The organism is Wolbachia endosymbiont (group A) of Ophion costatus, assembly GCF_963969245.1.
In the GTDB taxonomy this organism is placed as follows: domain Bacteria; phylum Pseudomonadota; class Alphaproteobacteria; order Rickettsiales; family Anaplasmataceae; genus Wolbachia; species Wolbachia pipientis.
The window spans coordinates 519,044-634,386 of the sequence record NZ_OZ017714.1; the positions used below are offsets into that span (position 1 = coordinate 519,044).

The 115,343-nt window shown below is 35.0% G+C and carries 106 protein-coding genes, 1 tRNA gene, 2 rRNA genes, 1 other RNA gene and 8 pseudogenes (2 of these 118 running past the window's edge); 50 read left to right on the forward strand and 68 right to left on the reverse strand.

Annotated elements, in window-relative coordinates; genetic code table 11:
• Window positions 1-20, forward strand: the end of a protein-coding gene (locus tag AACH21_RS02620) for a hypothetical protein (RefSeq protein ID WP_338482724.1). The gene continues 766 nt to the left of window position 1, outside the view; 20 of the gene's 786 nt are visible here — the last part of the coding sequence; its start codon lies off the left edge, out of view; its stop codon occupies window positions 18-20.
• 403 nt (window positions 21-423) lie between these two features.
• Here AACH21_RS02620 and AACH21_RS02625 read toward each other — a convergent pair whose 3' ends face one another.
• The 4 genes from AACH21_RS02625 to AACH21_RS02640 are packed head-to-tail and all read right to left on the reverse strand — an operon-like array spanning window position 424 to window position 1,483.
• Window positions 424-588, reverse strand: a complete 165-nt coding sequence (locus AACH21_RS02625) for an IS3 family transposase (RefSeq protein ID WP_010082072.1) — start codon at window positions 586-588, stop codon at window positions 424-426.
• Window positions 581-742: a DDE-type integrase/transposase/recombinase gene (locus AACH21_RS02630; protein WP_010082071.1), complete on the reverse strand. Its 162-nt coding sequence runs from the start codon at window positions 740-742 to the stop codon at window positions 581-583. The genes AACH21_RS02625 and AACH21_RS02630 overlap by 8 nt, the downstream gene beginning before the upstream one ends.
• 3 nt (window positions 743-745) lie before the next feature.
• Window positions 746-1,168, reverse strand: coding sequence for an IS3 family transposase (locus AACH21_RS07105; protein WP_182282499.1), 423 nt, complete (start codon window positions 1,166-1,168; stop codon window positions 746-748).
• Between the two features lie 51 nt (window positions 1,169-1,219).
• Window positions 1,220-1,483, reverse strand: a complete 264-nt coding sequence (locus AACH21_RS02640; protein WP_317051380.1) for a transposase — start codon at window positions 1,481-1,483, stop codon at window positions 1,220-1,222.
• A 217-nt stretch (window positions 1,484-1,700) separates the two neighbouring features.
• On the opposite strand from AACH21_RS02640, the gene AACH21_RS02645 reads away from it, so the two are divergent.
• Genes AACH21_RS02645 through AACH21_RS02655 form a run of 3 tightly spaced genes read left to right on the forward strand, consistent with a single transcriptional unit; the run spans window position 1,701 to window position 3,368 of the window.
• Window positions 1,701-1,961: an HNH endonuclease signature motif containing protein gene (locus tag AACH21_RS02645; protein WP_151808131.1), complete on the forward strand. Its 261-nt coding sequence runs from the start codon at window positions 1,701-1,703 to the stop codon at window positions 1,959-1,961.
• Window positions 1,958-2,356 carry a hypothetical protein gene (locus tag AACH21_RS02650; RefSeq protein WP_077188486.1) on the forward strand — a complete coding sequence of 133 codons (399 nt, stop codon included), beginning with the start codon at window positions 1,958-1,960 and terminating at the stop codon, window positions 2,354-2,356. Before AACH21_RS02645 ends, AACH21_RS02650 begins: the two co-directional genes overlap by 4 nt.
• Before the next feature lie 7 nt (window positions 2,357-2,363).
• Complete coding sequence (locus AACH21_RS02655) at window positions 2,364-3,368, forward strand: Mrp/NBP35 family ATP-binding protein (RefSeq protein ID WP_338482725.1); 1,005 nt, start codon at window positions 2,364-2,366, stop codon at window positions 3,366-3,368.
• 195 nt (window positions 3,369-3,563) lie between these two features.
• On the opposite strand, the gene AACH21_RS02660 is transcribed toward AACH21_RS02655, so the two are convergent.
• From AACH21_RS02660 to AACH21_RS02670, 3 genes and pseudogenes are all read right to left on the reverse strand, one after another.
• A protein-coding gene (locus AACH21_RS02660; protein ID WP_338482214.1) for an IS630 family transposase occupies window positions 3,564-4,575 on the reverse strand; the annotation gives its coding sequence in 2 pieces (ribosomal slippage) (window positions 3,564-4,112 and window positions 4,114-4,575; 1,011 coding nt in all).
• 109 nt (window positions 4,576-4,684) lie between these two features.
• A protein-coding gene (locus tag AACH21_RS02665) for an IS5-like element ISWpi1 family transposase (protein ID WP_338482219.1) occupies window positions 4,685-5,517 on the reverse strand; the annotation gives its coding sequence in 2 pieces (ribosomal slippage) (window positions 4,685-5,148 and window positions 5,148-5,517; 834 coding nt in all).
• A gap of 58 nt (window positions 5,518-5,575) precedes the next feature.
• Window positions 5,576-6,151 (reverse strand): annotated as a pseudogene (locus tag AACH21_RS02670) (DNA-processing protein DprA); the annotation flags it as partial.
• Between the two features lie 61 nt (window positions 6,152-6,212).
• Between AACH21_RS02670 and AACH21_RS02675 the strand changes: the two are divergent.
• The 8 genes and pseudogenes from AACH21_RS02675 to AACH21_RS02710 all read left to right on the forward strand — a co-directional run bounded on the left by AACH21_RS02675 (window position 6,213) and on the right by AACH21_RS02710 (window position 13,635).
• Window positions 6,213-6,587: a ferredoxin family protein gene (locus AACH21_RS02675; protein ID WP_077188509.1), complete on the forward strand. Its 375-nt coding sequence runs from the start codon at window positions 6,213-6,215 to the stop codon at window positions 6,585-6,587.
• A 188-nt stretch (window positions 6,588-6,775) separates the two neighbouring features.
• A complete protein-coding gene (locus tag AACH21_RS02680; protein WP_049973617.1) occupies window positions 6,776-7,819 on the forward strand; it encodes an RDD family protein in 1,044 nt (347 codons plus the stop codon).
• Window positions 7,820-7,879: 60 nt separating this feature from the next.
• Window positions 7,880-8,899, forward strand: a complete 1,020-nt coding sequence (locus AACH21_RS02685; RefSeq protein ID WP_049973618.1) for a D-alanine--D-alanine ligase — start codon at window positions 7,880-7,882, stop codon at window positions 8,897-8,899.
• Window positions 8,880-9,638 carry a cell division protein FtsQ/DivIB gene (locus AACH21_RS02690; RefSeq protein WP_006279753.1) on the forward strand — a complete coding sequence of 253 codons (759 nt, stop codon included), beginning with the start codon at window positions 8,880-8,882 and terminating at the stop codon, window positions 9,636-9,638. The genes AACH21_RS02685 and AACH21_RS02690 overlap by 20 nt, the downstream gene beginning before the upstream one ends.
• A gap of 713 nt (window positions 9,639-10,351) precedes the next feature.
• Window positions 10,352-11,458: a D-alanyl-D-alanine carboxypeptidase family protein gene (locus tag AACH21_RS02695; RefSeq protein WP_006279754.1), complete on the forward strand. Its 1,107-nt coding sequence runs from the start codon at window positions 10,352-10,354 to the stop codon at window positions 11,456-11,458.
• A gap of 99 nt (window positions 11,459-11,557) precedes the next feature.
• On the forward strand, window positions 11,558-11,872 hold the full coding sequence (locus AACH21_RS02700) for a DMT family transporter (RefSeq protein WP_006279755.1): 315 nt from the start codon (window positions 11,558-11,560) through the stop codon (window positions 11,870-11,872).
• Window positions 11,873-11,888: 16 nt separating this feature from the next.
• A complete protein-coding gene (locus AACH21_RS02705; RefSeq protein ID WP_006279756.1) occupies window positions 11,889-12,233 on the forward strand; it encodes a DMT family transporter in 345 nt (114 codons plus the stop codon).
• Between the two features lie 266 nt (window positions 12,234-12,499).
• Window positions 12,500-13,635 (forward strand): annotated as a pseudogene (locus AACH21_RS02710) (transposase).
• 141 nt (window positions 13,636-13,776) lie between these two features.
• Here the strand turns inward: AACH21_RS02710 and putA are convergent.
• The 3 genes from putA to secB form a co-directional block, all read right to left on the reverse strand.
• Complete coding sequence (gene putA, locus AACH21_RS02715) at window positions 13,777-16,917, reverse strand: bifunctional proline dehydrogenase/L-glutamate gamma-semialdehyde dehydrogenase PutA (protein WP_338482726.1); 3,141 nt, start codon at window positions 16,915-16,917, stop codon at window positions 13,777-13,779.
• A 134-nt stretch (window positions 16,918-17,051) separates the two neighbouring features.
• Complete coding sequence (gene acnA, locus AACH21_RS02720) at window positions 17,052-19,637, reverse strand: aconitate hydratase AcnA (RefSeq protein ID WP_236514421.1); 2,586 nt, start codon at window positions 19,635-19,637, stop codon at window positions 17,052-17,054.
• 14 nt (window positions 19,638-19,651) lie between these two features.
• Entirely contained in the window at window positions 19,652-20,155 is a 504-nt protein-coding gene (gene secB / locus AACH21_RS02725) for a protein-export chaperone SecB (protein WP_006279761.1), read from the reverse strand.
• 164 nt (window positions 20,156-20,319) lie between these two features.
• On the opposite strand from secB, the gene AACH21_RS02730 reads away from it, so the two are divergent.
• The 7 genes from AACH21_RS02730 to AACH21_RS02760 all read left to right on the forward strand — a co-directional run bounded on the left by AACH21_RS02730 (window position 20,320) and on the right by AACH21_RS02760 (window position 26,708).
• Window positions 20,320-20,970, forward strand: a complete 651-nt coding sequence (locus tag AACH21_RS02730; protein ID WP_338482727.1) for a Tim44/TimA family putative adaptor protein — start codon at window positions 20,320-20,322, stop codon at window positions 20,968-20,970.
• Between the two features lie 17 nt (window positions 20,971-20,987).
• Entirely contained in the window at window positions 20,988-21,683 is a 696-nt protein-coding gene (dnaQ, locus tag AACH21_RS02735) for a DNA polymerase III subunit epsilon (protein WP_338482728.1), read from the forward strand.
• 44 nt (window positions 21,684-21,727) lie between these two features.
• Entirely contained in the window at window positions 21,728-22,336 is a 609-nt protein-coding gene (locus tag AACH21_RS02740; RefSeq protein ID WP_236514420.1) for an SCO family protein, read from the forward strand.
• A 208-nt stretch (window positions 22,337-22,544) separates the two neighbouring features.
• Window positions 22,545-24,932, forward strand: coding sequence for a DNA topoisomerase (ATP-hydrolyzing) subunit B (gene gyrB, locus AACH21_RS02745; protein ID WP_338482729.1), 2,388 nt, complete (start codon window positions 22,545-22,547; stop codon window positions 24,930-24,932).
• 197 nt (window positions 24,933-25,129) lie between these two features.
• Window positions 25,130-26,086, forward strand: a complete 957-nt coding sequence (locus tag AACH21_RS02750) for an IS5 family transposase (protein WP_338482730.1) — start codon at window positions 25,130-25,132, stop codon at window positions 26,084-26,086.
• A gap of 33 nt (window positions 26,087-26,119) precedes the next feature.
• Window positions 26,120-26,245: a hypothetical protein gene (locus tag AACH21_RS02755; RefSeq protein WP_338482731.1), complete on the forward strand. Its 126-nt coding sequence runs from the start codon at window positions 26,120-26,122 to the stop codon at window positions 26,243-26,245.
• Window positions 26,238-26,708: a hypothetical protein gene (locus AACH21_RS02760; protein ID WP_077188515.1), complete on the forward strand. Its 471-nt coding sequence runs from the start codon at window positions 26,238-26,240 to the stop codon at window positions 26,706-26,708. Before AACH21_RS02755 ends, AACH21_RS02760 begins: the two co-directional genes overlap by 8 nt.
• A 14-nt stretch (window positions 26,709-26,722) precedes the next feature.
• Here AACH21_RS02760 and ispG read toward each other — a convergent pair whose 3' ends face one another.
• From ispG to AACH21_RS02830, 14 genes are all read right to left on the reverse strand, one after another.
• Entirely contained in the window at window positions 26,723-28,003 is a 1,281-nt protein-coding gene (ispG, locus tag AACH21_RS02765; protein ID WP_338482732.1) for a flavodoxin-dependent (E)-4-hydroxy-3-methylbut-2-enyl-diphosphate synthase, read from the reverse strand.
• Between the two features lie 16 nt (window positions 28,004-28,019).
• Window positions 28,020-28,640 (reverse strand): TRP75-related protein, encoded by a 621-nt coding sequence (locus AACH21_RS02770; protein ID WP_065094679.1) that lies wholly within the window; start codon window positions 28,638-28,640, stop codon window positions 28,020-28,022.
• Between the two features lie 188 nt (window positions 28,641-28,828).
• Window positions 28,829-29,374, reverse strand: coding sequence for a hypothetical protein (locus AACH21_RS02775; RefSeq protein ID WP_065094680.1), 546 nt, complete (start codon window positions 29,372-29,374; stop codon window positions 28,829-28,831).
• Window positions 29,375-29,528: 154 nt separating this feature from the next.
• The gene (locus AACH21_RS02780; protein ID WP_338482733.1) at window positions 29,529-31,652 is read right to left on the reverse strand and encodes an FtsK/SpoIIIE family DNA translocase; all 2,124 of its coding nucleotides are present in this window, start codon (window positions 31,650-31,652) and stop codon (window positions 29,529-29,531) included.
• Entirely contained in the window at window positions 31,653-31,931 is a 279-nt protein-coding gene (locus AACH21_RS02785; RefSeq protein WP_006279515.1) for a YggT family protein, read from the reverse strand. It lies immediately after the preceding gene.
• Between the two features lie 171 nt (window positions 31,932-32,102).
• Complete coding sequence (locus AACH21_RS02790) at window positions 32,103-32,378, reverse strand: type II toxin-antitoxin system RelE family toxin (RefSeq protein WP_015588829.1); 276 nt, start codon at window positions 32,376-32,378, stop codon at window positions 32,103-32,105.
• The gene (locus tag AACH21_RS02795; RefSeq protein WP_006279415.1) at window positions 32,369-32,590 is read right to left on the reverse strand and encodes a hypothetical protein; all 222 of its coding nucleotides are present in this window, start codon (window positions 32,588-32,590) and stop codon (window positions 32,369-32,371) included. The genes AACH21_RS02790 and AACH21_RS02795 overlap by 10 nt, the downstream gene beginning before the upstream one ends.
• 101 nt (window positions 32,591-32,691) lie before the next feature.
• Window positions 32,692-32,985 (reverse strand): type II toxin-antitoxin system RelE family toxin, encoded by a 294-nt coding sequence (locus AACH21_RS02800; RefSeq protein ID WP_306700832.1) that lies wholly within the window; start codon window positions 32,983-32,985, stop codon window positions 32,692-32,694.
• Window positions 32,966-33,184, reverse strand: coding sequence for a hypothetical protein (locus AACH21_RS02805; RefSeq protein WP_006279413.1), 219 nt, complete (start codon window positions 33,182-33,184; stop codon window positions 32,966-32,968). Before AACH21_RS02805 ends, AACH21_RS02800 begins: the two co-directional genes overlap by 20 nt.
• A gap of 200 nt (window positions 33,185-33,384) precedes the next feature.
• Window positions 33,385-33,822, reverse strand: a complete 438-nt coding sequence (locus AACH21_RS02810) for a ClpXP protease specificity-enhancing factor SspB (RefSeq protein ID WP_006279412.1) — start codon at window positions 33,820-33,822, stop codon at window positions 33,385-33,387.
• A gap of 22 nt (window positions 33,823-33,844) precedes the next feature.
• Window positions 33,845-34,175, reverse strand: a transfer-messenger RNA (tmRNA) gene (gene ssrA / locus AACH21_RS02815).
• A gap of 124 nt (window positions 34,176-34,299) precedes the next feature.
• The gene (locus AACH21_RS02820; protein WP_010962383.1) at window positions 34,300-34,890 is read right to left on the reverse strand and encodes a CvpA family protein; all 591 of its coding nucleotides are present in this window, start codon (window positions 34,888-34,890) and stop codon (window positions 34,300-34,302) included.
• A gap of 63 nt (window positions 34,891-34,953) precedes the next feature.
• On the reverse strand, window positions 34,954-35,544 hold the full coding sequence (locus AACH21_RS02825) for a riboflavin synthase (RefSeq protein ID WP_338482734.1): 591 nt from the start codon (window positions 35,542-35,544) through the stop codon (window positions 34,954-34,956).
• A 181-nt stretch (window positions 35,545-35,725) separates the two neighbouring features.
• Window positions 35,726-37,441, reverse strand: coding sequence for a hypothetical protein (locus AACH21_RS02830; RefSeq protein WP_236515127.1), 1,716 nt, complete (start codon window positions 37,439-37,441; stop codon window positions 35,726-35,728).
• Window positions 37,442-37,587: 146 nt separating this feature from the next.
• On the opposite strand from AACH21_RS02830, the gene pheS reads away from it, so the two are divergent.
• The 6 genes from pheS to metK all read left to right on the forward strand — a co-directional run bounded on the left by pheS (window position 37,588) and on the right by metK (window position 42,877).
• Window positions 37,588-38,631 (forward strand): phenylalanine--tRNA ligase subunit alpha, encoded by a 1,044-nt coding sequence (gene pheS, locus AACH21_RS02835; RefSeq protein WP_338482735.1) that lies wholly within the window; start codon window positions 37,588-37,590, stop codon window positions 38,629-38,631.
• Window positions 38,632-39,924 (forward strand): bifunctional UDP-N-acetylglucosamine diphosphorylase/glucosamine-1-phosphate N-acetyltransferase GlmU, encoded by a 1,293-nt coding sequence (gene glmU / locus AACH21_RS02840; protein ID WP_077188522.1) that lies wholly within the window; start codon window positions 38,632-38,634, stop codon window positions 39,922-39,924.
• A gap of 1,054 nt (window positions 39,925-40,978) precedes the next feature.
• The gene (gene rplU, locus AACH21_RS02845) at window positions 40,979-41,281 is read left to right on the forward strand and encodes a 50S ribosomal protein L21 (protein ID WP_006279565.1); all 303 of its coding nucleotides are present in this window, start codon (window positions 40,979-40,981) and stop codon (window positions 41,279-41,281) included.
• A 10-nt stretch (window positions 41,282-41,291) separates the two neighbouring features.
• Complete coding sequence (gene rpmA / locus AACH21_RS02850; RefSeq protein WP_006279564.1) at window positions 41,292-41,561, forward strand: 50S ribosomal protein L27; 270 nt, start codon at window positions 41,292-41,294, stop codon at window positions 41,559-41,561.
• Between the two features lie 9 nt (window positions 41,562-41,570).
• Window positions 41,571-41,647: transfer RNA gene (locus AACH21_RS02855), tRNA-Ile, on the forward strand.
• Between the two features lie 57 nt (window positions 41,648-41,704).
• Window positions 41,705-42,877: a methionine adenosyltransferase gene (gene metK / locus AACH21_RS02860; RefSeq protein WP_338482736.1), complete on the forward strand. Its 1,173-nt coding sequence runs from the start codon at window positions 41,705-41,707 to the stop codon at window positions 42,875-42,877.
• Between the two features lie 100 nt (window positions 42,878-42,977).
• Here the strand turns inward: metK and AACH21_RS02865 are convergent, their stop codons facing one another.
• Window positions 42,978-43,994 (reverse strand): IS481 family transposase, encoded by a 1,017-nt coding sequence (locus tag AACH21_RS02865; RefSeq protein WP_338482737.1) that lies wholly within the window; start codon window positions 43,992-43,994, stop codon window positions 42,978-42,980.
• 177 nt (window positions 43,995-44,171) lie between these two features.
• Here AACH21_RS02865 and AACH21_RS02870 point away from each other — a divergent pair, with 177 nt between their 5' ends.
• From AACH21_RS02870 to AACH21_RS02880, 3 genes are read left to right on the forward strand one after another with little or no spacing between them, the layout of a single operon-like run.
• Window positions 44,172-44,468, forward strand: a complete 297-nt coding sequence (locus tag AACH21_RS02870) for an IS3 family transposase (RefSeq protein WP_094189604.1) — start codon at window positions 44,172-44,174, stop codon at window positions 44,466-44,468.
• 3 nt (window positions 44,469-44,471) lie between these two features.
• On the forward strand, window positions 44,472-44,633 hold the full coding sequence (locus AACH21_RS02875; protein ID WP_010082071.1) for a DDE-type integrase/transposase/recombinase: 162 nt from the start codon (window positions 44,472-44,474) through the stop codon (window positions 44,631-44,633).
• Complete coding sequence (locus AACH21_RS02880; RefSeq protein WP_010082072.1) at window positions 44,626-44,790, forward strand: IS3 family transposase; 165 nt, start codon at window positions 44,626-44,628, stop codon at window positions 44,788-44,790. The genes AACH21_RS02875 and AACH21_RS02880 overlap by 8 nt, the downstream gene beginning before the upstream one ends.
• A 294-nt stretch (window positions 44,791-45,084) precedes the next feature.
• Here AACH21_RS02880 and AACH21_RS02885 read toward each other — a convergent pair whose 3' ends face one another.
• The 7 genes from AACH21_RS02885 to AACH21_RS02915 form a co-directional block, all read right to left on the reverse strand.
• The gene (locus tag AACH21_RS02885) at window positions 45,085-46,488 is read right to left on the reverse strand and encodes an NAD(P)H-dependent flavin oxidoreductase (RefSeq protein ID WP_338482738.1); all 1,404 of its coding nucleotides are present in this window, start codon (window positions 46,486-46,488) and stop codon (window positions 45,085-45,087) included.
• A 137-nt stretch (window positions 46,489-46,625) separates the two neighbouring features.
• A protein-coding gene (locus tag AACH21_RS02890; protein ID WP_236514306.1) for an IS5-like element ISWpi1 family transposase occupies window positions 46,626-47,458 on the reverse strand; the annotation gives its coding sequence in 2 pieces (ribosomal slippage) (window positions 46,626-47,089 and window positions 47,089-47,458; 834 coding nt in all).
• 633 nt (window positions 47,459-48,091) lie between these two features.
• Complete coding sequence (gene coaE, locus AACH21_RS02895) at window positions 48,092-48,679, reverse strand: dephospho-CoA kinase (RefSeq protein ID WP_006280338.1); 588 nt, start codon at window positions 48,677-48,679, stop codon at window positions 48,092-48,094.
• 311 nt (window positions 48,680-48,990) lie between these two features.
• Window positions 48,991-50,169: a ribonuclease D gene (locus AACH21_RS02900; RefSeq protein WP_338482803.1), complete on the reverse strand. Its 1,179-nt coding sequence runs from the start codon at window positions 50,167-50,169 to the stop codon at window positions 48,991-48,993.
• Between the two features lie 77 nt (window positions 50,170-50,246).
• Window positions 50,247-50,399, reverse strand: a complete 153-nt coding sequence (locus tag AACH21_RS02905) for a hypothetical protein (protein ID WP_338482739.1) — start codon at window positions 50,397-50,399, stop codon at window positions 50,247-50,249.
• 945 nt (window positions 50,400-51,344) lie between these two features.
• Complete coding sequence (mutS, locus tag AACH21_RS02910) at window positions 51,345-53,840, reverse strand: DNA mismatch repair protein MutS (RefSeq protein WP_338482804.1); 2,496 nt, start codon at window positions 53,838-53,840, stop codon at window positions 51,345-51,347.
• A 275-nt stretch (window positions 53,841-54,115) separates the two neighbouring features.
• Complete coding sequence (locus AACH21_RS02915) at window positions 54,116-54,931, reverse strand: ankyrin repeat domain-containing protein (protein ID WP_338482740.1); 816 nt, start codon at window positions 54,929-54,931, stop codon at window positions 54,116-54,118.
• Between the two features lie 126 nt (window positions 54,932-55,057).
• On the opposite strand from AACH21_RS02915, the gene AACH21_RS02920 reads away from it, so the two are divergent.
• Both AACH21_RS02920 and AACH21_RS02925 read left to right on the forward strand, forming a co-directional pair.
• Window positions 55,058-55,192, forward strand: coding sequence for a hypothetical protein (locus AACH21_RS02920; protein WP_265040776.1), 135 nt, complete (start codon window positions 55,058-55,060; stop codon window positions 55,190-55,192).
• A 504-nt stretch (window positions 55,193-55,696) separates the two neighbouring features.
• Window positions 55,697-56,410: a TerC family protein gene (locus AACH21_RS02925; protein WP_338482741.1), complete on the forward strand. Its 714-nt coding sequence runs from the start codon at window positions 55,697-55,699 to the stop codon at window positions 56,408-56,410.
• A 22-nt stretch (window positions 56,411-56,432) separates the two neighbouring features.
• On the opposite strand, the gene guaA is transcribed toward AACH21_RS02925, so the two are convergent.
• The 3 genes from guaA to AACH21_RS02940 form a co-directional block, all read right to left on the reverse strand.
• The gene (gene guaA / locus AACH21_RS02930; protein ID WP_264339311.1) at window positions 56,433-57,995 is read right to left on the reverse strand and encodes a glutamine-hydrolyzing GMP synthase; all 1,563 of its coding nucleotides are present in this window, start codon (window positions 57,993-57,995) and stop codon (window positions 56,433-56,435) included.
• Window positions 57,996-58,876: 881 nt separating this feature from the next.
• Window positions 58,877-60,661: a ribonucleoside-diphosphate reductase subunit alpha gene (locus AACH21_RS02935; protein WP_338482742.1), complete on the reverse strand. Its 1,785-nt coding sequence runs from the start codon at window positions 60,659-60,661 to the stop codon at window positions 58,877-58,879.
• 58 nt (window positions 60,662-60,719) lie between these two features.
• A complete protein-coding gene (locus AACH21_RS02940) occupies window positions 60,720-61,796 on the reverse strand; it encodes a methyltransferase domain-containing protein (protein ID WP_338482743.1) in 1,077 nt (358 codons plus the stop codon).
• Between the two features lie 335 nt (window positions 61,797-62,131).
• On the opposite strand from AACH21_RS02940, the gene AACH21_RS02945 reads away from it, so the two are divergent.
• Window positions 62,132-64,898 (forward strand): 23S ribosomal RNA (locus AACH21_RS02945).
• A gap of 66 nt (window positions 64,899-64,964) precedes the next feature.
• A 5S ribosomal RNA gene (rrf, locus tag AACH21_RS02950) occupies window positions 64,965-65,071 on the forward strand.
• A 34-nt stretch (window positions 65,072-65,105) separates the two neighbouring features.
• On the opposite strand, the pseudogene AACH21_RS02955 reads toward rrf, so the two are convergent.
• The 4 genes and pseudogenes from AACH21_RS02955 to rpmH all read right to left on the reverse strand — a co-directional run bounded on the left by AACH21_RS02955 (window position 65,106) and on the right by rpmH (window position 67,466).
• A pseudogene (locus tag AACH21_RS02955) lies at window positions 65,106-66,480 on the reverse strand (IS66-like element ISWen3 family transposase).
• Window positions 66,481-66,638: 158 nt separating this feature from the next.
• Window positions 66,639-66,902 (reverse strand): hypothetical protein, encoded by a 264-nt coding sequence (locus AACH21_RS02960; protein ID WP_077188558.1) that lies wholly within the window; start codon window positions 66,900-66,902, stop codon window positions 66,639-66,641.
• 86 nt (window positions 66,903-66,988) lie between these two features.
• Window positions 66,989-67,264: pseudogene (gene rnpA, locus AACH21_RS02965) on the reverse strand (ribonuclease P protein component); the annotation flags it as partial.
• 67 nt (window positions 67,265-67,331) lie between these two features.
• Window positions 67,332-67,466 carry a 50S ribosomal protein L34 gene (rpmH, locus tag AACH21_RS02970; protein ID WP_006279898.1) on the reverse strand — a complete coding sequence of 45 codons (135 nt, stop codon included), beginning with the start codon at window positions 67,464-67,466 and terminating at the stop codon, window positions 67,332-67,334.
• Window positions 67,467-67,573: 107 nt separating this feature from the next.
• On the opposite strand from rpmH, the gene pstC reads away from it, so the two are divergent.
• The 3 genes from pstC (at window position 67,574) to AACH21_RS02985 (ending at window position 70,548) form a co-directional block, all read left to right on the forward strand.
• Window positions 67,574-68,662, forward strand: coding sequence for a phosphate ABC transporter permease subunit PstC (gene pstC / locus AACH21_RS02975; protein WP_338482805.1), 1,089 nt, complete (start codon window positions 67,574-67,576; stop codon window positions 68,660-68,662).
• Window positions 68,663-68,763: 101 nt separating this feature from the next.
• Window positions 68,764-70,191, forward strand: coding sequence for a F0F1 ATP synthase subunit beta (gene atpD / locus AACH21_RS02980; protein WP_010962432.1), 1,428 nt, complete (start codon window positions 68,764-68,766; stop codon window positions 70,189-70,191).
• Window positions 70,192-70,203: 12 nt separating this feature from the next.
• Window positions 70,204-70,548, forward strand: a complete 345-nt coding sequence (locus AACH21_RS02985; RefSeq protein ID WP_006279902.1) for a F0F1 ATP synthase subunit epsilon — start codon at window positions 70,204-70,206, stop codon at window positions 70,546-70,548.
• Between the two features lie 651 nt (window positions 70,549-71,199).
• Here AACH21_RS02985 and AACH21_RS07110 read toward each other — a convergent pair.
• The 4 genes from AACH21_RS07110 to AACH21_RS03000 form a co-directional block, all read right to left on the reverse strand.
• On the reverse strand, window positions 71,200-71,370 hold the full coding sequence (locus AACH21_RS07110; protein WP_080717647.1) for a DDE-type integrase/transposase/recombinase: 171 nt from the start codon (window positions 71,368-71,370) through the stop codon (window positions 71,200-71,202).
• A 462-nt stretch (window positions 71,371-71,832) separates the two neighbouring features.
• Window positions 71,833-71,967 (reverse strand): hypothetical protein, encoded by a 135-nt coding sequence (locus AACH21_RS02990; RefSeq protein ID WP_007548509.1) that lies wholly within the window; start codon window positions 71,965-71,967, stop codon window positions 71,833-71,835.
• Window positions 71,964-72,098 carry an IS3 family transposase gene (locus tag AACH21_RS02995; RefSeq protein WP_007548354.1) on the reverse strand — a complete coding sequence of 45 codons (135 nt, stop codon included), beginning with the start codon at window positions 72,096-72,098 and terminating at the stop codon, window positions 71,964-71,966. The genes AACH21_RS02990 and AACH21_RS02995 overlap by 4 nt, the downstream gene beginning before the upstream one ends.
• Window positions 72,099-72,203: 105 nt before the next feature.
• Window positions 72,204-72,914, reverse strand: a complete 711-nt coding sequence (locus AACH21_RS03000; protein ID WP_077188560.1) for a class II aldolase/adducin family protein — start codon at window positions 72,912-72,914, stop codon at window positions 72,204-72,206.
• 280 nt (window positions 72,915-73,194) lie between these two features.
• Between AACH21_RS03000 and AACH21_RS03005 the strand changes: the two genes are divergently transcribed.
• The gene (locus AACH21_RS03005) at window positions 73,195-73,812 is read left to right on the forward strand and encodes a hypothetical protein (RefSeq protein WP_338482744.1); all 618 of its coding nucleotides are present in this window, start codon (window positions 73,195-73,197) and stop codon (window positions 73,810-73,812) included.
• 1 nt (window position 73,813) lies between these two features.
• Here AACH21_RS03005 and tsaB read toward each other — a convergent pair whose 3' ends face one another.
• From tsaB to AACH21_RS03020, 3 genes are all read right to left on the reverse strand, one after another.
• On the reverse strand, window positions 73,814-74,398 hold the full coding sequence (gene tsaB / locus AACH21_RS03010) for a tRNA (adenosine(37)-N6)-threonylcarbamoyltransferase complex dimerization subunit type 1 TsaB (RefSeq protein WP_338482745.1): 585 nt from the start codon (window positions 74,396-74,398) through the stop codon (window positions 73,814-73,816).
• A complete protein-coding gene (locus AACH21_RS03015; RefSeq protein WP_049973631.1) occupies window positions 74,398-75,528 on the reverse strand; it encodes a cation:dicarboxylate symporter family transporter in 1,131 nt (376 codons plus the stop codon). The genes tsaB and AACH21_RS03015 overlap by 1 nt, the downstream gene beginning before the upstream one ends.
• Before the next feature lie 138 nt (window positions 75,529-75,666).
• Complete coding sequence (locus AACH21_RS03020) at window positions 75,667-76,656, reverse strand: ribonucleotide-diphosphate reductase subunit beta (protein ID WP_077188563.1); 990 nt, start codon at window positions 76,654-76,656, stop codon at window positions 75,667-75,669.
• 131 nt (window positions 76,657-76,787) lie between these two features.
• On the opposite strand from AACH21_RS03020, the gene AACH21_RS03025 reads away from it, so the two are divergent.
• Window positions 76,788-77,126: an outer membrane protein assembly factor BamE gene (locus AACH21_RS03025; protein WP_006279908.1), complete on the forward strand. Its 339-nt coding sequence runs from the start codon at window positions 76,788-76,790 to the stop codon at window positions 77,124-77,126.
• Window positions 77,127-77,310: 184 nt separating this feature from the next.
• Here the strand turns inward: AACH21_RS03025 and AACH21_RS03030 are convergent, their stop codons facing one another.
• On the reverse strand, window positions 77,311-77,931 hold the full coding sequence (locus AACH21_RS03030; protein WP_006279909.1) for a hypothetical protein: 621 nt from the start codon (window positions 77,929-77,931) through the stop codon (window positions 77,311-77,313).
• A gap of 171 nt (window positions 77,932-78,102) precedes the next feature.
• On the opposite strand from AACH21_RS03030, the gene AACH21_RS03035 reads away from it, so the two are divergent.
• Together AACH21_RS03035 and recO are read left to right on the forward strand one after the other, a co-directional pair.
• Entirely contained in the window at window positions 78,103-79,134 is a 1,032-nt protein-coding gene (locus tag AACH21_RS03035) for a YhcG family protein (RefSeq protein ID WP_077188564.1), read from the forward strand.
• Between the two features lie 207 nt (window positions 79,135-79,341).
• The gene (gene recO, locus AACH21_RS03040) at window positions 79,342-80,064 is read left to right on the forward strand and encodes a DNA repair protein RecO (RefSeq protein ID WP_065094880.1); all 723 of its coding nucleotides are present in this window, start codon (window positions 79,342-79,344) and stop codon (window positions 80,062-80,064) included.
• 144 nt (window positions 80,065-80,208) lie between these two features.
• Here the strand turns inward: recO and AACH21_RS03045 are convergent, their stop codons facing one another.
• From AACH21_RS03045 to AACH21_RS03100, 12 genes and pseudogenes are all read right to left on the reverse strand, one after another.
• Entirely contained in the window at window positions 80,209-81,591 is a 1,383-nt protein-coding gene (locus AACH21_RS03045) for a PleD family two-component system response regulator (RefSeq protein ID WP_077188565.1), read from the reverse strand.
• The gene (locus AACH21_RS03050; RefSeq protein ID WP_038250226.1) at window positions 81,563-81,859 is read right to left on the reverse strand and encodes a hypothetical protein; all 297 of its coding nucleotides are present in this window, start codon (window positions 81,857-81,859) and stop codon (window positions 81,563-81,565) included. The genes AACH21_RS03045 and AACH21_RS03050 overlap by 29 nt, the downstream gene beginning before the upstream one ends.
• A 4-nt stretch (window positions 81,860-81,863) precedes the next feature.
• Window positions 81,864-86,615: an NAD-glutamate dehydrogenase gene (locus AACH21_RS03055; RefSeq protein WP_338482746.1), complete on the reverse strand. Its 4,752-nt coding sequence runs from the start codon at window positions 86,613-86,615 to the stop codon at window positions 81,864-81,866.
• A 26-nt stretch (window positions 86,616-86,641) separates the two neighbouring features.
• Window positions 86,642-89,317, reverse strand: a complete 2,676-nt coding sequence (locus AACH21_RS03060) for an ATP-dependent Clp protease ATP-binding subunit (RefSeq protein WP_338482747.1) — start codon at window positions 89,315-89,317, stop codon at window positions 86,642-86,644.
• 482 nt (window positions 89,318-89,799) lie between these two features.
• The gene (locus tag AACH21_RS03065; protein ID WP_338482748.1) at window positions 89,800-89,955 is read right to left on the reverse strand and encodes a hypothetical protein; all 156 of its coding nucleotides are present in this window, start codon (window positions 89,953-89,955) and stop codon (window positions 89,800-89,802) included.
• Between the two features lie 331 nt (window positions 89,956-90,286).
• Window positions 90,287-90,532: pseudogene (locus AACH21_RS03070) on the reverse strand (PD-(D/E)XK nuclease family transposase); the annotation flags it as partial.
• Window positions 90,533-90,594: 62 nt separating this feature from the next.
• Complete coding sequence (gene typA / locus AACH21_RS03075) at window positions 90,595-92,424, reverse strand: translational GTPase TypA (RefSeq protein WP_065094924.1); 1,830 nt, start codon at window positions 92,422-92,424, stop codon at window positions 90,595-90,597.
• 105 nt (window positions 92,425-92,529) lie between these two features.
• Entirely contained in the window at window positions 92,530-93,126 is a 597-nt protein-coding gene (pyrE, locus tag AACH21_RS03080) for an orotate phosphoribosyltransferase (RefSeq protein WP_006279657.1), read from the reverse strand.
• Window positions 93,127-93,129: 3 nt separating this feature from the next.
• Window positions 93,130-94,314 carry a dicarboxylate/amino acid:cation symporter gene (locus tag AACH21_RS03085; RefSeq protein ID WP_010082165.1) on the reverse strand — a complete coding sequence of 395 codons (1,185 nt, stop codon included), beginning with the start codon at window positions 94,312-94,314 and terminating at the stop codon, window positions 93,130-93,132.
• Window positions 94,315-94,512: 198 nt separating this feature from the next.
• On the reverse strand, window positions 94,513-95,838 hold the full coding sequence (locus AACH21_RS03090; protein ID WP_077188568.1) for a dihydroorotase: 1,326 nt from the start codon (window positions 95,836-95,838) through the stop codon (window positions 94,513-94,515).
• Between the two features lie 71 nt (window positions 95,839-95,909).
• Window positions 95,910-96,860 (reverse strand): IS481 family transposase, encoded by a 951-nt coding sequence (locus AACH21_RS03095; protein WP_338482749.1) that lies wholly within the window; start codon window positions 96,858-96,860, stop codon window positions 95,910-95,912.
• A complete protein-coding gene (locus AACH21_RS03100; RefSeq protein WP_338482750.1) occupies window positions 96,811-97,785 on the reverse strand; it encodes a hypothetical protein in 975 nt (324 codons plus the stop codon). Before AACH21_RS03100 ends, AACH21_RS03095 begins: the two co-directional genes overlap by 50 nt.
• A gap of 168 nt (window positions 97,786-97,953) precedes the next feature.
• On the opposite strand from AACH21_RS03100, the gene AACH21_RS03105 reads away from it, so the two are divergent.
• Window positions 97,954-99,915 (forward strand): heme lyase CcmF/NrfE family subunit, encoded by a 1,962-nt coding sequence (locus AACH21_RS03105; protein ID WP_006279652.1) that lies wholly within the window; start codon window positions 97,954-97,956, stop codon window positions 99,913-99,915.
• A 173-nt stretch (window positions 99,916-100,088) separates the two neighbouring features.
• The gene (locus AACH21_RS03110; RefSeq protein ID WP_338482751.1) at window positions 100,089-101,285 is read left to right on the forward strand and encodes a hypothetical protein; all 1,197 of its coding nucleotides are present in this window, start codon (window positions 100,089-100,091) and stop codon (window positions 101,283-101,285) included.
• Here AACH21_RS03110 and AACH21_RS03115 read toward each other — a convergent pair.
• Window positions 101,260-102,092 (reverse strand): IS5-like element ISWpi1 family transposase gene (locus AACH21_RS03115; protein ID WP_236514306.1). Its coding sequence is split into 2 segments (ribosomal slippage): window positions 101,260-101,723 and window positions 101,723-102,092, totalling 834 coding nucleotides; the frame shifts between segments, so codons are not numbered across the junction. The two genes, AACH21_RS03110 and AACH21_RS03115, sit on opposite strands and share 26 nt — an antisense overlap.
• 184 nt (window positions 102,093-102,276) lie before the next feature.
• Between AACH21_RS03115 and AACH21_RS03120 the strand changes: the two genes are divergently transcribed.
• Together AACH21_RS03120 and secF are read left to right on the forward strand one after the other, a co-directional pair.
• The gene (locus tag AACH21_RS03120; protein ID WP_236718342.1) at window positions 102,277-102,990 is read left to right on the forward strand and encodes a hypothetical protein; all 714 of its coding nucleotides are present in this window, start codon (window positions 102,277-102,279) and stop codon (window positions 102,988-102,990) included.
• Window positions 102,991-103,190: 200 nt separating this feature from the next.
• Window positions 103,191-104,066 (forward strand): protein translocase subunit SecF, encoded by an 876-nt coding sequence (gene secF / locus AACH21_RS03125; protein WP_338482752.1) that lies wholly within the window; start codon window positions 103,191-103,193, stop codon window positions 104,064-104,066.
• A gap of 6 nt (window positions 104,067-104,072) precedes the next feature.
• Here secF and AACH21_RS03130 read toward each other — a convergent pair whose 3' ends face one another.
• Complete coding sequence (locus AACH21_RS03130) at window positions 104,073-104,588, reverse strand: TIGR02281 family clan AA aspartic protease (protein ID WP_006279648.1); 516 nt, start codon at window positions 104,586-104,588, stop codon at window positions 104,073-104,075.
• A gap of 134 nt (window positions 104,589-104,722) precedes the next feature.
• On the opposite strand from AACH21_RS03130, the gene yidC reads away from it, so the two are divergent.
• The 3 genes from yidC to nusB are packed head-to-tail and all read left to right on the forward strand — an operon-like array spanning window position 104,723 to window position 107,320.
• Complete coding sequence (gene yidC, locus AACH21_RS03135) at window positions 104,723-106,432, forward strand: membrane protein insertase YidC (protein WP_338482753.1); 1,710 nt, start codon at window positions 104,723-104,725, stop codon at window positions 106,430-106,432.
• Entirely contained in the window at window positions 106,410-106,838 is a 429-nt protein-coding gene (locus AACH21_RS03140; protein ID WP_006279647.1) for a 6,7-dimethyl-8-ribityllumazine synthase, read from the forward strand. The genes yidC and AACH21_RS03140 overlap by 23 nt, the downstream gene beginning before the upstream one ends.
• Complete coding sequence (gene nusB / locus AACH21_RS03145; RefSeq protein ID WP_007549265.1) at window positions 106,838-107,320, forward strand: transcription antitermination factor NusB; 483 nt, start codon at window positions 106,838-106,840, stop codon at window positions 107,318-107,320. Before AACH21_RS03140 ends, nusB begins: the two co-directional genes overlap by 1 nt.
• Window positions 107,321-107,659: 339 nt before the next feature.
• Here nusB and AACH21_RS03150 read toward each other — a convergent pair whose 3' ends face one another.
• The 6 genes and pseudogenes from AACH21_RS03150 to yihA all read right to left on the reverse strand — a co-directional run bounded on the left by AACH21_RS03150 (window position 107,660) and on the right by yihA (window position 112,091).
• The gene (locus tag AACH21_RS03150) at window positions 107,660-107,782 is read right to left on the reverse strand and encodes a hypothetical protein (protein ID WP_255324039.1); all 123 of its coding nucleotides are present in this window, start codon (window positions 107,780-107,782) and stop codon (window positions 107,660-107,662) included.
• A 5-nt stretch (window positions 107,783-107,787) separates the two neighbouring features.
• Window positions 107,788-109,116: pseudogene (locus tag AACH21_RS03155) on the reverse strand (IS4-like element ISWosp9 family transposase).
• A 33-nt stretch (window positions 109,117-109,149) separates the two neighbouring features.
• The gene (locus AACH21_RS03160) at window positions 109,150-109,725 is read right to left on the reverse strand and encodes a hypothetical protein (protein ID WP_236514537.1); all 576 of its coding nucleotides are present in this window, start codon (window positions 109,723-109,725) and stop codon (window positions 109,150-109,152) included.
• 78 nt (window positions 109,726-109,803) lie between these two features.
• Window positions 109,804-110,265 carry a dUTP diphosphatase gene (dut, locus tag AACH21_RS03165; RefSeq protein WP_006279458.1) on the reverse strand — a complete coding sequence of 154 codons (462 nt, stop codon included), beginning with the start codon at window positions 110,263-110,265 and terminating at the stop codon, window positions 109,804-109,806.
• Between the two features lie 316 nt (window positions 110,266-110,581).
• Entirely contained in the window at window positions 110,582-111,493 is a 912-nt protein-coding gene (argB, locus tag AACH21_RS03175; protein ID WP_006279509.1) for an acetylglutamate kinase, read from the reverse strand.
• 4 nt (window positions 111,494-111,497) lie between these two features.
• Complete coding sequence (gene yihA, locus AACH21_RS03180; protein WP_015588868.1) at window positions 111,498-112,091, reverse strand: ribosome biogenesis GTP-binding protein YihA/YsxC; 594 nt, start codon at window positions 112,089-112,091, stop codon at window positions 111,498-111,500.
• 98 nt (window positions 112,092-112,189) lie between these two features.
• On the opposite strand from yihA, the gene prfA reads away from it, so the two are divergent.
• The gene (gene prfA / locus AACH21_RS03185; RefSeq protein ID WP_007548640.1) at window positions 112,190-113,269 is read left to right on the forward strand and encodes a peptide chain release factor 1; all 1,080 of its coding nucleotides are present in this window, start codon (window positions 112,190-112,192) and stop codon (window positions 113,267-113,269) included.
• Window positions 113,270-113,296: 27 nt separating this feature from the next.
• Here prfA and AACH21_RS07115 read toward each other — a convergent pair.
• Window positions 113,297-113,569 (reverse strand): annotated as a pseudogene (locus tag AACH21_RS07115) (MFS transporter); the annotation flags it as partial.
• A gap of 59 nt (window positions 113,570-113,628) precedes the next feature.
• Here AACH21_RS07115 and AACH21_RS03195 point away from each other — a divergent pair.
• The 3 genes and pseudogenes from AACH21_RS03195 to AACH21_RS03205 all read left to right on the forward strand — a co-directional run.
• Window positions 113,629-114,461 (forward strand): IS5-like element ISWpi1 family transposase gene (locus AACH21_RS03195; RefSeq protein WP_338482219.1). Its coding sequence is split into 2 segments (ribosomal slippage): window positions 113,629-113,998 and window positions 113,998-114,461, totalling 834 coding nucleotides; the frame shifts between segments, so codons are not numbered across the junction.
• Complete coding sequence (locus AACH21_RS03200) at window positions 114,458-115,339, forward strand: ankyrin repeat domain-containing protein (RefSeq protein WP_338482754.1); 882 nt, start codon at window positions 114,458-114,460, stop codon at window positions 115,337-115,339. Before AACH21_RS03195 ends, AACH21_RS03200 begins: the two co-directional genes overlap by 4 nt.
• Window positions 115,290-115,343, forward strand: a pseudogene (locus AACH21_RS03205) (IS481 family transposase); its annotated part runs 891 nt beyond the window's last position; the annotation flags it as partial. The gene AACH21_RS03200 and the pseudogene AACH21_RS03205, both read left to right, overlap by 50 nt.

Below are 115,343 nucleotides of genomic sequence, written 5' to 3' on the forward strand. Positions count from 1 at the left end.
AAAAGGGTCGATCTGTGTAGATTTCTCCTTGTAATAATCTTTCGATTCTACTGTCTGTTAATTCAAATTAGGGTTATAAAATTTTAGAAGCCAGCTCTTATATAACCAATTTATAGCAAGAAATTACGATACAAAAATCAGCGTCCGTTAGAAAATAAACATAACACAGGGTGATAGAGTTGCCCCTATCCATAAGCGTCAGTTAAGCTCAAAATTGTAAGCTTAAAATATGGTTGAATAATTATTAATAATAGTATATAATTATTAACGTTTTTCAGGCATTTTTGTTATGGGTGCGCCAAGTAAGCGTTTAGAATACAATTGGTGAAAATCCAACTGACCTTACCCAGAAAAAGTGGAGAGAAAGTGTGGAATGTTTTTTACAAAAAGAATGATGCATCAAATTGTTCTGGAATGGAATAGTTAATAGTGACGTTGTTTGTTATAAAAAATTTCTATGTATTCAAATATTGCAGTTCTAGTTTGTTGAGCAGAGTGTTGTGAAGTATCAATAAGTATTTCTCTTTTCAATGAGCTAAAGAAGCTTTCTGCAACAGAATTGTCGTAACAACAGCCTTTATTACTCATCTATATTCTTTACAGCTAAGAGATATTGATACCCTTGCGCAGTATATTGTGAACCTTGGTCACTGTGCAGCAGTAGATTTTTAACAGGTTTACGCCTATTAATGGCCATTAATAAAGAGTTCATAACTAATTGTTTATTTATTGCACTACTCATTAACTACCATACGTGAGAATTATTGCTGCCAAATATAGCCATCCCTCCTTGGTTTTGATGTAAGTAATCCCATACTTTATTTGGTTGATCAACAATAAAGTTTTGATCTAGTATATTGGGAGCTACAGCTCTATTATCTGTTTGTTGTTTTTTAATTTTAAACTTTCTTCTCAGTATAGCCCTGATGTCATTTTTCTGCATAATACTTTGCACCGTTTTCAAATTGCAACTTTTACCCAAAGCCTTCAATTCAGCATGAATTTTAGGAGCTCCATATCTACATTTAGAAACTTGATATATTTTTTGAATAGCTTCGAGTAGCTCTTTATTTGCTGATTCTCTACTGCTTATTTTTCTTGTGGTCCACTTATAGTAGCCACTAGCAGAAAATCCTACATAATTCCTGTACTTTATAGCAGTTACTATGCTCTTTTATAAAAAAATATTTTACTCTTTTTGACTGGCCAGGGCTTTTTCTTAAATGTCTCTTTCCCTTGTTACTCTTGCTAACTCTCTTTGTAAATCAAACCTCTCTTTGTCGTAAGGAGCCATGTTACCTCTACCTGGAAATGCATCTGCTGCCGACTTTTTTTCGTTGTGTTTCTTTATCCATTTTCCTAATAAACCACCCTTTATTCCTAAATCCTTTGCTGTTTTTGTAATTGTTTGACCTACCTTTCTTTGTTCATTTGCCAGCTTAACAGCTTCCAATTTGAATTCTGCCGTATATTCTCTTGCCATTTCTAATCCTCCAAAATTTTATTTTACCCAAAAAAACTCTTTTCTTTCTCTCCACTTTTTCTGGGTAAGGTCAGTCTTTAGGCACCCAAACAAAGGGAAATGCTGGATAAAAAGAAAATACTTTAAAAAGTATAATAACGATAACTGGCGTTTTATGACAAGTAACAAGATACATCTTATTATACACAGCGATCATGATATTAAACGACATATCAAAGTGCAAAAAACCAGATCTCCATATGATGGTGATTGGGTATATTGGGGTAAACGTCTGAGAAAAATACCAGATAAGCCATTAAGAGTAATAAAACTATTGAAGTTACAACAAAGTAAATGTGATAATTGTAGACTATGGTTTAAAAGTGATGATACAATAGAAATACATCACAAAGACCGGAATAGACGAAACAACATGATCAAAAACTTATCTTTGTTACATGGACATTGTCACGATGAATTACACAGGAGGTGTGCATGAAAAGCACCAAATTGGAGAGAAGCCGTATGAGGCGCAAAGTCTCACGTACGGTTTTGAAGTCGAGTGAGGAGGGGCGACCTTCTTCACTTAGACAACAATATGCAGATGAAACTACGGAAGAAGACTTAAGGAAAATAGCAGAAAAAGCACCAATAATAAAGTTAGCCTACGATGAATTAGACAGGTTTAGCTGGAATGAAAAAGATTTAGTAGCATATGAAGAAAGAATAATGGATCTGCGGAAAGAAGAAGGCATCCTCGCTAAAAAACTTGATGAGGGAAAGATTGAAGTAGCAAAAAACCTACTTAAGGCTGACATCTCTATTGATATTATCTCTCAGACAACCGGCCTTCCTCAAGCTGAGATTAAACGACTTCAGGAAGAAATCACCTAAAAGGCTAATGATCAACGAAAAAATTGTAAGAGAGAACTTAAAAAAAGTCATAGAGCAAAAAAGCGGTAAAGATGTGACCGCTCTTGGCATAATATCCTCAATTATTATTAAAGGTCAAGATGTTGGTTTTGTGCTTGAAGTTGCCGGTAACACGCAAGCAAATGAAGAATTAAGAAAAAATTGTGAGCAAGCTGTTAAAGCTATACCGGGGGTGACAAAAGTGACCGTGGTTGCTACTGGTCAAAAACAAACTGGGCAACAAAAAGCTAAATTACATATCGAAGGAGTGAAAAATATAATCGTTGTAGCCTCTGGTAAAGGCGGTGTGGGCAAGTCCACAGTTGCGCTAAATCTTGCTCTCTCATTAGCAAAGTTGAAACATAAAGTTGCGCTGGTTGATGCAGATATATATGGTCCTTCAATTCCTAAAATGCTTGGCGCTGAAAAATTAAAGCCAGAAATACAGGATAGTAAAGCAATGCCTATAGAAAAGTATGGACTGCATACTATTTCAATTGGCTATTTTATCGATAAAGATCGTGCAGCAATATGGCGCGGACCTATGATTACAAAAGCACTTTATAGTCTGCTAATGGGAACAAAATGGTCCGATATAGAGTATTTGATAATTGATACACCACCTGGAACTGGCGATGTGCATTTAAGTCTTATGGAAAATTTTAACTTAACTGGGGCGATAATAGTTTCAACTCCACAGGAGCTCTCTTTAATCGATGCTCGCAAAATTTATGATATGTTTACAAAGCTCAGCGTACCGGTTATTGGCATTGTAGAAAATATGAGTTATTTCATTCAAAGCGGCTCAAAAATATACATATTTGGAAAAGACGGTGCAAAAAAAATGTCTGAGGAGCTGGGCATCAAACTTCTAGGCAGAGTTCCTCTAGATCCACAAATATGCCATGCTTCTGATTGCGGAAATCCTTTAATGCTAAGTCAGGATTTGGCAGAGATTTATGAAGACATTGCTCAAAGTATAGTTAAACAATAGAATAAGCGTGAGAAACATGCGAATCAAAGTCCTCTTTTGTTAGTTACAAAATAGACTGCTTGCATAACCATTATTTACATGAAAAATTAGCAGCTTTTGTCATTCCAGCGCGTGACGCTGGAATCCAGAAAAAAAGAAGAATGGATCCCAGTGGGCTTTGTTGCATCGCTACTTATGAAAGGCTAATACCAATTCTCATTGTTGTCCAGTCAAATAGGAAACATTGCAGAGTTGTTTAATTGTGGAGCTGGCAAGAGAAGTAATAAATTTGCACAAAGCACCCTCAAGTAGAGCAATTGTATCGTATATTTTATTGCGCAAAATGTTCTGTTTTATATATAACCAAAGCCTCTCAACAGGATTTAGCTCAGGTGAGTATGGAGGTAGGTATATAATGTCGATATTTTTAGGTACCTTTAAATTTTTTGACCTATGCCAACTAGCACAGTCCATAACGAGAAAAGCCTCTCGTGTTTCTAGATATTGCGAAATTTGCTCAAGAAATATGTTCATGCAATCAGTGTTGACATTTGGTGCAAATAAGCTAGAACTCTCTCCATTTCTAGGATTAACTGCACTATAGAGATAGAAATTTTGCCTACCTAATTTTGTTTTAACCTGTGTTCTAATCCCCTTTTTAAACCACACATGTCCAACTTTTGAATGTGTGCCAAACCGTGATTCATCAAAGAAAAATAGCTCTTTTTCTGGATACTTGCTAATAGCTCCATTGAGATTTTTTTTTGAATTCCTCTTGTTTGCTTTTATCTTGTCCATTATGAACTGGTCTTGGTGTAATATATGAGAATTTCATCTTTTGCATATGGCGGTGTACTGTAGATTTGCTGATATTTAATCCGAACTTTTCCTGGATTCTTATTCTCATTTCTTTAATGGTGATATTAGGATTTTCTTCTATCCACTCTTCAATTTGCTGTAGTTGAGCCTGATTTAATTTAGTTTTTCTACGACGTTGTGAAGGAGCAAACAGTTTTTCTTCTCTGCCAATTTTCAAGAGTTTTACCCACGAAGTTAGTGCGCTTCTTGAAATGCAATATATTTTTGCTACAGCCGTTATACTGTACTTTTTTGCTGCAATTACAGCATTTAGTTTTTTTGAAACATATGCATTATTCCTTACTTTCTTCAGCATTTCTTTTGCTGATTCTACTACTTTTTCATCCAATAATTTTGATCTTAATGCCATTTAAACCTCGCTATTTTACTTACTTCAGTATGGCTTTTCTTCCATCATTGTCCATCTGTTTGCCCTGTAATGGGAATTGGTATTAGAGGTTGTCCGGAAACTAGTAAATTCAAGCATATTCCCTCTTTAACATAACCCTACTCATAGCTAGGTATATGAAATTCTCAGTGGATGTTGTGAGTAAATCATACTCCTTCGATAGCCTTCTATTCCTATTAACCCAAGCAAAAGTCCTTTCTACAACCCATCTTCTTGGCTGTACTTTAAACCCTTGTTCTCTTGTTGGTAGTAGCTCAGGTGGCGTATCTTTGTGCACCCAAAATCTACATGGAGGCCTTGTAACAATTTCAATATCTATGTCATATTCTTCCTTTGTGTGATTCTTTAAATTTCTTCCTTGGTATCCCATGTCAGCCCACATTTTTTTAACTTTAGTATATTTTGTTCTCATATTGTTTAATGCTATTTTAATACCATCTCTATCATTTTCGTTAGCAGCGCCTACGTAACAACCTAGTATAAAACCCTGAGTGTCTGTAATTATATGCCTTTTTCTACCCTTTACTTTTTTACTTCCATCATAGCCTTTGATCCCCCCTTTTCTGTAGTCTTTACAGATTGACTATCTACTATACAGGCACTCGGCTGCTCATTCCTTCCTATTTTTCTTCTACTATATTTTGTAATTTCATAATTCATTTTCTCAAAAATTCCCTGCTTCTTCCATTGCCTGAACTGCTCATACACAGTCTTCCATAGCGGAAAATCATTTGGTAAATACCGCCATTGACACCCTGTACGCAATACATAGAAAATTGCTTCTAATATTTCTCTTTTGCTATACTTTGGCGGCCTTCCTCCTTTCTTGTATGATACTCTGAAGTGTTTTTCTATTCTTGCCCATTCCCTTTCGCTTAGATCTGTTGGATACTTTTTTCTCATCTTTACCCCGTACTAAAATTTCAGATATTATAGCCTTTTACTTGTTTCCGGACAACCTCTCAGTAACTACTAATCCACCATTCTCGGTGATTTTTTTGTATAGATCAAAATTTTCTTTTGGGTACACCACATCAATTCCGCTTGCTGTAACAGCAATAGTGGGATGATTTTTGTATATTACACTGTTTGCTGCAGTATCGATTCCTTTTGCAAGTCCAGAAACGATAACAAAACCAGCTTCGCTTAAATCAAGTGCCAACTTATTGGCAAAATTTCTTCCATTCATTGAAGAGTTACGCCCACCGATTATTGCAATTATCTCACGGCTTAATAATGATATATCACCAAGCGCAGTTATTACAGGAGGACAACTAGAGATATTTCTTAAAAGATCAGGGTAATCTGGGTCACATGCGGGTATAATTTTAGCTCCAATTCTTTCTGCATTATTGATTTCTTCTCGTGCATCTTGAATGCCATACACCTTATTATTAGCCACCCTATTGAGATATTTTAGCACCTCATCTAGCGATCCATGTGTTCTTAGTATACTAAAAAACTTTGTTGGTCCTATAGTTCTAGCCAAGCTTAACCATACTTCTAATTCTTTGTTGTTCAATTTATTTATCTTCATAAAAGGCTTGAATTTCTTATCAATTTAGTGTACCCAAGATAATGCAAATATACAGTGTTTTATGACGCATTTTGTTACAGATAAATGCATAAAATGTAAATATACGGACTGTGTGGAAGTATGTCCCGTTGACTGCTTCTATGAAGGTAAAAACATGCTCGTGATTAACCCAGATGAATGTATTGATTGCGGAGTGTGCATACCTGAGTGTCCAGTAGATGCAATTGTAACTGATGATTCCATAAAAGATATTTTAGAACTAGATGAAGAGTTACTGAACAGTGAACAAAAAATCTTCAAATCATTTTACAACATAAACGTAGAATACTCACAAAAATGGCCAAATATCACAGCTAAGAAGCAACCTCTCTATACTGCAGAAGAGTATAAGGAAAAAAAGGATAAAACAGCTTATTTTGACGAAAATTTAGAATAATGCTACTGAAGGAAAAAGAAAATTTCTCTTGTATCTCACAATTATTGTTTTGCATTGCTGAAAGTGGCTGTATTGTTTATGTCCTTGATAGCATAACTAGTTTACTTGAGAATACAAATAGTAATACAGCAATTTTACTGCTATTTAACTGTTAATAGGTACATTAGACGGATCATATGGGGTATAAAATGGATATTAAAGTAAAATATGCGGGAATAACTAAGCGTGCTGCAGCTTATATAGTTGACCAAATTATATTCCTAGTCTGTTATTCATTATTTTATTTATTAATTTTATTCATATTATCAGGAGAGCCCCTTGCCGATGTTTTTAATTATGTCTTTCCTGATATTGACACTAATAGTGACCTTATATCAGAGCGATATGAAATATTAGAAGACTTAGATATATTATTGAAAGATTTAGTATATATAGCATTGGAAGTATTAATGATAACAAGACTTGGTTGGACTCCAGGAAAGTTGCTACTTGGTATATACATAAAAGATGCAAACACACTTAAAAACGCTGCTTTAATGCAAGTAGTGATGAGAAGCACTCTCAAGGCACTTTTGTGGGTACCCACCTACATTTCTGAGTGGTTTTTTATTTTACCAATATTGGTTCTAATGTTTGCAATATTTGATAAGCGCAAGCAGCTTTTCTACGACAAAATTACAAAAACAGTAGTAATGGATTATAGGTCTGAAGCATGCTACCCAAAATTAAACTATGTATATGTGGGAATAACTAGGCGTGTGTTAGCGCATATTATTGACAGTCTTATTATTAAGGGAATTCCTTTATTCTGTTTGATTCTTGTAAGAGTGGTTTTTCACATTGCTAGACCTAAATTATTAATTATACGTATTTGCTTATCTTTTTTGCTATCGATAGTATTCGGAGTATTCATGATAAGAAGATTTGGTGGTACTCCAGGACAATTGTTATGCGGTATTAATATCAAAGATGCAAATACACTTGAAAATGTTACTCTAGTGCAAGCAATAGTTAGGCATATTTCATTTGAAGTTATTTGCTTCCCCATATTCATCACGAGAAGGAAATTTTTTGATAAGTATACCTCTGAATGGTGGTTTGATCCTTTATTAGGCTTAATCTTTATGACCACAATACTAATTTTCATATGTGCAATATTTGACCAACGCAAGCAGTTTCTTCATGATAAAATTGCAAAGACAGTGGCAGTAGATTATAAACCTCCAAGCTAACTTTCCCTTCTGTTTACAAGGTTCATATATGTAGTTATAATTAATAAGGTTCTTCTAAGAGTGCCCATGGTTCCAACTATAGCAATTTTAAGTGGTGGATTTTCTTGTGAGAGAGAAATATCACTTATGAGTGGAAGAGCAGTAAAGAAGGCACTTGATAGCCTTTCATATAATGCAATAGAAATAGATGTTGACAGCAACATTGCTGAAAAGCTTAAAAAAATTAATCCGGGCCTTGCTTTTATCGCTCTGCATGGACCTTATGGTGAAGATGGCTGCATTCAAGGTTTATTGGAAATCTTAGGTATAAAATATACACACTCAGGAGTTATGGCTTCTGCTGTTGCTATGAACAAGGCAATGTCAAAGCATATATTTTGGTCCCTTAGTATTGATACTCCAAAAGGTTATGTAATTAGCCGAGAAGATCTACTAAAAAATAATATTAAAATTGATTATCCGTACGTCTTAAAACCAATTAATGAAGGCTCTAGCATCGGAGTACATATTGTTTCCTCACATGAGGATTATTTAAAACTGAAATTTGATGTCATTCCAGCGCGTGACCAGGAAAAAAAAACAGTATCTGGCTACTTGGATGACAAGGAAGGAGCTACTTCTATGACAAAAGATTTGATGATCGTAGAAGAATACATACCGGGCATAGAGTTACATACTGCTGTATTGCTGGATGAAGCAATTGGCACTATGGAAATACGACCAAAAAATAAATTCTATGATTATGAAGCAAAGTATACAGATGGATTTGCAGAACATATATTTCCTGCTGAAATTCCTGACAATATATATAAAATGACCTTGGAACACGCACTGAAAGTTCATCAATTTTTAGGATGCAAAACTATTTCCCGCTCAGACTTTCGTTATAATCCCAAGAATAACACTTTAAAAATGCTTGAGATTAATACACATCCTGGCTTTACTGAGTTATCGTTAGTGCCAGAAATTGCAAAATTGGCAAAAGGAATCAATTTTAATGAATTAGTTAAAATTATTATTGAAGATAGTTTGCAGCACAAAAATATTAGGGATTTAAGTCATGTTGAGCAGTATTACTAGAAGCCAAAGGAGTTTTTTGCGTAAGTGTGCCTTGGTTATTATCACAGCACTTTTTCTTACGCTAATACTTTACAGCTCACTTGATAAAATAATAAATCGATTTAATTACTACTTTACTTGGTATAATGACTGCCTATCTAGTTTATTACTCAGTAGTGGATTTTCAATCGACGAAGTAGTCGTGAGCGGCAATAAATTTACAAACAAAAAGGATATTCTAAGTTTGACAGATAGAACGCAACCTATCCTGTATATATCACTTTCAAAACTTGCCGGTAACATACAATCCGTAAGCAGGTGGATAAAACACGTAAGAGTTCACAGAATTTTGCCCAATACTCTACGCATTAATATAGATGAGCATAAACCGTTTGCTCTCTGGAAAGATAATAACAAAACCTCGGTAATTGATTTCGAAGGCAAAGTGATCGTAGATAACTATCCAGTAGATGATCTTGTTGTAATTACAGGACAAAACTCGTTATCAAACCTAGAATTTGTTAGAGATGTGTTAGAGAGTAAAACTCAATTAAGTGACCACATTTCTTCTTTTGCTTATATAGGGAATAGAAGATGGAATATCATACTTGATAACGATTCCACAGTAAAACTGCCTGAAGATAACCCTTATAGTGCATGGGAATATTTAAACCACTTGCAAAATACAACTGATTTTACTTTCAGCGATTGGAGTATTATTGATATGCGTATTACTGATAAAATCTTTGTGAAGAGGTGATCTGCTGTCATCCAAGCAGCGGGATACTTAACCGTCATACCGCGATTCATTCGCGGTATTCAGCCGTTAACAAGCAGCGGAATGACAGCAATCCTACGTCATACCGCGATTCATTCACGGTATCTCTTGGCATAGATCCCGCTAACACGTAGCGGGATGACGGTTGTCGTTTAGCTATAAATATTTAAGAAATTTACCAAACGAAAAAAAAGGCAAAAGAAGCCCCGTGGTTGGCTAATTACTTACATTATACTTTCAAGTATGGCGTTTTTTTATTCTAAACGCTTAATAACCGCGATTTAGCTGCTTTTTAATGCAACTAACCTTTAGTCATAAATGTTTAAGAAATTTACTAAACAGAAAAAAAGGCAAAAGAAACCCTAGGGTAGCTAGTTATTCACTATCCATTTTTTAAGTTGGCGTTTTTTTATGTTTTAAATGCTTTATAAGCGCATTTTAGCTTATATTAGGTAAAAACCTAGAAGTTTTATAAAGACATAAGGTGCACATAGTGCAAAAAATTAAACATGAGACGCCAGATACGTGAGTTTTTTTGTCATTTAATCTGTACAGAGAAGATAAATAAATAGCTTCAGTTTCATGATAAGGGGGCTGGCGAGTTTTGTCAAGGAATTTTTATGCAAGAGATCTATTGAAATGCCCCTGTAAAATTATACTATTAATTAGTGCACTGTAAATTTAAAATTATAGATATGTTAAGCAGATTGGTAATTTTGCTATTAGTTTTTATACTTCCTTTTTCTTCATACTCATACCAGTTTAGAACCAAAGCAAAGCAAGCAGTAGTCTTAGATTTAGCTTCAGACTCATTCATTTTTGACCATAATTCTGATGAAAAAATGGCCCCATCTTCAATGAGCAAGCTAATGACTTTATATATAGCCTTCGATTATCTAAAAGCTGGAATAATACACATGGAGGATAAATTTCGAGTAAGTAGAAAAGCGTGGGAAAGGAGAGGCTCTTCTATGTTTTTGAAAGAAGGTCAATCCGTTACGGTGAGGGAATTACTTGAAGGAATTACAATAGTCTCAGGCAATGATGCCTGCATAACACTAGCCGAGGGCATTGCAGGATCAGAAGAGAATTTTGTGGCTGAAATGAATGAAGTTGCACAAAATTTGAATCTGAATGACAGTCATTTTGTCAACTCAAGCGGGTGGCCAGATGAAGATCATTTTATGAACGCAAAAGACTTGGTAATGCTGGCAAAAAGGATTTTCACCGATTTTCCTGAATATTATGATTTATTTTCTGAACAATATTTGACATATAATGAAATTGTACAAAAGAATAAAAATCTTCTACTTTTTCACGACATTGGGGTTGACGGTTTAAAAACCGGTTATACAAATGCTGGTGGTTACGGCATTGTAGCATCTGCAAAACGAAATGATAGGAGAATTTTTGCTGTCGTAAATGGCTTAAACACTGAGAAAGAGCGAATAGAAGAAGCAAAAAGACTGATACAATACTCCTTAAATCATTTTAACACCAAGAAAATATTCGCTAAGGATAGCGTAGTTGAGGAAGTAAATGTTCTCTATGGAAAAGATAAAAAAGTGCCTATTACAGTTGCAAACGATGTTACCATAACTTACAACCGCAAATTGCATGACCAAATTAAGGTGCGTATTGAATATAAAGATATGATACCTGCACCCATTAAAAAAGGTCAAGAAGTGGGCGAAGTTTTTGTAGAAATACCAGGTATTGAGCAACAAACTACACCACTTTATGCAGCAAATGACGTGCAGGAATTGAATTTCGTAGAAAAGTTTTTTAGGATGTTGTTTTAAGTTTGATATTAAAGCAATTTCGAAAGAGAGATCTATTGCACTTTAGTGTAGTTTTAACTAACAATTTCTGTTACAATACAAGATTGAAGTGTTACGAAAATGTGCTGGTTATATTTGTTGCTGTCTAGTATCCTAGAGATACTGTGGGCTGTAACACTAAAGTTTAGTAACAGTTTTACTAAAGTTGTGCCTTCGATTGCAACATTGGTAATTATGATCATTAGCATTTATTTTTTATCTCTTGCAGCATGCTTTCTACCTATTAGAGTATGCTATGCAGTTTCCTCTGGAATATGCACAATTGGAATAACTATAATTGGTGCAACCACTTTCACAGAGAATATTAATTTATATCAAGTTTTATGTATCGTTTTAATTGTAATAGGAACCATAGGGCTAAAGCTCTCTATTTAAACCTAAAAATTTATGCATGAATTGGATATATTTACTCTTATCGTCACTAATTGAAGTGTTCTGGGTCATAACACTTAAGCATAGTTATGGATTTACTCATCTCGTACCATCAATAATTAGCATACTCTCCATGGCTCTTAGTACATATTTACTTTCGCTCGCTACACGTTCTATACCTATCGGAGTATGCTATGCAATTTGGACTGGAGTGGGCGCTATAGGAGCTTCGATACTTGGAGTTTACCTATTTGATGAACCAGTTAATTTATTCGAAGTAATATGCTTTATTTTAGTTACATTCGGGATTATAGGATTAAAATTGTTTGATACTGCAAAACAAACTGTTGATAAAATGGAATAAAAGATCCCACTGGGATGAAAGAAGCAGATACTCCATATTGTCATGCAAATTGGAATCCAGACTTTTTTCTATATAGCATGGTGAAGACGGGAAACCGTAACCGTTCACACAATGGCGTCAACTTAAGGAAAAATGTCAGAGATTGTGTATAAAATTTCTCTCTAAATTTTTTATCATTAAATTATCCAAAGAGTGCAAGGGACAGCACTTTTGTTTCTATTTTATTGCAACAAAAAAGTTTAAAATGTGTCTTTTTTAGGTGAGGCATGCAAAAAGGAAAAGATCTTATCTTACAAATTAAAAATGCAATATACTCGAAAACTTTTCAGAAAATCCATTGTGTTGAGTTTTACACGAACAAGAAAACTTCCTTTTTCGACAGTATTTTCTATGATTTTAAAGTTAGTTAAAAAAAGTTTGGGAATAGAATGTGAACTTATGGAGCCATTGACATGTACCCTCAAAGCAAGCTTTTTCTAAAGCAAGGTATAAGATTTGCCATACAGGCTTTCAAGAATTTAAGCATCCAAACAGCCTATCAGGATGAACCTGAGTTGGAGAGGCTATAGACTTATTGCAGCAGATGGTTCTGGTATGAGATTACCCAGCTCTGGGGAAATTGTATCCGAGTTTGAACCAAATGGAACAACAGGCACCATTGGCAATTTGTTTGTTGATTTGTGTACTTCGCTGATTTGTAGTGCTCGTCTTGCAGCTTGGAATATAGGTGAACAAACGTTGGCGGCAGAGCAATTACCCGAAGTTATCACTCAAATGCGTTTATTAAATCAAGAGAAATTATTATTTATCTATGATCGTCTTCAGTAAAATTCATTCAGCAGCATTATGATTTGGAAGTAGATTTTATTTTTCGCTTGCAAAAAAGAAATTATAGTAAGCTATGGGAACGCTGGCGAATTAGATTTTGATTTTATATTAGAAAATGAAAAGCTAAAAAATAAAATGAAAGGACAGAAAGTAAGAGTTATAGTGCTGACATTAGCCAACTGAGAAACAGAGTTTTTGACCGAGACTTTGGAGCAAAGCTTATGTGTTAAGGTGGCACATAGAGGAAACGACTCAAAGTAGGAGCAGAGTTAGAGAATTTTTCTGGAGAGGCTGTATTACAAGAATTTTGGGCAAACTTGGTCATGTGCAATATATTATCGCTTCATATATGTGATGCACAAGGGCCTTGGAACCCAGATCAAATTACTGAGTATCGTTTAAATTTTTCAGTTTTATTTAGTGTAATGAGACAGAAACTCTATCAGGTACTTATTGCACCAAAAAACTTTCAAGCCCTTTTTAAGTATACGCGCTAAAGTTAAAATCCGACCGGGACAGCCGCAATAAAGTAGATAAGCCTAAACGCCATCATGTCTTTAGGAGAGTTTGCTAATGAAAGTTCTTAAGTTGACGCCATTGGCTGAACGGATACGATTTATTTCAGTGCATGAGCTGGTCCTTTTCGGATTTTAGCGCTGTGTACATAACTGCACGAACGTCTAGTTTAGGGGTAAGAAAAATTAGGGCCTGCAAATTAATCCAAACACATAAGTGTAGTGTTACCACCAAATGCTGTAGTGTTAACACTTACAACTTTTTCTGTAGAAAAACGCTGTAAATAATGAGGACCACCAGCTTTTGGCCCAGTGCCAGATAGTCCTCTACCACCAAATGGTTGTATCCCAACTGCTGCACCTATCTGGTTACGGTTGATGTAGACATTTCCAACTGATATTTTTTTACTTATAGTGTCAATTTGACTTTGTATACGACTCTGCAAAGAAAACGTAAGCCCATATCCAGTACTATTTATATCACTTATAACTTCATTTAATTGTGACTTGTTAAAACGTATGATATGTAAAATAGGACCAAATACCTCTTGCTTTAATTGCGAAATTTTTTGTATCTCATAAATATATGGAGGAAAGAAATAACCATTATGAGAATTCGTATCCATGGGTACTTTAAATAACAGATTTGAATCTTCATCCTCTGACATTTTTTGCGTATGTTGAGTGAGCATATCGATAGATGCTTTATCAATTATTGGACCAATATCAGTACTAAGTTGTATTGGGTCACCAATCTTGAGTTCTTGCGCTGCACCGCATATCATTTTTATCTGCTTCTCTGCTATGTCCTCTTGAATAAACAGCACTCTAAGCGCAGAACAGCGTTGACCACTGCTACGAAACGCAGAAAGCAAAGCATCCATAGCCACTTGCTCTAAAAGAGCAGAGCTATCAACTATCATAGCATTGAGCCCTCCTGTTTCAGCAATAAGTGGCACAATAGGACCATCCCTATTTGCAAGCATTTTATTGATTATTTGAGCAGTTTGTGTTGAGCCAGTAAAAGCTACTCCGGCAATTCTATTGTCTGGAACTAATATTTTGCCTAAATATCCACCATCCCCAGGAATGAGGTGTAACACATTCTTTGGTATCCCAGCTTCATGTAGTATCTTAACAGCTTCGTAGGCAATAATCGGCGTTTGCTCTGCCGGTTTTGCCAGCACTGCATTACCTGCTGCAAGTGCAGCTGAGACCTGCCCAATGAAGATAGCGAGCGGAAAATTCCACGGTGATATGCATAAGAAAACTCCTCTGCCTTCAAAAAAGATGAAGTTATCTTCACCTGTTGGGCCCGGCAATTTTTTCCAGTCGCTCAGTTCATTTTTTGCTATCATTGCATAATAACGCAGAAAGTCGATTGCCTCTCTTACTTCTGCTATTGCATCGGATAAAATTTTTCCTGCTTCCACAATCAGAATGTAAATTAACTCTTTCATCCTTTCCTCAAGCAAATCTGCAGCTTTTTCAAGGCATTTAGCGCGCTCTTCTGCTGAAACATTCTGCCACTTAGCAAAAGCACTATGTGCTATTTCAAGAGCGTTTAAAGCTTGATCGCTTGTTGCACTTGACACTTCTCCAATTACATTTTCCAAATGTGCAGGATTCACTACTTCGATAAATTCAGCATTATCAAATAGTGCTTTTCCATCAATTATTGGTCCAACTTGCCACTTTTTTTCACTAAAACCCTTTATATCATCTGCAAATTGTGAGACTATCACAGAATCACTAATATCCATCCCCAAGGAATTTTTTCTTTCTGGTCCCAAAATATCTTGTGGTAATGGAATGCCTGGATGAGGTTCATAATTAAAATTTATAGCTTTTTCCAGTGGATCTGAAATTAACTCATCGATTTTAACGTTAGGATCACTTATTTGATTAACAAACGAACTATTAGCTCCATTTTCAAGAAGGCGTCTTATAAGATAAGGCAACAAGTCACTATGTTCCCCAACGGGTGCGTAGACACGACAGCTAACATTTGTTGCAAGCTCTGACATTGCATAATCATATAAGTCTTTTGCCATTCCATGTAAGCGTTGAAATTCAAATCCAGGGTGGTTTTTATCAGCAAGTTCCATGATAGAGGCAAAAGTATAGACGTTATGAGTTCCAAAGCATGGGTAAAAGCTGTTTGGTTTACTCAAAAGTTTCTGTGCGCACACGAGGTAAGATACGTCAGTATAGCTTTTTCTTGTAAATACTGAGTAATCATTTAATCCCAATTCTTGCGTACACTTGATTTCTGAATCCCAATATGCACCTTTTACAAGCCTCACCATAATTTTATGATTTGATCGAATAGCAACATCCTCTACAAAGTCAAGAACAGATAAAGCACGTTTTTGATATGCTTGTACAGCCAAGCCGAGCCCTTCCCACTCAGAAAGTGATTCATCAAGCCGTAATTGTTCAAACAAGATTAAGGAAATTTCAAGCCTTTCTGTTTCTTCTGCGTCTATGCATAGTGAAATGTTGTATTTTTTTGCCTCGCGGCAGAGCTCTAAAACCTTAGTGAATATCTCACCAGCAATTCGGCCAAATTGACTAAATTCATAACGTGGGTGTAAAGCAGAAAGTTTGATTGAAATTCCATGGGATTTAAAACAATCATTTATTTCAGTGGATTCACCTATAGCTTTTATTGAGTGCATGTATGAATTAAAATACTCTTCTGCATCCTCAGTTGTGTGAGCAGCTTCGCCAAGCATATCAAAAGAGTATAAAAACTTACTATTGTCATCTAGTTTTGCGTACCTTAAAGCTTCTTCTATGGTTTCTCCAACAACAAAATGATTACCAAGCATAGACATTGCTTGTTTTACTGCTTTGCGAATGATCGGTTCTCCTAAATTCTTAAGTAACTTAGAAATTGCGTAATAGAACTTCGAATCGCCTTCATTATCTCTCAATATACTGCTACCTATCATCAAGCTCCATGTGGAAGCATTAACAAACAACGAAGAAGAGAGCCCTAAATATTTATTCCATTCCTGATTGGCAATTTTATCTTTGATTAGCTCGTCTATTGTATAATCATCTGGTATTCTAAGTAGTGACTCAGCAAGACACATAAGCGCTATTCCTTCATCATTGGAAAGCGAGTATTGCTGCATAAAGGAATCTACAATACTTAATTTATTGTGTTTGATTTTTTCAATAACTTGTTTTGCTATATTATAAATTCTATTTTTTGAATCAGCCGAAAGCTCTGCTTTTTCTACAAGATAACGTATATAACTCTTTTCATCAGTACGATAAAATCCTTGTAAATGTTTTCTGAGTTCATTAGGTTCTTGTATAGAGCTTATCATATATAATTATCTCCAAAAAATACTCCGACACCATATGTATGGTGAAATTATATCATAACTTTGCGCAGAGCAAATTGCTATTTACAAAGGGATCAGGGCTGGCTAAAAGAAGTCCATGCAATAACTTCACTAAATCAAAAAGATTGTGCAAGTATGTAGCTCAACACTCCACCACACATCAAGTATTTAGTCTCAGTTGCGGTTTGTACACAGCATTTGAGTTGAATTGATTGCCTTGAATTATCCTTTCTTTTGATGATACATTCTAGATTTCCACTCGGCACTATTTCACCTTTTATGCTTATTACCTCGCTACCATCAAATATCTTTCTGGTTATTCCATTTTGGAATATAAGTGGAAGAACACCCATACCAACTAAGTTGGACCTATGTATACGCTCAAAGCTTTCTGCAATTACAACTTTAATCCCCAACAATAAAGTACCCTTTGCTGCCCAATCCCTACTTGAACCTGTGCCATACTCCTTTCCTGCCACAATGATGAGAGCTTCCTTGTAGCGCATCGCCGCATCAAAAATTGGCATAGTTTCTTGAGAAGGAATATATTTTGTATATCCACCTTCGGTGCTAACCATTTCATTTTTTATTCTAATGTTAGCAAAAGTCCCACGCATCATTACATTGTGATTACCACGACGAGATCCATATGAATTGAAATCCTGTGGTTCAATTCCAAGCCCTTTTAAATATAGACCGGCAGGACTACTCGAGGCAATATTTCCCGCAGGGGAAATATGATCAGTAGTTATGCTATCGCCAAACATTGCTAATATTTGTGCACCCTTTATATCGATTTTATTATTTTTAGGTGATAAGTTATCAAAATAAGGCGGATTTTGTATGTAAGTGCTGTTTGCATCCCAATTATAGATTTCACTTTTTTCACACTTTATCTTTCGCCAATGTTCATCACCAGAAAAAACATCCTTATACTTTTGTATGAACATCTCACGTGTTACCACACTTTTAACACAATCTTCGATTTCATTGTTTGTTGGCCATATATCTTTGAGATAGACATCATTTCCATTCTTATCTTTGCATATTGAATCTTTTGTCAGATCAATTTGCACAGTACCAGCAAGTGCATATGCAACAACAAGTGGCGGAGATGCCAAGTAATTAGCTTTGACTAACGGATGAATTCTTCCTTCAAAGTTACGATTGCCAGATAAAACTGCAGCAACGGTTAAGTTTTTGTTTTTAATGCCATTTTCTATATCTTTATTAAGTGGACCAGAATTCCCAATGCAAGTTGTGCAACCATATCCAACTAGATTAAAACCCAAAGCATTTAGATCTACCTGCAATCCAGACTTTTCTAAATATTCTGTTACAACTTGTGACCCTGGAGCAAGAGAAGTTTTAACCCAAGGCTTTGATTTTAATCCAAGTTTAATTGCATTACGAGCTACAAGACCTGCAGCAATCATCACACTTGGATTTGAGGTATTAGTGCAGCTTGTTATTGCTGCAATAACTACACTTCCATCTTGGAGTTTATCGCTTTCCTTTGACTCATTAACTGAAAATGATTTAGAAAAAGACTCTGCCACTTGTGAAAGAAAAACCTTATCTTGTGGTCTTTTAGGACCAGCCATTACTGGCTTCACGCTCGATAAATCAAGTTCTAGTGCGTCAAAAAATGCTAACTCATTATTGCCACGCCACAATCCTTGCTCTTTCGCATAAGCCTCAACTAACTTAATCAGCTTTTCTGGTCGCCCTGTTAAATGTAAATAATCGAGTGTTTTCTGATCAATTGGAAAAAACCCACAAGTTGCACCATACTCTGGGGCCATGTTTGCTATAGTGGCTCTATCTGCCAAAGATAAATAATCTAAACCATCACCATAAAATTCTACAAACTTACCAACAACGCCTTTTGTTCTTAGGATATTGGTAACCGTCAGCACTAAATCAGTCGCAGTTACTCCTTCCGGCAATCTGCCAATTAATTTAAATCCAACTACTTCTGGAATCACCATACTAATTGGTTGACCAAGCATCACAGACTCAGCTTCTATGCCTCCAACACCCCAACCAAGAACTGATAATCCGTTAACCATTGTAGTATGGCTGTCAGTACCAACTAAAGTGTCAGGATATATGACTCCATCATTATTACACACAACTTGCGCTAAATATTCAAGATTCACTTGGTGGCAAATCCCTGTGCCAGGCGGCACTACTCTAAAATTTGTGAAGGACGATTCCCCCCACTTTAAAAATTGATATCTCTCCAAATTTCTTTTTACTTCTAGCTCAACATTCTTACTGAATGCGGAAACACTTCCATAACTATCTACTTGAACAGAATGGTCAATCACAAGATCAACCGGTACAGACGGATTTATGTTGCTCGGGTTTCCTCCATTTTTCTTAACATAGCTCCGCATTGAAGCTAGATCAACAACAGCAGGAACCCCTGTAAAATCTTGCATCAACACCCTTGCTGGTTTATAGCTAATTTCGTGATTAGTGTGTTTATTAACGCAGTCTGCTAGCACTCTTATGTCATCCAGCTTTACGTTTACTCCATCTTCATTGCGCAATAAATTTTCAAGCAGAACCTTAAGTGAGCAGGGCAATTTAGTCACATCTATTCCTAAAAATTCACTAACACTACTTAGGCTAAAATAGTTGTATGACTTCCCGTCAATGTTTAAAGTCGTTTTTGCGTTTAAAGAATTATTCATCAAGTTACATCATATTAGTTAAAATTGGAATTACTACCGTTACTTTTTTGTTGTTGACCTTGCTGCTCATACATAGTTTCAAAATCTATAGGATCTAGCATCAGTGGGGGAAATCCACCACTACTTGTAACTCTTGCAATTATTTCTCTTGCAAAAGGGAAAAGAAAAGTAGGTCCGCCAATAAACAAAGCTTGTCTTACCTCTTCCTCACTCAACTCTTTTAAATTTTCTATTGAAAAAATACCACAATATTTCGTCTCACAAATGAAAGCTACGCCATCTTTTATGCCTTCATCTTTTACCGTTGCTTTGACTTCTATATGCAAAGTAATTTCATGGAAAGATTTTTCTTCATTCACTTCTTCTTTGTTTTTCGTCCCTTCTAATTTTGCTGAATTGATATTAACCATTACATTAATATCTGGAGCTTTACTAGAAGAAAGGAATGGCGAATTCGGATTCTCAAATGATAGATCTTTAACATATTGACCGTGAATTCTCATTTTTTGTTGTGGCATTTCTTACGTCTCCTTTAATTAAGTTGAGATATTTAATACTTTCTTATATAATATATTCATTTACAAACGAATAGCAAACCTGATTATAAGTTGATATGAAAAACATATTTTCATTAATAATTAATAATGTTCGGATACTTTATATGCCAAGGAGTTGAGTTACTATGATAGAGCTTGTAATATATGCTTTATTAGCGGCGTTCATTTTTTCACGTTTGTATAATTCTTTAGGAAGGTCAGCCAACCTCAACCTAAAAAAGCTAACTAATGTATTGGATGTAAGCCGAAGTAGACAAGATGTAGTAGAAAACATTGAGGGTTACATTGATAGCAATGATGAAAATTCAATAAAAGTTACTTATAAACAAATATTAAAAAAAAACAAAGATTTTTCTATTTCCCACTTTATAGAAGGTTCAAGCATAGCTTTTGAATTAATAATAAAATGTTTCAATCAAGGAAATTTGTCTCAGTTAAAACCACTTCTCGATAAAGACTTATATGATAATTTTGCAGAGAAGATTAAACATCGTAAAGAGGTGCACGAGTCTATAATTGTTTCTATTGTTTCACAAAAGATTTTAGAAATAAAGCTAGTAAAAAACGCAGTGTTTATTGCAGTATATTTCCTTTCAGAGCAAATTAACTTCGTTAAGAATAATAAAGGGGATATCATATCAGGTAGTACATCCACCATTAATAAAGTTGAGGATGTATGGCAATTCAAAAAAAATGTTAATTCATCAGACCCAAGCTGGTTGCTTGTTTCTATTCACTATAAAAAGACAAGTAACGATAAGACAAATGACAAGTAAGATGAGTTTTTTTTGAAATGGAAAGCAAGCTACGCGAAATAGTACTTGACACTGAAACGACAGGTCTTGACACTGGATCTGGTCATCGAATTATTGAAATAGGGTGTGTGGAATTAATTAACCGCATTCCAACAGGTAAAGTATTCCATCGGTACCTTAACCCAGAAAGAGATATACCTTATCACTCATTTAAGATTCACGGTGTTAGTGAAGAATTTTTAGAAGATAAACCATTATTTTCAGATGTTGCACTTGAATTTCTTGACTTTATATCTAATGATATTTTGGTAATTCACAACGCTGAATTCGATGTTAAGTTCCTTAACATGGAGTTAAGCAAGCTGAATGCTGGGTTAATTTCCTCAGATAGAGTGCTAGATACATTACCTCTTGCGAGGAAAAAATTCGCAGGATCACCTGCTTCTTTGAATGCATTATGTAAGCGTTTTGATATATCGCTAGAGAATAGAGAATTGCACGGAGCACTAGTTGATGCTCAATTGCTTGCAAAGGTATATGTTGAACTTACAGGAGGGTTACAAACCTTTCTGTTTGATAATGAATGCAATCAGGACAGTAACTCTACATTCGTTCAGCATAAAGTGCGTAATCTAACTCCCAGAGAACATTCACCAAATAGTGAAGAAATTGATGAACATAAGAAACTGTTAGACAAAATTAACAATACACTTTGGAATAAATGTATTGAATAGATCAACCAATAAAGATACAATTTAATTTTACTGAGAGCATTCTAATGGTAAGGTTTGTAAGATTGTTATCTAATGTGCTAGCAGCATTAGCAGTTGTTTTTTTAGGTTATTGTTATTTCACTAAAAAAGGCATATTTGCCCCAGTAGCGATTCACAACGCAGAAGTTAAGATAGGCGGAGATTTTTCTTTAATTAATCAGGACGGACAGATCCTGCGCAGTAGTGATTTTAAAGATAAATACATGATGATTTTCTTTGGGTTTTCCTCATGCAAAAGAACTTGCCCTATGAACCTTGGAATAATTTCAGAAACACTTGCAAAGTTAGATGAGAAAACTAACAACAAGCTACAAACATTTTTTATCACAGTTGATCCTGAGCGCGATAGCACGGAAAGACTTAAAGAATTTCAGCAGCAATTTGACCACAGAATACAAATGTTAACTGGTGAAAGAGAAAAAATAGACGAAGTAGTTGCGAAATACAAAGTATATGCAAGCAAAGTTGGTGGAGAAGAAGAAATCAACCATTCTTCGATAATATATCTTATTGGCCCTGGAGGAAAATATGTTACACACTTTGCAGCCGATTTAAATTCAGACGAAAGTCAATCTGATAAGATTTTGGCTGAGATCAGAAAATACGTAAACTGAATTATAGATTCTTCTGTTAATTACGCAACTGCATGAGCGTTATAATTTAATCTCCACCTGGAAGACACATTGGAATGACACTATTTGCTGTCTTCAAAAATAAACATTCGTAAAATTGTGCTTTTAATATGGGTTATCAGTTTAAAAATGTTGCTAATCAGCATATATGAATGTAATATTAATTAACATTCATAAACGAAGCAATACCATGGAAAATAGTTATAATGCCGATGCAATAAAAATCTTAAGGGGTCTTGATGCTGTAAGGAAACGTCCAGGTATGTACATTGGTGACACTGACGATGGATCTGGCTTGCACCACATGGTATATGAGGTTGTTGACAACGCAATAGATGAGTCTTTAGCTGGATATTGTGATAAAATTGAAGTTAGTATAAATGCAGATGGTTCAGTATCTGTAACTGATAATGGTCGTGGCATTCCAACTGACATTCATGAAGAAGAAGGAATATCAGCAGCAGAGGTAATAATGACTCAACTCCATGCTGGTGGTAAATTTGACAGCAATACCTATAAGGTTTCTGGGGGATTACATGGTGTTGGAATCTCAGTTGTGAATGCATTATCAAGCTGGTTGGAATTAACTATTTGGCGCAATAAGAAAGAACACTTTATGCGTTTTGAAGATGGTGAGTCTATTGAACCTTTAAAGGTAGTCAACGAAAATACAAACAAAAGAGGAACTAAAGTCACGTTCATGCCATCAACAGAGACTTTTAATGGCATTAATTTCAGTTACTCAACGCTTGAAAGTCGTATAAGAGAATTAGCATTTTTAAATTTAAATATCGACATTACTTTACGTGATCTGCGCAATGAACCATATACAGAATCTCATTTCAATCAGAGCAATCAATCTAAAGACAATTTTGGTACAGCAAATTTTGTGCAGTATTTAGATAAGAATAAGACACATGTAACTAAAATTGCCAGTATGAAAGGAGATGCAGAAGATCTTGGCATCAGCTTGGAAATATCGATGGAATGGAATGATTCCTACTATGAGAATATGTTGTGTTTCACTAATAATATACGGCAACGAGATGGTGGTACGCATTTGGCAGGATTTAGATCTGCACTAACTAGATGTATCAATAACTATGCAACTAATGAAGGGTTTTTAAAGAAAGCAAAAGTAAATTTAACTGGAGAGGACGTTAGAGAAGGTTTAACTTGTGTTTTATCTCTCAAGATGCCTGACCCTAAGTTTTCTTCACAAACAAAAGATAAACTAGTTAGTTCTGAAGCACGTGCAGTTGTAGAAAGTATAGTTTCTGATAAATTGAGCACAATCCTTGAAACTGATCCCAAATTGGCGGCAAGCATAGTAGAAAGAGCAATTAGGTCAGCAAAAGGAAGAGAAGCCGCAAGAAAAGCACGAGAGCTAGTTAAAAGCAAAAACAATATTGATATTGCAACTCTGCCAGGAAAGCTTGCTGATTGCCAGGAAAAAGCCCCTGAGTTATCGGAATTATTTATAGTAGAGGGTAATTCAGCAGGTGGTACTGCAAAGCAGGGGCGTAATCGTAAAACACAAGCAGTGCTTGCCTTAAGAGGAAAAATTCTAAACGTAGAACGTGTAAGTTTAGATCGTATTTTTTCATCTGCAGAAATAGGCTCTTTAATTACTGCAATTGGTGCTGGAATAGGGAGTGAACACTTCGATATTGAAAAAGCTAGATATCATAAAATTATCATCATGACAGATGCAGATGTTGATGGTTCACATATAAGAACTTTGATTCTGACTTTCTTTTTTAGACACATGCGTGAAGTTATTGAAAAAGGCTACTTATACATAGCACAGCCACCCCTCTATAAAGTTACAAAGAATGCTAAAGACACTTATATTAAAGATGACGAAACTTTTGAAGAGTATATAATAAACTCAGCAGTTAAAAGATTAACACTAAGTAGTACAGCTACAGAATTTAACGATTTGCGCCTTATTTTGAATAAATGCGTTAGCATTTCTAATATTAGCAAAAATTATGATAGAGAAATACCACAAAATCTCTTAGAGTCATTGCTAATTTTAAGTAAAAAGAATGCTCTATCATCGGCTGATGAGATATTAAAGTATTTGAAGTTAATGTACAGCGAATACACTTGGGAAGTGGAAATAAAAGATGAAGAAAAAGAAATTCATATCTCTAAATTGTTTCAAGGATTGGCAGACAAATATATATTTGCACTTAGTATGCTTGAAGGCAAAGATATGCAAAACATATTAAGTTTGCTTGATGGTATAAGTAATTTATTTAATGGTGATTCATTTTTAAAGTCACAAGAAACTGAAATAAGAATCACTTCTCCAAGTACGCTTGCAAAAATAATAATGGACTATGGTAAAAAAGGTTTAACTCTGCAGAGATTTAAAGGTCTTGGTGAAATGAATGCTGATCAGCTATGGGATACTACGTTAAATCCTGAGGCTAGAACTTTACTAAAGGTTGAAATAAAAGATTGTGAAGAAGCTGATTCCATATTTTCAATACTAATGGGTGATATAGTTGAACCACGCCGTGATTTTATTAATAGCAATGCACTCAACGTGCATGATGTTGATATTTGAACTTTTAGCAAAATGTACGAACGTTACGGGTTTAAGCAAAGACTGTGTCATTCAAGTAGCTGACACTGGTTTCTTTATAACGGTGTCATTCCAGTGCTTGACACTGGAATGGCTTTGTTGCATCGCTCAAGTGAAAAGAACTGGCAGTTACTGACAAAATTCATTATAAATAGCGATTTAACTGTTGAAGAAAAAATATGCCACAAAAAATGAGGGTCAGTAACCATAGCGAATATAACAAATTTCTAGAAAAAAGAGGAAATATTTTTCATTATATCAACGAAGCCATAGAAAAGTGGTACGAGAATGGTCCAAAAATACCAGGTGGCAACAATATTTATAGCGATAAAGTTGTAATTTTGGTGCACATAATAACTTGTTTATTTAGAATAGGCCTGAGGCAAACAGTTGGGTTTATAGCAGGATACCTTGAGCAAATTGGGAAAAATTTGCAAGTTATCAGCTATTCACAATCATCAAGAAGGTTTAAGAAACTCAATATTAAGATCAATGATTGCAGAATTGATAAAAATAATATGGAAGATATCGAAATTGCTATAGACAGTACAGGAATTAGTATATACAACAACACTCCTGGTCATAGCAAAGAAAATAGCGAAGATAGAAAGTATCGCAGCTATGAACAGACAAGAAAATTGCATGTAATGTTGAATACAAACAGCAAAAAAGCCATAGCTGTAAAATACAGTAACGGTGTCTACTCTGATCACTATGGAGCTTGTGATTTGCTAAAAGAAGTCGATTTTCAGTATGTCATAAAAGTACTATATGCAGATAGGGCATATGACAGAGAAAAGCTCTATAAGCTGTGTAATCAATATGGTATAAAAACGAAAATTCCTCCGAAAAACAACGCAGCAGAGCATCCAAAGTTAGACTATATGGCTGAGAGAAATTCTGCAGTCAAGCTCATAAAGTCATATGATGAAGATGGTATAAAGAAGTGGAAAAAAGAGATGAGTTATGGAAAAAGATCTTATATAGAAGGTTTTTTCTCGCGATTAAAAAAGACATTTGGATTTAGTTTTAGGAACAAATCTGAAATGAATCGTGAGAGGGAACTGCTACTCAAATGTTATTTGCTTAACAAATTTACTGAAATAGGCATGGCTAAGTTTGAGATAGCTTCATGAATTTATTGTACGTTACCTACTATCCGAAGAGCGATGCAACAAAGCCCACTGGAATCCAGTTATTTGGATTTTGACTCTCATATAAAGACCAAGAGACTAGGCAGTATTTCTAAAGCTTATACAAAGCATAAAATGGGTTTACTGTTGCATAGTGCCTAGCAAAGACGGATTACCTTTAGGTCTATCTTCCCAACAATGTTGGGCGCGTTCTATTAGGGAAGAAGAAACGGCACAAGAAAAAGCAAACAGAAAATACCGTACCTCCATAGAAGAAAAAGAAAGTTATAAGTGGATAACAGCTCTCAAAGAAACTATAAACAACCTTCCTCCAAATGTACAACTTGTTACCCTTGGTGATAGGGAAGCAGACATCTTCAAATTTTTATGGGTGGCTGAGACGTTAGGTAGTTTTTATGTAATCCGCAATCGAGCTAATAGAAGATTTATCTGTACTGAAGTCGGAAAAACAGATTTGCAAACACGCATCACTCAACTGCCAGTAAAAAAGAAAATTTCTCTAGAAGTTACTAAAGGTGGAAACCAGAGATCAAGAAAAGCTAATATTGAAGTTAAGTATATGAAAGCCTATCAGATCTTCTTCCATTTATGGGTAAGGTCATAATTAACCGTGAAAGGTTACATGTAATGTTTCTTCACATAATTATCAATAATTGCCTTAAATTCTTCAGAGACATTATCACCTTGTAAAGTTTTGAAATATTTGCCGTTTTTGTAGACTGCTGAAACAGGTTTTTCTCCATATCCAGGTAAGCTGATTCCCAAATTTGCGTGTTTGCTTTCTCCAGGACCATTTACTATGCATCCCATAACAGCAATGTTCATATGCTCTACACCTGGATTTTTTTTCTTCCACATCGGCATATGAGTTTTTATATAGCCATTCACTTCTTCAGTTAATATACGAAAACGATCGCTGCTCGTGCGCCCACAACCAGGACATGAATTAACCTGAGGGTTAAAGTATCGCAAGCCTATAGACTGCAATATTTCCTGACACACCACCACTTCATTAGTACGCGATTCACCAGGACGTTGAGTCAAAGAAGCCCGTATTGTATCTCCAATGCCATTTTGCAATAAATAAGTAAGCCCTGCTGCGGTATTTACCACACCTTTATTGCCCATACCAGCCTCAGTTAAACCCAAATGCAGCGCATAATTGGAAGATTTTGCAAGTGCCATATAAACTAAAATTAAATCTTGCACTTTGCTAACTTTACATGAAATGATTATTTTGTTTGAATTTAGACCAATTCCTTCAGCTTTTTTTGCACTATCAAGAGCAGACATTACAAGTGCTTTGCGCAGTATAACATCAGAAGGCCTTGAATTACTAAGCGAAGAGTTTTCATCCATCAATTTTTGCAAAAGGTATTTATCAAGACTACCCCAATTTACCCCAATTCTAACCGGAAGATCGTGCATTATTGCATACTCTATCACCCTTTCAAACTTCTCATCACGTTTGTCGCCAAAGCCTATATTGCCTGGATTGATTCTAATTTTACCCAGCATTTTGATGTTGTCTGGATAATCTTGAACTAATTTATCTAGCTCATATTGACCGCAGCCTACCAATATTTTACCGTCAAAACCTTCTTTATTTATCTCTTCTACTATATAAGGTATTGCTCTTGCTACCTCCTCTGAGTTCAAGGCAATTCGCACCAATTCTGAACCTGTACGCGCTAGTTCTGTTATCTCTTTTGCATAATGTTTTGCGCTACTTTTTATATTATCAGAATCTATATGCACACCAAGCGCCATAGATTGTACAACTACAGGATTATTTCCGCCTATCTTTACTTTTCCAACTTCTACAACATGAGTTTTGTGCCTGGAAATTGGCGATAATTCACATGCATCGTCATTCAATATCAGGTCTGTATCTAGCATATTATTAATTGTGATACTATTTTACTGTGTCAGCTACGCTGCCAAACGAACTTGAACCATTCAAACTATAAGCATCTACGTTATCCAAATTAGCAATAGAATCATGTGAGCACGTTCTTCTTGAAGGAGTTTCTTTTATAGTGATATTTATAGGAGAAACTTTCTTTTCTCGTGTTGAAGTAACTTTCTTCCCTTCTTGTTGTTCACTTTCATGCTGCTTACTTTCATACTGAGAAACTGGCTCTTGATCTATAAATACAGCACCCTTTAAACGTGCGATATTAATACCATGCTGATTTATCATAGCGCTCTCTTCATCGTCGACTATGCACGCTTCCATGTCATTTGGCTCATTATCAAGACTAGCAATTTTTTTCTCTTTTAATTTTTTTATTAGATCTTCTTTATTTATAGCTCGATCTTGTGACTTTTTTTTCTTGAGCAATTCCCTACGCTTCTCATACAGTTTATATGACTCAGCAAAATCCTCATCTGTATGAAAGTTTGCACCACCAGGGTTACCAGGAGGTATGTATCTCTTACTGAGCTTAGATTTAGCTCCAGCACTATGCACAGTAAAAAAGCTAGAAACCAAAAACATTAATATAAACAAAACTTTAGAAAAAATCCTAAGCATATGGTGCTATAGTAAATATCGTGTTTTAAAAGATAGCAATTAACAAACTTTAAGTAAACCAGAATCTTTACTAACTTTACAATACAAATATTTTTCTAAAAAGTGATATGTTTACTATCAAAAAATCTACATAGGCTAAGAGAAGAGGAAGGTGTTACAAGTTGCGTAACACCTTTTCAAGAAAAGTGTTATGCAGCTATATGTTTGTCAACTTTTAAGTCATTCCGTAGTTTTTTAGTACCATCGGTAGCATCTACATTATTAAGTTTTGCGTCTGGTGTATCTTTAGACAAGTTCTTTTCTTTCTCCCTTTCACACTTAACTCCCTGATAGATACAGAATGCAACAAAACTAGTTATCGCTATTACGGCAACAGCAGTGGCTATGGTACAAATTAGTAGTGTTTTTTCTTGATCTGCTACTGCCTCTGCAAGTGTTTCCACTTTTTCTTGCAGGCCGTTTAAGTGCTCTTGCATAGCTTGAAACTGCTCAGTACCAATCTTGTCTTCTAATGCACTAAAAACTTTTTCAAACTGCTCAGCATCTATCTTTTGAGCTTCTTGCCATTCTTTTAATGCACTAAATACCTCTTCAAACTGTTTAGCATCTATCTTTTGAGCTTCTTGCCATTCTTTTAATGCACCAAAAACTTTTTCAAACTGCTCAGCATCGATTTTTTGACTTTCTTGCAATTCTGTTACACCTAACCAATTGCACAAAATTCCTTTTACCATTTTAACCCCCTAGTTAATTAATATATTATAATTTTACATTCCCAATGTTTAAATTATTATTAAATTAACTGTCATTATGTATTGACCTTTTAATAATTTTGTTTGACTTGCTTTTTGAAAGTGCGGAAACTTAAATTAAGGTATTACAAGATTGTTATTCAACCAATATCTCTCTTTTCCCTGAGTAATTTGGAGCGCTGACAATACCTTCCTTTTCCATTCTTTCAACGATGTTTGCTGCTCTGTTATAGCCTATTCTAAGCTGCCTTTGAATGTAACTGGTTGAAACTTTTTGATCTCTTTGAATGATGGCCACTGCTTGGTTATAGAGGTCATTTTCTTCATCCTCCGTTTCATCGTGTGACTCTGTAGAAGAATTTTCATCTTCTTTAGTGATTTCCTCCATGTAGTTTGGCTCACCTTGCATTTTCAGATGATCAACTATATCTTGCACCTCATTATCACTTACAAATGGGCCGTGAACTCGAATGATCTTACCACCAGAGGCCATATAGAGCATGTCACCCATGCCGAGTAATTGTTCAGCCCCTTGTTCGCCAAGTATTGTACGGCTATCTATCTTAGAAGTAACAGCAAAACTGATTCTCGTTGGAAAGTTCGCCTTTATCACACCTGTGATCACATCCACAGATGGGCGTTGTGTTGCCATTATGATGTGTATTCCTGCAGCACGAGCCATCTGAGCTAAGCGTTGAATAGAGCACTCTATTTCTTTGCCGGCAACAAGCATCAAATCTGCCATTTCATCCACGATCACTACAATATATGGAAATGTTTCCATCTTGATTGGTATTTTTTCAAACAGAGGTTTGCCTGTTGTTGAGTTAAAGCCAATCTGCACAACGCGCTCCAATTCTATTCCACTATTCATCGCTTCTGTGATTTTTTGATTATAGTTTATAACATTGCGTACATTCAAATACGACATCATGCGATAGCGGTTTTCCATTTCTTTCACTATCCACTTAAGAGCGACTACAGCCTTTTTTGGCTCTGTTACTACTGGCGTTATTAGATGTGGTATTGCATCATATATTGAAAGCTCAAGCATTTTGGGGTCGATCATTATCATCTTGCATCCGTCAGGACTTAATCGATAAACGAGTGAAAGAATCATAGTGTTAATCGCAACTGATTTACCAGACCCTGTGGTTCCAGCAACGAGCAAGTGAGGCATTTTAGTTAGATCTGCAATAACTGGTTTTCCACTTATTTCTTTGCCAAGCGCAATTGGAAGATTTAAGTTTGCATTTTGGTATTCTGGTGATTCAAGCAAATCACGCAGCATTACAATTTCCCGTTCCTTGTTCGGCAACTCTATTCCCATAGCATTTTGCCCACGAATTATTGAAATACGTGCAGAGAGTGCACTCATCGAACGTGCAATGTCATCTGCAAGGCCAATTACTCTTGCAGATTTCGTACCAGCTTGTGGTTCAAGTTTGTATAAAGTCACAACCGGCCCATAGCATACACTGATAATTTTTCCTTGCACGCCAAAATCACTCAGGACTTGTTCCAGCAGAGATAAATTTTTATTGCTCTCCATTTCATTCAGCTGTTTTCTCTGCAAAGACTCCTCTGCTTTGGAAAGTAAATGAATGCTTGGAAATTCGAACTCACTGGAAGGTTTAAAAATTTCTTCGGTAGCTTTTTTCTGTCTTTCTTTTGGTTGTTGTTTAGTAGTGATTTTAGTTTTATGTTTTTCTTCTACTACTAATGGTGCAACTGAATATTCAGCAGTTTTATGTGATCTGAAGAATGGAACATTTACAAATAAGCAAGCTATTTTTTTACATAAGAAGAATAGAGAGTAAATTGTTCTCTTCCAACCAACAGATCCTACAAGACCTATTAATGTTACTATCACAAATACATAAAACGGGCAGTTATTAACGAGTGCATTCCCTATTATTCCACTGTGTCTGTACCTTGCTGTGATGCCTAGCGAAAGTTGTGGTAATATAGCACATACCCCTAAATTGATTAATATTAAATAGAGAATTTTCAGCAGTATTTTTGCTGGCCTGAAGATCAACAAGTAAACTATGGTTGTAGCTATTGTAACACTAGTTAATCCAAGAAATTGAACCAATATATCAGCTAAATATGAACCTACTATTCCACCTAAATTTGTCACTTCCTCATTTGTAGCCGTGTTTAAGGAAGGATCTTTATAGTTATAGCTAAAAACTGATATATATATATATATTAAAAGGGATAGATATATTGCTGATTTTAGATATTTTTTTAACATCTACCTAAAGTAGTAAGCTACTGTATATTTTACAAAGTGAATTGTTATTAGCAATATCATTATAGATAAATCTAATCCGTTGAACGGTGGTATATATCTTCTAATAATCTTTAGTGGTGGATATGTCAATTGGTTCAAGATGTGCATTATGCTACTGACAGTTTCATTATATATGTTCACCATATTAAGTTTAACCAGCCAGTTTAGGACAACCCAACATATTAGAATGAAGCTATAAAGATCAAGTAACGTATTGAGTAGATATATGATTGGATGCATACATATCTATTACACGAAAGTTATATAAAAGACAAGTATTTAGCCTTTTCAAACTCAAAATGTTGTTTTTGCTGAACCAAAAAAAACTTCATTTTTTGAGCTGGGCAAAGCCACCTAAAGTAGAGAATGGACAAGGAAGGAGGGGTGTATAATATATATTAATGTTGGTATTTATTTCTTATAAATATCATCTCTATGTCCTATCTCTGTGATAGTTACTATATGATCTAATTGATTTACTCTGTAAATTACACGATAGTCACCAACTCTTAGCCTTCTACATCCTTTTAAGTTATGATGTAGTGGTTCACCAAAATTTATTGGGTCAACTGTAAGACGTTCTTTTATAGCCTTTTGAACTCTTAGCCTTATTGTCTTTGGAAGGTTTGGTAAATCTTTTTCAACAACACTCTTTAGAGACTTAACCTTGTAACGCTCTAATCCCACTTAATATCTTCAAAATCAACTGTTTCTGCACCTTCAACATCACGCTCATCAGAAATTTTAGATACTAAAAAATCCTCCATTTCAAGCTCAACTGCTTCTCTAAATAGTTTTCCTGCTAATTCTTGAACGGGCTGTTTAGTAAATTCAGATAATTCAGCAAGATGCTTTAAAGTTTCTTCGCTAAGAGCTATGTTAATGCCTGAATTTGCCATATGTTTTACCAAAGTCCACTAATAATTATACAACATTTTTTTTAATTTTTCAATAAAGAAAGGAAGGAAGGAGGGCTGTATAAAAATATATTTAATGTTTATCAAGTAGCCTTCTCATAAATGGTGTCTCTATGTCCTGCTGTAGCAACAAATACCTTATGTTTTGCAATATTTACAGTATAAATAATTCGATAATCACTAACCCTTATTCTTCTATACCCTTTTAGCCTGCCACGTAATGGTTTACCAAATTTAATTGGATCAGTTGTAAGCCGCTCGTTTATCGCTTTTGTAATCCTTGATCTTATTGTTTTTGGAAGATTTAGAAAATCTCTTTCAGTAAAGTTTTTTGAGTAGACAATATCGTATTTCAGTTTATGTCCTCTCCCTTTCAGATAGTACTGTGTTCCAGTCTACATCCTCACATTCCTTAATAGTTTTATATAACGCAATATCTTCTACTTCGCACTCGATTCCTTCGATGACTAACCTTTTTGCTAGTTCTTGAACGGATTCCTTGGTGATTTCAGCTAACTTAGTAAGGTTATGTGAAGTTTTTGGGTCAAAAGTTATACTAATTCCTGAATCTGTCATATGTTTTACCAAAGTCTACTAATAATTATACAACATTTTTCTGAATTTTTCAATAAAGGAAGTTGATGATATGTAAGAAAAATTTTGCCACCTGCGTTAATAAATAATTAAAGATTTAGCATATTTATCTACCCTCTATTCTATTACTGAAGTTAGACCACTTTTTTCTATTAATATTTTTTGTTTATAAAGATGAGCAGTTACTCATCACGCAGTTGATCTATGGATATAATACTACCGTTTGATAGTTTTTCAGTACATTTTTCACTTTTGTATTCTTTATCAGAGTCGATACTGATTTTGTCAAATATTAAAACATCTCCTGAAATTTTATCACGAAACTCACTAATAGCAAAAAACGGTATAGTAATTCGCTCTTGTTTTCCTTGAAAACTCAAACTGACGCTAAATTTATCCTCAGAAACTTTTAAATCATAGAATTGATGCTGTAATATAATAAGCATTTGAGTAGGGTATGACTTTTTCAAACGATCTGGCATGGTCACACCATTAAAATATGTGAAAAATAATATTTCTAAGTGAGGGATAAAACCATTACCTGATATAACATCTAAAGTCTTTTTGATAACTTGAAACTTAGCAGAATTAAGCAGTTTTTTGTAATCTGTTTGCTCCATATAACTTTCACATACGTAAATTTTGGGGGAACTTCTGTTACCCGGCGTTCCCTGAACCGTGCTTTAGTAATAAATTGGTTGTGCTAAATTAAGCAGCAACACGATATTCTTCAGCAGCAAAATTATCGTTTGCATTTAAATTATGAACTCTTAGCGGTGGTGTCTAACCGAGCAAAGCTACCATCTTTACTATGCATGTCGATCCTTAATCGCCCCCGTATAATTAAAAAACATGGTGGAGGCGCCGAGTACTGCCCTCGGGTCCAATACACCTATTACAAGGTAATTTTATTGCTATAGTACACAAAATGTACATAGCTATTATATAGCAACATTAAATAAATGTCAAGATATTATGACCTTAAGTTGATTTATTGCTAAAACAAAATTAATATTTCCAGTAAAAAATTCTGTGCTCTTAACCTGACACATATGGCTTTTTGAATACTCCCAATGAAAATATTTATAAATAAATATTTACTCTTCTTTTTTATTGTTTTTAGGTTTTTCTTGATCAACCATTTCTCCACCGATCTCTTTTATTTTTAGTATCAACGACTCTGGTACATACATGTCAATTACTTCTTCTGCTGTCACAAATAAAGCCTGATAAGAGTGTGAATTTATTATCCAATTAGGCAATATGTCTTCTGCTTCTATTTTATACTCTCCCTCTTTTTTGTCATATACTGTGTAGCAATATAAGTGCACAGCAAAAAATAATACATAAGAGAGTAATATTCCTTTAAGCACTCCGAGAAAGATTCCAGTAACTCTATCGATAAACCCCAACCTTATGGGTGATAATATGTACATTAGCCAGTTATTTATTATCATGAATATAAGATTAAGTATAATAAATACAGAGATTGTAGAAAGTATGTTTAGTGTAACTTTAGAATCAAAATATTTACTATAATTTGGAGCGAAAAAATCATAGTGATTAGCTGTCAGAAAGACCGATAAAAATAGAAACATTAGTGCGCATAGCTCTTTTATAAAGCCTCTAGTTACCGAGATTATTACGCATAGAACAACAATGAAGATAATTAGGCTATCGAAAAGCATGTTTTATATCTATATGGTTTTCAAGATATAATAGTTGTAAATAACAAGGTTGTAAAATTAATTCTATTTATGCTGCATCAATTGATCTAAATACCTAGCGATCATGTCAATTTCTAAATTCAAATAATCATTTACTTTGTTGTACTGAAAAGTTGTATTTTCCCATGTATAGGGAGTGATATTTACTGTAAATTCCTGATTAATAACTGAATTCACTGTGAGGGAAACCCCATCTAGTGTAACGGAGCTTTTTTTTGCAACAAATTTAATTAATTCTTGTGGGCACGATAGTTTGATTTCATGAGAATCTAAATTTTGATTAATTGTTAAAAATTTTACTATCCCGTCAACATGACCCTGAACTAGGTGGCCATCGATCTTATCACTTAATCTCATTGCTTGTTCGAGATTTATTTTTTTTCCTATTCTCCACGTATTTAAGTTAGCAACCTTCATAGTTTCTTGAGATGCTTGGACTGTAAATGTATCGCTCATTATATCAACAACAGTTAAACACACACCAGAGCAAGCTATTGAATCTCCTTTATTTATAGAGGATAAATTTTGTGTCTTGATATGGAAAATTTGATCAGAGTTGGAGTGAGTGGTAGTATCAGTTATAGTCCCGATATCCGTGATAATTCCTTTAAACATATGGTGAAAATAAATAATTTTACCATGAAAAATTTTTTACAACAACTTATTTCTATTTTGTTATAGTTAAAGTAATTCTGGTTTACCGACAATTTAAAAAACGACAAATTCGTCATCCCGCTACGTGTTAGCGGGATCTAGAGATACCGTGACGGTATGACGTAGGAAAACTGAGCCTGCACTAGCTATAGGCGCGAGAAAGGGGATCGTTTTCACTTACTTGTTCAATAGATTCTATAGAATATTCAGAATATATGAAATAAGCCAAACTCAGAACACATAATGCAGTTAATATTGGTAACCCTATGTTCAATGCTAGCCCAATACTTTCTCTTTTTTCTGGTGGCACTAATCCTTTTAACATTGACACTTTTCCTAACGGAAAATGCCATAAGCAAAGTGTTGATGCAGATGCTACTATTATAAATAGACAAAAATAAGCCTTTTTTGAGGAAAATACAGTTTTTAATGATGATTTGAGTGTAATGTTAGTAGGTGGTAGAGTTTTAGCTTCATTTGTTGCTGGTGAAAGATCTTTAATTGGTAAAGGGTTTGTAGATTTATGAGGAGTATTTTCATGTTGTGGAGAAGGTTGTTGTATATAAACACCTGAAACTAATTTAAGCAATTGCTCTTTTTTTCTATATACTTGTTTTTGTAAATATTCTTTACCTAAAAGTGAGTTACTAAGAGGTTGTGGCCTTTCGAGTATCTGTAATACTTCTGATATTTCGCCTGGCTCTAATATTGCATGTAATTGTTTATCTTGAAAGTAAACAATATTGAATACTGAGCTGAAAATATTGCAAAATGTTTCTGGATCTTGATTTTTGTATCCACTCATCACTTCAATAAATATTTTATCGAGTTTTTTCCCCCTGTGCTCAATTTGGTTATCTATCATAGCTACTCTAGCATCATTTTGTGCTTGTTTTATGGCTAATGGTTTTTCTTTCTCTGATAGTTCTTTGGTCTGCTTTTTTGACTTCTTTTTTCTGTTAGCCTTAAAATACTCTGTGTGCGAAGTAGTTTGACCGAAATCAGAAATAAGCATTGTGACGTCTTCTATTCTTCTTTCGTCGATTCCATCTTTTTGTGTTACCTTGTCCTGTTTTGTCTCTTGAAGTGTTGGATGGTAAGTCAAAGCCCTCTGGTTTCGTATGGACAGTTTTGGTGGCTGTTGAAAGAAGAATTGTATTGTATTAAAAAAATTGGATAGCCGAAAAGAAGATCCAAACCAAAAAAAATTGTCACGCATTGCAGCAACAACTATTGGAACCCGCATCACTTGCTTTTTACTACTTGTTAAATTATAGCCAAACAGGCCTGTAACTGGTACGATTTGTTTATTTTGTGCATTTTTTTGGTTAGTTTCACTCTGTTCTTTTTTGTCTTCATTTTCAGTTTTTTCTGCATGTTGTAGCTTTTCATTTAGAAATAACTCGATTTGGTACAAGTTGTCCAGGTTAATGTTTTCAACGTCTGTTTGTAGCGTTATCGTTGTGCCCTGCAGAAGGATTTGAGGCGGAGCACTATTTACGAATTCTTCTACAGTTTTATAACTGTTAGTTTTACAGTAGTTATTATATAGTTCACTGCTTTCTTTGGGCACTTTTATGTTGGCTGTAAATTTTTTTTCCCGGGAAAGGCAGATTTTGAAAAAATCAATTAAAGGGTTTATTCGAAATAATCCTATATTAAAGGTGTCTTTATCTGTTGCTGTTAGCTCAAATGAAAATTCTTGTATATTACTTTCAATACTTCTCGAGCGAATAGTACTGATCTTAATTGTTTCGCTAGAAAATGCTTTACTTATGTTTCTGGATTTTTCCTTAAAGAGCTTAGGTAAATCCTCTATTTTATACTTATTCTTAGTTTCAGTATTACTGTTGTGCATAGTTGATACAGCAAATTCATCAACGCAAAGGTAAATAAAAAAGATTAATCAGTCAATAAATTAATAATCAGAATAGGGCAATTTTTCGGATTGTTGATGATATTTAAAATTTCACTATAATGAAAGTTTAAGCCAGCGTTTTTAAGATGAATAAAGAGTTATTAGATGACATACTTTCACTTGAAGATAAAGCAGTTTCCGAAATTGAGAATGCTTCTTCTTTGCAAGATTTAGAAAAAGTTAGGCTATTATATTTGGGAAAAAAGGGTGTAGTTAGAGCGTATTTTGATAACTTAAAAAAGATAGAAAATGCAGAGAAAAAGCGTGATTTAGGTGCAGTGATTAACGCTTTACGTGATAAGATAGATCATCTTATCATGAATAGGGAAAATGTGCTAAAAACAGAAGAAGTTAACTTTAAATTGCAGAACGAGGCGGTTGATATCACGTTGCCCGTTAGACCAGAAAAAATGGGCAAGGTCCATCCACTCAGTAAGGTTATAAATGAAGTAAAGCTTATTTTTGCACATATGGGTTTTAAAGCAGTTGATGGCCCTGATATTGAAGATGAATTTCATGTATTTGATGCACTGAATACTCCAAGTCATCATCCTGCGCGAGAGGAGCAAGATACCTTCTACTTAAAGAATAAAATAAACGATAAAAGAATGGTACTGCGCACTCACACTTCATCTGTACAGATTAGAACCATGGAAAAAACAAAAAAATGCCCAATTAAAATAGTAGCCCCTGGTAGGGTATACAGAAATGACTTTGATGCAACTCATACTCCTATGTTTCACCAGATAGAAGGGTTATATGTCGATGAAAACGTCAATATGGGCCAGTTAAAATTTACTATTCATCACTTCCTTAATAAGTTTTTTGGAGATAAAGGGCTGAAGATACGTTTTCGTAATAGTTTTTTTCCTTTTACTGAACCCTCTGCGGAAGTGGACATAAGTTATAAAGGTAGTAAATGGATAGAAGTGCTTGGATGTGGTATGGTGCATCCAAATGTCTTTCAAAATGTTGGAATAGACCATACTAAATACAACGGTTTTGCGTTTGGCATTGGTATAGAAAGGCTTGCGATGCTAAAATATCAAATCAGCGACCTAAGAAGCTTTTACGATAACAAAATCAGTTGGCTTGATCATTATGGTTTTCATTTTTCATCTTTAAGATAAGTGATAAATAAAGCTCATACTTTTATCATACTTGCTGCCGGGCATGGCAGGCGGATGAATTCAGATTTGCCTAAGGTTCTGCACGAAATAGGCAATTTTTCCATGCTTCAGCATGTCATTTACAATGCAAAACAGTTAAATCCTGAAAATATTGCTGTTGTAGTTGATCTGCCTTTAATTGAAAGACTAAAGTGCTTTAAGGATATACAGTTAATTACACAAGAATTAACACTTGGCACGGGAGATGCGGTCAAAACTGCGATGAGAAACCTAAGAGAATTGCCAGATTCAAGCATAGTTGTTGTGCAGTATGGGGATACTCCGCTCATAAAAAGCAGCACAATAACTAAAATGATTAGTTATTTAGAAGGCAAGGCTCTAGTTTGCCTAGGTTTTAGGACAAGCAATAAAGAATACGGTAGGTTAATTATTGAGAATGGTTCCTTAAGAGAAATCGTAGAAGCAAAGAGTGATAAAAATAATCATGAAGAATTTCTTGCAAATGCTGGAATAATGGTTGCATGTGCAAAGAATTTACGTGAATTGGTGGAGAAAATAGAGTGCAATAGCTCAACTCATGAATATTACTTGACCGATATAGTTTCCATTGCAGTGAAGAGTAATTTAAATGTCGGTTACGTTATTACCGGTGGAGAAGAAGCAACGGGAATAAATAACAGAAATGACCTTATAAAAGCTGAATTTTACTTTCAAGAAAATAAAAGAAAAGTTTTTACCGACTCCGGAGTAACGCTTGTTGCACCAGAGACTGTTTTCTTTTCTCTTGATACGCAAATTGCCAGAGATTCAGTTATTTACCCATATGTTTTTTTCGGTACTGGAGTGAAAATAGAGTCTGGTGCGAAAATACTGCCATTTTCGCATTTAGAAAACTGCTTAATTAAAAGTAATGCTGAGGTCGGTCCATTTACCAGAATACGCGGAAACACAACAATTGGTAATAAGGCAAAAATAGGAAATTTTGTGGAAGTGAAAACAAGTGAAGTTGGTCAAAACACTAGAATAAAACACTTAAGTTATATAGGAAATGCTAAAGTAGGGCAGGAGAGTAATATAGGAGCAGGCACTATTGTTTGTAATTATGATGGGAAAAATAAACATGAAACGAATATAGGGAGCAATTGCTTTGTTGGCGCCAATAGCTCACTAATTGCGCCGCTTAATATTCATGATGAATCTGTAATTGCAGCAGGTAGTGTTATAGTTGAGGATGTACCAGAAAAAAGCCTTGCAATAGCAAGAGAAAAGCAAGTAACTAAGAGAATAAAGTAGTCTAATTTAATTATGTTGTTGTGTCATTTTTAATATTAGACTTCTTGCATAACCATATAACAAACTTTTATTGGGAATAGAAACAAAAAAACTTCCTTGACAAACTCCGCCAGCCCCCTTATCATAACAGTGAAGCTATTGTATTTGCTTTCGCCAATCTGCAGATTAAAAGGTAAGGATTACTTAATGTATCGGCGTCTTATGTTTAATTTTTTGCAGTATATAGATACTGTATGTCTTTACAAAACTTCATCTACATCTAGATTTTTATCTAAATAAGCTGAACGCGCTTATAAAGCGTTACAAGACATCAAAAAATGCCAATACTCGACAGAGATAGTAAAAGACTAGCTAACTCGGGGGTCCTTTGTCTTTTTTTCTGCTTAGTAAATTTCTTAAACACTTGCAGCGTAGGTTAGTTGCAATTAAAAGCAGCTGAATTTCGCTTGTCAAGCGTTTAAAACATAAAAAACGCCAATATTTTAAAGCGGATAATAACCCCAGGGTTTCTTTTGCCTTTTTTTTATTTGGTAAATTCCTTAATATTTATGGCTAAACGACAATCGTCATCCCAGCGGGATCTAGAGATACCGCGGCGGTATGACGGTGTAGATAGTATCCCGCTACGTGTTAGCGGGATCTATGTTAAGGTATGACGGTTAAGTAAGGGATCTATGTTAAGAGATACCGCGAATGAATCGCGGTATGACGGTTAAGTAGGGTGTCATCCTAGTGCTCCTTTTTTTGTCATCCGAGTAGCTGACACTTGGATGACATCGTCATAAAGGAACCAGTGTCAAGCTACTCGGATGACAGGAGAAGGGGCTACTTGCATGACGGTGTCGGTAAACTTAGAGCTATAATAACTATTTGCCTTTTTTCTGCTTAGGTTATCCAAGAAGTCTACTGTCTGAGAAAAGGTAGATAAAAGATGAAAACAGATAGAAGTATTTTAGTAGCTCAAAAAGAACGTTAAGTCATGCTTTTTATTTATATTGACAGCGTATATGACATCGTTTACGATTAAAGTTAATAACAATAATTTATATTTATCATGTTTGCAGTAATTGAGACTGGTGGAAAGCAATATTTAGTAAAAGAAGGTAGTATAATAAAGGTAGAGAAGTTAGAAGCTGAAGAAAAAAAAGAGGTGGAAATCAATAAGGTGATTTGTATTTCAAATAATGGCTTATCTTATTCATCTAATGCTACTGTTAAAGCTGAAGTGTTGGAGCAGTGCAGGGGGGAAAAAATTATAATCTTTAAGAAGAAAAGAAGAAAAAATTACCGTAGGAAAACTGGTCATAGGCAGTATATAACTGTTCTTCGTATAAATGAAATTAGTCTTCAAAAGTAAGAGGTAAGATATGGCAACTAAAAAATCAGGTGGTAGTTCCTGTAATGGTAGAGATTCAGCGGGTCGTAGGTTAGGAATAAAGAAGAATGGGAAGGTTATTCCTGGTAACATAATTGTGCGCCAAAGAGGCACAAAATTCCATCCTGGGAAGAATGTTGGTATAGGTAAAGATCATACGATTTTTGCTAAAATAGAAGGCTGGGTCAGCTTTAGAAGATCAGCAAATAAAAAGACTTTTATTGATATCGTGCCTACAGATAATATGAAAGCTTCAGCTTGAATAAATCATGGGTCTGTAGCTCAGGTGGTTAGAGCGCACGCCTGATAAGCGTGAGGTCGGAGGTTCAACTCTTCCCAGACCCACCATTTAGTAGTTACTAACTGTGTTTTCTATAGCGGTTTTGATATTGTATAAGCAAAAACATGAGTTTATATAAAAATTTAGTAACCAGTGAATCAGTGGCGGCTGGTCATCCAGATAAAGTAGCAGATCAAATTTCAGATGCAATACTTGATGAGTACCTTTTTACTGATCCTTTTGCGCGAGCTGCAATAGAGACTTTAGTCACCAAAGATAACGTTATTATAGCTGGGGAAGTGTTTGGGCCTAACATCAAAAATAGCAGGATTGAAAGTATTGTACGGAATACAATAAAAGATATTGGTTACAAGCACGATGGGTTCCACTGGAGAAAAGTGAAAGTAAATATATTGCTGCATGAGCAATCAAATGACATTGCAATAGGGTTGGATCAAGGTGCTGGAGATCAGGGCATAATGTATGGCTATGCAACAACAGAGACAGAAAACCTTATGCCGGCACCCATTTTTTATGCACACTCGATTCTGAAAAATATCATGAGCGCAGTTAAAGAAGCAAAACTTGGTCCAGATGCAAAGTCACAAATCACTTTGGCATATGAGAATAACCTCCCGGTACGTGCTGAAAGTATTATTGTCTCAATACAGCACCCTGAGGATTTGGATCAATCAAAAGTAAAAGAAATAATTTACCCTTACATAGTTTCATCTTTACCTGAAGGATGGATGTGTTCTGAGGAAAATCTCTTAGTCAATCCAACTGGTAGATTTGTTATTGGTGGACCGGTTAGTGATTGTGGATTAACCGGACGAAAAATTATGGTTGATACTTATGGAGGTTATATTCCACACGGTGGAGGAGCGTTTTCCGAAAAAGATGCAACCAAAGTTGATAGATCTGCGGCTTATATGGCAAGATATCTTGCTAAAAATATTGTCTTTGCAGGTTTGGCTGAACGTTGTCTTGTGCAACTTTCTTATGCAATTGGTGTATCAAAACCTACTTCATTCTATATTGATACATTTGGTGCGAATAAGGTAGAGGAAAGAGTAATTAAAAAGTTTATCGAGAATAATATAGATTTATCAACAAAAGGCATAATCAAGCATTTATCGCTTAATTGCCCTATATATAAACGTACAGCCTGTTATGGACATTTTGGTAAAGAGTCAGAAAGTGACGGTGGATTTTCTTGGGAAAGCATAAACTTGTCTGCTGATCTTCGTAGAGAATTCAATATAGAAGGTAATAGTAAAATTTCTTTAGATTGCTAAAATTTTTGATTTACAGCCCCATATTTATATACTAGCTTATTGTTAAAGCATAGCACGCTTTTTCATAATAATTATACCGCATTAGTAATAATTTTTATATTCAATTTTTATTGTGAGGCTTATAAAGTGTATAACGAAATAGAAGGAGAACTGTACAACGTAATTGTAAGATGTATGGTCCCAGAGTGTGATGGTGTGGATTTAGTATAAATAATTCTGGAGACTGTGTCCACTGATAACATATAAATTCATAAGGAGTAAGACCCTTAAGAGTTTTGAGTCTCTTTGCATAATTATAAGCCATAACAAAGTTATAAAGGTGTTCTTTAAGTTGCTGGTGCGATTGATAGTAATACTTCTTAACTGTAGCATCCTTTAAAGTTTTATTCATACGCTCGACTTGCCCATTCGTCCAAGGATGGCTAACTTTTGTCAAACGATGTTCAATAACATTCTCTTCGCAAACTCTATCAAATATATGTTGGAAAGCATACTTATGACGCTTCTGGTTTGTAAATTGTATACCGTTATCTGTCAAAATAGTATGGATTTTATACGGTAAAATTCTAATCAAATTACGTAAGAACTCAGCAGCTATGGGTTTTGTAGCACTGTTACACAACTCAACATAGGTAAATTTGGATGTCCTATCAATAGCAACAAACAAATGTAATTTGCCCTCCTCAGTTCTAACTTCAGCAATATCAATATGAAAGTAACCGATAGGATATTGTTTGAATTTCTTTTTTGACTTAACTTCTCCATCAACAGTTGGTAATCTGCTAATGTTGTGTCTTTGTAAACAACGATGCAAGCTAGAGCGAGTCAAATGCGGAATTGTAGACTGCAGAGCGTAAAGGCAATCATCTAGTGGCAGTAGTGTATACTTGCGAAATGTAACTATTATAGCTTCCTCTTCTAGCGTTAAAACAGTTGATCTTGGATGCTTTGGACCCATATCAGCATCTTTCGTAAATGAACGTTTTCTCCACTTAATAATAGTTTTTGGATTAAGGTTATAATGCTTGGAGAGTTTTGCTATGCTCTCTTTTCTATTTTGTATTGCTCTACGAATCGTCTGTGTTGTTTTGGCGCACCCATGTAATATCTGTCCCATAATGACTCCTTAAATGATGATGATAGTATACCATCACTCTCTGGGACCATACATCTAACTGCTATAAAGTACAGGAATTATGTAGGATTTTCTGCTAGTGGCTACTATAAGTGGACCACAAGAAAAATAAGCAGTAGAGAATCAGCAAATAAAGAGCTACTCGAAGCTATTCAAAAAATATATCAAGTTTCTAAATGTAGATATGGAGCTCCTAAAATTCATGCTGAATTGAAGGCTTTGGGTAAAAGTTGCAATTTGAAAACGGTGCAAAGTATTATGCAGAAAAATGACATCAGGGCTATACTGAGAAGAAAGTTTAAAATTAAAAAACAACAAACAGATAATAGAGCTGTAGCTCCCAATATACTAGATCAAAACTTTATTGTTGATCAACCAAATAAAGTATGGGATTACTTACATCAAAACCAAGGAGGGATGGCTATATTTGGCAGCAATAATTCTCACGTATGGTAGTTAATGAGTAGTGCAATAAATAAACAATTAGTTATGAACTCTTTATTAATGGCCATTAATAGGCGTAAACCTGTTAAAAATCTACTGCTGCACAGTGACCAAGGTTCACAATATACTGCGCAAGGGTATCAATATCTCTTAGCTGTAAAGAATATAGATGAGTAATAAAGGCTGTTGTTACGACAATTCTGTTGCAGAAAGCTTCTTTAGCTCATTGAAAAGAGAAATACTTATTGATACTTCACAACACTCTGCTCAACAAACTAGAACTGCAATATTTGAATACATAGAAATTTTTTATAACAAACAACGTCACTATTAACTATTCCATTCCAGAACAATTTGATGCATCATTCTTTTTGTAAAAAACATTCCACACTTTCTCTCCACTTTTTCTGGGTAAGGTCAGTTAAATCCAGCTTAGGGTCGAGAAACTTAGATAAAGCCATAGTAAAAATACTGAGAAAAGATTAATAATTATACACTATTCTATACAAATATTCAATCTTTTTTGATATTCGTTCAAGTGTGGCAGAAGAACTTATTCAAATAAAGTAGGTAGTAAAATATAAACATTTTATAAAGTGAAAAATGGACTTTTCAGGCCACTGCTGACTCAATACCCAGTCAATATCCTTTCCACCAGTTCTTTTACTGCCGGTACGTAGCCATTCTCATAAAATGGATCTTGCTTAAATTTGTACACATTGTGCCCGGAAAACATGAGTTCGTTCTCAATATCACCATCGTGTATAACGTTTTGCAGTGTTTTTTGTATGCAAAAACTACGCGGATCTGGCTTTCGTCCTGTTGAATGGTCACCATGATCTTTCCAATTGCTAAACAAACAATGACTTAAGCATCCCATACAATTGATTTGATCTTGTCTTATCTCTGCAAACCTGCCTGGCGTCACAAAAATAACAGTTGTATCTGGAGTTTTCATTGCTTCTGTATACCCTGCTTTAGTCCATGTATTTGCCAGTTCTTTGTCTTTTGCAGTAAGGTAGATCTTTCTACCTCTGCTACCCATTGCAAATTCATTATTAAATTCTTCGCTAGCATTTTCTGAAAACTTTATTTGACGTGAATTCCGTTCCTGCAACTCACGTATGAAGTTATTTTTTACTGCAGATGAGTAAAACCCTGTTGGACTGAATTTATTTAAAAATACATCACCTTCTTCTAAAGTGAGTAGCTTCTTTTTCCACTCTGCAGAAATTGGGCTTTCTTTCGTCAAAAGTGGACGAGTGCCAAACTGAAAAGCTATTGGTCCAATTTGCAGATTGTCAAACCAATGTTCCCAATCTTTCAAATGCCACACTCCTCCTGCCATAACAATTGGTGTTTCTGAAAGACCGATCTCGTTCATGAAAGATCTAAGCTCTGCAACTCTTTCAAATGGAGCCTGTGGTAGCTCTGGGTCTTCACTGTTACTCAGTCCATTGTGCCCTCCAGCAAGCCATGGATCTTCATACACTACTCCACCAAGCAAATAGGAAGATATTCTTTGGTAAGCACGCTTCCATAATGCTTTAAAAGCACGCACCGATGAGATAATAGGGTAATAATAAACCTGATATTTAGCTGCAATTTCTCCAAGCCTATAAGGCATACCAGCACCGCAGGTAATACCATGAATCAAACCTTTCGCTCCTTCTAATATGCCATGAAGCACGCGTTCTGCTGCTCCCATCTCCCAAAGTACATTCATGTGTATTCTTCCATGACCTTTTGATATTTCATTTGCTATTCTTGCCTGACTAATTCCAGCTTCAATACTATACTCAATCAATTCACTATGCTTTTCATTTCTTGTTTTGCCTTTATAAATTAGTGGCACTAACTCGCCATTATCATCAATAAGCTTAGCATTTGCACCAGAAAATGTACCCACAGCATCTGCTGCAGCAAATGCTAAGCTTGATCTTCCATCACTAACTGCAATGCCTTTGCCGCCCTCGATGATTGGCCACACTTCCTTTCCTGAAATTACTATCTTTTTTATCTTATTTTTCAAAACTTCCTCGCAATCTTTCACTCTATTTTACTTGATTACTAAAAAAATGATAGCTGTTTATTTTTTCTTGTATCATTAAAGCTTCTGTAGCTACTCATGCTGTTGTAGTTTGAGAGGTTGTCCGGAAACAAGTAAATTCAAGCATATTCCCTCTTTAACATAACCCTACTCATAGCTAGGTATATGAAATTCTCAGTGGATGTTGTGAGTAAATCATACTCCTTCGATAGCCTTCTATTCCTATTAACCCAAGCAAAAGTCCTTTCTACAACCCATCTTCTTGGCTGTACTTTAAACCCTTGTTCTCTTGTTGGTAGTAGCTCAGGTGGCGTATCTTTGTGCACCCAAAATCTACATGGAGGCCTTGTAACAATTTCAATATCTATGTCATATTCTTCCTTTATGTGATTCTTTAAATTTCTTCCTTGGTATCCCATGTCAGCCCACATTTTTTTAACTTTAGTATATTTTGTTCTCATATTGTTTAATGCTATTTTAATACCATCTCTATCATTTTCGTTAGCAGCGCCTACGTAACAACCTAGTATAAAACCCTGAGTGTCTGTAATTATATGCCTTTTTCTACCCTTTACTTTTTTACTTCCATCATAGCCTTTGATCCCCCCTTTTCTGTAGTCTTTACAGATTGACTATCTACTATACAGGCACTCGGCTGCTCATTCCTTCCTATTTTTCTTCTACTATATTTTGTAATTTCATAATTCATTTTCTCAAAAATTCCCTGCTTCTTCCATTGCCTGAACTGCTCATACACAGTCTTCCATAGCGGAAAATCATTTGGTAAATACCGCCATTGACACCCTGTACGCAATACATAGAAAATTGCTTCTAATATTTCTCTTTTGCTATACTTTGGCGGCCTTCCTCCTTTCTTGTATGATACTCTGAAGTGTTTTTCTATTCTTGCCCATTCCCTTTCGCTTAGATCTGTTGGATACTTTTTTCTCATCTTTACCCCGTACTAAAATTTCAGATATTATAGCCTTTTACTTGTTTCCGGACAACCTCTGAGAGCAGTTCCCATCGGAAGGGTGTCATTCCAGTGCTTGACACTGGAATGGCTTTGTTGCATCGCTAGCTATGATGGATTAAAGATAAAAAAGATAGGGAATATCAGTAGCTTATTATTCTGGTATTTATAACAAGAACGGTCAGTGAATACCTAAATTTGAGTAAAAGAAATTTCACTACCACTCACTAATCTGGCTAAAATTCAAGAATTTCAATGCTTTAGCTATTTTCAATAGAATTAAATTTATTAATATAAATAACAAATTACTATTCTTAAATTTGATCAGATTGATTGCAAAAAAACAAGATTTTCAATAGGTTGCTTATAATCCTAACTATAGTTAGCCTTTCATAAGTAGCGATGCAACAAAGCCCACTGGAATCCAGTTTTTGATCAAAAATGTTGCTATAGTGCACAATCAATTTTCCTGGATCCCAGTGTCTGGGCACTGGGATGACACCATAGGGGGCTACTTGGATGACAGGGGAGGGAGGCTGCTGGGATCCTGACAACCGTCATCCCGCTGCTTGTTAGCGGGATCTAGAGATACCGCGGCGGTATGACGTAGAGCTACGTGTTTAGGTTTAATGAATCCACTATATCTTTTACTTGAGAAAAAACATACTCTTTGCTTACACTGGTATCGATAATAAAGTCACTCATCTTCCTTTTCTCCTCAATAGATAACTGAACATCGGAGATTAGATTAAGCTTTTCTTTATCTATGTTGCGTTCGTTAAGTCTTTGAGCTTGCACAACGCTATCTGCATGAACAAAAACAATAAGGTCGCAATATAAATAAAATTTTGTTTCTAATAGAAGTGGCACATCTAAAACTAAAAGTTTTCTATCGATCTTTTTTTCCTTGGCAATAAAAAATTCTAATTCACGCAGCACAGCAGAGTGAACCAAAGATTGAAATTGTTTCCAATTTTCATCGTAGGCTAAGAAATATTTAGACAGTACTGTTCTATCTATTTCACCATTTACTACCACTCCAGGAAAATTTTTCTCTGCATAACTTATTATGCTTTTATCCACTTTATAAAGTTGGTGTACAACAGAATCAGCATCAAATACAACAGCACCAAACTCTTGAAAGCAATTAGCTACAAAGCTCTTTCCTACCCCAATTCCGCCTGTTAGACTTATAATCATATAACAAAATACATTCGACTTCTTTTGAAACTATAGCTAAGGTTTCTCTATATATATTAACTAGATTTTCTAGATCCCAGTGTCAAGCACATAACTATACGAACATTGCAATTTGTAGGTGGTGTCATCCCAGTCTGGGATCTAGCTTTTTGGTAATTTTATCGAAAATGTTTGCTCGTTTACAATCAATTTTCCTGGATCGAAGTAGTCAAGGCACTGGGATGACACCCTACTTAACCGTCATACCGCCGCGGTATCTCTTAGCCGCTAACACGTAGCGGGATGACGATTGTCGATAAATCTAAGTTACTTTAGCAACAGTTATTCTCCACTAAATTACTCTGAATTTTGGTTATATTATTTGCGGATTTCACTGCTGAAATCTCAAATTTTGAGCTTGTGTTCAAAAATGATTCAACTGACCTGCCAAAAAAATCATATCTCCATCCCTTGAATAATTTATCTGTCTGTCCAGATATTGACCCGGTTAACTCATCTTTTGAAGAAACTAATTTCCTTGATATGTTACTTTCTTTACATTTACTATCTAAAATAATTGAGAGTATATCAAGTACAGATTTATCATAATTACTCGATAAGGTGTTGTTTTGCTGCATCCAATTTCTCTCATTTTTATTAAAAATATTCACAAACTCTAGTAAATCCGCATCTTTTATATTTTTTGTATTCCTCTTGAGATCATCTAAAATCTCATCAACATGCTCTACATTTTTTTCAATAAAATCAGCTATTACAGCATTATTGATTATTTTATTACGGTTCATATTATAGCGCTGTGCTAAGGTTTCTTGCCACTCACTAACTGCTTTAACAGTTAGTATCAATCTTGGATTTACTTCATAATTAAATTTAATCCTCTTCCATGCATCTTTTGGGCTATGTAAATACTTATTTATATCAACTATTGATTCCATCTCTTCTTGAAACCAACCCATCCTATTATTTTCTTCAAGTTTATTGCACAATATTTGGTATAGGTCATATAGGTGTACCACGTCGTTTACTGCATAATCTAACTGATCTTCGGACAACGGACGCCTTAACCAATCTGAATTTTTAGCTTTAATTTTATCCAGTGCTATTCCTTGATATTGCTCCACTACTTTTGAGTAACCAATAAAGTCATGATAATAATGACAAAACATAGCAGCAACTTGGGTATCAAAAATGGGAGTGGGAATACATTTAAACACAGTGAGTAAGGATTCTATATCCTGCCGGCAGCTATGAAACACTTTGGTTATCCCCTGATTTAGCATTATTTTCTTAATGAATGATAAATCAATTTCTGGCACTAATGCGTCTACAATAAAACTCTTCTCTCCGTAAGAAATTTGAATTAACGATAATTTTGGGTAGTAGATTAAATTATTTCTAATGAACTCCGTGTCAACTGCTATAAATTTTGGCTTTTTTGCTATCAACCCCTCACATATGTCCTCCAGCTCCGACGTTGTATTAATTAACATATGTTTTTTATTCAGTGGTTCTACTTTACCACTTATATTAAATTTTTGCAATTAATGACTTCTTGCAGAACTTTCTATCACTCATTGGCATCACACAAATAGCCTTTTCCATCCCAATCCCAGTGCTTCCTTCTCCTGTCATCCAAGTAGCTGACACTGGGATCTAGAAGACTTAATTTCAACCAAGTGGCTGCATAATAAAGGCTGGATTCCAGTGGGCTTTGTTGCATCGCTACTTATGAAAGGCTAACTATAGTTAGGATTATAAGCAACCTATTGAAAATCTTGTTTTTTTGCAATCAATCTGATCAAATTTAAGAATAGTAATTTGTTATTTATATTAATAAATTTAATTCTATTGAAAATAGCTAAAGCATTGAAATTCTTGAATTTTAGCCGGATTAGTGAGTGGTAGTGAAATTTCTTTTACTCAAATTTAGGTATTCACTGACCGTTCTTGTTATAAATACCAGAATAATAAGCTACTGATATTCTCCACCTTTTTTATCTTTAATCCATCATAGCTAGCGATGCAACAAAGCCATTCCAGTGCCAAGCACTGGAATGACAGCACTCTACGTCATACCGCCGCGAACTGTCATAACGCCGCGGTATCTCTAGATCCCGCTGCGGGATGACGATTGTCGTTTAGCTATAAATATTAAGAAATTTACCGAATAAAAAAAAAGGCAAAAGAAGCCCTGGGGTTATTATCCGCTTTAAAATATTGGCGTTTTTTATGTTTTAAACGCTTGACAAGCAAGATTAAGCTGCTTTTAATTGCAACTAACTTACGCTGCAAATGTTTAAGAAATTTACTAAGCAGAAAAAAAGACAAAGAATCCCCGAGTTAGCTAGTCTTTTACTATCTCTGTCGAGTATTGGCATTTTTTGATGTCTTGTAACGCTTTATAAGCGCGTTCAGCTTATTTAGATAAAAATCTAGATGTAGATGAAGTTTTGTAAAGACATACAGTATCTATATACTGCAAAAAATTGAACATAAGACGCCGATACATTAAGTAATCCTTACCTTTTAATCTGCAGATTGGCGAAAGCAAATACAATAGCTTCACTATCATGATAAGGGCGCTGGCGAAGGGTGTCAAGTAAGTTTTTCGTTTCTATAGCTACTACCACGATTGTATAGGTAATTCTTCACTTATAATAATGATTCAAGCCTTCAGCTCCTCAAACACTTCACTTGCTCTATTTAAAACAGAATCAGGAAAACCAGCAAGTTTTGCTACATGTATTCCATATGACTCATCTGCAATGCCTTCAATGACTTCATGTAGAAAAATAACCTCTCCGTTCCACTCTCTTATTTTTACACAAAAACATTTCACGTTCTTCAAGTATTTGCTTACTTTAGTTAATTCATGATAATGAGTTGCAAAAATGGCGCGGCACTTATTTACATTGTGAATATGTTCAATCACCGCCTGTGCAATAGATAATCCATCATACACCCCTGTGCCCCTACCAATTTCATCAAGTATCACCAAGGAACGGTCCGTTGCCTGATTTACTATCGTTGCTGTTTCGATCATCTCTACCATGAAGGTAGAATAACCAGCTGTTATATTATCCGTTGCGCCAACCCTGCTGAATATCTTGTCAATCACTCCAATATGTGCACTCTCTGCTGGCACAAATGACCCCATGTGAGCTAAAATTGCAATGAGAGCGTTTTGCCTCAAGAAAGTGCTTTTTCCAGCCATATTAGGACCAGTAATTAGATGTATACCAGCTAAATTGATGCTATTTGCAATGAATTTATCGTTAACTTCAACCACTAGATGTCTTCCGCTACAGATATTGAACTCTTTGCTGTCATCAATAATGGGTTTTACGTAATTATTTTGCACTGCAAGCTCTGCAAATGCGGTTCTAATATCAAGTTTTGCCAAAGCATTTGCAGCAAGAGCAATTTTTTCAGACTCTTTAGCAACTTCACTACACAGTTCACTAAAAATTTTCATTTCTAAGCCGATTGCAGCATCACGTGCCGTAAGAATTTTATTTTCTAGTTCTTTCAATTCATTAGTAGTGTAGCGCATGCTATTTGCTAAGCTTTGCCTATGAATAAATATATCCGAAGTTATTTTGTGATTTGCCGACACTTCAACGTAATAACCAAGTATGTTGTTGTGTAATATTTTGAGTGCGGCAATGCCAGTTAGGTCGCGATAAGATTCACGGAGTTTGGTTATTAGTTTATTACTATTATTTAATATGTAGGATAACTCATATAATTCTGAGTTGTATTTTGAGTGAATAAATCCTCCTTCTTTCACGGAACTGAGGTTATTATCGAGTATAGCACTATTTAACAGTTCAAATAGGTCTTTATGATTGCCAAGGCTTTTATGTATTGTGCTTAGTTCACTCTCGTCTGATTTTACTGTTATTCCAGCGCGTGACGCTGGCTGGATCTCAGTTTGGATGACATATTGTTGTGGGAGAGATCCATTTTCACCTGATTCAATTTTACATAAGAACTCAGACAACTCTAAAGTTTTTCCTAGGCCTATTTTTAATAGGTTCATATCCTTTGGTGAACCACGCCCTAGTATTAAGCGCGATAAAGACCTTTCAATATCCGGAATGTTAGATAATATCTCTCGTATTTTTTTGCGTGAATCATGATTATTTACAAAAAATTGAGCGGTACTGAGCCTTAGGTTAATCGCCTTAGAACAAGCAAGGGGTGAAGCGAGCATTTGTTTGAGCAGGCGTCCACCAGAAGCTGTAACTGTATGATCAATAACTGAAATTAGTGAACCTTTCTTTTCACCAAATTGAGTTGAAAACAACTCAAGATTTCTCCTTGCTGAAGCATCAATAAGCATGAAATTTTGTTGCTTATAGGTTTTTGGGAATTCAAGCCTTGGAATGGAGCCCCTTTGCGTTACTCTGACATATTCAAGCAGTGCACCACACGCCATGATTTCTACTTTGCTGAAATTTCCTATACTCCCAAGTTCCCTGATTTTATAAAACTCGCATAACGTTCTGTGAGATTTACTATACTCAAAAAAGCTCTGTGCGTGTTGCGTAATTGATATTTTATAATTTTTTAAAACCGATCTAATTTTTTCATCCTCAGTGAATTTTTCAGAAATTAATAATTCTCTTGGTGATATACGCAATAAATCACTATCTAGAGCTTTCAAACTCGTTAAAGTGTGAAAAAATTTTCCCGTCGATAATTCAAGCCAACTAATAGCATATTCGTCATTTTGTTCAACTATGGACGCGAGATAATTATTGCTTTTATCCTCCAGTAGTGAATCTTCTATAATTGTACCTGGAGTTACAACTCGCACTACATCACGTTTTACTATGGATTTATAGCCCCTCTTTTTTGCTTCATCAGCAGTTTCTAATTGGTCACAGATTGCTACTTTGAATCCTAAATCTATTAGCTTGTGTAGGTAAGATTCACTACTGTGTGCTGGCACTCCACACATTGGTATTTCTTGCCCACACGAATTACCTCTCTTAGTGAGCACTATATTCAGCAATTTCGCAGCTTTAATAGCATCATCGAAAAACAACTCATAAAAATCTCCTAGCCTATAAAATAGCAGATGATCCTTGTATTGAGCTTTCAGGTTCAAATACTGCTCCATCACAGGGGTGTTTTTTTCTTTTACGAAGCTCATAATATTTTTTAATATATTGTATTGATAAACGTTATTATAGATTATATTGTACATGTGGATAATATAAAATTTAAATAGGTGTATAGAGGGAAAAATTTAAAACAATTAAATTTCTTGGATCCAAGTAGTCAGGACACTTGGATGACATAAAGAGTAGGAGTATTTGATGACAAAAAAACAAAAAACGCAGTTGTCATTCCAGCACGTGACGCTGGAATCCAGAATATCCTAATTACAAGGTTTATTATTTAGTTTGAAAAATACTATAGCTTTTTCTATATAAGTTGTTGCCCTTCTTTATCATTTTTACCATTTGCAGCACCAACAGATATTTCAGAGCTAACAGAGCTAACAGTGCTAATAGTTTTTTCTATCGCTTTAGCCTGTTCATAGTCTTGACTCAAAAAATACATGGCCAGTCCAACAGCTATACTAGCAACAAGAACAGATGCTATCATTACACCTAGTATCATACCACCAGAAAGACTTACTGCAACATACACACCAGCTCCAAGTACAACACCAAGAAAACCACCAATTATTACGCCAGGCACTAAACTGCCTATCATAGCGCTTTCTTTTTTCGTATGAGCTTGTTTTTTCATACTTTTAATAAGCACTTCTTTTGTTTTTCCTTGAGCTAAATCTGAAGGAATTTTATTATCCGCGTTTTGTATCAAAGGATTTGCACTATATGTAACAAGAAGGGTGGTTATTTCTTCAGTTTTATTACCTATAACTGCATGATGTAGTAATGTATTTCCCTCTTCATCTTTAAAGTTTATATGAGTACTAAATTCTTCATCTAGATTTCTTATTGGGTTGTTTTTTGCATATATCCCAGATTGTATTGCTCTATCTAAGCATTGTATCACTTGTTCTAGTGATTGCTCGCCAGGATTTTGTATAAAATGAAGCAGAATTTCGTGTACTATCGCTTCCTTTGTAGTTTTTGGGCATCGTAAAGCGTAATTAAATGTCTGTGTAGTAATAACTTCTTCTTTTCTTTTTTTAAGAACAACCCTTAAATCTTCAATCGCCTTTTCACCATCTTTTATTCCAAGAATTATTGAATCCAAATTATTTATCATGCTATCCTCCTTGGTTTGATTGCATTACTCATTAATAAATAATATAATAAATCCTGCTAAAAGTCAAGCAATTAATTAATAAGTTAATATAATCCTCCAAAAGGAGCTCCTTACTTTTTGTTCAGCATGTCCATTGGATCAGACTCTTTAAGCTTGCTGTTTGCTGAATTTATTCATCACAATAGCTACAATGTGCTATCGAAGTTCTCTGTAATCTTAGTTGGTTCTTCTAGAATATTCAAAATATCAGTTGCACAATAAACCCGATCTCTCTTTCCTTGAGAAGTTTGTGAAACGATGCCTAAATCTTCAAGCTTTACGATTGCTCTTTGGGCTGTTGTAAATACGACACCTAAGTTTTCAACCACTTTCCTTATAGTAAAGTAAGGGTTTAAAGACTATTAACTAAATCATTGTCCCATTCAAATTTTGGTGGCAAGGGGCTTGGTATAAATGCCTGATAACCAGCGAATACTTTGCCTGATGGTGATCCTTTAATATACATTCATTCAACCGAGCACACTATTTTTATAGTATATATTATTTTCAAATAAAGTCAAAAATGAAAATAAGGCTTTATCTTATTTGCGTGCATGAAAATAAGAAACTCTCTTATTATTGATTTTGCTCAAAAACGAAAATAGAAGAAGCTGCTGAACTTTATATATCCTGTTTTTCTGGAGAACTGCTATAAAACTTCTGAGTGAAGTCACTTAATTTTTACACATCTATTGTAGAGTAAGAAGAACCGAATTTGAAACAAAAATGCTAACTGATGCTTGGACTTTACTGACACTTACACTACTTGAAACTATACTTAGTGTAGACAATTTAATCTTTATTTCTCTAGCAATAGATAAGGTACCAAATGCGCTGAGAGAAAGAGTGCGCCTTATGGGCCTTGGATTAGCACTATTAATGCGTTTTGTAATACTATTTTTTACATCATCTATATTATCAATGCAAAAACCTATATTTCACACTGCATCAGCAAGGGATTTACTTATGATCGCAGGGGGATTATTCCTTATTGTTAAGAGCTCTATGGAGTTACGGGATGACATCTTTGTATGTAAGAAAAATAAAAAGAAAGCAAACGTTAAATCAAAATTTTTTTTAGTTGTGCTACAAATTATATTAATAGATTTAGTTTTTTCGGTTGATTCGATATTAACTGCTATAGCACTAACTTATAACATGGTAATAATTGCTACAGCATTTACATTTTCCATGCTAGCAATGCTGTTTTTATCAAGTTATACCGCCCAGTTAATCAAATCTAACCCAGGGTTAAAAATAATCGCCATTTTATTTATTTTATTTGTCGGTGTGTACCTCATACTTCATGGATTTCATATAGAATTACCAAAAGGATATTTGTATTCTTCATTTATGTTTGCACTGCTTGTGGAAATTATAAGCAAAATAAAGAAAATTAACCGTCATACCGCGATTCATTCGCGGTATCTCAGCCGCTAACAAGCAGCGGGATCTTTTTGATTTACTCCCACTCAATAGTTGCGGGTGGTTTAGAAGTGATATCATAAACAACTCTATTTACTCCGGGAACATTATTAACAATTATACTGCCGACATTGCGTAAAAAATCCCAAAATACTAGCAAGTGTTGATCCTTATCTTCAAATGGAAATGCATCGGCTGTCATACCATCAGATGATGTTACAGCCCTTAAAGCACAAACATATCCATACGTACGACCATCTCCCATAACGCCTACAGTTTTTATTGGTAATAATACAGCAAAAGCTTGCCATATCTTATCATATAGATCGTAATTTTTCATCGTATTAATATATATTTCATCTACTTCTTGCAATATTCGCACCTTTTCTTCATCGACTTCACTTATAATCCTCACTGCAAGTCCAGGTCCAGGAAATGGATGTTGAAATATTATCTCATCTGAAAGCCCAATTTCTTTTCCAAGTAGCCTTACCTCATCTTTAAAGAGGTAGCGTAAAGGCTCCACTAGCTTCAGGTTCATCTTTTCTGGCAACCCACCAACATTATGGTGAGACTTAATTGTACTAGTGTTGTTTGAGGCATGCCCTGACTCAACTACATCAGAGTAGATGGTACCTTGCATCAAAAAATCCACATCACCTATTTTTTTTGCTTCTTCTTCAAACACTTCAATAAAAGTGTTACCGATAATTTTTCGCTTTTCTTCTGGATCAGTTATTCCCTTCAACCTACTCAAAAATAAATTTGATTTATCAACGTAATTTATCGGAATCTCTTTCAACATAGCGATGGTTTGGTTCTTGCGTAACAACCCAGTATCGATAAAAATACAGTTCAATTGTTTTCCTATAGCTTTATGTGTGAGAGCCGCTGCAACGCTTGAATCAACCCCACCACTTACTGCAGCGATTACTTTTTTCTCTCCTACTACATTTTTGATTTTTTCCTTTTGCTCCTCAATAAACGACTTCATTGTCCAGTCTCTTTTGCAATTTGCAATATCCAAGAAGTTAGAGAGCAATTTACTGCCATTTGTTGTGGGCTTAACCTCAGGATGGAACTGAGTACAGTAAATCTTCCGCTGTTCGTTGACAATCATTGCAATTGTTTGATTTATCACACCTGATGCGATAACAGTAAATCCCTGTGGTATAGTATCAACACTGTCCGCATGGTTCATTAATACATCCACTTCAGAATTAACATCCCAGGTATCCTTTACAATGGGGGATTCTTTTAGTATCTTGATTTTAGTTCTACCAAACTCCTGTTTGAAACTCTCTTTTACTTTTGCTCCAAAATAATGACAAATGAGTTGCTGTCCATAGCATATTCCAAGTATAGGAACGCTTGTTGCCTCATTAAGTTTTATAATTTCATGTACTACTCTACTTGTTTCAGAACAATCATCATTTACAGATTGTGGTCCTCCAGAGAGAATAAACCCATTGAATTTTGATATTGTTTCAAAACTGATGTTGCTTGGAAATATCTCACAATAAACACCCATTCCTCTTACTTGTCTTGCGATAAGCTGTGTAAACTGTGAACCAAAATCAATAATGGCAATTGCTGACAATTTGCTCCTCCATATTATTTAAAATGATATCTGATAATAAAGAAAATAATGGAGTAAGTAAACCAAGACCTGTTTAAAAGCTTTAACGCGTGGTACAAGTTAGCTATATAGCTAATTTTCCTACACCATACCGCTGCGGCGCTAACTAGTAGCGGAATGACAGCAATCTACGTCATACCGCCGCAGTATCTCAGCCGCTAACAAGTAGCGGGATTATCTTCATGCTGCCACGAACCGTCATACCACCGCGAACCGTCATACCGCGATTCATTCGCGGTATCTTGGCAATAGATCCCGCTAACAAGTAGCGGGATGACGATTGTCGTTTAGCCATAAATGTTTAAGAAATTTACCAAATGAAAAAAAAGGCAAAAGAAGCCCCGTAGTTGGCTAATTACTTACATTATACTTTCAAGTATGGCGTTTTTTTATTCTAAACGCTTAATAACCGCGACTCAGCTGCTTTTAAATGCAACTAACCTTAGCTATAAATGTTTAAGAAATTTACTAAACAGAAAAAAGGCAAAAGAAACCCTAGGGTAGCTAGTTATTCACTATCCATTTTTTAAGTTGGCGTTTTTTTATGTTTTAAACGCTTTATAAGCGCGTTTCAGCTTATGTAGGTAGAAGTTTGATAAAGACATAAGGTGCACATAGTGCAAAAAATTAAACATGAGACGCCAGATACGTGAGTTTTTTTGTCATTTAATCTGTACAGAGAAGATAAATAAATAGCTTCAATTTTATGATAAGAGGGCTGGCGGAGTTTGTCAAGAAAGTTTTTTCGTTTCTATTCCCAATAAAAGTGCGTTATATGGTTATGCAAGAAGTCTATTTACCCATTTGCTTAACTTTCTCTCTACTTTTTCTGAGTAAGGCCGCTATTGGCATGACAGACATTCATCGTAGTCAATATCTGTTTTTTGTTGCAATATTTCACTTTTTTTGAATATGTCATGCGAGACCTTATCGGCTCTCTGCATTGACTGTGATCTGCAGTAATATAAGCTCTTCAATCCTTTTTTCCAAGCAAGCATGTGTATTTTGTGCAAGTAACGTTTATGTACGTTGGCAGGTAAGAACAGATTTACTGATTGAGATTGACAAATATACGAAGTTCTATTACTTGCATGTTCTATAATCCATCTTTGGTCAAGCTCGTACGCTGTTTTAAATGTCAATTTTTCATGCTCACTAAGAAAATCTAAATGCTGAACGGAACCCTCGTTTGTTGAAATTGAAGACCATATTTTATCATTGTCTTGATTTTTTTCTGCTAATAGTTTTTGCAAGAATTTATTTCGCACTACAAATGAGCCTGTAAGTGTCTTTTGTATGAATACGTTTGCTGCGTATGGTTCTATTCCAGGGGAGGTATTACCTGCAATAATGGAGATCGAGGCAGTAGGAGCAATAGCGAGTTTGTGTGTAAACCTTTCCATTAGATCAACTTCTTTGGCATCAGGACATGCTCCCTTTTCTTCTGCTAATTTTTTAGAAACTATATCTGCTTGCTCGCGTAAATACTTAAATATTTTTTTATTCCATTGTTGTGCTGTTACTGATTCAAAAGGAACCATTTTGCTTTGTAAAAATGAATGAAAGCCCATCACACCAAGACCAATACTGCGTTCTCTGGCTGCAGAATATTTTGCTCGCTGCATTTCATTCGGTGCTTTATTTATGAAATCTTCCAATACATTATCAAGAAAGCGCATTATATCTTCTATGAAGAGTTTATTGTCTTTCCATTCTTCGTAGTACTCAAGGTTTGCGGATGATAGACAACACACAGCAGTGCGTGACTTATTCAGGTGATCATAACCTGTGGTTAAAGTTATTTCACTGCATAGATTTGACATCTTGATGTCTAAGTTGAGCTTTTTGTAAGATTCTGGCTTATTGTTATTTGTTGCATCAAGGAAAATAATGTAAGGTTCTCCAGTTTCAACTCTTGCTGTTAATATTTTGATCCATATATCCCGCGCTTTTACAGTTGAAATAACCTTATTGTTGTGAGGGCTTATTAAATTCCATTCTTGATCATTCTCAACAGCCTGCATAAATTTATCTGTTACTATTACAGCATGATGTATATTTAACGCTTTGCGATTTGGGTCACCGCCTGTTGGCTTGCGTAAATCTAGAAACTCTTCTATCTCCGGATGAGATACAGGAAGGTAGACTGCTGAACTTCCTCGCCTTAGGGATCCCTGACTAATTGCAAGCGTTAGAGCATTTTGCACTACAATAAATGGAACAATTCCTGATGTTTTGCCGCTACCCTTTACGCTTTCGCCTATTGAGCGTAAATTTCCCCAATAACTACCTATGCCTCCTCCACGTGCAGCAAGCCAAACATTTTCGTTCCATAGATCAACTATTCCCTGCAAGCTGTCTTCGGTTTCATTAAGAAAGCAAGAGATAGGTAACCCTCTCTTAGTGCCACCATTGCTGAGTATTGGTGTTGAAGGCATGAACCACAAGTTGCTCATGTAGTCATAAAGACGCTGCGCATGTTCTTTATTATCAGAATAGTAATTAGCAATACGTGCAAAGAGGTCTTGATAACTTTCATTTTCTATTAAATACCTGTCTGATAGAACTGCTTTTCCAAAGTCGGTTAATTTGCTGTCCTTTGCGTAATTAATGGTAATGTTATTCATAAAGTTCCTTTTATTCTTTTATTATATATAGATACTTAAAAGTCATTTTGAGCGATTTTTAAGTTAGGTTTTTCGGACTTTCTTGTTGATGCTGTAATGCAAACAAGATACCGTCAACCTGACTGCCATATATTTTACAGTAACTCATATAACTTATTTGCATACTTATTTCTTTTGCAACATGTTGAACATAACTTTCTGAGTGACGAAAATAGTCTCCTTTATTTACAAAGTCAATACCTTCACCTTCCTTTCTTCTTATTAAACATACAATAACCCCTTTTTTGCTCGTAGATCTTTTTGCTAATTCCAATTCTTCTTGAAAGTCATGTAGATAATGTAGCACTTCAGCAAAGATAATTACATCATACTGCTGGTTTTTCTCTTGTTTAAGAAACTCTTTCATTTCCATATGTATTAATTCATTGTAAACAGGCTTACCTTTTATAAAGCATCCTCTTGCGATATTTAGCATTCTACTTGAAATGTCAATTCCTGTTATATGGTTTCCAATACTATTTATTTTCAAGAAATGACCACATATTCCAGTTCCACAACCAAGGTCGAGTATATTGAGCTCAGAAGTGGAGTTGTTGAAGATTTTTGTAATTATCATGTGTACAAGTTCATGCCCTCTATATTGTTTGGCAATCAACCAATGCTCAACAAAATATTCACCTGTGGAATCAAAATATTGTCTTATGAGGTTTTTTGGCAATTCTGTAATAGGCGCTGAGTTTGTCATTTTTTTTATATAGTAAGACGCCTCCTCGTGGTCATTATCTAATTTTAGTGCCCTTGTTAAATAATTATAAGCTTTGTTAGTATTCCCTACCGCAAAATGACACCTTCCGATGTTATACCAGACTATAGGTAAATGGGGGTAAAATATGCTAATTAACCAAAATCGTAACTTTGCATCTGATATGCTACCTTTATAAAAGTGATATAAACCGATTTCAATGTTGGTGTTTAACAGGTTCTTAGATTTTTTAAGAAGCACTGTCATTTCTTTATGAAGAGTATTATATTTATTCACAATGAAGTGTTTTACTTTCTTAATATTTAATACGCCAATGAGCTTAGACATACAATTTAAAGCAACGTTTTTTATAAAAGAGAGATTACTTTTCATACGTTAGAAATACTCCGAATGTTTATTATCATTTTTAGGCAATTGATTTTAACACATTTTATCTTACAAAATATCTTTTTTATTAATTTTTACTGTATATATAAGTTTACCACATATTTCTCAGATCCTACTGTTTAGGATTGCTAGTATATTGTTGTTGATAATATAAGTAAATGTTTTGTGCAAAAAGGCGTTGACATATTATTTATTAGGTTATAGTATATAAAAGATTAATTTAGTTTTTAGATGTTTGACAAGTTTTATGGTAGAGATTAATTTAATCTCAATTCAATTTTAATAATATTTAACTCTGCATATTCTGCATATAGTCGGATAAATAAATTATTAAGAGCACTTGATGGATGCCTTGGCGTTAAGAGGCGATGAAGGACGTGGCAGGCTGCGATAAGCTGTGGGGAATTGTCAACAAATTTTGATCCGCAGATTTCCGAATGGGGAAACCCAACTAGTTTAGCTAGTTATTACGTACTAAGTATGTAAAGCAAACTTGGTGAACTGAAATATCTAAGTAGCCAGAGGAAAAGAAATCAACCGAGATTCTGTTAGTAGTGACGAGCGAAAGCGGAAAAGGCTAGTGATTTAAGAATAAGAATTAGAATACTCTGGAAATAGTAACCATAGAAGGTGATAGTCCTGTATAAGTAGAAAGTTTTTAAATCCTTGAGTAGAGCGGGGCACGTGAAATCCTGTTTGAATATGGGGGGACCATCCTCCAAGCCTAAATACTCCTTAACGACCGATAGTGAACAAGTACCGTGAGGGAAAGGTGAAAAGAACCCCGGGAGGGGAGTGAAATAGAATCTGAAATCAAGTGCTTACAAACAGTTGGAGCTCTATATCAATTTATTGATATTTAGAGTGACAGCGTACCTTTTGCATAATGGGTCAGCGAGTTAATCTATGAAGCAAGCTTAAGCCGTTAGGTGTAGGCGTAGCGAAAGCAAGTCTGAATAGGGCGTTTTAGTTTTATGGATTAGACCCGAAACCAAGTGATCTAGTCATGACCAGATTGAAGGTGTGGTAAAACACACTGGAGGATCGAACCAGTTAATGTTGCAACATTATTGGATGAGTTGTGATTAGGGGTGAAAGGCCAATCAAACTTGGAAATAGCTGGTTCTCCGCGAAATCTATTTAGGTAGAGCGTTGTATGTATGTTGTTGGGGGTAGAGCACTGGATAGACTAGGGGGATTCACCGTCTTACCAAATCTAACTAAACTCCGAATACCAACAATTAATTATACAGCAGGCACACTACGGGTGCTAAGTCCGTAGTGAAGAGGGAAACAACCCAGATCACTATCTAAGGTCCCAAAATTACAGCTAAGTGGGGAAGGAAGTAGAAAAACCATTACAGCTAGGAGGTTGGCTTGGAAGCAGCCATCCTTTAAAGAAAGCGTAACAGCTCACTTGTCTAAATAAGTTTTTCTGCGCCGAAAATGTACCGGGGCTAAAGCTGTATACCGAAGATGTGAGTGCTTATTGATTTCGATCAATAGGCGCGGTAGCGGAGCGTTCCGTAAGTCTGTGAAGGTGGTTTGTGAAAACTGCTGGAGATATCGGAAGTGAGAATGCTGACATAAGTAGCGTAAAAGAGTGTTAAAAACACTCTCACCAAAAATCTAAGGGTTCCTACGTTAAGTTAATCTGCGTAGGGTTAGTCGGTTCCTAAGGCGAGTCCGTAAAGGAGTAGTCGATGGCAATTAGGTTAATATTCCTAAACCTCTTAAGTGTGACGGGTTTCGTATTTGTATAGATCTTATTGGATTGATCTATGCTTAAAAGAAGCTCCAGGAAATAGCACTTATATTTATGAGGCCGTACCGCAAACCGACACTGGTGGATGAGTAGAGTATACTAAGGTGTTGAAAGAATGATGTTGAAGGAACTCGGCAAATTATACCTGTAACTTCGGAAGAAGGGTAACCTGCTTTTAGGCAACTATGAGTAGGTGGCACAAAATAGGGAGTAGCGACTGTTTACTAAAAACACAGGACTCTGCAAACACGTAAGTGGAAGTATAGGGTCTGACGCCTGCCCGGTGCTGGAAGGTTAATAGGAAGGGTGCAAAGCTCCGAATTGAAGCCCCAGTAAACGGCGGCCGTAACACTGACGGTCCTAAGGTAGCGAAATTCCTTGTCGGGTAAGTTCCGACCCGCACGAATGGCGTAACGATTTCTCCACTGTCTCCAACATCACTTCAGCGAAATTGAATTCCCCGTGCAGATGCGGGGTACCCGCGGTTAGACGAAGAGACCCCGTGCACCTTTACTATAGCTTTACATTGCTATTAAAAGTGTGATGTGCAGGATAGGTGGGAGACTTTGAAGTTATGGCGCTAGCTATAATGGAGTCAACCTTGAGATACCACCCTTTACACTTTTGATATCTAACTATGTTTCATTATCTGGAGCTAGGACATTGTATGGTGGGTAGTTTGACTGGGGCGGTCGCCTCCTAAAAAGTAACGGAGGCGTGCGAAGGTAAGCTAGAGCTGGTCGGAAATCAGCTTGATAGTATAATGGCATAAGCTTGCCTGACTGCGAGGCTGACAAGCCAAGCAGAGACGAAAGTCGGTCATAGTGATCCGGTGATTCTGTATGGAAGGGTCATCGCTCAACGGATAAAAGGTACGCCGGGGATAACAGGCTGATGGTGTTCGAGCGTTCATAGCGACGACACCGTTTGGCACCTCGATGTCGACTCATCACATCCTGGGGCTGAAGAAGGTCCCAAGGGTTCGGCTGTTCGCCGATTAAAGTGATACGTGAGTTGGGTTTAGAACGTCGTGAGACAGTTCGGTTTCTATCTGCCGTGGGTGAAGGAAATTTGAGAAGGTCTGACTCTAGTACGAGAGGACCGAGATGGATATACCTCTGGTGTACCAGCTGTTATGCCAATAGCATCGCTGGGTGGCTATGTATAGATGGGATAATTGCTGAAAGCATATAAGCAAGAAACCCTCTTCAAAAAGATTTCCCAATTAAGGCCGTGGAAGACTACCACGTTGATAGGCTAGGTGTGGAAGCATGGTAACATGTGAAGCTAACTAGTACTAATAGCCTGATTGATTTATTTGCTTTCTATATGTGTGTATGCAGTGTTAAATATTAAGTTAAAATTGTTAAGTTAGAAATTTTTATTGACTTGGTGGCTATAGCAAAAATGAACCACCCGATCTCATCTCGAACTCGGAAGTGAAACTTTTTAGCGCTGATGGTACTTGAAAAGGGAGAGTAGGTCGCCGCCAAGTTTATAAAAATTTCGTATCCGTTCAGGAGAGTGGTTTAAGAAACAATAGATAGGAGATTTTGGAAAGGATTGAGACCCCTTTGTTTCCAAGTTAAGTATAATGAAATTATCCGCTCAAGGAATGTATTTCCCCGCTTTGATTGTGTAAAATATGAGTTTTTGCGATAAACGACATAATGCCGAATTTGCCGTTCAGCGTGGTTATTTGTCAGCGGAATATTTTCTGGGTCATCTAAAAATTTCCACATCATTCTTTCAGATCTCAGAACATTTTTTGCAACTCGAGAGGCTCCAATTGCTTCAGGTAAACGAGATATCTCCTTCAAGTAATACTTTGTACGTTTTCTTAATTTTCTGGCACGTCTGACAAACCTCAAAACATCTATCTCACTTTTTAGTAAAGCTTTTTTTAGTGCAAATAATTCAGTGGCCACGTTTCTCAAGTAACAACCCAGAACTTTAACTTCAACTATGTGCTAACCTTTCAAAATCTCTTGATAAATGTGCCCAACAGATTTGCCTGTTTTTATCGGCAAAATAATTGTATGCTGCATACCTGTCAGTTATTACCAAGCTATTGCGATTGCAGAATTTACTATTTTGTAAAACTTTCATTCCTCTTGACTCTGTAAATTTTACAAAACTTGCCGTATTGCTTGCAAACATCCAACACCAAGCGAGTTTACCTTTGTTATAATGGCTCGTTTCATCAATATGTAGAACTTTACTCCTACTTATCTCTTGTTCGATCTGCTCATACATTTTTTTGCATTTTGAAGCAACTCTATGTTCACTATTTGATATGCTACCGACGCTTATGTTCAAATTGAAGATATCATTTACGACACTCGCTATTTCGCGTTTTGAATTTTTGTAGAATCCGCTGAACGCTGCAATTATTGACTTAACCCTTGGACCAAATGTATCTGGCGTAACACCTTCCGGTAACTTGCTACTTCTTCTCTTTCCGCATCTCCGACAACGGCCATGTTCTAACTGATATTCCACTACATAAGGCTTGATTTCTGGAAGATCAACTTTCTGATGAATATATGGTTTTTCACATATTGCAATTTCTCCTCCGCATTCGCAAGTATTAGGCAACTCTATCTTTACTACTTTATCTGCATCCATGTTGGCGCGAAAACTTCCTTTATGACCAACCTGACCGCCAATATTCCTTTCGCTTTTCGGCTTATTCTTTTTTATTTTATACAACTCTTTGGAACTTGGTATTGATGAATTTTTTGAGCTTAAACCGAGTCTTTCTCTTAACTCAGCATTTTCTATCTTTAAAGCCTTATTTTCTGCTTTTAAACTTTCATTCTCTTTTTCCAATCTTTCTATTTTTGCTTCTAACCTTTCTATTTTTTGCTGTAAATTTTTGCAAAGTTCTAAAAGGTTTACCATATTATTTCACTTTTGCTCTATGATTATCTTTTTAGATCACCTTGTCTACCTTATTCTGCCACTCCGCTGAACGGATACAAAATTTCTTTGTTAATTAGACAGTAGGTATACTTATATTTTAACTTTCTTGTTTTGTTACTATTCTTTAAGTTTTTACTTTAACTACGATATCTTTTTTTTCTTATATGTTCTTGGTCATTTTCTACATTATTTAGCATTGTTCCTACTTCCCCTAATTGATTCCCTTTTGAAGGAGAATTACTGATTTCTGGTAATATTACATTACCTCCCACTTTTTTAAATAATTCTTCTTGTTGGCGAAATGCTGACCTCCAATCTGTTCCTGTTCCTTTAGGAAGAAATAAGAATTGATACATCTGACCAAAGCCTGTGTTATTTACCTCTTTTATATGCTCTACCATTCACCACACCCATTAACTATTTTTAAAAATTTTACCTATATTATCATAAAAAATATAGTTGTAAATACCTTAATTGAGATTTTTTTTTATTTTATCTTTTTTAAGCAAATAGTTAGATCTTTTTGTAAATTTTTATAACTTGCTTGCATAATGTTTCTATGAGTTAGTATTATGTAGTAGTGCCCTATATTACTTATATTTAAAATGCTAATTTTAGCAAGCATTCGTAGTTGCCTTTTTATTTTATTTCTTTTTGCTGCTTTTCCGGTTTTTTTACTGATAGCCAGACCTACTCTAATAGTATGAATGTACTTTTCAGGTTCTCTTTCTTTTATAGCGTACAGTGATATATAAAGCCCACGATAAAAAAGACTGTTGAGTGCTAACTTATTTTTGAAAGCAGAAGAAAAATCTTTTTTTTTATACTTACTATGCGCATAATTTGTTACACCCTAATGAACGGCGCCTATTAAGGATTTTTCTTCCAGCTCTTGTTGCCATACGTGAACGAAATCCGTGTCTGCGCTTTCTTATCAAATTTTTTGGTTGAAATGTTCTCTTCATTGTTTTTATATTAATATAATTATTTATTTTAAATTGTTTTACTTTATTGTCAAATAATGGTGAACTTGTATGACATTTTCGTAGAATAAAATTTGATGCATGGAAGAATGAATTCGGTGATAGTCATACCTGTCTTACTAATCCTTTTATTTTGTTTTAGTAGGTTTCAAGAAGTAAATAAGGTTAAATCTTATCTGTATCTTAGTTGTGTATGGATGCTAACTTGGTTGTTAGTATTCTATAATAATTGTTTTGTAACTTTTATTTCTATAGCGTTACTTTTTTTCATGCTTGCTTTTATCTTTAAAAATAAAAGAAATAAGATAATAAAACTTTCGTTATTTGTGGCTTTGGCCATATCATTTTTTATCACTTTATTTATAATGCTGTCTATTTTTATTCAATCCATTAGTTTTTTTAATAAAGTAGCTATTTCAGAATTCTTGTTTTGCTTGAAATGGGGCCACAATGTAGTCACTATCAATAAAGAGAAGATAGGATGTTTTGGTATAGCGCCGCTTTTAGTTGGTACATTACTTATAACTATTATAGCAATGTTAGTTGTCGTTCCGCTTGGTTTATTTTCTGCAATATATATTAGTGAATATGCGAGTGAGAAAGTGCGTTATATTGTTAATACAACTTTGCAAGTTTTGTCTGCTATTCCTACGGTTGTATATGGATATTTCGCGGTTGTGTTTTTGTCTTTCTTTATAAAGCAGGTAGCAAATTTTTTTGGTTTAAGTATACACTCAGAAAGTGCCTTAGTTGCCGGTTTATCGATTGGGATAATGATTCTTCCTTTTATTATTTCTTTACTCGAAGATGCCATAAGATCTGTTCCAAAAAGCTTGCGTTATGGCTTCATGGCACTTGGTGCAACTCCAGCGGAAACTATATGGCATATAACAATACCTTATGCAATGCCTACAATTTTAAGTGCAATTTTATTGTCAATTTCAAGAGTGATAGGTGAAACAATGATTGTGCTAATGGCTGTGGGAATCAACGCAAATTTGACTTTTAACCCTCTTAATTCAGTTACTACCATTACCGTGCAGATCGCTACATTACTTACCGGAGATCAGGATTTCAATAGTGTACAAACTCTTGCTGCTTATGCGCTTAGTTTAGTATTGTTTATTATTACTTGGCTATTAAATGCATTTGCATTGTTTGTAATGAAGCGTAACTAGTAAGCGTTTTAATGTTGCAAAATTTCTATTAATAATATAAAATTTATTTTCTTTAGAAGTTCTTTTATGGAATTATAGTGTTAGGTGATAAAAATAAAGAGATGAATATAGGTAGAGCGATTAAGGTAACTCAAGCAGTCGTTGATATAAAATTTGAAGGTGAATTGCCTAAAATATTTAATGCTTTAAAAAGCAAACTAAAATATAAGGATAAGGAGCTGGTTTTAGAAGTTTCGCAGCATATAGGTGACAATATAGTTCGTTGTATTGCTATGGATAGCACAGATGGCATGTCAAGGGGGGATGAATTTGTTGATACAGGTGCACCAATATCGGTGCCAATTGGGCGTTCAACTTTAGGAAGGATTTTTAATGTTGTTGGAGAGCTTATAGATGAGTGTGGTCCACTGAAGGGAAAGTATAACTTAGAGCCTATACACAGAGCACCTCCAAGTTTTACTGAACAGAGAATACAGGAAGAAGTTTTAGTTACGGGAATAAAAGTTATAGATCTTCTTGCACCTTATCTTAAAGGAGGAAAAATTGGCTTATTTGGTGGAGCCGGTGTTGGTAAAACAGTCCTAATAATGGAATTAATTAATAATATAGCAAAAGCTCATAAAGGATTTTCTGTGTTTGCCGGGGTAGGGGAGAGAACGCGTGAAGGTAACGATCTTTATCACGAGATGATCACTTCAAATGTAATAAATATAAATGAGCATGAAAAATCTCAAGCTGTTTTGGTTTATGGTCAGATGAATGAGCCTCCTGGAGCAAGGGCTAGAGTTGCTTTAACAGCACTTACTATGGCAGAGTATTTTCGTGACCGTGAAAACCAAGATGTTCTATTTTTTGTGGATAATATCTTTAGATTTACACAAGCTGGTTCTGAAATTTCTGCTTTACTTGGAAGAATACCGTCAGCTGTTGGTTATCAGCCAACCCTTGCAACTGATATGGGTGCAATGCAAGAAAGAATAGCTTCAACAACTTCTGGCTCTATTACTTCTGTGCAAGCTATATATGTTCCTGCGGACGATTTGACTGATCCAGCCCCAGCAACTACATTCTCTCACCTTGATGCAACCACAGTGTTGTCAAGGCAAATAGCTGAAATGGGAATATACCCTGCTGTTGATCCACTTGATTCAACTTCTCAGTCTTTATCTGCTGAAATCATTGGTGAAGAACATTATAATGTAGCTTCTGAGGTGAAACGTATATTGCAAACTTATAAATCACTGCAAGATATTATCGCAATACTTGGTATGGATGAGCTATCTGATGAAGATAAAATTATTGTTGATAGGGCTCGTAAGATTCAGAAATTTCTTTCTCAACCTTTTCACGTTGCAGAAATATTTACTGGCATGCCTGGTAAATTTGTTTCACTTTCTGATACTGTTTCCAGTTTTAAAGGAATTGTTGAAGGCAAATATGATCACTTACCAGAGGCTGCTTTTTATATGGTGGGGAATATAGATGAAGCAATAAAAAAGGCTGAATTAATACAAGCTGAAGCTAAATAAAAGTTAAAGATTATGAATACTTTTAAAGTGCAATTTTTCTCTCCTGATGATCAAATTTCATTCAGTGGAGTGGTTTCTCTTTCAGTAACTGGGCTCGAAGGGGAGCTTATGATTTTAGCTCACCATGCTCCTTACTTAATTTATTTATTGCCTGGTATGATTACTGTTAAAATGAGTAACCAAACAGAAAAGAAGGTTGTAATTGATAGTGGCGTATTAGAAGTTGCAAATAATAATTGTAGCATTATAACAAGTCAAATTCAGGTTTTTGATCGTGCAATTCATGATGAGAAATCGTTTAAAAATAAGAGAATTAGTATATATTTAAGTTATCTTGATGAGAAGTTTCTTTCTTAGTTATTTTAGGCAAAAAGTCAATTATCATTCAAGTGGCTATAAGATTTTTGCTCAGGGGGCTCTTTTTTGTCATCCCAGAAACCCCGGGGTGTCATCCCAGTGTCGGAGTACTTTAGGTGTATGATCCCAGAGTGTGATGGTATGGGACCATACACCTAATCAAATAAAAATTAAAGAAGGAGAGTTGGTTGTAAAGGTTGGAGATAACGACTTTGTTTTACCTGGAATTTACGTTGGATAAACTACAAAAAATAACAGGTAAAAATCAACGTAAATTTAAGATAAATCGATTTTATTAGTATTATCAAATCAAAATCTGTTTTTAATTAATCAATAATACTTTTTTACATATTTTCATCCCCTTTCATGGATTTTTTAATTTTATAGATGATATCTAATATTATTAGAAGCATTGTAAAATATCTTATGAGAAAAATTATAAAATATATTAGCATTATTGGTATTGCATGTTTGACCTTACCCAAAAAAAGTAGAGAGAAAGTTAAGACGTTTTTATCATGAGAATAAATTGTGCAGGAATGCAATAGTTAATAGTAGAATGTCTACGTTATTTGTTATAAAAGATTTCTATGTATTCAAATATGGCAGTTCTGGTTTGTTGAGCGAGAAGTATCAATAAGCAGCTCCCTTTTAAGTGAACTTTTCTGCAACAGAGTTATCGTAACAACAGCCCTTATGGCTCATGCTGGAAATGATGTTTTTTGTATTCAATAGAAATTGGTAATTTTGAGAGGTATACTGTGACCCTTGATCGCTATGTAACAGCAGATTTTTATCGGGTTTGCGTTTATCAACGGCCATCAATAAAGAATCTATAACTAATTATCATGTTACTCATTAACCACCATGCGTGAATATAGGTCAATTATTGCCGCCAACAACCTTCTTTAGTTTTTATGTAGGTAATCCCAAACTTTATTTGGCTGATCAGTAGTAAAATTTTGATCCAATGTGTTCGGAGCCACAACTCGGTTGCTTATTTGCTGTTTTTTATTTTTGAACCTTCGTCTAAGCTTGGTTTTAATGCCATTTTCTTGCATAACACTTTGTACTGTTTTAATTTTTGCCTAAAGCTTTTAATTCAGCGTGAATTTTAGGGGCTCCATATCTGCATTTAGAATGCTTGATGTATTTTTTGAATATCTGCTAGAAGCCCTTCTTTTGCTAATTCTTTACTGCTTTTTTCCTTAGCAACCCATACCACCAGTACAAAACCCTACATAGTTCCTGTGTTTTATAGCAATTTCTATATAAAAGAATACTTTACTCTTTTTCTTTGCCCAGGGCTTTTTTTAAGATGTCTCTTTCTCTTATTAGCTCTTTTTTTAGATCAAATCTTTCTTTGTCATAAGGAGCCTTTGCCTGGAAATGCGTATGCTCCAGACATTTTTCCATCATATTTTCTTACTTAACATACTGCCATCTATACCTAGATCTTTTGCTATTTTTGTACTTGCTTGACCTGTTTCTTTAACCAGCTTAACAGCTTCTAATTTGAATTCTGCTGTATATTCTCTTCTATTTGTCATATTTTGAAAAAACGTTTTATTTTACTCCAAAAACGTCTTAACTTTCTCTCTACTTTTTCTGGGTAAGGTCACTACTTGGATGACAGATAGTAGTGCGAAAGTCTCTTACAACTTACTTTTAATTAGTCTAACCCATGCGTGCCAATCCCTCTCACCAAGATTGCTTTCAAAAGATAGGAGATCCTTTACAGCTTTTGAGCAAATTTCTTCACTTGGAATTGATAACTCCTTATTCATTGCTAACGTTAAACATTGAGTTTTGCACGCTTGTTCTAAATGATACGTGTAAAACATTGCTTCTTGTATAGTCCGACCACACGTTATAGATCCATGATTACGCATTAACATGACAAAATTTTCTTTCAGATCAGCTATTAACCTCTTTCCTTCTGTATCGCTAAGTGCTAGGGAATTATAATTATGGTAAGAGATTTTATTGTAAAAGTGCAGTGCCCATTGACTTATAGGAAGCAGCCCATCTTTGAGAGAAGAAACCGCTACAATAGAAGGTGTATGCAAGTGAAAAATTGCTTGAATATCTTTCCTTGCTTGATAAATAAAACCATGAATTATATAGCCAGTTCTATTATATTGATATTCTTTGCCTTCAATTACATCTCCATCAAATGATACTTTCATTAACGAACGTTCATCTACTTCATCAAAACGCATACCAAACGGATAAATATAAAACGACTTTTGATCTTCAGAACGCACTGAAAGGTGAGTATATGTATGATCATCGAACTTAAGGTAGGACAAAATCTGATAGGCATAGACTAGATCCCTTTTTACTCTGCTCTTTGTTAACAACACAATCCTCTGTTAGAATCTTCTGAAGGTTTATACGCGAAAAGAGACTTGTAGTAAACTAATAAGTCTATGCCACTCTGTCTTGCTTTCTGAATACCAAACACTTTTGTGTTGTAGCTTGCTTAAAAATAGTTATCGTTATTATAGAGTTTATATACAGAATTTATGTTTTTAAATTACATAATATCTTAACTACAAAAATAATTTTCTATATAATATTTCATATGTTTTAAAGCTTCATTTTTATGTTATTATAAATGTAAGTTTCAAGATTGAAAATAATATGGTAAATATTAACACAAAAAAACAGCCAGCAGGATTTTTCATATATCTCTCTGGTCTTTCGGGAAGTGGTAAACTTTCCACAGCAATAGAATTATCTAATATGATAAACGCATTAATTGTAAATAGTAAGTTCTATAACAATGTTCAAGCTTGCTCTATATACGATGGTGTCTTTGAACGTGATCAAATACCTAAAGAAGTTCAAGATAGAATATATGGCATTATGCAAATTATGCTTCAGGTAATAGAAAATTATCCGATTCACTCAAAAAATTACATATTTATTGATGAGTTGATGGAAAATAATGACCAGAACATGAGGATGTATGATTCAATAGTAAGGCTTAGTAAAAAAATGAACACAGAAATCCTTCCTGTGGTACTTAGGTGTGATCTACCGACATTACAAAAGCGTATTGCATTAAAAAGGCAAAGAAAAAATAGGAAGGTGATTAATCTAAATAGCATGATAGAGCAATGTAGGATTAACAATTTATTTACACCACCGAGTGCTATAGAGATAGAAAATTCAAATATGAGTATAAAAGAAGTAGCTCAAGAGATAGTAAACCAGATGCACAAGCTTAGCCAAATTGCGTGTATGCAAAAAAAATAGTCTATAGCAATTTCATATACTGAGGCTCATTTAAATATAGAGCTTCAACTTCATTTAATTTTTGCTTGTTCTTTAGTCTATAATGAACTAATAGCCCTCCATGGCTAGCATTTAAATTGCAATCCATATGTGTACTGCTTGTAGCGTGACCAGGGTCACATGCTGCAGTTGGACCAGACAGCGGCAATAAATTGAAATCAAATAACTGTGTATAAAACCCTTGAGCATTTTTGATTATAGCTCTGATATTTTTTTTGCTATTTGCACAAAGCAAAGATATTGCGTAGGCTTGAACTTCCAGCGCACTAACCCCGTATAACGGCTTATTTGTAGCAAGATTTATACCTTGTGCAGCTGATATACCAACTCTAATTCCAGTGAAACTTCCTGGTCCAACTACTACCGCCAAATGATCTATTTTATCATAATTATAGTTGTGCTTATCAAATAAAGTACTTAGTATTTGAAAAAATGATTCTGCATGACTATTGTTGGTGGAATTGTGCTCTACAAAGCAGTTACCATCATAATCAACTATTGCTATTGAACTACCAATACCTACAGTATCAATCGCTAAAATAGACATTACTTAAGCTTATCATAGAGTTTTGAAAATATCATAGTAAAGGCACCATTACCCATAACATTTGCTGAAGTGATTATTGGATCAAACACTATATACAATGCTGTGATTAACGAAAGCATTTCTGGAGAAAATTTGAGGTATTTCTCAAGAATAGGTAGCATTACCATAATTCCTCCTGCCGGCACTGCAACGATAGCAAACTTAAATAACAAAAAATAGAGAAGGAAAGTTACATAGTCTGTTGTGCACAATGAATAACCGGAGGCAATTATCATTGATAATATTATGATAAAAAAGCAATCACCTACTAAATGAAAGCTAGCAGTTATTGGCACAACAGACGATGCTATGTCAGGTTGCTTTACATTTTTTTTGCTTCCTTCAAGACTAAGAGGCATAGTTGCATTACTAGACATTGTGCTCATCGCAGTAATAAATGCCGGTATCATATTGCCTATACTAGCTATCCAGCTTGTGATCTTGAATGAATTTGCTGCTCCATATAAGAGGAAAACATAAAGGTAGGTTGCAGATGCTATAATAATGAAAATTATTGAGTAATCCTTAAATATTATAGATAAAACTTGATCATGCTGCATTTTTAAAGCAAGCCCAAGTACAAATATTGGAATAATCGGCGTCAAAAACGTCTTCAAAATAAAGAGAGTTAAATCTAACATTTTGTTCGAAAGCTCTTTGCTTTTCTTGGGTAGCAGTGTGGACACTACTATGCTGGACACAAATCCACAGGCAAGGGCATAAAAATTAGAAAGCAATGCAGGCAGCCTAAACGACCATAAGGGAACAATTGTTTCTTCATACGTTATATCTTGTATTGAATGAGTGTTTTGTATGATGAAATGCCCAACAGAATAAGCTATTAAACTTGAAGCCAGATTTGACAAGAAGATCATTATAATAAGTAACAATATGAACTTTATAGCTGACTGCTTAAGATTGTTAACACTGCTAAAGATTAACGCAAAAATAATAAAAGGCATTATAAATAGCAAAACCTCTTTTATACTCAGGCTCGTTGAGTACAAGAAGGTTTTTGCTTCCATTGGAACTAAATGACCAAAGAATGCAACTGAAGTGATGACCGTGAGTAAGATTAATAGTTGTAGCACGTTCTTATATACCAATGTCCTATGGACATATATATGGTAAGTTAGTTGTTAAGTAAAGCAAAACTGTCTAAACTGCACAGCAAATGGTGTAATGAAAGTAGCTGACACTGGAATGACAAAGAAGAGTGAAATTAGCACTCACTTATTATTCGTGTCGTTTTCAGTAAAAGCCTCCTCCCATGTGCCTTGAGTTGCTGCACGGCTATACTCTGTTACTCTATTTTCAAAGAAATTCGTATGTTCCACGCCATTTAGTATTTCATCAAGCCACGGAATAGGATTATCATTAACATCATATATGGACTCAAGACCTAATTGCATTAACCGTCTGTTTGCTACGTAGCGTATGTAATTGCGCACTTCTTCTGCGGATAGTCCTTCAACGTCTCCGAAATCAAAAGCAAGCTTTATGAATTCATCCTCAAGTTCAACAATGGTGCGACATGCAGAATATAATTCCTCTTTAAACTCGTCGTCCCAAATTTCATTATTTTCTTTAATAAATGTATTAAACAACATGATAATTGAATTGGTGTGCAAAGTTTCATCACGGGCTGACCAGGCAATTATTTGTCCCATGCCTTTCATTTTTCCAAAGCGTTGAAAATTGAGCAAAATTGCAAATGATGCGAATAACTGCAACCCCTCGGTAAATGCACCAAACACCGCTAGAGTTTTAGCTACATGTTTTTTATCGTGTTTTTTGCTTTCCTCGAATTCTAACATGTATTCATACTTCTTTCTCATAGCATCATACTTTAAGAATGCTTGATACTCGCTTTCTGGCATGCCAATTGTGTCTAAAAGATAAGAATAAGCTGCAATGTGTATAGTTTCCATATTGGAAAAGCTTGCAAGCATCATGCATATTTCCGTTGGCTTAAATATATTTGAATAATGCCTCATGTAGCAGTTATTTACTTCAATGTCTGCCTGAGTAAAAAATCTAAAGATCTGGGTTAGTAGATTTTTTTCTACACTTGAAAGTTTAGTTTTCCAATCCTTTACGTCATCAGCAAGTGGAACTTCCTCAGGTATCCAATGGATTCTTTGTTGCTGCAGCCACGCATCATACGCCCAAGGGTAATTAAAAGGTTTGTATATTGGATCTGCTTCTAACAATGACATAAGACACCTATTATTTTCTAAAGTAAATATTATATTAAGTGATATTGAGAATCAGTCAATTTAACTTTTTTGAAATTTGACGGCAGATAATTTATTAGTGTATTATAGCTTCAAGTAATTTATCAACAGAAATGCGAGTATTAATATCTTTTATTTTATTATTTACAGTGAGCTGCACTCACACTATTCACAATCACGGAGCTCCTGGCATTAGTGTTGAATTGTGGAGCAAGATAAAAGTAGGTGACGATAAAGAAAAAGTGGTTCACACTTTAGGATCACCAACATTAGTATCAAAGTTCGATGACAATGTTTGGTACTATGTCTCATATAAAATTAAACAAGCCAACTTTTTAGGAAAAAGGAAGTATAGTAGTAAGTCTCTGCAAATTTCATTCGACCAGGACGGTAAAGTTGAAGATACAAAAGAAACTGACATCTTAGAGAGATCTTTGGCTGTTTCTGATTGAAAGTTTGCTAACTATGGAGTTTTTCTCACTCTTCTTTGCATCCAAGAACCGTATAACGTCATCCCAGTGTCAAGCACTGGGATGACACCATTTGTTGTAAACTCACTTTTACTCTATGGTTATACTACCTTGCTGCTATCCTGAACGGATACAGTGGGCTTATTAAATTATAGAATTACTTTAGCTATAGAATAAAGTCTAGTGTTACTTCACGCCAAATGTGGTGGTGCTGAGTAGGCAAGCCGGTTAATGGGCTACATTTATATACTGCACGCATTGCGTTATCTGCTATCGACCTGAAAAGTGGATTATTTCGATAGGAATCACTGTCTGCTACATCCGCCATAATTATCTCGCCTTGACTGGATAACAATAAGTTAATTTTTATATTAAAATTTTCTTTGTAAGCTATGCTTTCAGGAATGCTCCAGCATTTTGTGAGCTTGTCTCTTATAGAGTTAATAATTTCTGTTACAACTAATTCATCCTTTTTGCTCTCAACGCTTTTTTCGTTTCCTATTTCATTTTTTGCCCCTCTAACATCCCTTCTTAGTTTTTTCTCTACACTTTTTTTTCTTTTTGGAATTGGAATGAATTCTTTACCCTCGTTAATAATGACTTCTTCTTGCATTTCGATAATTTGCCTCGGTTGTGCTACAACAGTGTGCTCAACCAATTCTTTTTTCCTTTGTGGTATAGGAACAACTGACGTATCATTCGTTTGGGCTTTTGTTGAAGGTAACGAAAAAAGCAGAAAACAACATAAAGACAAAAAAAGAATATAATTAGAATAGAAAAAACGCATATGTTAAGCAGCTTGTTTTACTGGTTTAAAGCTAATATTGCACATAAAGTCAATATATTTTAGTTGATGGACAACTTTGAAGTCAATAAGGAATCCCTTCAAAGTTGCAGGCAAGCGAAAGATTGTCTTCTCGACAGACAAAGAATTGTATAATGGATTAAAAGGGACCGTATGACAAAAATTATAGGAAAAGAATATACAGAACTTTTAGAGCAGTTGAAAGATCGTATTGCAACAAACCGTTATAAGGCAGCACTTGCAGTAAATAGTAAGCTTATTTTGCTTTACCACCATATTGGTACAGAGATCCTAAAACGCCAAAAAGAACATACCTGGGGAGCTAAGGTAATTGATCAATTAAGTAAGGATTTGAGAAGTACATTTCCAGAAATGAAAGGCTTTAGCACGAGAAATCTGAAGTATATGCGTAAGTTTGCCGAAGAATATCCTGATGTTGAATTTGTGCAGGAGCCTCTTGCACAATTAACTTGGTATCACAATATCACTCTTTTGGAAAAAATAGAAAGTCATGAAATAAGATTATTTTATGTAAAAAAAGCTATTGAACATGGCTGGTCACGTAACATTATGGTGATGCAGATAGAACTTGGACTACATAAACGTCAAGGAAAAGCAATAACTAATTTTAAAGAAAAATTACCATCTCCACAATCCGATCTAGCACATTACACATTAAAAGATCCGTATATTTTTGATTTTTTAAGTATAGGTAAGGATGCTCATGAAAGAGAAGTAGAAAAAGGACTCGTAGGGCATATGGAAAAATTTCTGTTAGAACTCGGTGAAGGATTTGCATTTGTTGGTAGACAATTTCATTTAGATGTTGGTAATAAAGACTTTTATATTGATTTATTATTCTATCATTTAAAGTTACGTTGCTTCGTAGTGATTGAACTAAAAGATAAGGATTTTAAGCCGGAATATGCTGGTAAAATGAATTTTTATCTTTCTGCAGTTGATGATTTACTTAAGCACTCGACAGATCAACCTTCTATAGGGTTAATCTTATGTAAATCTAAAGACGATGTACTTGCTAAATATACACTCAAAGACATAAATAAACCAATAGGATTAGCGGAATATCGAATAACTGAAAATCTACCAGAGAACATAAAAACAGCTTTACCGACGATAGAAGAATTAGAAGCTGAATTATCCAAAATTTCAGATAAGGAAAAGTAATGGTTACTAAAATCATTCAAACAATTATTTAGCAAACCAAAAACCAAAAGCTCAGCATGGAGGCTCAGGAAGAAGGGTGGCAGCCAATACCTTACTCTCTCATAGCCTTGAAACTTTGGAAGCAGACAGTAACGGAGTAAGTGATTTTTATGGATTACAAGCTCTAGGTGTACTATCCTATAATATCATACGGTCAATATACTCTAAATGAGATGGAAAGATGAAGGCATCATTATAGCTGCTAAAAAATACGGCGATAAAAACTTAATTCTCTCTCTGTTTACAAAAAATCATGGAAAGCGCAGGGGATTAACTAAGCTAACAAACAATAGCAATTATAAGTTTCAGATAAGTAATCTATTACATGCAGAATGGAGTGCTAAGTTACCTGAAAATCTAGGTTTTTTTAAGTGCGAATTAATCGAATCTCCATTCCATCATTTCTTTCAAGATAGGTTAAAAAGCATTACTATTGTTTCTTTCTCCTCTATTTTAGAAAAAGTGCTTCCAGAAAGTGAACCCTGTGCCATGCTGTATGACAATTTTCGATATTTCATCGATGTAATTAAACACAACAATCAGTCTTGGCAAAGCCATTATCTTAACTTAGAGCTTCTGCTTCTTACGCAATTGGGATTCAAGTTAGACTTATCCAAATGCGCTGTAACAGGTGTTAAGGAAAATCTGCAATTTATTTCTCCAAAAACTGGTAGAGCAGTGTCAAAAAAAGTAGGAGATTATTATGCAGATAAACTCCTACCTTTTCCACAAATGTTGCATGATGTATACAATAATACCCTACAAAACAGCTACTCATTCCAAGAATTTCAGTTAGGACTGAAAGTCACAGGATATTTTTTAAATAAGTATCTATTTTTGCAGTTAAACGTGAAATTTCCAGAGCTGAGAAACCTCATGTTGTCGCTTTAATCTTAGTTATCATTTTTTTGAAATCATTTCAGAAATCTATAGCTAACCCAAGCAACACGTCATACCGCGATTCATTCGCGGTATCTCAGCATAGATTCCGCTCACGAGTAGTGGAATGACGGTTGTCGGTAAACTTAAGCCACTTTAGCTATAGCCAGTAACCACTCTATTTCTACCACTGTTTTTTGCTTTATATAAATATCTGTCAGCACGTACTATAAATTTTTTAATATCATCAAAGTCAGATCCTTGCATTTCTGCAATTCCAATGCTCACAGTTACATTATGGGTTGTATTTTTATCCGCAAGTACAAAAGGTTCTTTAGCAATAATTTTTCGTATTCTCTCCGCAATAGTATACGCATCTGATACATTGGTATCTGGCATTACAACAACAAACTCCTCACCACCAAACCTAGCTAGTAAATCTGTCACTCTGATATTTTCAGAAATTCTTTTCTGTATTTGCTTTAAAAGTTCATCTCCAGCACTATGCCCAAAACTGTCATTCACTATCTTAAAATAGTCTATATCAAGTATCATAAGAGACAACCTTCTATCCTTTTCCACAGAGTCCTTAACAATGTTTCTTAAGTGTGCATCAAAATATCTTCTATTATAACAGTTAGTTAATGGGTCCTTTATAGACATTTCCGCATTATTAAATAAATTCATTCTCAAGGCATCTTGATATCTTTTGCGTTTTACTTGCGAATTAACCCTTGCTATTAGCTCACCCTCATCCAAAGGTACTGTTAAATAATCATTAGCACCTACATCAAGTGCTTTTACTAAATTGTTTTTATCATAATCCTCAGAAAGAATCAGAATTGGTGTATAACGTGTTTCCACCTTACTACGAAACTCAGAACACAAACGCAAGCCGTCAGTTTTTGAAAATTGCATATCAGAAATGATCAGGTCGTAACCATTCTCAATACCAACCTTCAATGCTTCCATTGGATCACTCAGTATTTTAATTGACCTAAAGCGTTGCTTTAATATATTATATATCTGCTCTGCTTGATGAACATCCTCATCTATAACAAGTATGTTAGCATCAAAAATCTGATTGGAATAATCCATAATACTGTTTCCTGCGACTCCACCAATCTCAGCGTTAGTTTCTCCTCTCAAACGCAATTCATCAATAATCATCTTTAAGCGTGTGAGAGACTTAATTCGTGCAGATAAAGCAGTTTCGTTTATTGGTTTAGTCAGAAAATCATCCGCGCCAGCATTAATACCTTGCACTCTATCATGAGTATCATGCAGCGCAGTTACCATAATTATTGGAATATGGGTTGTCAAGGGATCACTCTTTAGCTCCTTACAAACTTGAAAGCCATTCATCTTTGGCATCATGATATCAAGTAATATAATATCGGGCTGCTGCTTTGCTACTAAATCTATAGCTTCTTCACCATCATGAGCTACGATAACCGTATAGTACTCTGCTTTTAGTCGAGCTTCTAAAAGCTTGACATTAGATAGTACATCATCTACTACCAGAATCTTTGCTGTCATTATCTTTAGATGTATTATCTATATCATAAGTAGGATAAAGCTTACCATTTTTACCAATTATGTAATTTACTTTCTCAGCATTACATTCTTTATATAAGTCTTCAACTCCTGCGTCTTTCAATAACCTCCTAGCTTTTGATTTTATAATCATAAGATACTTATACACATTCCTAATAAGATCAATAAATACAGGCACCTTATTTTTATCAAGAACAATTATGCTCACTAAAGCTACAACTAAAATTTCTGAAAGACCTATATTGAACATTTTCCTATGAAGCAAGTACTTTAATCCTTCTGATTATAAATATTAATTTGCTTAAATCAAGTTTAGAAGCAACCATCTCATCTAAAAAACTATTATAACGTTCTATGTAGTCCTTATCATTACAAGCCCAGGTTTGAACCTTATCTTCAGGGTTATCAGTAGCTTTTATGACTTTAACAGCTAGCTTGTGATGGTAATTGCTTAAATCGTCCAATAAATCATTAACTAAGCTGCGATCCCAATAAGAAGAGCGGCTTTTCATCTTGATGGCAATTGTTCTAATCAGATCGAATCTTAACAGCGACTTTAACTCAAAGTATATTTTACCAGCATCAAGAATGGACAAAGATGTCTGTTCAGCAACAGATATAATGTCCAGTGCATAAGCAAGAACGCATAGATCAGCAACTTTTTTTGCTAGATCTTTATTTATATTAAGTTCTACTAAAGAAGTTGATCCATGGCTATAGATCTTTAATAGGTGTTCATCTAAAACATCAGTTAAGTTCTGGCCTAAAGTTTCAATTGCATCTTTAAATTTTGTAACATCATCCAATTCTACAAAGCTAAGCTTGCCAAGATTTTTCACTAGCCAAAATGATACTCTGCCAATAAATTTCTGCACGTTCCTCACTATTTGTAAGTATGAGTTAACATCAATTTTTCCATCCAATTCATCAATTTTCTGCCACAGGCTGTTTAAATCATACAGGTGGTTAACAACAATATATATGTTAACCGCTTCTTGTATCTTAATTCCAGTGTTCTCAGCCAAATTATTGATGAATATACAGCCCATTCTATTCACTACATCATTTGCAATGCAAGTAGAGATAATTTCTCTACGAAGTTGGTGTTTTAATATGAAATCCTTAAACTTTGTTACCATCTTTTTAGGAAAATAACCTAGCAAGTAGTCATGAGATATAAGATCTTTTTCAGACAGATCGGAATGTATAATTTCATTTTTTATTGCTGTTATAGCATAAGACATTAGAACAGAGAGCTGAGGAGAACTGAAACCTTCTGCACCAGTTAACATCCTTGCTATCTCTTCTTCAGTTGGAAGAAATTCTACGCTTCGGTTTAACAGCCCAGATTTTTCTAAACTGAGCAGTAACCTGTGGTGCTGCTCCAATCTCTCTTTAGCTTGCAAACACTCAAGAAGTAATGCTTTTGTTTCAATTTTGTTGTGGTTCTCAAGCACTTTGGATGCAACTTCATCCACCATACTTGCCAGTATTTCATTCCTTTTTTCTAAAGAAATACCCCCTGCTTTCATAGCTGAAACAAATGCAATCTTAATGTTAACTTCAAGGTCCGAACATATCACTCCGGCTGAATTATCAACAAAATCTGCATTGATATATCCATCTTTTTCAGCATATTCTATTCTTCCAAGCTGTGTACAACCAAGATTTCCACCCTCTATAAACATAGAAGCTCTAATATCCTTACCATTTACTCTCAGCTCATCGTTTGCTTTGTCACCGACCATGCTATGATTTTCACTCTTTGCCTTAACAAACGTGCCAATTCCTCCATTCCATATGAAGTCCACTTTTGCTTTCAACAGATATCTAATCAAATCACTTGGAGGTAGCATATCTTCTGTTATATCAAAGCATTCTTTTATTTCTTGAGAAATGTTTACTTGCTTGCTGCTACGCTCAAATACTCCTCCACCCTTAGAAATCAAATCTTTATTATAATCCATCCAAGTTGAAAATGGTAACTCAAAGAGACGTTTACGCTCTGTGAAACTCTTTTCTGCATCAGGGTTTGGGTCAACAAAAACATGCATATGGTTAAATGCGCCGATTAAATGTATATTTTTTGAAAGCAGCATACCGTTTCCAAATAGATCGCCAGCCATATCTCCAATTCCAATAACAGTTGTATCCTGGTAAATATCCTTATTCATTCTCCAAAAATGCCTCTGTGCTGCAATCCATGCACCTCTGGCTGTAATACCCATTTTTTTGTGATCATAACCTGCTGATCCACCAGATGCAAATGCATCGCCAAGCCAAAAATTGTATTCAGAGGCTATCTGGTTGGCATAATCAGAAAATGAAGCAGTGCCTTTATCTGCTGCAACTACCAAGTATGGATCGTCTTCATCATACCTAATCACATTCTCTGGTGGAATTATTTCACCATCAACCACGTTATCAGTAATATCAAGCATTCCTCTAATAAAACTCTTATAGCACTCAACACTTTTCTCTCTTAAAATATTCTTATCTTTATAAGCTTGCTTTATTACAAATCCACCCTTTGCACCAACAGGGACAATAACCGCATTTTTTGTCATCTGAGCTTTCATGAGCCCCAAAACTTCAGTGCGAAAATCTTCCGTCCTATCCGACCACCTTAAGCCACCACGGGCTAATTTCCCTCCTCTTAGATGTATTCCCTCAAAAAGGTTTGAATAAATATACAATTCGCGATACGGACGAGGATCAGGCAAACCATTTATTTTACTTGAGTCAAATTTTGTAGATAAATATGGTTTATCGTCTTGATAATAACTGGTCCTTAAAATAGCCATTATCAAGTTAAATATCGAGCGTAAAACGTAATCATGTGAAACATTGCTGATCTCTTTTAGAAGTTCCTCAATTTTTTCTCTAACAATGTCCGTAGTTTCTGCTCTATCAATGTCTATGTTAGGATCAAATCTTGCATGAAATAGTTGTATCAAATACTTTACTACTTTTGGATACTCTGAGACTACCTTTTGGATATATTCTGGGTTGTAGTTAAATGACGTCTGCTTTAGGTAAGCACTTAACGCTCTAACCAGAAGCACTTCTTTCCACTTGAGCCCAGCAATAATGATCAAACTATTGAAATAGTCATTTTTAATTTCCTTGCTAAACACTTTCGCAAGTGTTATTTCAAATTGCTCTTTTAGAGTAATGTTGTCTATTAATTCATCGACTCTTGACAACACAAAATGGTGTATCCATATTCCGCCGTTAATTTCTATGTAATAGCCATTATGAGATAGAATCTTAGCTCCCAAATTCTTAGTAATTCTTAATATCTTCGATAATTCAAGACCTCCATTGCTCGAAGTGTAAACCTTTAATTGATAATTAAGATTGTCACGAGTAAGTCTTAAATCGACCTCGCTAACTCTTTTTTTCCTCACTATCTCCAATTTTTTCATATCGTAATATGCGTCATGAGGTTCGAAACTCTCTTGATAGCTTATTGGAAATGCCTTGCAATAACGGATGAATATATCCTCAACAGTGCTAAAAGTATTATATAAATTGTCTATAAAACGATCTTCCCATTTTTCCGTAATGTTCCTTAATTTGTTTTCGATACGCAAAACTTCATCATCAGGAACACTAGCGTTTTTAGCCTTTAGCACTACATGCAATTTCATCAAATCATATTCATTGATAATGTGATTGTTATAAATATCTGAACTTCCTGCACTTGTCTCATCCTTCAATATGTCACGTATCTTGAACATTAGCCTAGCGCTAGCATAACGCATCGGTATCAGCACTATGCAACTAATAAAATCCCCGACTCTTCTTAAAAATAATCTGACCCTTGGCCTAATCGCAAGAGACATGATCGAAATGCAAATTTTAAATAATTCGTCTTCATTTGATTGGAATAATTCATCACAAGAGAACACTTGCAAAATAGAAATCAAAGCTTTATTGTTGTGGCCCCCGGTTACAAATCCTGCATTTTTTTCTATAACTTTAACTTTATCTTTTATTATTGGAATAGTTCGAATATCTTGGACCTCCGCTACAGAAGTAAATAGCCCGAAAAAACGCCGTTCCTTTACTACATTACCCTGGTCATCAAATTCTTTTACTCCTATACAATTCATGTATGTACGCCGATGGACTATTGAGATTAGATCTGATCTCAATATGTATAGGGAATCAAGGTTTGCAGAAGGAATCAACGTACTTTGACCTACTCTCATCAGGCCAAGGTCCTTTTTGCCATCACAGACGAGTTTTTCATCTTTACCAGCAATATATTCTTGATAACCTAGAAATACAAAATTATTATTCTTTAACCAAACTAGAAAATCTTTTTGCTCTTGATTTCGGTCTGGTGTCATTCCAGTGCGTGACACTGGAATCCACGTGTCCTTTTCCTGGATCCCAGTATCAAGTACTGGGATGACAGAAAGACTTGCCTCATCAAGTTTCTTAAGCATTAAGTGCCAATCTTTCACAACACAATTAACTGCTTTCAGCGTTTTTTGTAGAGATTCTTTTAATGTATCAACAAAACTGTCACTTATACCTTTGATAATTACATATATAACTGACTCTTTTATTCCATTACTTTCTTCCAAAGGGTAAATCTCATCTATTAGGCCATCTTTTCTTTTAATGTTAATTATGCTGTTGCTGTAATAGCATATGGTTAAATCGTGCGACTTAATAGTTGCAATAACGGAGTCAACCAAAAATGGCATATCATCGTTTGTTATCTTAATCGTGGTAAAATCGCCTTCTATTCCTGGTATATCATCTATATTACTTACTACTAACTTACTTTCATCTTTCTCTTTTTGAGAAACAAAATTGTAAGCATCGTTTACAATATATAGCAAAAACTTATCATTGGCTTTTAGGTCGCTTTTATAAACAAAACTATAAAAATACTTAATAAATTTTTTAATTTTTTCTTTATCTTGCTGATTTTCTTGATCAGCTAACTTAAATAAAGACTCAGTGTCAACATTATGATCTATACACATTTTTTTAACAAAAATACACAGTGAACTTAAACCTTTTTAACTAAGATTTCATTATCAAGAGCGTACACTATTAGTTCATCATTTTCTACTACTTCCCCTGATAAAACTAATTTAGCTAAATTATTTTGAATACACTCTTGTATCACCCTTTTTAGGGGCCTTGCTCCATATTCAGGGTCATAGCCAGTTTGTGCTATTAGTTCTTTAGCTTCCTGCGACAAACTTATACTCAGTTTACGCTTAGCAAGTGTTTTTTGTAAATAAGAAAATTGAACATCTATAATTTTATAGATGTCATTTCTGGTTAAACTGTGAAATATAATAATTTCATCCAGTCTGTTTAAAAATTCTGGACGAAATGTTGATTTAACTATTTGCATCACTTCGCTTTTTACAGAGTTAGCAACTCCTCCTTCCGATGTCATTCCAGCGCGTGACGCTGGAATCCACTTTTTTTCCTGGATCCCAGTGTCAGCTACTTGGATGACAGAGGGCTTTTCAAGAGGGCTATTTTCTTTTGCTCCTTTAAGCATTATCTCAGCACCAAGGTTAGAAGTTAAAATCAGTATGGTATTGCGAAAATCAATTAATTTGCCATGACTATCAGTGAGTCTACCCTCATCCAAGATCTGTAGCAATAGGTTAAATATATCAGGATTTGCCTTTTCTATCTCATCAAATAAGATTACCTGATATGGTCTTCTCCTCACTGCTTCAGTTAATCTGCCACCTTGTTCATAGCCAACATACCCTGGAGGCGCGCCAATTAACTTTGAAACAGAATGTTTTTCCATATATTCTGACATATCAAAACGCAAAAGCGCTGATTGATCGTCAAACAGAAATTCAGCAAGGGCTTTTGCCAATTCTGTTTTTCCAACTCCGGTTGGACCCAAGAATAAGAATGAACCAAAAGGTCGATTAGTATCTTGCACACCAGAGCGAGAGCGCCTAACTGCATTACTTATCGCTTCTATTGCATCTTTCTGCCCTATTACTCTTCTTCCTATTTCATTCTCCATGTTGAGAAGTTTTTCCTTTTCGCTGTGCATCATGTTATCAACTGGAATTCCTGTCCACTTTGAAACAATGTTTGCAATATCATCTCCAGTCACTTCTTTCTTTAAGAAACTATCAGTAACCTTTTCCTGATTTTTTAATTCATTCTCAAGCTGAGGAATCACACCATACATCAGCTCTCCTGCTCTTCCCAAATTCCCACTACGCTGAACTAATTCCAACTCTTTTCTAGCGTTATCTAATTTTTCGGCTGTTTCTTGTATTCTAGCTATTTTATTCTTTTCCATCTGCCATTTGCTGTTCAAGTCAGCAAATTTACTGTTTAGATTTTCGATCTCTTCATTTATCTTTTTTAAACGCTGTTTAGAATTTTCATCACTTTCTTTTTTTAAAGCCTCTGCTTCAATCTTTAGCTGTATAACCTTTCTCTCAAGTTCATCAATAACTTCAGGCTTGCTATCCATTTCAATTCTCACCCTGCTTGCTGCTTCATCAATCAAATCAATTGCTTTATCAGGTAAAAACCTATCTGTTATATATCTATTGGACAACGTTGCAGCAGCAATTATTGCACCATCTGTAATTCTTATACCATGATGCACCTCATATCTTTCCTTCAAACCCCTGAGTATTGAAATGGTATCAGTTTCAGTTGGTTGAGAGATAAACACAGGCTGAAAACGCCTTGCAAGTGCAGGATCTTTTTCTATATGCTGACGATATTCATCTAAAGTTGTGGCTCCTATACAGCGAATTTCTCCACGCGCAAGAGCAGGCTTCAGCAGATTCGAGGCATCCATTGCACCACTTGTTGCTCCTGCTCCAACTAAAGTGTGCAATTCATCGATGAATAATATAATTTTTCCCTCCGCTCTCGAAATCTCATTAATCACTGCTTTTAACCTTTCCTCAAACTCTCCTCTAAACTTAGTGCCAGCAATTAGTGCTCCAAGATCCAAAGCTAAGACCTTTGCATCATGCAAACCAAGTGGCACATCGTTTGCAACAATTCTATTTGCAAGCCCCTCAACTATTGCAGTTTTTCCAACACCAGGTTCACCGATCAGCACTGGATTATTTTTTGTCCGCCTCAGTGATACCTGCATAGTTCTTCTGATCTCTTCATCACGACCAATTACAGGATCAAGCTTTCCTTGCATAGCAAGCTCTGTAACATCTTTTGTATATTTCTTTGCCGCGTTTAATTTTTCCTCACTGTTTGGCGAGTCCGCACTGCTGCCCTTTCTCATTTCTGCAATAACTGAGTTCAGTTTTTGTAGAGTCACACCATTCTCTGCCAGAATTTTGCCTACAGTATCATCTTTTTGTGCAGTGAGGCCCTGTAGTAAACGCTCAACAGCAACAAATGAATCTTTATTTCTTCTTGCAATACCAATTGAATCTTCAAAAACTTTTGCTATTTCTCTTGAAAGTTGAAGGCCACTACTTCCTGGACCTTCAATTACTGGCAACTTTTTTATTGCGCTATCCACAGCATCAGAAATACTTTGCACACTTCCACCACAAGCGTTTATCAAATCCTGAACTAAACCTGATTCATCTTCAAGCATCACTTTTAGTAAATGCTCAGGCATAAAAATCTGATGCCCAGCTCCCAACGCTTTCATTTGAGCACTTTGAATTAGACTTTTTGCTTTTTCGGTAAATTTATTTAAGTCCATAACACCAGTTAAATTCGTATTTGCTGATGTATATAACAACTGATTTCATAAATTTAAACCTAAAGTTGTTTATTGTTAGGTATGAAATTTAAAACTTTCTTAAAAAAGGAACTATCATAGTAACCATACAAATATCTTGTATCTCAAGACCTTTGGTTTTTGTTGCTGAAAATGGTTGTATTATTTAAGTTATTAACAATATACAATACTAAGTTAATGTAATTTATTTGGAGATGACAGGAAAATTTATTGTAACTTTATATTCTAAATAGAATAAAGTTCTTTTGTTAGTATTGTCCTTTTTGTAAAAAATATTCCTAATTTCTTCATCATTTCTGTGGGTAAGGTCATCTGCTTCTCTACCTCAAGTGGTTAACAAAGTTTCTTGTCACGAGGGACCAAATGGAAATCTGCTCGTTTTCACGCGAATTAATGTTACAAATTCTATACATTTCGTTACAAAATGGCATTCGCTTTCTCCATTATCCTTTACCTGCATTTTCATCAGCGTTCCTTGCGGTTTGCTTGCCATATAGGAGGAAATACAGGCTTACCCTGTTCCTTCTGTCATACAACAGTGGGTTAGGTGACTTCTCTATACCGGTGATTTGCGTACATCCAGAAATGAAAAATGTCACATTACCTTTTGGTCGGAGCTTATCAGCATCTTTAGCTCTTTAATCGTTACGATACTTATGAAGCTTCACTTACGTTCACCATACCACTAAGCCTAGCTCTCCAACCACATGATGCTTGTAGTTTATGCTCCTTTCACGATTGAGCATCTTCTTTTTCAAGAGGAGGTTCATTGTCCGCATCGCTTGGCACCAACCGGTTACCCGATTCGCATTGATGCGTAGACTCAGATGGCAAAACATCTGGTTTAATAAGTTTTAGAACTCTTTTAGTTTCTTTCTGAAGGAATTCCTCTCCTTTTAAACAATATGACCGAAGACTTTCAGGTCGCACCATTTCAATAATTAGCTGGGTTCCAGCAGAATCAGTACAGAAAACATCAACAATACTTTGTTTTTTAGAGGCAATCTCAGCATCCATGATAGTGCTGAGAAATTCTATTTCTTCTATTTCATCTTTGCCAGCGAAGCCCAATATATCATTGAGAAAGTGAATGAGAATATCTTTATTTTTCTCAGTGCCAAATATTCTCTTGAACGCGAAATTGTTTTTTGGATCGAGAAATTTCGAAAAGGCCATAATTAAATACAATTAGGAGACGAATAATTATACACTATTTTTCGCAAATGTTCAACCTCTGATTACTCCTTATTCTTTGCCCTTCCTGCACGCTTACGTTCATTTGGATCAAGGAATTTCTTGCGTAAACGTATAGATTTTGGAGTTACTTCCACCAATTCATCATCATCTATATACGCTATCATATCCTCCAGTGTCATTATCTTTGGTGGAGTGAGCTTTATAGCTTCATCACTACCTGAAGCTCTTACGTTTGTTAATTGCTTACCCTTTAACACATTTATCTCCAAATCATTGTCACGGCTATGCTGGCCGACAACCATGCCACAATATACCTTATCCTGTGGCTTAATAAACATAATTCCCCTGTCTTGCAAATTGAAAATTGCATATGCCACAGCCTCACCCTTATCTGTAGAAATTAAAACTCCATTGCGCCTTCCAGAAATTGGACCTCTATGTGGAGCATAACTGTGAAATAAACGGTTAATTATGCCTGTGCCACGAGAATCAGTTAAAAACTCTCCTTGATAACCGATTAATCCTCTTGATGGCACTAAAAACGTTAATCTTGTCCTGCCATTACCAGAAGGTCTCATGTCAGTTACTTCACCTTTACGGAAGCTGAGTTTTTCCATGATGATTCCACTATATTCATCATCTACATCAATTACTACTTCCTCTATAGGTTCAAGTTTTTTGCCATCTTCTTCCTTAAATAGCACTCGAGGGCGTGATACCGAAAGCTCAAAACCTTCTCTCCTCATATTTTCAATTAACACCCCAAGCTGTAGCTCACCACGTCCACCTACTTCAAACGCTTCACCGCTTGGTGCTAAAGTCACAGTAATTGCAACATTTGTTTCTGCCTCCGCGTATAAGCGATCCTTTATAGCAGTTGAGGTAAGCTTTGTACCTTCTTGCCCAGCAAAAGGTGAATCATTAACACTCAGAGTAATCGCCATTGTCGGCGGATCAACTGGAGTTGAGCTTACTGCAGTTGTAACCTCTGGTGCTGCTATAGTGTCTGAAACTGAAGCTTCCTCAAGCCCTGCAATTGCAATTATGTCTCCTGCCACAGCTTGTTCTACTGGAATGCGTTTCAAGCCAGAAAATGAGAGCAACTTAGTTAATCTTCCTCGTTCAATTACTTTGCCATCGAGGTCAAGCACCTTAAGATCTGAATTGACTTTTGCAATGCCCTGATAAACCTTTCCTGTCAATATTCTGCCAAGAAACTTATCAGACTCAAGTAGAGTGACCAACATAGCAAAAGGTGCATTTTGATTATAAACAGAAGGTTTTATATAATCTATAACCGTTGAAAATAATGGGCTTAAATCTTTTCTTTCATCAGAAAGCTCCTTAGCACACCAGCCATTTCTACCTGAAGCATACAACACTGGAAAATCTAGCTGCTCGTTGGTTGCATCAAGGTTAAAAAATAACTCATATATTTCATTTAATACTTCATCAATTCTGCTGTCTGGTCGATCGACCTTATTGATTATCACAATTGGCTTCAAATTTGCTTTTAGTGCTTTTGAGAGCACAAATTTTGTTTGTGGCATGGGACCTTCTGCAGCATCAACCAGCAGCAACACGCCGTCTGCCATGCACAATACCCTTTCTACTTCTCCACCAAAGTCTGCGTGCCCTGGCGTATCAATAATATTGATTTTTTCATCACCCCACATTATTGATGTGCATTTTGCAAGTATTGTAATCCCGCGCTCACGTTCTTGGTCGCCACTATCCATCACTCGTTCTTGAACTTCTTGATTCTCGCGGAATGTGCCACTTTGTTTTAACATGTTATCAAGTAAAGTAGTTTTACCGTGGTCAACGTGTGCGATTATTGCTATATTTCGGATCGATTTAAATTCGTTCATTTTCTATCATTTCAAAATTAATTTAGTAATAAGTATACATAAAATACACTTGGAGTAAATAACTAAAGCTGTGTATAAATGCTGTGTTTCCAAGATATTATAGGATTACTTTGTTAAATATTCCCTACTCCCAGGTTTTGTTATGGGTAGTTGTTTTAATTCACTTGGAAGTTCTTCCTCGCTGTAGTTTTTGATGTTCAGTTCAATCAAAGATATGACAGGAAAAGGCAGTTTCGTTTCACTATTTCTCTTTATCAAAGAAGCTTCAGCAACAACTTTACCTCCTTCCCCTTCTGCACATTCCACTGCTTCAAGTGAAGATTTACCTGTGGTTATTACATCTTCAATGAGCAATATTTTCTCACCCTTTTTGATCTTAAATCCACGGCGTAATTCAAACTTACCATTAACGCGCTCGCAAAACATTGTCTTTATTCCAAGCTGCCTGCCAATCTCATAACCCACAATTATTCCACCAATTGCAGGAGATAATATTAAATCTATGGAGCTATTTAATTCTTTTTTTATTTTATCTGCTAATAATGCGCAAACTTTCATGGCTCTGCTTGGATTTTCAAAAATCTTCGCACACTGTATGTATGTGTCACTATGCAGCCCGGATGATAAAACAAAATGCCCATGCAAAATTGCTTCTGCTTCTTTAAATTCTTTTATTATTAGGTTATTTTCGTCTAATATCATTTTTTAAGTTTCACTATTACATTCTTTATTAATTATCTGAGTGATACAAACATCAGACCACACATTTATTGCAGTTTCAAACATATCGATGATTGTATAAATAGGCAAAATCAGTCCCATAATATGCAGAGGAACATTCATCGACATGAGATAACTGGTTGCCATAAAATAGCACCCCATCGGCACTCCAGCGTTACCAATTGCAGCCCCTGTAGCTAAAAAAATCCATATCAACATTTCGCTTAAGGAAAATACGTATCCGTTCATTTCTGCAACAAACATTACAGTGATTAGTATAAATGCAGCACATGCATTCATGTTAATTGTTGTGCATATTGGTAAAATAAAAGACGATAATTTCTTTGGCACCTTTAGCTTGTTCTGCACACATTCTATAGTTGTTGGCAATGTTGCACTGGATGATTTAGAAAAAAACGCAAGTGTGAGTGCTGGCATAACCCCTTTCAGCGTTTGAATTGGTGATATGCCTTTATACCACATAAATAGCGGTAAAATCAGAAATGCCTGCACAAAATTTGCAGACATTATGCAAACAAAATACCATAAAAGATTGTAGAACTCACTACCGCCTTTTAATTCATGCAAAAAACAAGTAATAAAAGACCAAACAGCAAGCGGAATAAATTTTAATAACCCTTGAGCAATTTTAAGTAGCGTATCAAAAAGTGCAGAGAATACTTGATATAATATATCCTGCTTTTCTTTTGAAAGTGAAACAATAGCTCCACCCATCAAAAAAGCGATTAATATGCTACCAATCATATTATTTTCAAGAAAAACTTGCACAAAATTAGAAGGAATGAGTGATTTTAAATATGAAAAATAACTGTGGTTATTGCTGTTAATACTCCCTATTGTATTACTTATGAAATTTTTTCTTGCTGGATCTATTAACAAATAAAACGATAATGCAACAAACGCAGCTATAATAGTTGTAAGCAGAGTATAAAATAGTGTTTTCTTAACTAAGACTTTGATTTCAATTGAGTCTTTGAGCCCGGAAATTGTGGAAACTATGGATAAAAAAACCAGAGGTAAGCTTATTAATTTGAGCAAGCTGATAAAGATATCACTAAATAGCTTTGCTATTTCAAATATGATTTCATTGTTTAGGTAGTAAGCAACTATTGCAAGCAGTATAGAAAAAAGTATTGCAAACTTGTGCATTGAAAATAAAACTTCAAAGTAACATTATACAATAATTTTGCTGTTTTGGAATCAGATTGATAGACAAAATAACTTTACAGATTAGGGAAAGATAAGAGGATGTGTTTATTCGGAGACAGTGTAAGATTTCTTAATTTAAATTTAGGTGCACTTAGCCCATTCTGGTGATAACAAATTGGAATAGATAAGATATGATAACTAACTCTTCTGCGAGTATATAGTTTTGCCGGACACAACAGTACGTACTACGTGTCCTTTTACTTTGCGACCATCGAAAGGAGAATTCTTTGATTTACTAGCAAAGTTGTCAGTTTTAATTTCCCATTCATGATTGAGGTCAACTAAAATTAAGTCTGCAGCAAGGTTTTTTTGTATACGACCACGTGGTATGTGTATTATATCTGCAGGCTTATATGTCAATTTTGCAAGCACATCAAGTAGACCCATTTGCCCACTGTGATAGAGTTCAAGTGAAAGGGGCAGCATTGTTTCAAGACCAACAATACCAAATGCAGCATTTTCAAGTGGTAGATCTTTAGAACTACGATCATGCGGAGCGTGATCAGTTGCAATGCAATCAATCACACCTGTCTTTAAACCTTCAACCATAGCTAAACGATCTTCTTCAGTGCGAAGCGGCGGATTCATTTTTGCAATTGCCCCATGTTGTTTTACTATATCTTCAGTCAAAGTGAAGTGATGAGGGGTTACTTCGCACGTAACATTTAATCCCAAATCTTTTGCACGTTTAATAGCATCAAGTGAATCTTTTGAAGAGACATGTAGAATATGGTAGTGCACATTTTCCATATCCTTCATTAGCAGTATATCACGATTTACCATAACCGATTCTGACGCACTCAAGATCCCCTTTACTCCCAATTCTTCAGAAATTTTACCTTCGTTGATTGCGCCACCAGCAGATAAATTTAAATCTTCTGCATGTTGAGCAATAGGGACATTCAGCATACTTGAATAAAGCAGTGCCTGTCTCATAATCATTGGGTTCATAACTGGCATGCCATCATCAGTGAACCCAACCGCACCTGCTTCCTTTAAAAGTGCCATTTCAGTCAACTTTTCTTCCGAAGTGGTGATTTTAGCGTAAAATTCAACGTTTACATGTGAAGTTTCAAGTGCTCTATATTTCAAATATTTAGCCAAAATAACGCTATCAATTGCTGGAACAGTGTTTGGCTGACAAACTACAGTTGTAACTCCCCCCGCAGCTGCAGATTTGCTGCCTGTATATATAGTTTCTTTATGTTCCTGGCCTGGTTCACGAAAATGTACGTGAATGTCAATAAGGCCTGGCATTAGAACAAGCCCTTTACAGTCTATTGTTTCATCAACTCCACTTGTTGAAAATAATGATTCACCAAAGTCAACAATTTTATCCCCTTCAGTCAATAATGAACCTTTTATATCAAGTTTAGTTTCCGGGTCGATAATACGAGCATTAGTATACGCAATTTTATAGCCTTCCTTTTGCCCTGTTTGCAACAAATCCCAAGTTTGAGTCATTATATTTGAGTATCGATTATAAAATAAATCTAAAGTTTTTTTAATAAAACACAACCAAATTAAAACACAGACTAAGTGTATGGTCCCAGAGTGTGATGGTGTGGATTTAGTATAAATAATTCTGGAGACTGTGTCCACTGATAACATATAAATTCATAAGGAGTAAGACCCTTAAGAGTTTTGAGTCTCTTTGCATAATTATAAGCCATAACAAAGTTATAAAGGTGTTCTTTAAGTTGCTGGTGCGATTGATAGTAATACTTCTTAACTGTAGCATCCTTTAAAGTTTTATTCATACGCTCGACTTGCCCATTCGTCCAAGGATGGCTAACTTTTGTCAAACGATGTTCAATAACATTCTCTTCGCAAACTCTATCAAATATATGTTGGAAAGCATACTTATGACGCTTCTGGTTTGTAAATTGTATACCGTTATCTGTCAAAATAGTATGGATTTTATACGGTAAAATTCTAATCAAATTACGTAAGAACTCAGCAGCTATGGGTTTTGTAGCACTGTTACACAACTCAACATAGGTAAATTTGGATGTCCTATCAATAGCAACAAACAAATGTAATTTGCCCTCCTCAGTTCTAACTTCAGCAATATCAATATGAAAGTAACCGATAGGATATTGTTTGAATTTCTTTTTTGACTTAACTTCTCCATCAACAGTTGGTAATCTGCTAATGTTGTGTCTTTGTAAACAACGATGCAAGCTAGAGCGAGTCAAATGCGGAATTGTAGACTGCAGAGCGTAAAGGCAATCATCTAGTGGCAGTAGTGTATACTTGCGAAATGTAACTATTATAGCTTCCTCTTCTAGCGTTAAAACAGTTGATCTTGGATGCTTTGGACCCATATCAGCATCTTTCGTAAATGAACGTTTTCTCCACTTAATAATAGTTTTTGGATTAAGGTTATAATGCTTGGAGAGTTTTGCTATGCTCTCTTTTCTATTTTGTATTGCTCTACGAATCGTCTGTGTTGTTTTGGCGCACCCATGTAATATCTGTCCCATAATGACTCCTTAAATGATGATGATAGTATACCATCACTCTCTGGGACCATACAATTGCTTCTCTATGTTTTTTTATGTCATTAATTGCGCTGATTATCGACTTATCTATTTTCTTTAAATTTTCTTCCCGTTCTTCTCTTTTAATTATACTTTTGGATTCATTTTTTATCTGGTTCATTTTGTCATACAGGTTTCTGCATCCTTTGTAAGATGCCATTGGTTGTAACATTCCTTCTTTTACACCTTTATTGTAAAAATTCTTCAACTCATCACTTGATAGTATTGTTATAGCATCTTCCCTTTTACCTTGTGATTTAGGATACTTTTTATTCAATAAACTAACATGATTTAACAAGAAATCTCTAACTAGCCCTTCTTTTTTTACTTCGGATAATCTTTCTAGTGTTTCTATATATTTCAGAGTTTCCGCAAAGAGCTGTCCACCAGAGGGAGCAAATCCTTGAAGTGATTTACTCTGTGCTTTACAAAAATCGGTTTGTAAAAAATCTTCAGCTTGTTTTTTTATTACTGAAAGTTCATTAAAGGCTTTTTCTGGATTGATTTTTCTCAAAATACTAATAGCTTTTCTAATCGCTTTTTCTCTCTTTTTATTATCTTGCTTTTCATTTAATATGAGATGTTCAGTTTTGGTAAAAGCATTACCTTGATCACTCTTTGCAATGTTACAAACGATGTTTTTTACAACTTCTTCGGTTGCTGCATAATCTATTTCTTTTGCAAAGCAGTCAACAAATGATTGCCAAACTTTTTTATTAACAAGTTTACTTGTCTTATTTTCAAAATCTTCTATATCTTTGAATCCTAAAATAGTATAGAGATTTTTTTCGATTATTGGTTCGGCATGTTGTTTTGCCACTTTACCTTTTATATTGAATGGAAATTTACTAATCTTAGTTGTACCCACAATGTTACCTCAATATTAACGCTATCTATAAAAGTATAAAGATTTAATATTTAATTTTTAATTAATACTAGCACAGCTAACTACGGGAGCATTATGCTAGCATCAATTAACACTTTAACTTCTTACTTGTCATCAGTAATATTGTTTATATAAAAACTATAATTTTTTATGCCTGAACTTGGGAATATATTGCTATTGCTAGCCTGCTTATTGTCTTTGACATATTTGTTTTTACCGCTTAGTTCTTGTCGGTTTATTACCACTGCCATATTTTTTTGTGTATCAGCGTCAATGGCTATTTTGATCTACTGCCACATTACAAATGATTTTTCACTTGAAAACGTATACTACCACTCACACACAACAAAACCTTTGATCTACAAGATTTGTGGTGTTTGGGGAAATAAAGAAGGGTCCATGTTGCTTTGGGCATTAGTGCTTACCTTTTACCTATTTCTGATGGATATTTTTACTGATAACGACAGTAAATTGAAGAAAGTATCCTTGATCACCCAAGGCTTGATTTGCTTTTGTTTTTTACTGTTCACTTTACTTGAATCCAGCCCCTTCACTAAAATGCCAAGCGTTGAAAAAGATGGTCTTGGTTTTAATCCGATATTGCAAGATATAGGCCTTGCTATTCATCCACCGATATTATATTTGGGGTACCTTGGGTTTAGCGTTCCTTTTTCGCTCTCTATAGCTGGATTAATTGCAAAAGTTGAAGGAAATGTTTGGGCTAAAATTGTCAGGCCTTGGGTACTTATTTCTTGGTCGCTGCTCACTTTGGGCATCAGCTTGGGTAGCTGGTGGGCATATCGCGAACTTGGGTGGGGTGGATTTTGGTTTTGGGATCCAGTGGAAAACGTTTCTTTGATGCCGTGGCTAATTGCAGTAGCGCTGACACATTTGTTGCTCGTGGTACGGAATTTCAATGTTTTAAAGAACTTTGCTATTTTACTTACGCTTACAACTTTTATATTGAGTGTGACTGGAACATTTCTAGTCCGCTCAGGAATACTCACCTCAGTGCACACGTTTGCAGATGATCCAAGGTATGGACTGTATATATTAGCTCTACTTGGTGTAATTACAGTCAGTAGCTTAGTAATATTTGTAGTATTTACGAGAAAAAATCACACGTCTGCGATGTCATTCCAATGCTTGACACTGGAATCTGAAAAGAAACCTGCTACTCAAGTGACAGAGGGTAGAAGATTCTTTTCACGCCTTACGATGATGCTGATGAACAATTTATTATTCATCACTGCCTTTTTCATTGTGTTCGTTGGCACTTTATACCCTACAGTGCTCGAATATTTAACCGGTGAATTAATTTCAGTTGGAGCACCATATTACAATTCTTTATTTAATCCTATTGCACTGGCTATTCTAGCCCTCACGATAATTGGGCAATACTGCAGTTGGCAGGGAAATAGTCTATTGCCAATATTCCGTGAATATAGATTTTCATTTTGTAGTGCTGCAGCTATTTTGCCGTTTATTTTTCACATGGAGCTAATAATTGTGCTATCAATTACTATCTCCATAGCATTATTAATCTTTGTTTTAGAAGCATACAGTAAAAGAATTTGTTTATTTAAGGTAGCATTTGGTGAATCAATTTTATTAGCAAGAAAAGTTTCTAAATCCTACTATGCAATGATGGCAGCTCATGCTGGAGTGGCAATTCTAGTGCTTGGTATAGCATATTCGGTTGGTTGGCAGGAGAAAAAAGAAAATTACTTAAAAATAGGGGATAGCATAACAGTCAATAAATTTAAAGTTACTTTACGAAATATTGAGCTAATAAAAGAAAAAAATTTCCATGCAGTGAGAGGTACAATGTATATCAGGAATTTGCTGAATAATAAGATATTAGGTGAGATGACCCCTGAATATAGATTTTACCTTGCGGAAGGTCAAAAAAATGTTGAAAGCAGTATCTACCACAATTTGCTTTCTGATATTTATGTTGTAATTGGAGAGATTGATAAGAGTAAGAGCAAAATTGCAGCTAAAGTGCACTATAAACCTGGAATGTCTATAATCTGGCTTGGATCCTTTCTCATCGCTTTTGGTTCGCTCTTTGCTGCTTTTCCTTTTAGTAAACGGGCGAAGGTTGTCTAGCTGTCGTGGATTTATTAACAACGCTCCTAGGTCCAGAGTGCAATATATGAGAAATTACCGGGCTATAGATACTGATTTGCAAAGGTTAGAACCAAAGAAAGTTATATTTTTTTATTGACAGACCTATATATTACGATATTCACTAAGGGATTAGTGAGTAATGGTTATACAATATGAATGGTGGGGTATCAGGCAAGGAAAAAGTTATACGCACTGCTTTCGATTTTAAGGAGCCTTACAGCGATTGGCGTCAAATTTTTAAACGTCCTAATCAACAGTATAACCCTTCCAACTATGATTCGTCGAGCGAAATAAATGAACACGATATAGAAACTCAAAAGATTAAAGAAGGTGATGGCCATGATTCAGGTATTAGTTCCGATGATGAGGATGACCGGACAACTTATACAGCAGTACAATTAACTAATGATTCTCTTGATAGCCAAAGATATACAGGAATATATATTCCAACAACAACTGATGGTTGGGTAGGTGAAAATAATCATCAGACTGGTTTATCAGGTAATTTGCCAGACAGAAGTAATAATCCACAAATTTTTGAAAGTACTGATTCAGTAGAGCATAATTCTACCTGCAATGATCATGTAATTTGTGATTCAGGTCACAATTCTGACGATGAGGATCAGTTTAAACTGTTGTACGAAAAGGAGAAAATAGAAGCACAAAATAATCAAAAATATACAGAAAATGTATGTAATCCAACAAATGGTGGGTTGTTAGGTGAAAGTGATAATCAACAGATTTCTGAAGATACAGAAATAACTTCTGATTGTAATCCAGATGATTCAGATCCAAAAGGGAATGAGGGCTATGGTTCAGATGGTTCTTGTGAAAGTAAAGAAAATTTGACAAAGGGCGCTGGTGGTAGTAATCAGACTTTTGAAGGTGAACAGAAAAGCTCAGAATTTCCGAAAGTTGACAATTGGTTAGATAGTGATGGGAACTCAGAAGATAGTTCGGACTCAAAAAAGGGTTCGTACTATAGCTCAGGTAATTTTGATTCAATGGAGTTAACAGATGATTTGGATTCAGAAGATGATAATCCTTTTCTAAAAGACTCACTTTTTATGAAACTAAAAATGTCGTTAACTCAAAGTAAACAGGATCTGATTGATAAATGCTGTGGGGAGGTGAGAGGTATAACAGAACAAAATGAACAAAAAGATATAAAAAATACTCCAGAAAGTATTAAGTGCATAGTAGCTAAATACTTAGAAAAAGAAGTAATGTTAAATTTAAAATGTAGTTGTTGTAACAAAACTGTAACAAATACAGTATTTGAAGAAATAAAAGATCTAAGAGGTTGTCCGGAAACAAGTAAATTCAAGCATATTCCCTCTTTAACATAACCCTACTCATAGCTAGGTATATGAAATTCTCAGTGGATGTTGTGAGTAAATCATACTCCTTCGATAGCCTTCTATTCCTATTAACCCAAGCAAAAGTCCTTTCTACAACCCATCTTCTTGGCTGTACTTTAAACCCTTGTTCTCTTGTTGGTAGTAGCTCAGGTGGCGTATCTTTGTGCACCCAAAATCTACATGGAGGCCTTGTAACAATTTCAATATCTATGTCATATTCTTCCTTTATGTGATTCTTTAAATTTCTTCCTTGGTATCCCATGTCAGCCCACATTTTTTTAACTTTAGTATATTTTGTTCTCATATTGTTTAATGCTATTTTAATACCATCTCTATCATTTTCGTTAGCAGCGCCTACGTAACAACCTAGTATAAAACCCTGAGTGTCTGTAATTATATGCCTTTTTCTACCCTTTACTTTTTTACTTCCATCATAGCCTTTGATCCCCCCTTTTCTGTAGTCTTTACAGATTGACTATCTACTATACAGGCACTCGGCTGCTCATTCCTTCCTATTTTTCTTCTACTATATTTTGTAATTTCATAATTCATTTTCTCAAAAATTCCCTGCTTCTTCCATTGCCTGAACTGCTCATACACAGTCTTCCATAGCGGAAAATCATTTGGTAAATACCGCCATTGACACCCTGTACGCAATACATAGAAAATTGCTTCTAATATTTCTCTTTTGCTATACTTTGGCGGCCTTCCTCCTTTCTTGTATGATACTCTGAAGTGTTTTTCTATTCTTGCCCATTCCCTTTCGCTTAGATCTGTTGGATACTTTTTTCTCATCTTTACCCCGTACTAAAATTTCAGATATTATAGCCTTTTACTTGTTTCCGGACAACCTCTTACTAGTGGTAGTCATATAAGTAACAGAAGTAACACTTTTGTATTTGATAACTTTCCCTATCAAAGTAAAGATAAAAACTGTAACAAAGAAAGTGAAGATCAAAACTGTAACAAAAAAAATGAAGTGTCCGAAGAGGACATTATCAAAAGCATTGTTAGTAATTTATTGTTAGAAGGTGGGAAGGTAAAACGCCATAATTTTTTCGATGGGAATGAGTTTGAGCAGATAGTTACTTGTAATGGATTTGATGATGGTCTTTCTGAGAAATGTAAGGAAATTGAAAGCAAGCTAAAAGGTTTAGCATATGAAAGTATTGTAAACAAAAGCAAGCAGACTCAAAATGTATTAGGAGTAGACAAGGATAATAGATATTTTTGTATAGAGTACTCGCAAGATAGTATTGTTGAAGTTGCAGAAATCCTAAACAATGAAAAAGCCAAAGACTTAAATTTAAGAGTTGGCATACTCAAAATTGGAGAAAGTATAGTAAGAGTTGAAAATGTAGAAGAAATAGGGGGAAAAAGAAATTACATGGATGTCTCAAAAGGTGGTATTGAAATGTCTTTTACTACTGAGGTAGGAGAGATAAGTATTTATCTAAGTCCTAGTGAGAAAGGCAGCAATAAAATAAAAGTGGAGATTGATGGGGAAAACAGAGCAAGGCTTAATGAGTTAAAAAATAGGGGAAAAAGTTTAGGGGAAAACTGTCTTTTAGGAGGAAAAAGTGTTGAGGAAGCTATAGAGCATGAAAGTTTTGAAAGATATGGCAGTGTACCTAACACTGCTATGAAGGAACCTAGCTTAGGTTGCGTTGCTAACATAGCAAGGGGGGGATAAGCTTGCAGAGATAAAATGATGGGCCAAATTGGCGGTATTTTGCTCTTGTAATGTACTTCAAAATTGCAAAGTTTGCACTAGATAGAACTTAATTGACAGACAAGAATCAACTGACAGAAAAATTTACATAGTCAAACAATCACAGAATAAACTAGTGAATTTTTTGAAAAGTATATAAAATTCAAGTTTAAGTAAATAGCATGGCACTTAGACTCATTCCAGATAACCTCAATATAAAATTTAGTAAATATAGGGATTTGACTGCATTAATTAGCATTATTCTTATCATCTTTTCAATATTCACTGTTGTGCTGCGTGGAGTGAACTTAGGCATAGACTTTGCAGGCGGAATTTTGATAGAGATAAAATCTTCAGATGAGAATCACTCTATTCTCGATGCATTAAAAGAAAATGGTTTTACAGTGCAGAGTTCAAAAGCGGGTGATAATTTAGTCATGCGTTTTAAAGATGAAGGAGATGAAGATAAAATCAAAAAGATAAAAAGCATACTAGAAGAAAAGCTGGGGAGCTCAATAAGCTATCGTAAAATAGACTATGTTGGCCCACAAATAAGCTCAACACAAATATTTGAAGGAATGTTATCCATGTTGATCGCAATTGTTGGAATATTTTTTTACGTTTGGTTTAGATTTAATTGGCAATGTGGATTCAGTGGAATAACAGCACTGGTTCATGACGTGATTTTAACTGTTGGTTTTATTAGCCTAACTGGCATTGAGTTTAATATTTCATCAGTTGCAGCTCTTCTCACTGTCATTGGTTATTCAATCAATAACTCAGTAATTATATACGATCGGATTCGAGAGTATTGCAAGAGTGGTAAAAGTGGGCGGATGAGTGAGATAGTAGATGCAAGTATCAACGCTACATTATTTCGCACTATATTAACCTCGGGTACAACCCTTCTTGCTGCTCTTCCTTTGGCATTAATCTGCACAGATGCAGTGAAAGACTTCAGCTTGATCATTTTTTTTGGTATTTTGATTGGCACTTGTTCTGCAATATTTATTTCTGCTCCTATATTAACCTACAGAGCTTTGATAAGTAGATTGTAGAAGTGTTTAGTCGCGGTATAATATCAACTTATTATCTCTTATAGTGAAATGAAAATACCTTAAAAAGCTCATTCCAAGTAGTGAATGAGACATAGAATGAGTGTTAACGCTTGCCTGTACATCATTAATCAAAAAATTTCCTATTTTAACTTGAGGTATTTGAACCACTCCAGCTTTTATTTGACCTTTCGCAGTTTCATATATTTTAAAATCCTGAACATTTTGTAAGTTAATACCAACATGTAATGCGTCTTTTTGTGATAGAACAATATCGGTTGCTCCAGTATCAAGCAAAAACGTTATATTGCGATCATTGACTTGAGCCTGAATATAAAAGTGTCCATCATATGACTTCGTAAATTCAATACTTCCACTATTCTGACCGCTATTTTGAATTCTTCCTTTATATGGTAAAAAAGTACTGAGAAATCTGTCGCTTAGTTTGTCCCTTTGTGAATCAATAAGCATTGCAGTAGTGGCTATTATTAGCAACCAAATAACTAGATTTTTCACCGCGTTCATATTGTTAAAATTTGAAGCTATTAAAATAAATTTTAAAGATCAGCGTTAAAAGTTATTATTAAAAATAAGTAAATTTCATTGTTTTAGTACAATATTTAGTATACACTTTAAGAAGATATGTTTGATTTAATTTCATGTCAGAAGCAAAAAGTTTAATTTTGGCAGCTATCCTTTCCATGTTAATCATGGTGTCTTGGCGTATTATTTATGATAATTTTTTTAGTACAAACCAAAACCAGCCATTGATTGAAAATATTGAACATATCGAATCTTTTAACGACCTTGCTCCTATAATATACCAAAATCGTTCTGAAATTATTAATTCTACTCGAGAACAGAGGGTTAGTTTAACCAATAACATGATTAAAGGATCAATTTCTCTGAAAGGTGCAAGGTTTGATGACTTAATTTTAACTAATTACCACTTAGAACCGAGTTCTTCTTCTCCACAAGTGGTGTTACTGTCACCTGCAGAATCAAAAGATGTATATTTTGCAGAATTTGGGTGGCTCGATCCGAGTAACAAGATTAAAGTTCCAGATTCTAAAGCAGTCTGGCGAGCAGATAAACTTAATCAAAAAGAGGTCAATTTATCTTGGGACAATGAGAATGGCATTTTATTTAGAATGAAAATTAACCTCGACGATAATTACATGTTTAAAGTTGAGCAAGTTGTTGAAAATAATACAAAGGATAATGTAGTTTTGGTTCCTTATGGTAAAATTAACCGTAAACGTGACAATATCAACGAATCTTATTGGATATCCCATGAAGGAGTACTGGGTGCATTTGATAATAAACTAGAGGAGTGGACATATAAGGATATTTCCAAAAAACATTTAATAAAAGCAAGCACGAGTGAAAAAAATTGGTTTGGTTTTGCTGATAAATACTGGCTCACAGCCATCATACCTGAAAAATCTGATAAAATAAATGTAAGCATTAAACATACTAACGCTAATGATATTGATAAATTTCAAGTAGATTTTGTTAAGTCTTATAAGAGTATACTTCCTGGTGCAAGCACTTCTAATGTGAATTATTTTTTTGCTGGAGCAAAAAAGTTGAATTTACTGGATTCTTATAAGGATACTCTCAATATACCTTTGTTTGATAAAGCTGTAGATTTTGGTGTTCTTTACTTTATAACTAAACCAGTGTTTTTACTGCTTGAATACTTTAACTTCGTTTTAAAGAATTTTGGCTTAGCAATATTATTGCTGACTTTAGTAATCAAACTTTTGATGCTTCCCTTATCTAATAGATCATATGTTTCAATGTTCAAGGTGAAAAGCTTGCAGCCTGAGCTAACTCGTGTAAAAGAGTTGTATAAAAATGACAGCTTAAAGCAGCATAAAGAGACAATTGCATTGTTTAAGAGAAACAACGTAAATCCAATGTCGAGCATTTTTCCCATGCTAATACAAATACCGGTATTTTTTGCTCTATATAAAGTATTATTTGTTACTATAGAGATGAGGCATGCTCCTTTTTTTTTATGGATTAAGGATCTTTCAGCTCCTGACCCAACGAACATCTTTACATTATTTGGGTTGTTTAATTATAACTTTCCTGTTTCTATAGGCATTTTACCTATAATTTTCGGTGCCACCATGATAATTCAGCAGAAGCTAAGTGAGAAAGATCAAACCAGTAAAGATGATATTCAAGTAAATGTTATGAAGTTTTTACCTTACATTTCTGTCTTTATTTTTTCTTCTTTTCCTGCCGGCCTGGTAATATATTGGATATTTAGTAATATTATAACTCTAATTCAACAGTCATTAATAAAGTTGTTTTTAACAAAAAAAGTGGTAGTAAATGTCGAGAATACTAATAGTTAATTCGATTTATTATACTGAAATAGCGAACCTTTTGCTTGAAGGTGCAATTGATAAATTAAAAGGCAGTAATGCCAGTTACGATGTAGTTGAGGTTCCTGGTACATTTGAGATACCAGCTACAATTCTTTTTGCAGTCAAGAGTGGGCATACTAATTATGATGGTTATTTAGCTCTTGGGTGCGTAATTCGCGGTGAAACCGATCATTATCAATATGTTTGTAAAGGAGTAATTGAAGGCTTAAATGAGGTTGTTATGCATTATGCAATACCCCTTGGTATGGGTGTAATTACCGCTGACAGCAAAGATAAAGCACTAGTTAGAGCTGATAAAAACAAAAAGAACGTTGGTGGCCATGCAGCCTCAACTGTTTTGCGTATGATAGATTTACACAATAAATTAAAATAATGGAGGAAAAACCAGTAGATAAAAAGTGGCGCATAAAAAGAAGCACGGCAAGATTTCTTGCTGTACAAATTGCTTATTCAAATATTTTCGTAGGTTACAACAAAAGCACTTTTAAACTGGAAAATTGTGAGCTTAAGGACTACATAAATAAGTTGAAAGATATATTTGAATGTGAAGAATTTGAACATCAGTTCTTAGAAAACTTGTTATATAAGGTTATAAAAAGCAGTGAAGAATATGATAAAATAATAGAGTCTTATTTACACCCAAGTTGGTCCCTTTCACGGTTAAATCTTATAAGCTTATCTATTTTGCGTGTTGCAATATGTGAGTTAGCTAATTGTGATACGCCAGTTCCAGTTGTCATTAATGAATATACTAACATTGCATCTGATTTACTTGATAAACCAAGCGAAATTGGTTTTATTAATGGGTTATTGGATAAGGCAAAAGATGCAGTTAAATTAAATAAAAATCCTTAGCAATTATAGCCAGCAAGCACAAGGTGTCATCCGAGTAGCTGCTGTATGAACATTGTCTACCAGATCCCAGTGTCAGCTACTTGGATGACAAGAAAGGGAGCACTGGAATGACATTATCTGTTGTGCAATTTACCTTCAAAAATGAATGTTTGTACAGTTATGTGTCAAGCACTGGGATGACAAGAAAGGGAACACTGGAATTTTTGTTTCAGCATTAGCCATGCATCTAAACAGATACGTTGCCTTGAGAATCGCAACATCCATGCAGTTATGCGCGTAACACTAAAAATCAAAAAAAACAAAGAGGCAGACTTAATCTACCTCTTTTATTTCACTTGGCTATACTGTCTGTTGTTGAGAAGCAACTTGTTCAACAATAAGCGAGCCTAAATAAGTGTTAACCTCTTTAGCACCCTCTTTTTCTAAACCTAATGTTTTATTCCATTCTGTTTTATCTACCATACGCGTCAAGTTAAGGAATGTAGAGAGCTTAAAGTAGATACCCTGGTCTTCCTATATCTGTCTTTCAAAGAAAACTTTGACCAGATTATAGTAAGCTTTTTTAGAAAAATTTTTAAATTATTGACAATATTGTTTAATATCAAAAAGAGCTCTCTAACCCGCCTTTTCAATTCAATAAATGCCTTTGTTAAACTGAGCTCCGTGTTCTTTTTTAGTTTTACACAGCCAATCATTCCGTGAAATACGAGAATAGCACATAATTTTGCGTATAGCTCGCACAATACTCTAAATGGATTTGTCTTTCCTTTTAGTTTATCAAGATTGATATGACTTTTATATAGTTTAAATAGTAATTCGATTTGCCATCTTACTCTATAAACCGTCAATATTTGTTCAGCATTAATTTTACTCTCTGGAACATTAGTTATAAATATTGACCAATCTAATAACTTTTGATTCTTTTGAGAAGATGTATATCCATGTGACTTTGCTAATTTATTAGCCTTTCTTCTTCTAGCCATAGACTGTTCTTCAGTTAGCTTTTGACATATAATTCTTACCTTAATTTTTACTTCCTTTCCTAATAATACTTCTTTTTCTGAAGATAATTGACCTTCCAAATACTCCAATAGCTCTATTTTTTGATTTGTTTCTATATCATATATATTGGTATCAGACTTATAACGACTAACAAAATATGCACCTGCTTCATCAATCTGTTTAAAAGAACTAGGCACAAAGTAGCCCAAGTCAAATATTAGCAAATCATTGGCTGATAAACCGTTCAGATAATCCCTATAACCTTGATCCGACCTTATTCCTTCCATAAAATTTAACTTATCTAGCGCTTGATTCAGGTAATCAAAGACTAACTGTAGCTTTATTACTGATTTGGTATTATTCTCACAATCTCTATAGCTACTGCCATATCCTTTGTACATATCTTCCATGCTACTGGGCAGGCTAATGTAGCTGCTATCCAATAATTTAACGCTTCCAAATTGCTGTAAAATTTTGCAATCAATCTGTAGACTTTTTTTTAATAAACACAAAGCTTCGTTATACATTTTTTTCATGAACTCAACTGCTTCTTCACTAAACCTAAAATCTAAACCCTGTTTTGTAATTTCTATCGAGTCTTCATTTAGCAATTAGCACACTGTTTCTATGCTGCAATCATCAACTCCTATGTTACCAAAAACCATAGCTTTTATGAATGATGAGCCATTAAGTTTTCTCTTTCTTTTTATAAAACCTACTGCAATTGATATTTCGTCTGCTTTTTCATTAAAGAATTCATTGAGGTCTTTTGATAAGCAAGCTATTCTGTCCATTGTAAGTTCTCTCATTCATATATCCAAGAGAATTTATACCTTATTATTTTCCTTCACTCTATCAACTTTACTTACACTTTTCCTTAACTTGACGCGTATGGTTTTATCTACTGTCTCGAACTTACCTTCTTTGTTTTTCACTTCTAGTGAATCTATCTCGAAGAGTGAAGTATTGCCTAGCTTATTGGTAAACTGATTAATATCAACAATAATACGGTAGTTCTTGCCTTCTAAGCTGAAGTCTATATAATATTTATCCTTTTCTACCTTACCTTCTTCATCTTTAACTTGGTTATTCCTTGCAATTTCCCTAAATGCGTCTTCTGTTACTAGCAACCCATCCTTAATAACCTTCAGAGCTTTCAACTCAGATATTTCGTTATTTTTGCTGATAGCATATATTGCTAAATAAGTCAGCGCAGCAGCAACAAATGCTAAAACGCCCATTCCAAGTGGTGTAGCTGCAAAAGCTGCTAGCTTGCAAGTTGAAGGCCTCCAAAGCGGTGTTGAAAGTATTGCTAATCCACCTATAACGTATATAGCAGTAAATGCAACAAACACAGTGTTTGCTTTGTGGAGCTGGCCACAATGATTTTTGAAAGTTAGCATAAACGACTTCATTTAATAAAATATTAATATGCTTAAATTGTGTATAAAAGAACTGTCATAGTCAAGCTTTTTCGTAAGCTACCTGCCGCTTGAGCCAAAGCCCCCTGCATTGCGACCGGTTTCTTCTGCGCAGAATTCTTCTCTGTCATCCCAAATTACCTGAGATACAGGAGAAATAAGGATTTGTGCGATTCTATCTCCTCTTTTTATTTCGTATGGCTGATTACTTAGATTAATTAGACAAATTTTAACTTCACCTCGATAATCAGAGTCTATAGTGCCCGGAGAATTTAAGACAGTGATTCCATGTTTTGCAGCAAGACCAGAACGTGGGCGGATTTGCCCCTCAAAACCGTTTGGTATTGCAATCACAATTCCAGTTGGAACAAGTAATCTTTCAAGTGGATTTAAAACAGCAGAATCATTCAATGCAGCATAAAGATCCATGCCAGCACTCTGCGTAGTTGCATAACATGGAAGAGACAAGTCTTCTCCGTGTGATAATCTTTTTATTTCTACTTTAATTTTACTTCTTTGCACTCCAATTTACCATCTATGAAGACTCAATTATAGCATGTAAATTGTATCTGCAAAAGTGATAAATGTTACATCGTAAATGATGTCATTCCATTCTGGAATCTAGTCCTTATTATGCAGCCACTTGGTTGAAATTAAGTCTTCTGGATCCCAGTGTCTGGGCACTGGGATGACACCCTGACAACCGTCATCCCGCTACTTGTTAGCGGGATCTAGAGATACCGCGAATGAATCGCGGTATGACGTGGATTGCTGTCATTCCAGTGTCAGCTACTTGAATGACACCCTCTTGGTATTCGTGTGGTTGTAAGCAGTATAGCTATAAATCACTCACAATCAATATGCTTGAATTACTCTCAGTAAATAAATCAAGCATAATGTTAGGTATTCTACCATCAACTATGTGAACAACTCCAGCACATTCCTCCGCCATTTTAACGTATGCCATAAGCCTTTCAATAAATTTTTCCCCTTTAATTTTCCCACAATCAATCGATGCATTTAAATTTTTAACAGATATCTTCCTGCCACCAATTTTATCTATTTCTTCATCTGTGTCACTCAAGATTATCATTTTAGATGCAGAAACTGCAATTGCAATTGCGCTTGCAGTGCTATCGGCATCAATATGATACGTTTCCCCATCTTTTCCATGACCAATTGGTGCAATAACTGGTATAAAATCTGATTCTTCAATAAAAAATAATATATCAGGATTGATTTCAGTGGGTCTACCGATGAACCCCATGTCTAATATCTTTTCGATATTATTTGATCTATCTTCTCTAAGCGTAGCGGTTATTTTTTCGGCTTTAATTAAGTGACCATCTTTTCCACATAATCCAATAGCTGAACCACCAGCAGAATTTATATACTGAACAATTTTTTTATTAACTGAACCACACAGTGCCATTTCAATGATTTTCATAGTGTCTTTGTCTGTAAGTCTGATACCATTCACAAACTTACTGTTCATATCCAGCATTTTTAACACTGAGTTAATTTCATATTCTCCGTCATGAATTATTACCGGATTTATACCAAGCTGCTTCAACAAGACAACATTATGCACAAAAGTATTAAATAGTGTTTCATCTAAGATTATTGTACCACCGCATTTAATGACAAAAGTCTCGCCTACAAAGCTAGGTATGTTAGATAGCACTTCAAGTAATATTTCTGCTTTTTGTTCAAATGATACCTCACCCTTTAAAAATTCACTACTCTTCATTTTTTTATCTTGTAAACTTGAAAAACTCATCTCTTACCTTGGTTATTTTATGCTTAACACGGATGCTCATTTGATGAATTGACACATTCTCATTATTAATCCATTTTTGAATATCTTCTATAACAGCACCTAAGCTTTTTTGACTTACTTTATCTATTTTTGTTAGCACAATGTTAAAGTTAATGTTATTATATATTAACCAATAAATGAAGTCTTTGTCTATTTCTTTTAATCCTACCTTGCTATCTATCAACACAAACACTCTTCTTAGATTTCTTCTTTGAATTAGATAATACTCAATTAAGTTTAAATATTGTATAATTTCCTCCTTACCTGCATGAGAATAACCATACCCTGGCAGGTCAACAAGCCTGAACTTATCATTGTACATAGAGTAAAAATTTATTTGTCTAGTGCATCCAGGTTTAGAGGAAACTCTGGCAGCTTTTTTGCTGTTTATCAGTAAGTTAATCAGACTGGATTTTCCTACATTTGATCTACCAGCAAACGCAATCTCTGGAGCCGATTCATCTGGTAATGTTTTTATGTCCGAAGCTCCAAATATGAAATTGCAGTTTGATGTTATCTGTTTTGCCATTATATTCAACTAGAAGGTAGTAGGTATATTATAGTGTTATTGCTTGATATAAGAAATTTTTTATTTCAGTATATATTACTTAGCTAGATCTGTGCTATATGGATATGGAAAATAATTTACAAGACTTAAAGAAAAAATTTAATGATATAGAGAGGAATTTGGAAAATCCTACCAATTTAAGTCAAAAAGAATTCATTACCCTTTCAAAGGAATACTCTGAGCTCAGGCCAATAATCAAGATAATTGATGAATATAACACGCTGAAAGAGGAAATTTCAGACTTAGAAGAAATAATGAAAGATGAAAACAGCGAAGGTGATATAAAAGAGTTAGCAAAAGAAGAATTTTTCGAAAAGCACAAGGTATTATTACCAAAAATAAAAGCAAAATTAAAGTTAGCATTATTGCCCAAAGATGAAGATGACTCAAGAAATGCAATATTAGAAATTAGAGCAGGTACAGGCGGAGAAGAAGCAGCATTATTTGCAGCAATGTTATTTCGTATGTATCAAAAATATGCAGAAAGAAGAAATTGGAAGTTCGAGCCAATAAGCATTTCTAATACAGGTATAGGTGGCTATAAGGAAGCTTCTGCACTCATTAATGGAACAGAAGTTTTTGCAAGGTTGAAATTTGAATCAGGGGTGCACAGAGTACAGAGAGTGCCAGAAACTGAATCCTCAGGAAGGTTGCATACCTCTGCCGCTACTGTTGCGATATTACCTGAAGTAGAAGAAGTTGACTTTAAAATAGAAGAAAAAGACTTACGAATAGATGTTTATAGATCCAGTGGTCCTGGAGGGCAATCAGTGAATACAACTGACAGCGCAGTAAGGGTCACCCACTTGCCAACAGGGATAGTTGTGATACAGCAAGATGAAAAATCGCAGCACAAAAATAAAGCTAAAGCGCTCAAAGTATTGAGGGCAAGGCTATACGAAATTGAAAGACAAAAAAAAGAAATGGAAAGGTCAACAATGAGGAAAAGCCAAATTGGCTCTGGTGATCGTTCCGAGCGCATAAGAACATATAACTTTCCACAATCAAGAATAACAGATCATAGAATTAATCTAACTTCACATCGGTTAGAGCAGATTATAAAAGAAGGTGAACTAGATGAATTTATTGAGGCATTAATTTCACGCAATGAAGCAGAAAGATTGGCCGGGGAAAGTTAGCAGCCTACAATGGAATATCTTTATTAATTACATAGGATCTTTTAAACGCAATAGATAGACAGTAAAAACAAGTTCTAGTACTATCGCGGATAAAACAAGAACAGCTACACTAATTGTTTGACCATTGTAAATGTAGCTTGTTAAGCCGATAAAAATAGCCATGATAAAAGCTCTAATGAACGAGACTGCAGAAGAAGCTGTGCCTTTAATTTCAGGGAAAACATTTATTGATGCATTAAAAATCACTGGCTGGAAAATTGCACAACCGATAGAAAAAATAATCATAGACAGTGTTACTAAGAGGTTGTCCGGAAACAAGTAAAAGGCTATAATATCTGAAATTTTAGTACGGGGTAAAGATGAGAAAAAAGTATCCAACAGATCTAAGCGAAAGGGAATGGGCAAGAATAGAAAAACACTTCAGAGTATCATACAAGAAAGGAGGAAGGCCGCCAAAGTATAGCAAAAGAGAAATATTAGAAGCAATTTTCTATGTATTGCGTACAGGGTGTCAATGGCGGTATTTACCAAATGATTTTCCGCTATGGAAGACTGTGTATGAGCAGTTCAGGCAATGGAAGAAGCAGGGAATTTTTGAGAAAATGAATTATGAAATTACAAAATATAGTAGAAGAAAAATAGGAAGGAATGAGCAGCCGAGTGCCTGTATAGTAGATAGTCAATCTGTAAAGACTACAGAAAAGGGGGGATCAAAGGCTATGATGGAAGTAAAAAAGTAAAGGGTAGAAAAAGGCATATAATTACAGACACTCAGGGTTTTATACTAGGTTGTTACGTAGGCGCTGCTAACGAAAATGATAGAGATGGTATTAAAATAGCATTAAACAATATGAGAACAAAATATACTAAAGTTAAAAAAATGTGGGCTGACATGGGATACCAAGGAAGAAATTTAAAGAATCACACAAAGGAAGAATATGACATAGATATTGAAATTGTTACAAGGCCTCCATGTAGATTTTGGGTGCACAAAGATACGCCACCTGAGCTACTACCAACAAGAGAACAAGGGTTTAAAGTACAGCCAAGAAGATGGGTTGTAGAAAGGACTTTTGCTTGGGTTAATAGGAATAGAAGGCTATCGAAGGAGTATGATTTACTCACAACATCCACTGAGAATTTCATATACCTAGCTATGAGTAGGGTTATGTTAAAGAGGGAATATGCTTGAATTTACTAGTTTCCGGACAACCTCTAATAAGTGAAGGAGCAGATGTTAATGCAGTAGATGTACATAACAACACTCTTTTACATTATGCTGCTGGAAATGGCTATGCAGACATAGTAAAAGATCTATTGGATAATGGGGCAAATGTTAATGCAGTAGGATTTGCAAATATGACTCCTCTACATCGAGCTGCTGAAGAGGGCCGTAAAGAGGTAGTAGAAGTTTTACTAAATAATAGGGCAAATGTTAATGCAATAGATGAACATAACAGCACTCCTTTACATAGGGCTGCTGAAGAGGGCCATCAAGAAGTAGTAGAAGCCCTACTGAAAGTAAATGGGATCGATGTTAATGCACAAGATAAATATGAAGGTACTCCTTTACATTTTGCTGCTGCACATGGCCATAAAGAGGTAGTAGAAGCCCTATTGGACAAAGGGGCAAGTGTTAATATAACAGATCAAAATGGAAAGACTCCTTTACATCGGGCTGCTGAAAATGGCCATGCAGAGATAGTAAAAGATCTATTGGAAAAAGGGGCAAATGTTAATGCAACAGATCAAAATGGAAATATTCCTTTAGGTTTAGCCGCTGATGAAGAAATAAAAACTCTATTGCAATCCGCAGAAGAATCTGATGATGCTAGTCCAGTATTGCAAAATGATGAAGAAGAAAGCCAAGTTCCACAAAATGCTGCTTTACTTGAGGCTGCTAAAAGTGGTGATATTAATGAAGTAAAGCGTCTAATAAAGGAAGGAGCAGATGTTAATGCATTAGATGTATGGTCCCAGAGAGTGATGGTATACTATCATCATCATTTAAGGAGTCATTATGGGACAGATATTACATGGGTGCGCCAAAACAACACAGACGATTCGTAGAGCA

What these genes read in the sequence shown, in the direction of transcription:
- AACH21_RS02625 (WP_010082072.1), bottom strand. Translation starts at nt 588, where the DNA reads ATGAGTAATAAAGGCTGTTGTTACGACAATTCTGTTGCAGAAAGCTTC.
- AACH21_RS02630 (WP_010082071.1), bottom strand. Translation starts at nt 742, where the DNA reads ATGAGTAGTGCAATAAATAAACAATTAGTTATGAACTCTTTATTAATG.
- AACH21_RS02640 (WP_317051380.1), bottom strand. Translation starts at nt 1,483, where the DNA reads ATGGCAAGAGAATATACGGCAGAATTCAAATTGGAAGCTGTTAAGCTG.
- AACH21_RS02650 (WP_077188486.1), top strand. Translation starts at nt 1,958, where the DNA reads ATGAAAAGCACCAAATTGGAGAGAAGCCGTATGAGGCGCAAAGTCTCA.
- AACH21_RS02655 (WP_338482725.1), top strand. Translation starts at nt 2,364, where the DNA reads ATGATCAACGAAAAAATTGTAAGAGAGAACTTAAAAAAAGTCATAGAG.
- AACH21_RS02675 (WP_077188509.1), top strand. Translation starts at nt 6,213, where the DNA reads ATGACGCATTTTGTTACAGATAAATGCATAAAATGTAAATATACGGAC.
- AACH21_RS02680 (WP_049973617.1), top strand. Translation starts at nt 6,776, where the DNA reads ATGGATATTAAAGTAAAATATGCGGGAATAACTAAGCGTGCTGCAGCT.
- AACH21_RS02690 (WP_006279753.1), top strand. Translation starts at nt 8,880, where the DNA reads ATGTTGAGCAGTATTACTAGAAGCCAAAGGAGTTTTTTGCGTAAGTGT.
- AACH21_RS02695 (WP_006279754.1), top strand. Translation starts at nt 10,352, where the DNA reads ATGTTAAGCAGATTGGTAATTTTGCTATTAGTTTTTATACTTCCTTTT.
- AACH21_RS02700 (WP_006279755.1), top strand. Translation starts at nt 11,558, where the DNA reads ATGTGCTGGTTATATTTGTTGCTGTCTAGTATCCTAGAGATACTGTGG.
- AACH21_RS02705 (WP_006279756.1), top strand. Translation starts at nt 11,889, where the DNA reads ATGAATTGGATATATTTACTCTTATCGTCACTAATTGAAGTGTTCTGG.
- putA (WP_338482726.1), bottom strand. Translation starts at nt 16,917, where the DNA reads ATGATAAGCTCTATACAAGAACCTAATGAACTCAGAAAACATTTACAA.
- acnA (WP_236514421.1), bottom strand. Translation starts at nt 19,637, where the DNA reads ATGAATAATTCTTTAAACGCAAAAACGACTTTAAACATTGACGGGAAG.
- secB (WP_006279761.1), bottom strand. Translation starts at nt 20,155, where the DNA reads ATGCCACAACAAAAAATGAGAATTCACGGTCAATATGTTAAAGATCTA.
- AACH21_RS02730 (WP_338482727.1), top strand. Translation starts at nt 20,320, where the DNA reads ATGATAGAGCTTGTAATATATGCTTTATTAGCGGCGTTCATTTTTTCA.
- dnaQ (WP_338482728.1), top strand. Translation starts at nt 20,988, where the DNA reads ATGGAAAGCAAGCTACGCGAAATAGTACTTGACACTGAAACGACAGGT.
- AACH21_RS02740 (WP_236514420.1), top strand. Translation starts at nt 21,728, where the DNA reads ATGGTAAGGTTTGTAAGATTGTTATCTAATGTGCTAGCAGCATTAGCA.
- gyrB (WP_338482729.1), top strand. Translation starts at nt 22,545, where the DNA reads ATGGAAAATAGTTATAATGCCGATGCAATAAAAATCTTAAGGGGTCTT.
- AACH21_RS02750 (WP_338482730.1), top strand. Translation starts at nt 25,130, where the DNA reads ATGCCACAAAAAATGAGGGTCAGTAACCATAGCGAATATAACAAATTT.
- AACH21_RS02755 (WP_338482731.1), top strand. Translation starts at nt 26,120, where the DNA reads ATGCAACAAAGCCCACTGGAATCCAGTTATTTGGATTTTGACTCTCAT.
- ispG (WP_338482732.1), bottom strand. Translation starts at nt 28,003, where the DNA reads ATGCTAGATACAGACCTGATATTGAATGACGATGCATGTGAATTATCG.
- AACH21_RS02770 (WP_065094679.1), bottom strand. Translation starts at nt 28,640, where the DNA reads ATGCTTAGGATTTTTTCTAAAGTTTTGTTTATATTAATGTTTTTGGTT.
- AACH21_RS02775 (WP_065094680.1), bottom strand. Translation starts at nt 29,374, where the DNA reads ATGGTAAAAGGAATTTTGTGCAATTGGTTAGGTGTAACAGAATTGCAA.
- AACH21_RS02780 (WP_338482733.1), bottom strand. Translation starts at nt 31,652, where the DNA reads ATGTTAAAAAAATATCTAAAATCAGCAATATATCTATCCCTTTTAATA.
- AACH21_RS02785 (WP_006279515.1), bottom strand. Translation starts at nt 31,931, where the DNA reads ATGCATCCAATCATATATCTACTCAATACGTTACTTGATCTTTATAGC.
- AACH21_RS02795 (WP_006279415.1), bottom strand. Translation starts at nt 32,590, where the DNA reads ATGGCAAATTCAGGCATTAACATAGCTCTTAGCGAAGAAACTTTAAAG.
- AACH21_RS02805 (WP_006279413.1), bottom strand. Translation starts at nt 33,184, where the DNA reads ATGACAGATTCAGGAATTAGTATAACTTTTGACCCAAAAACTTCACAT.
- AACH21_RS02810 (WP_006279412.1), bottom strand. Translation starts at nt 33,822, where the DNA reads ATGGAGCAAACAGATTACAAAAAACTGCTTAATTCTGCTAAGTTTCAA.
- AACH21_RS02820 (WP_010962383.1), bottom strand. Translation starts at nt 34,890, where the DNA reads ATGCTTTTCGATAGCCTAATTATCTTCATTGTTGTTCTATGCGTAATA.
- AACH21_RS02825 (WP_338482734.1), bottom strand. Translation starts at nt 35,544, where the DNA reads ATGTTTAAAGGAATTATCACGGATATCGGGACTATAACTGATACTACC.
- AACH21_RS02830 (WP_236515127.1), bottom strand. Translation starts at nt 37,441, where the DNA reads ATGCACAACAGTAATACTGAAACTAAGAATAAGTATAAAATAGAGGAT.
- pheS (WP_338482735.1), top strand. Translation starts at nt 37,588, where the DNA reads ATGAATAAAGAGTTATTAGATGACATACTTTCACTTGAAGATAAAGCA.
- rplU (WP_006279565.1), top strand. Translation starts at nt 40,979, where the DNA reads ATGTTTGCAGTAATTGAGACTGGTGGAAAGCAATATTTAGTAAAAGAA.
- rpmA (WP_006279564.1), top strand. Translation starts at nt 41,292, where the DNA reads ATGGCAACTAAAAAATCAGGTGGTAGTTCCTGTAATGGTAGAGATTCA.
- metK (WP_338482736.1), top strand. Translation starts at nt 41,705, where the DNA reads ATGAGTTTATATAAAAATTTAGTAACCAGTGAATCAGTGGCGGCTGGT.
- AACH21_RS02865 (WP_338482737.1), bottom strand. Translation starts at nt 43,994, where the DNA reads ATGGGACAGATATTACATGGGTGCGCCAAAACAACACAGACGATTCGT.
- AACH21_RS02875 (WP_010082071.1), top strand. Translation starts at nt 44,472, where the DNA reads ATGAGTAGTGCAATAAATAAACAATTAGTTATGAACTCTTTATTAATG.
- AACH21_RS02880 (WP_010082072.1), top strand. Translation starts at nt 44,626, where the DNA reads ATGAGTAATAAAGGCTGTTGTTACGACAATTCTGTTGCAGAAAGCTTC.
- coaE (WP_006280338.1), bottom strand. Translation starts at nt 48,679, where the DNA reads ATGATTATAAGTCTAACAGGCGGAATTGGGGTAGGAAAGAGCTTTGTA.
- AACH21_RS02900 (WP_338482803.1), bottom strand. Translation starts at nt 50,169, where the DNA reads ATGTTAATTAATACAACGTCGGAGCTGGAGGACATATGTGAGGGGTTG.
- AACH21_RS02905 (WP_338482739.1), bottom strand. Translation starts at nt 50,399, where the DNA reads ATGCAACAAAGCCCACTGGAATCCAGCCTTTATTATGCAGCCACTTGG.
- mutS (WP_338482804.1), bottom strand. Translation starts at nt 53,840, where the DNA reads ATGAGCTTCGTAAAAGAAAAAAACACCCCTGTGATGGAGCAGTATTTG.
- AACH21_RS02915 (WP_338482740.1), bottom strand. Translation starts at nt 54,931, where the DNA reads ATGATAAATAATTTGGATTCAATAATTCTTGGAATAAAAGATGGTGAA.
- AACH21_RS02920 (WP_265040776.1), top strand. Translation starts at nt 55,058, where the DNA reads ATGTCCATTGGATCAGACTCTTTAAGCTTGCTGTTTGCTGAATTTATT.
- AACH21_RS02925 (WP_338482741.1), top strand. Translation starts at nt 55,697, where the DNA reads ATGCTAACTGATGCTTGGACTTTACTGACACTTACACTACTTGAAACT.
- AACH21_RS02935 (WP_338482742.1), bottom strand. Translation starts at nt 60,661, where the DNA reads ATGAATAACATTACCATTAATTACGCAAAGGACAGCAAATTAACCGAC.
- AACH21_RS02940 (WP_338482743.1), bottom strand. Translation starts at nt 61,796, where the DNA reads ATGAAAAGTAATCTCTCTTTTATAAAAAACGTTGCTTTAAATTGTATG.
- AACH21_RS02960 (WP_077188558.1), bottom strand. Translation starts at nt 66,902, where the DNA reads ATGGTAGAGCATATAAAAGAGGTAAATAACACAGGCTTTGGTCAGATG.
- rpmH (WP_006279898.1), bottom strand. Translation starts at nt 67,466, where the DNA reads ATGAAGAGAACATTTCAACCAAAAAATTTGATAAGAAAGCGCAGACAC.
- pstC (WP_338482805.1), top strand. Translation starts at nt 67,574, where the DNA reads ATGAATTCGGTGATAGTCATACCTGTCTTACTAATCCTTTTATTTTGT.
- atpD (WP_010962432.1), top strand. Translation starts at nt 68,764, where the DNA reads ATGAATATAGGTAGAGCGATTAAGGTAACTCAAGCAGTCGTTGATATA.
- AACH21_RS02985 (WP_006279902.1), top strand. Translation starts at nt 70,204, where the DNA reads ATGAATACTTTTAAAGTGCAATTTTTCTCTCCTGATGATCAAATTTCA.
- AACH21_RS07110 (WP_080717647.1), bottom strand. Translation starts at nt 71,370, where the DNA reads ATGGCCGTTGATAAACGCAAACCCGATAAAAATCTGCTGTTACATAGC.
- AACH21_RS02990 (WP_007548509.1), bottom strand. Translation starts at nt 71,967, where the DNA reads ATGATGGAAAAATGTCTGGAGCATACGCATTTCCAGGCAAAGGCTCCT.
- AACH21_RS02995 (WP_007548354.1), bottom strand. Translation starts at nt 72,098, where the DNA reads ATGACAAATAGAAGAGAATATACAGCAGAATTCAAATTAGAAGCTGTT.
- AACH21_RS03005 (WP_338482744.1), top strand. Translation starts at nt 73,195, where the DNA reads ATGGTAAATATTAACACAAAAAAACAGCCAGCAGGATTTTTCATATAT.
- tsaB (WP_338482745.1), bottom strand. Translation starts at nt 74,398, where the DNA reads ATGTCTATTTTAGCGATTGATACTGTAGGTATTGGTAGTTCAATAGCA.
- AACH21_RS03020 (WP_077188563.1), bottom strand. Translation starts at nt 76,656, where the DNA reads ATGTCATTGTTAGAAGCAGATCCAATATACAAACCTTTTAATTACCCT.
- AACH21_RS03025 (WP_006279908.1), top strand. Translation starts at nt 76,788, where the DNA reads ATGCGAGTATTAATATCTTTTATTTTATTATTTACAGTGAGCTGCACT.
- AACH21_RS03030 (WP_006279909.1), bottom strand. Translation starts at nt 77,931, where the DNA reads ATGCGTTTTTTCTATTCTAATTATATTCTTTTTTTGTCTTTATGTTGT.
- AACH21_RS03035 (WP_077188564.1), top strand. Translation starts at nt 78,103, where the DNA reads ATGACAAAAATTATAGGAAAAGAATATACAGAACTTTTAGAGCAGTTG.
- recO (WP_065094880.1), top strand. Translation starts at nt 79,342, where the DNA reads ATGAGATGGAAAGATGAAGGCATCATTATAGCTGCTAAAAAATACGGC.
- AACH21_RS03045 (WP_077188565.1), bottom strand. Translation starts at nt 81,591, where the DNA reads ATGACAGCAAAGATTCTGGTAGTAGATGATGTACTATCTAATGTCAAG.
- AACH21_RS03050 (WP_038250226.1), bottom strand. Translation starts at nt 81,859, where the DNA reads ATGTTCAATATAGGTCTTTCAGAAATTTTAGTTGTAGCTTTAGTGAGC.
- AACH21_RS03055 (WP_338482746.1), bottom strand. Translation starts at nt 86,615, where the DNA reads ATGTGTATAGATCATAATGTTGACACTGAGTCTTTATTTAAGTTAGCT.
- AACH21_RS03060 (WP_338482747.1), bottom strand. Translation starts at nt 89,317, where the DNA reads ATGGACTTAAATAAATTTACCGAAAAAGCAAAAAGTCTAATTCAAAGT.
- typA (WP_065094924.1), bottom strand. Translation starts at nt 92,424, where the DNA reads ATGAACGAATTTAAATCGATCCGAAATATAGCAATAATCGCACACGTT.
- pyrE (WP_006279657.1), bottom strand. Translation starts at nt 93,126, where the DNA reads ATGATATTAGACGAAAATAACCTAATAATAAAAGAATTTAAAGAAGCA.
- AACH21_RS03085 (WP_010082165.1), bottom strand. Translation starts at nt 94,314, where the DNA reads ATGCACAAGTTTGCAATACTTTTTTCTATACTGCTTGCAATAGTTGCT.
- AACH21_RS03090 (WP_077188568.1), bottom strand. Translation starts at nt 95,838, where the DNA reads ATGACTCAAACTTGGGATTTGTTGCAAACAGGGCAAAAGGAAGGCTAT.
- AACH21_RS03095 (WP_338482749.1), bottom strand. Translation starts at nt 96,860, where the DNA reads ATGGGACAGATATTACATGGGTGCGCCAAAACAACACAGACGATTCGT.
- AACH21_RS03105 (WP_006279652.1), top strand. Translation starts at nt 97,954, where the DNA reads ATGCCTGAACTTGGGAATATATTGCTATTGCTAGCCTGCTTATTGTCT.
- AACH21_RS03110 (WP_338482751.1), top strand. Translation starts at nt 100,089, where the DNA reads ATGAATGGTGGGGTATCAGGCAAGGAAAAAGTTATACGCACTGCTTTC.
- secF (WP_338482752.1), top strand. Translation starts at nt 103,191, where the DNA reads ATGGCACTTAGACTCATTCCAGATAACCTCAATATAAAATTTAGTAAA.
- AACH21_RS03130 (WP_006279648.1), bottom strand. Translation starts at nt 104,588, where the DNA reads ATGAACGCGGTGAAAAATCTAGTTATTTGGTTGCTAATAATAGCCACT.
- yidC (WP_338482753.1), top strand. Translation starts at nt 104,723, where the DNA reads ATGTCAGAAGCAAAAAGTTTAATTTTGGCAGCTATCCTTTCCATGTTA.
- AACH21_RS03140 (WP_006279647.1), top strand. Translation starts at nt 106,410, where the DNA reads ATGTCGAGAATACTAATAGTTAATTCGATTTATTATACTGAAATAGCG.
- nusB (WP_007549265.1), top strand. Translation starts at nt 106,838, where the DNA reads ATGGAGGAAAAACCAGTAGATAAAAAGTGGCGCATAAAAAGAAGCACG.
- AACH21_RS03150 (WP_255324039.1), bottom strand. Translation starts at nt 107,782, where the DNA reads ATGGTAGATAAAACAGAATGGAATAAAACATTAGGTTTAGAAAAAGAG.
- AACH21_RS03160 (WP_236514537.1), bottom strand. Translation starts at nt 109,725, where the DNA reads ATGCTAACTTTCAAAAATCATTGTGGCCAGCTCCACAAAGCAAACACT.
- argB (WP_006279509.1), bottom strand. Translation starts at nt 111,493, where the DNA reads ATGAAGAGTAGTGAATTTTTAAAGGGTGAGGTATCATTTGAACAAAAA.
- yihA (WP_015588868.1), bottom strand. Translation starts at nt 112,091, where the DNA reads ATGGCAAAACAGATAACATCAAACTGCAATTTCATATTTGGAGCTTCG.
- prfA (WP_007548640.1), top strand. Translation starts at nt 112,190, where the DNA reads ATGGATATGGAAAATAATTTACAAGACTTAAAGAAAAAATTTAATGAT.